The organism is Ruegeria sp. HKCCSA071 (assembly GCF_017872555.1).
Classification (GTDB): domain Bacteria; phylum Pseudomonadota; class Alphaproteobacteria; order Rhodobacterales; family Rhodobacteraceae; genus Ruegeria.
This window is the reverse complement of record NZ_JAEDOX010000008.1, coordinates 1-115343: the sequence shown is the minus strand read 5'-3', so window position 1 is coordinate 115343 and position 115343 is coordinate 1. Positions and strand designations below refer to the sequence as shown.

At 56.4% G+C, this 115343-nt stretch carries 115 protein-coding genes and 1 pseudogene (1 of these 116 running past the window's edge); 43 read left to right on the top strand and 73 right to left on the bottom strand.

Translation table 11 applies throughout. From position 1 onward, the window contains the following. The 19 genes from I9188_RS14920 to I9188_RS14830 all read right to left on the bottom strand — a co-directional run. Positions 1-612, bottom strand: the 5' portion of a protein-coding gene (locus I9188_RS14920; protein WP_152460673.1) for a type IV secretory system conjugative DNA transfer family protein. The gene continues 1281 nt to the left of window position 1, outside the view; the window shows 612 of its 1893 coding nt (coding positions 1-612); the start codon lies at positions 610-612; its stop codon lies off the left edge, out of view. Beyond that, positions 605-763, bottom strand: coding sequence for a DUF4177 domain-containing protein (locus tag I9188_RS14915; RefSeq protein ID WP_152460674.1), 159 nt, complete (start codon positions 761-763; stop codon positions 605-607). Before I9188_RS14915 ends, I9188_RS14920 begins: the two co-directional genes overlap by 8 nt. Before the next feature lie 12 nt (positions 764-775). Further along, positions 776-1789 carry an ATPase, T2SS/T4P/T4SS family gene (locus tag I9188_RS14910; protein ID WP_152460675.1) on the bottom strand — a complete coding sequence of 338 codons (1014 nt, stop codon included), beginning with the start codon at positions 1787-1789 and terminating at the stop codon, positions 776-778. Between the two features lie 205 nt (positions 1790-1994). Continuing rightward, positions 1995-2828, bottom strand: coding sequence for a TrbI/VirB10 family protein (locus I9188_RS14905; RefSeq protein WP_170575215.1), 834 nt, complete (start codon positions 2826-2828; stop codon positions 1995-1997). An 11-nt stretch (positions 2829-2839) separates the two neighbouring features. Continuing rightward, positions 2840-3520, bottom strand: coding sequence for a hypothetical protein (locus I9188_RS14900; RefSeq protein ID WP_152460677.1), 681 nt, complete (start codon positions 3518-3520; stop codon positions 2840-2842). After that, positions 3520-4335 carry a TrbG/VirB9 family P-type conjugative transfer protein gene (locus I9188_RS14895; protein ID WP_152460678.1) on the bottom strand — a complete coding sequence of 272 codons (816 nt, stop codon included), beginning with the start codon at positions 4333-4335 and terminating at the stop codon, positions 3520-3522. Before I9188_RS14895 ends, I9188_RS14900 begins: the two co-directional genes overlap by 1 nt. After that, positions 4335-4979: a type IV secretion system protein gene (locus tag I9188_RS14890; RefSeq protein ID WP_152460679.1), complete on the bottom strand. Its 645-nt coding sequence runs from the start codon at positions 4977-4979 to the stop codon at positions 4335-4337. Before I9188_RS14890 ends, I9188_RS14895 begins: the two co-directional genes overlap by 1 nt. A 17-nt stretch (positions 4980-4996) precedes the next feature. Next, positions 4997-6052: a type IV secretion system protein gene (locus I9188_RS14885; protein ID WP_152460680.1), complete on the bottom strand. Its 1056-nt coding sequence runs from the start codon at positions 6050-6052 to the stop codon at positions 4997-4999. After that, positions 6049-6549, bottom strand: a complete 501-nt coding sequence (locus I9188_RS14880; RefSeq protein ID WP_152460681.1) for a hypothetical protein — start codon at positions 6547-6549, stop codon at positions 6049-6051. The genes I9188_RS14885 and I9188_RS14880 overlap by 4 nt, the downstream gene beginning before the upstream one ends. Then, the gene (locus I9188_RS14875) at positions 6546-7292 is read right to left on the bottom strand and encodes a type IV secretion system protein (protein ID WP_152460682.1); all 747 of its coding nucleotides are present in this window, start codon (positions 7290-7292) and stop codon (positions 6546-6548) included. The genes I9188_RS14880 and I9188_RS14875 overlap by 4 nt, the downstream gene beginning before the upstream one ends. Then, positions 7292-7429, bottom strand: a complete 138-nt coding sequence (locus I9188_RS14870; RefSeq protein ID WP_170425207.1) for a hypothetical protein — start codon at positions 7427-7429, stop codon at positions 7292-7294. Before I9188_RS14870 ends, I9188_RS14875 begins: the two co-directional genes overlap by 1 nt. Next, a complete protein-coding gene (locus tag I9188_RS14865; RefSeq protein ID WP_170797136.1) occupies positions 7426-9792 on the bottom strand; it encodes a hypothetical protein in 2367 nt (788 codons plus the stop codon). Before I9188_RS14865 ends, I9188_RS14870 begins: the two co-directional genes overlap by 4 nt. Further along, positions 9785-10063, bottom strand: a complete 279-nt coding sequence (locus I9188_RS14860; RefSeq protein ID WP_152460684.1) for a VirB3 family type IV secretion system protein — start codon at positions 10061-10063, stop codon at positions 9785-9787. Before I9188_RS14860 ends, I9188_RS14865 begins: the two co-directional genes overlap by 8 nt. A gap of 3 nt (positions 10064-10066) precedes the next feature. Then, positions 10067-10348: a hypothetical protein gene (locus tag I9188_RS14855; RefSeq protein WP_152460685.1), complete on the bottom strand. Its 282-nt coding sequence runs from the start codon at positions 10346-10348 to the stop codon at positions 10067-10069. After that, complete coding sequence (locus I9188_RS14850) at positions 10345-10989, bottom strand: lytic transglycosylase domain-containing protein (protein WP_152460686.1); 645 nt, start codon at positions 10987-10989, stop codon at positions 10345-10347. The genes I9188_RS14855 and I9188_RS14850 overlap by 4 nt, the downstream gene beginning before the upstream one ends. Then, positions 10986-11411 carry a hypothetical protein gene (locus tag I9188_RS14845; RefSeq protein ID WP_152460687.1) on the bottom strand — a complete coding sequence of 142 codons (426 nt, stop codon included), beginning with the start codon at positions 11409-11411 and terminating at the stop codon, positions 10986-10988. The genes I9188_RS14850 and I9188_RS14845 overlap by 4 nt, the downstream gene beginning before the upstream one ends. Continuing rightward, on the bottom strand, positions 11408-12031 hold the full coding sequence (locus I9188_RS14840) for a hypothetical protein (protein WP_152460688.1): 624 nt from the start codon (positions 12029-12031) through the stop codon (positions 11408-11410). The genes I9188_RS14845 and I9188_RS14840 overlap by 4 nt, the downstream gene beginning before the upstream one ends. Positions 12032-12504: 473 nt before the next feature. Next, the gene (locus tag I9188_RS14835) at positions 12505-12918 is read right to left on the bottom strand and encodes a thermonuclease family protein (RefSeq protein ID WP_170417964.1); all 414 of its coding nucleotides are present in this window, start codon (positions 12916-12918) and stop codon (positions 12505-12507) included. A 48-nt stretch (positions 12919-12966) separates the two neighbouring features. After that, the gene (locus I9188_RS14830; protein WP_142638830.1) at positions 12967-13323 is read right to left on the bottom strand and encodes a hypothetical protein; all 357 of its coding nucleotides are present in this window, start codon (positions 13321-13323) and stop codon (positions 12967-12969) included. Positions 13324-13478: 155 nt separating this feature from the next. On the opposite strand from I9188_RS14830, the gene I9188_RS14825 reads away from it, so the two are divergent. The 3 genes from I9188_RS14825 (at position 13479) to I9188_RS14815 (ending at position 16999) form a co-directional block, all read left to right on the top strand. Then, complete coding sequence (locus I9188_RS14825) at positions 13479-14201, top strand: hypothetical protein (protein WP_170602107.1); 723 nt, start codon at positions 13479-13481, stop codon at positions 14199-14201. Positions 14202-14568: 367 nt separating this feature from the next. Continuing rightward, entirely contained in the window at positions 14569-15858 is a 1290-nt protein-coding gene (locus tag I9188_RS14820; RefSeq protein ID WP_170417959.1) for a helix-turn-helix domain-containing protein, read from the top strand. Between the two features lie 187 nt (positions 15859-16045). Beyond that, positions 16046-16999: a LuxR family transcriptional regulator gene (locus I9188_RS14815; RefSeq protein WP_170417956.1), complete on the top strand. Its 954-nt coding sequence runs from the start codon at positions 16046-16048 to the stop codon at positions 16997-16999. A 263-nt stretch (positions 17000-17262) separates the two neighbouring features. Here the strand turns inward: I9188_RS14815 and I9188_RS14810 are convergent, their stop codons facing one another. Then, positions 17263-17682: a MerR family transcriptional regulator gene (locus I9188_RS14810; protein ID WP_170417953.1), complete on the bottom strand. Its 420-nt coding sequence runs from the start codon at positions 17680-17682 to the stop codon at positions 17263-17265. Positions 17683-17827: 145 nt separating this feature from the next. Here I9188_RS14810 and I9188_RS14805 point away from each other — a divergent pair, with 145 nt between their 5' ends. After that, positions 17828-18097: a hypothetical protein gene (locus I9188_RS14805; RefSeq protein ID WP_209599665.1), complete on the top strand. Its 270-nt coding sequence runs from the start codon at positions 17828-17830 to the stop codon at positions 18095-18097. 58 nt (positions 18098-18155) lie between these two features. Next, positions 18156-18374, top strand: a complete 219-nt coding sequence (locus tag I9188_RS20265) for a GDCCVxC domain-containing (seleno)protein (RefSeq protein WP_237215937.1) — start codon at positions 18156-18158, stop codon at positions 18372-18374. Positions 18375-18585: 211 nt separating this feature from the next. On the opposite strand, the gene I9188_RS20455 is transcribed toward I9188_RS20265, so the two are convergent. Next, on the bottom strand, positions 18586-18858 hold the full coding sequence (locus tag I9188_RS20455) for a DUF411 domain-containing protein (RefSeq protein ID WP_348540343.1): 273 nt from the start codon (positions 18856-18858) through the stop codon (positions 18586-18588). 488 nt (positions 18859-19346) lie between these two features. After that, complete coding sequence (locus tag I9188_RS14795) at positions 19347-19760, bottom strand: heavy metal-responsive transcriptional regulator (protein WP_170417943.1); 414 nt, start codon at positions 19758-19760, stop codon at positions 19347-19349. An 89-nt stretch (positions 19761-19849) separates the two neighbouring features. Between I9188_RS14795 and I9188_RS14790 the strand changes: the two genes are divergently transcribed. Beyond that, the gene (locus I9188_RS14790) at positions 19850-20878 is read left to right on the top strand and encodes a lysylphosphatidylglycerol synthase domain-containing protein (RefSeq protein ID WP_170417940.1); all 1029 of its coding nucleotides are present in this window, start codon (positions 19850-19852) and stop codon (positions 20876-20878) included. Next, positions 20865-22115, top strand: a complete 1251-nt coding sequence (locus I9188_RS14785) for an MFS transporter (protein WP_170417937.1) — start codon at positions 20865-20867, stop codon at positions 22113-22115. Before I9188_RS14790 ends, I9188_RS14785 begins: the two co-directional genes overlap by 14 nt. Positions 22116-22407: 292 nt before the next feature. Here the strand turns inward: I9188_RS14785 and petA are convergent, their stop codons facing one another. From petA to I9188_RS20260, 9 genes are all read right to left on the bottom strand, one after another. Then, entirely contained in the window at positions 22408-22956 is a 549-nt protein-coding gene (petA, locus tag I9188_RS14780) for a ubiquinol-cytochrome c reductase iron-sulfur subunit (protein ID WP_050605700.1), read from the bottom strand. Positions 22957-23281: 325 nt separating this feature from the next. Beyond that, complete coding sequence (locus I9188_RS14775; protein WP_170417934.1) at positions 23282-23560, bottom strand: DUF2933 domain-containing protein; 279 nt, start codon at positions 23558-23560, stop codon at positions 23282-23284. Continuing rightward, positions 23557-24891 carry an APC family permease gene (locus I9188_RS14770; RefSeq protein ID WP_255612171.1) on the bottom strand — a complete coding sequence of 445 codons (1335 nt, stop codon included), beginning with the start codon at positions 24889-24891 and terminating at the stop codon, positions 23557-23559. The genes I9188_RS14775 and I9188_RS14770 overlap by 4 nt, the downstream gene beginning before the upstream one ends. After that, positions 24888-27173 (bottom strand): copper-translocating P-type ATPase, encoded by a 2286-nt coding sequence (locus tag I9188_RS14765; RefSeq protein ID WP_170418025.1) that lies wholly within the window; start codon positions 27171-27173, stop codon positions 24888-24890. Before I9188_RS14765 ends, I9188_RS14770 begins: the two co-directional genes overlap by 4 nt. A gap of 132 nt (positions 27174-27305) precedes the next feature. Continuing rightward, complete coding sequence (locus tag I9188_RS14760) at positions 27306-28355, bottom strand: YncE family protein (protein ID WP_170417931.1); 1050 nt, start codon at positions 28353-28355, stop codon at positions 27306-27308. Positions 28356-28487: 132 nt separating this feature from the next. Beyond that, positions 28488-28847 (bottom strand): hypothetical protein, encoded by a 360-nt coding sequence (locus I9188_RS14755; protein WP_152460765.1) that lies wholly within the window; start codon positions 28845-28847, stop codon positions 28488-28490. Positions 28848-28931: 84 nt separating this feature from the next. After that, positions 28932-29300: a hypothetical protein gene (locus I9188_RS14750; RefSeq protein ID WP_157054266.1), complete on the bottom strand. Its 369-nt coding sequence runs from the start codon at positions 29298-29300 to the stop codon at positions 28932-28934. Continuing rightward, positions 29297-30019, bottom strand: coding sequence for a TVP38/TMEM64 family protein (locus tag I9188_RS14745; protein WP_331252139.1), 723 nt, complete (start codon positions 30017-30019; stop codon positions 29297-29299). The genes I9188_RS14750 and I9188_RS14745 overlap by 4 nt, the downstream gene beginning before the upstream one ends. 251 nt (positions 30020-30270) lie before the next feature. Next, entirely contained in the window at positions 30271-30786 is a 516-nt protein-coding gene (locus I9188_RS20260; protein WP_170417928.1) for a calcium-binding protein, read from the bottom strand. Between the two features lie 172 nt (positions 30787-30958). Here I9188_RS20260 and I9188_RS14735 point away from each other — a divergent pair, with 172 nt between their 5' ends. Both I9188_RS14735 and I9188_RS14730 read left to right on the top strand, forming a co-directional pair. Continuing rightward, positions 30959-31684, top strand: coding sequence for a response regulator (locus I9188_RS14735; RefSeq protein WP_170417925.1), 726 nt, complete (start codon positions 30959-30961; stop codon positions 31682-31684). After that, a complete protein-coding gene (locus tag I9188_RS14730) occupies positions 31648-33078 on the top strand; it encodes an ATP-binding protein (protein WP_237217564.1) in 1431 nt (476 codons plus the stop codon). Before I9188_RS14735 ends, I9188_RS14730 begins: the two co-directional genes overlap by 37 nt. Before the next feature lie 73 nt (positions 33079-33151). Here I9188_RS14730 and I9188_RS14725 read toward each other — a convergent pair whose 3' ends face one another. The 4 genes from I9188_RS14725 to I9188_RS14710 form a co-directional block, all read right to left on the bottom strand. Continuing rightward, complete coding sequence (locus I9188_RS14725; RefSeq protein ID WP_170417923.1) at positions 33152-33772, bottom strand: class I SAM-dependent methyltransferase; 621 nt, start codon at positions 33770-33772, stop codon at positions 33152-33154. Positions 33773-34337: 565 nt separating this feature from the next. Next, on the bottom strand, positions 34338-34679 hold the full coding sequence (locus I9188_RS14720) for a copper-binding protein (RefSeq protein WP_170417920.1): 342 nt from the start codon (positions 34677-34679) through the stop codon (positions 34338-34340). 29 nt (positions 34680-34708) lie between these two features. Next, positions 34709-37888, bottom strand: coding sequence for an efflux RND transporter permease subunit (locus I9188_RS14715; protein WP_170417917.1), 3180 nt, complete (start codon positions 37886-37888; stop codon positions 34709-34711). Further along, positions 37885-40080, bottom strand: coding sequence for an efflux RND transporter periplasmic adaptor subunit (locus tag I9188_RS14710; RefSeq protein ID WP_170417912.1), 2196 nt, complete (start codon positions 40078-40080; stop codon positions 37885-37887). The genes I9188_RS14715 and I9188_RS14710 overlap by 4 nt, the downstream gene beginning before the upstream one ends. A 114-nt stretch (positions 40081-40194) precedes the next feature. Between I9188_RS14710 and I9188_RS14705 the strand changes: the two genes are divergently transcribed. Next, positions 40195-40395, top strand: a complete 201-nt coding sequence (locus I9188_RS14705; RefSeq protein WP_209507580.1) for a hypothetical protein — start codon at positions 40195-40197, stop codon at positions 40393-40395. A 302-nt stretch (positions 40396-40697) separates the two neighbouring features. Here I9188_RS14705 and cueR read toward each other — a convergent pair whose 3' ends face one another. Both cueR and I9188_RS14695 read right to left on the bottom strand, forming a co-directional pair. Then, positions 40698-41084: a Cu(I)-responsive transcriptional regulator gene (gene cueR / locus I9188_RS14700; RefSeq protein WP_152460772.1), complete on the bottom strand. Its 387-nt coding sequence runs from the start codon at positions 41082-41084 to the stop codon at positions 40698-40700. 15 nt (positions 41085-41099) lie between these two features. After that, the gene (locus tag I9188_RS14695; protein ID WP_170417908.1) at positions 41100-43610 is read right to left on the bottom strand and encodes a heavy metal translocating P-type ATPase; all 2511 of its coding nucleotides are present in this window, start codon (positions 43608-43610) and stop codon (positions 41100-41102) included. A 173-nt stretch (positions 43611-43783) separates the two neighbouring features. On the opposite strand from I9188_RS14695, the gene I9188_RS14690 reads away from it, so the two are divergent. Then, positions 43784-43981: a heavy-metal-associated domain-containing protein gene (locus I9188_RS14690; protein WP_170417905.1), complete on the top strand. Its 198-nt coding sequence runs from the start codon at positions 43784-43786 to the stop codon at positions 43979-43981. 37 nt (positions 43982-44018) lie between these two features. On the opposite strand, the gene I9188_RS14685 is transcribed toward I9188_RS14690, so the two are convergent. The 8 genes from I9188_RS14685 to I9188_RS14650 form a co-directional block, all read right to left on the bottom strand. Continuing rightward, entirely contained in the window at positions 44019-44711 is a 693-nt protein-coding gene (locus I9188_RS14685; protein WP_170418016.1) for a DsbA family protein, read from the bottom strand. Between the two features lie 37 nt (positions 44712-44748). Beyond that, complete coding sequence (locus I9188_RS14680) at positions 44749-45222, bottom strand: cytochrome c (RefSeq protein WP_171724989.1); 474 nt, start codon at positions 45220-45222, stop codon at positions 44749-44751. Beyond that, positions 45222-46592: a multicopper oxidase family protein gene (locus tag I9188_RS14675; RefSeq protein WP_170417903.1), complete on the bottom strand. Its 1371-nt coding sequence runs from the start codon at positions 46590-46592 to the stop codon at positions 45222-45224. Before I9188_RS14675 ends, I9188_RS14680 begins: the two co-directional genes overlap by 1 nt. Positions 46593-46631: 39 nt before the next feature. Then, a complete protein-coding gene (locus I9188_RS14670) occupies positions 46632-47531 on the bottom strand; it encodes a cytochrome c (protein ID WP_170417899.1) in 900 nt (299 codons plus the stop codon). Positions 47532-47540: 9 nt separating this feature from the next. Then, a complete protein-coding gene (locus I9188_RS14665) occupies positions 47541-48110 on the bottom strand; it encodes a cytochrome c (RefSeq protein WP_170417895.1) in 570 nt (189 codons plus the stop codon). Positions 48111-48506: 396 nt separating this feature from the next. Next, positions 48507-48956: a cytochrome c gene (locus I9188_RS14660; RefSeq protein WP_170417891.1), complete on the bottom strand. Its 450-nt coding sequence runs from the start codon at positions 48954-48956 to the stop codon at positions 48507-48509. A gap of 67 nt (positions 48957-49023) precedes the next feature. Next, positions 49024-49614 carry a L,D-transpeptidase gene (locus I9188_RS14655; protein WP_170417888.1) on the bottom strand — a complete coding sequence of 197 codons (591 nt, stop codon included), beginning with the start codon at positions 49612-49614 and terminating at the stop codon, positions 49024-49026. 634 nt (positions 49615-50248) lie between these two features. Then, complete coding sequence (locus I9188_RS14650) at positions 50249-50902, bottom strand: L,D-transpeptidase (protein WP_050605720.1); 654 nt, start codon at positions 50900-50902, stop codon at positions 50249-50251. A 374-nt stretch (positions 50903-51276) separates the two neighbouring features. Between I9188_RS14650 and I9188_RS14645 the strand changes: the two genes are divergently transcribed. The 3 genes from I9188_RS14645 to I9188_RS14635 all read left to right on the top strand — a co-directional run bounded on the left by I9188_RS14645 (position 51277) and on the right by I9188_RS14635 (position 54015). Beyond that, positions 51277-51588, top strand: a complete 312-nt coding sequence (locus I9188_RS14645; RefSeq protein ID WP_255612174.1) for a DUF2933 domain-containing protein — start codon at positions 51277-51279, stop codon at positions 51586-51588. 39 nt (positions 51589-51627) lie between these two features. Further along, a complete protein-coding gene (locus I9188_RS14640; RefSeq protein WP_170417885.1) occupies positions 51628-51801 on the top strand; it encodes a hypothetical protein in 174 nt (57 codons plus the stop codon). Between the two features lie 123 nt (positions 51802-51924). Further along, a complete protein-coding gene (locus I9188_RS14635; protein ID WP_245223726.1) occupies positions 51925-54015 on the top strand; it encodes a protein-disulfide reductase DsbD domain-containing protein in 2091 nt (696 codons plus the stop codon). Positions 54016-54024: 9 nt separating this feature from the next. Here I9188_RS14635 and I9188_RS14630 read toward each other — a convergent pair whose 3' ends face one another. The 5 genes from I9188_RS14630 to I9188_RS14610 all read right to left on the bottom strand — a co-directional run bounded on the left by I9188_RS14630 (position 54025) and on the right by I9188_RS14610 (position 58796). Continuing rightward, entirely contained in the window at positions 54025-54483 is a 459-nt protein-coding gene (locus tag I9188_RS14630; protein WP_170417881.1) for an ATPase, read from the bottom strand. A 114-nt stretch (positions 54484-54597) separates the two neighbouring features. After that, positions 54598-55746 carry a c-type cytochrome biogenesis protein CcmI gene (gene ccmI / locus I9188_RS14625; RefSeq protein ID WP_170417878.1) on the bottom strand — a complete coding sequence of 383 codons (1149 nt, stop codon included), beginning with the start codon at positions 55744-55746 and terminating at the stop codon, positions 54598-54600. Then, entirely contained in the window at positions 55743-56192 is a 450-nt protein-coding gene (locus I9188_RS14620) for a cytochrome c-type biogenesis protein (RefSeq protein ID WP_237215943.1), read from the bottom strand. The genes ccmI and I9188_RS14620 overlap by 4 nt, the downstream gene beginning before the upstream one ends. A 35-nt stretch (positions 56193-56227) precedes the next feature. Further along, positions 56228-56797, bottom strand: coding sequence for a DsbE family thiol:disulfide interchange protein (locus I9188_RS14615; RefSeq protein WP_170417873.1), 570 nt, complete (start codon positions 56795-56797; stop codon positions 56228-56230). Positions 56798-56801: 4 nt separating this feature from the next. Next, positions 56802-58796 carry a heme lyase CcmF/NrfE family subunit gene (locus I9188_RS14610; RefSeq protein WP_170417870.1) on the bottom strand — a complete coding sequence of 665 codons (1995 nt, stop codon included), beginning with the start codon at positions 58794-58796 and terminating at the stop codon, positions 56802-56804. 236 nt (positions 58797-59032) lie between these two features. Here I9188_RS14610 and I9188_RS14605 point away from each other — a divergent pair, with 236 nt between their 5' ends. Next, the gene (locus tag I9188_RS14605) at positions 59033-60142 is read left to right on the top strand and encodes a transporter (RefSeq protein ID WP_170417865.1); all 1110 of its coding nucleotides are present in this window, start codon (positions 59033-59035) and stop codon (positions 60140-60142) included. 4 nt (positions 60143-60146) lie between these two features. Here I9188_RS14605 and I9188_RS14600 read toward each other — a convergent pair whose 3' ends face one another. The 4 genes from I9188_RS14600 to I9188_RS14585 all read right to left on the bottom strand — a co-directional run bounded on the left by I9188_RS14600 (position 60147) and on the right by I9188_RS14585 (position 64120). Further along, positions 60147-60812, bottom strand: a complete 666-nt coding sequence (locus tag I9188_RS14600) for a hypothetical protein (RefSeq protein WP_050605729.1) — start codon at positions 60810-60812, stop codon at positions 60147-60149. Between the two features lie 246 nt (positions 60813-61058). After that, on the bottom strand, positions 61059-62117 hold the full coding sequence (locus tag I9188_RS14595; protein ID WP_209599664.1) for a TniQ family protein: 1059 nt from the start codon (positions 62115-62117) through the stop codon (positions 61059-61061). Beyond that, positions 62110-62985 carry a TniB family NTP-binding protein gene (locus I9188_RS14590; protein WP_209599663.1) on the bottom strand — a complete coding sequence of 292 codons (876 nt, stop codon included), beginning with the start codon at positions 62983-62985 and terminating at the stop codon, positions 62110-62112. Before I9188_RS14590 ends, I9188_RS14595 begins: the two co-directional genes overlap by 8 nt. 4 nt (positions 62986-62989) lie before the next feature. Next, the gene (locus tag I9188_RS14585) at positions 62990-64120 is read right to left on the bottom strand and encodes a Mu transposase C-terminal domain-containing protein (protein ID WP_209599662.1); all 1131 of its coding nucleotides are present in this window, start codon (positions 64118-64120) and stop codon (positions 62990-62992) included. A 646-nt stretch (positions 64121-64766) separates the two neighbouring features. Here I9188_RS14585 and I9188_RS14580 point away from each other — a divergent pair. Continuing rightward, a complete protein-coding gene (locus I9188_RS14580; protein ID WP_152460796.1) occupies positions 64767-65822 on the top strand; it encodes a tyrosine-type recombinase/integrase in 1056 nt (351 codons plus the stop codon). A gap of 54 nt (positions 65823-65876) precedes the next feature. Here the strand turns inward: I9188_RS14580 and I9188_RS14575 are convergent, their stop codons facing one another. Next, positions 65877-66221: a type II toxin-antitoxin system RelE/ParE family toxin gene (locus tag I9188_RS14575; protein WP_152460797.1), complete on the bottom strand. Its 345-nt coding sequence runs from the start codon at positions 66219-66221 to the stop codon at positions 65877-65879. Continuing rightward, on the bottom strand, positions 66218-66475 hold the full coding sequence (locus I9188_RS14570) for a type II toxin-antitoxin system ParD family antitoxin (protein ID WP_209599673.1): 258 nt from the start codon (positions 66473-66475) through the stop codon (positions 66218-66220). The genes I9188_RS14575 and I9188_RS14570 overlap by 4 nt, the downstream gene beginning before the upstream one ends. A gap of 837 nt (positions 66476-67312) precedes the next feature. Here I9188_RS14570 and repA point away from each other — a divergent pair. The 4 genes from repA to I9188_RS14550 all read left to right on the top strand — a co-directional run bounded on the left by repA (position 67313) and on the right by I9188_RS14550 (position 71963). Next, positions 67313-68497 carry a plasmid partitioning protein RepA gene (repA, locus tag I9188_RS14565; protein WP_152460799.1) on the top strand — a complete coding sequence of 395 codons (1185 nt, stop codon included), beginning with the start codon at positions 67313-67315 and terminating at the stop codon, positions 68495-68497. Next, positions 68497-69465, top strand: coding sequence for a plasmid partitioning protein RepB (gene repB / locus I9188_RS14560; RefSeq protein WP_152460800.1), 969 nt, complete (start codon positions 68497-68499; stop codon positions 69463-69465). The genes repA and repB overlap by 1 nt, the downstream gene beginning before the upstream one ends. A gap of 177 nt (positions 69466-69642) precedes the next feature. Beyond that, a complete protein-coding gene (locus I9188_RS14555) occupies positions 69643-70698 on the top strand; it encodes a helix-turn-helix domain-containing protein (RefSeq protein WP_152460801.1) in 1056 nt (351 codons plus the stop codon). Between the two features lie 152 nt (positions 70699-70850). Then, positions 70851-71963, top strand: a complete 1113-nt coding sequence (locus I9188_RS14550) for a Fic family protein (protein ID WP_152460802.1) — start codon at positions 70851-70853, stop codon at positions 71961-71963. Between the two features lie 82 nt (positions 71964-72045). Here the strand turns inward: I9188_RS14550 and I9188_RS14545 are convergent. The 3 genes and pseudogenes from I9188_RS14545 to I9188_RS14535 all read right to left on the bottom strand — a co-directional run bounded on the left by I9188_RS14545 (position 72046) and on the right by I9188_RS14535 (position 75471). Then, positions 72046-72974 (bottom strand): annotated as a pseudogene (locus I9188_RS14545) (nucleotidyl transferase AbiEii/AbiGii toxin family protein). After that, a complete protein-coding gene (locus tag I9188_RS14540) occupies positions 72964-73785 on the bottom strand; it encodes a type IV toxin-antitoxin system AbiEi family antitoxin domain-containing protein (protein ID WP_152460803.1) in 822 nt (273 codons plus the stop codon). Before I9188_RS14540 ends, I9188_RS14545 begins: the two are co-directional and overlap by 11 nt. A 369-nt stretch (positions 73786-74154) precedes the next feature. Beyond that, a complete protein-coding gene (locus I9188_RS14535) occupies positions 74155-75471 on the bottom strand; it encodes an adenylate cyclase (RefSeq protein WP_245223725.1) in 1317 nt (438 codons plus the stop codon). Positions 75472-75593: 122 nt separating this feature from the next. On the opposite strand from I9188_RS14535, the gene I9188_RS14530 reads away from it, so the two are divergent. The 6 genes from I9188_RS14530 (at position 75594) to mobQ (I9188_RS14505) (ending at position 83237) form a co-directional block, all read left to right on the top strand. Beyond that, on the top strand, positions 75594-75872 hold the full coding sequence (locus I9188_RS14530) for a hypothetical protein (protein WP_209599661.1): 279 nt from the start codon (positions 75594-75596) through the stop codon (positions 75870-75872). A 1-nt stretch (position 75873) separates the two neighbouring features. Next, entirely contained in the window at positions 75874-77511 is a 1638-nt protein-coding gene (locus I9188_RS14525; RefSeq protein ID WP_209599660.1) for a sulfatase-like hydrolase/transferase, read from the top strand. Positions 77512-77612: 101 nt separating this feature from the next. Next, positions 77613-79280 (top strand): sulfatase-like hydrolase/transferase, encoded by a 1668-nt coding sequence (locus I9188_RS14520; protein ID WP_209599659.1) that lies wholly within the window; start codon positions 77613-77615, stop codon positions 79278-79280. A gap of 59 nt (positions 79281-79339) precedes the next feature. Then, on the top strand, positions 79340-80584 hold the full coding sequence (locus I9188_RS14515; RefSeq protein ID WP_209599658.1) for a DUF3179 domain-containing (seleno)protein: 1245 nt from the start codon (positions 79340-79342) through the stop codon (positions 80582-80584). A gap of 70 nt (positions 80585-80654) precedes the next feature. Further along, the gene (locus I9188_RS14510; RefSeq protein ID WP_171724058.1) at positions 80655-81407 is read left to right on the top strand and encodes a porin family protein; all 753 of its coding nucleotides are present in this window, start codon (positions 80655-80657) and stop codon (positions 81405-81407) included. A 633-nt stretch (positions 81408-82040) separates the two neighbouring features. Next, positions 82041-83237, top strand: coding sequence for a MobQ family relaxase (gene mobQ, locus I9188_RS14505; protein ID WP_209599657.1), 1197 nt, complete (start codon positions 82041-82043; stop codon positions 83235-83237). On the opposite strand, the gene I9188_RS14500 is transcribed toward mobQ (I9188_RS14505), so the two are convergent. Continuing rightward, positions 83227-83565, bottom strand: a complete 339-nt coding sequence (locus I9188_RS14500; protein ID WP_209599671.1) for a hypothetical protein — start codon at positions 83563-83565, stop codon at positions 83227-83229. The two genes, mobQ (I9188_RS14505) and I9188_RS14500, sit on opposite strands and share 11 nt — an antisense overlap. A gap of 490 nt (positions 83566-84055) precedes the next feature. Here I9188_RS14500 and I9188_RS14495 point away from each other — a divergent pair, with 490 nt between their 5' ends. Continuing rightward, positions 84056-84940 (top strand): zincin-like metallopeptidase domain-containing protein, encoded by an 885-nt coding sequence (locus I9188_RS14495; RefSeq protein ID WP_209599656.1) that lies wholly within the window; start codon positions 84056-84058, stop codon positions 84938-84940. Positions 84941-85189: 249 nt separating this feature from the next. Here the strand turns inward: I9188_RS14495 and I9188_RS14490 are convergent, their stop codons facing one another. The 3 genes from I9188_RS14490 to I9188_RS14480 are packed head-to-tail and all read right to left on the bottom strand — an operon-like array spanning position 85190 to position 87143. Continuing rightward, positions 85190-85738, bottom strand: coding sequence for a methyltransferase (locus I9188_RS14490; protein WP_170574509.1), 549 nt, complete (start codon positions 85736-85738; stop codon positions 85190-85192). Further along, complete coding sequence (locus I9188_RS14485; protein WP_209599655.1) at positions 85738-86373, bottom strand: cation diffusion facilitator family transporter; 636 nt, start codon at positions 86371-86373, stop codon at positions 85738-85740. Before I9188_RS14485 ends, I9188_RS14490 begins: the two co-directional genes overlap by 1 nt. Beyond that, on the bottom strand, positions 86373-87143 hold the full coding sequence (locus tag I9188_RS14480; RefSeq protein WP_209599654.1) for a transglutaminase family protein: 771 nt from the start codon (positions 87141-87143) through the stop codon (positions 86373-86375). The genes I9188_RS14485 and I9188_RS14480 overlap by 1 nt, the downstream gene beginning before the upstream one ends. A 70-nt stretch (positions 87144-87213) precedes the next feature. Here I9188_RS14480 and I9188_RS14475 point away from each other — a divergent pair, with 70 nt between their 5' ends. Next, positions 87214-87630, top strand: a complete 417-nt coding sequence (locus I9188_RS14475; protein WP_170574518.1) for a helix-turn-helix domain-containing protein — start codon at positions 87214-87216, stop codon at positions 87628-87630. 465 nt (positions 87631-88095) lie between these two features. On the opposite strand, the gene nthB is transcribed toward I9188_RS14475, so the two are convergent. The 5 genes from nthB to I9188_RS14445 form a co-directional block, all read right to left on the bottom strand. Continuing rightward, a complete protein-coding gene (nthB, locus tag I9188_RS14465) occupies positions 88096-88755 on the bottom strand; it encodes a nitrile hydratase subunit beta (protein ID WP_209599652.1) in 660 nt (219 codons plus the stop codon). After that, positions 88755-89396 carry a nitrile hydratase subunit alpha gene (gene nthA / locus I9188_RS14460; protein WP_209599651.1) on the bottom strand — a complete coding sequence of 214 codons (642 nt, stop codon included), beginning with the start codon at positions 89394-89396 and terminating at the stop codon, positions 88755-88757. Before nthA ends, nthB begins: the two co-directional genes overlap by 1 nt. A gap of 520 nt (positions 89397-89916) precedes the next feature. Further along, entirely contained in the window at positions 89917-90561 is a 645-nt protein-coding gene (locus I9188_RS14455) for a LysE family translocator (RefSeq protein ID WP_152460832.1), read from the bottom strand. Continuing rightward, on the bottom strand, positions 90558-91061 hold the full coding sequence (locus tag I9188_RS14450) for an anthrone oxygenase family protein (protein ID WP_152460833.1): 504 nt from the start codon (positions 91059-91061) through the stop codon (positions 90558-90560). The genes I9188_RS14455 and I9188_RS14450 overlap by 4 nt, the downstream gene beginning before the upstream one ends. Further along, positions 91061-91468: a hypothetical protein gene (locus I9188_RS14445; RefSeq protein ID WP_152460834.1), complete on the bottom strand. Its 408-nt coding sequence runs from the start codon at positions 91466-91468 to the stop codon at positions 91061-91063. The genes I9188_RS14450 and I9188_RS14445 overlap by 1 nt, the downstream gene beginning before the upstream one ends. 87 nt (positions 91469-91555) lie before the next feature. Here I9188_RS14445 and I9188_RS14440 point away from each other — a divergent pair, with 87 nt between their 5' ends. From I9188_RS14440 to I9188_RS14410, 7 genes are all read left to right on the top strand, one after another. Then, complete coding sequence (locus I9188_RS14440) at positions 91556-92152, top strand: TetR/AcrR family transcriptional regulator (protein ID WP_152460835.1); 597 nt, start codon at positions 91556-91558, stop codon at positions 92150-92152. A 27-nt stretch (positions 92153-92179) separates the two neighbouring features. Then, positions 92180-92482, top strand: coding sequence for a chorismate mutase (locus I9188_RS14435; RefSeq protein WP_152460836.1), 303 nt, complete (start codon positions 92180-92182; stop codon positions 92480-92482). 37 nt (positions 92483-92519) lie between these two features. Continuing rightward, positions 92520-92948, top strand: a complete 429-nt coding sequence (locus I9188_RS14430) for a hypothetical protein (RefSeq protein WP_152460837.1) — start codon at positions 92520-92522, stop codon at positions 92946-92948. A 268-nt stretch (positions 92949-93216) separates the two neighbouring features. Next, positions 93217-94485, top strand: a complete 1269-nt coding sequence (gene mobQ / locus I9188_RS14425; protein ID WP_152460838.1) for a MobQ family relaxase — start codon at positions 93217-93219, stop codon at positions 94483-94485. 986 nt (positions 94486-95471) lie between these two features. Continuing rightward, positions 95472-96041: a hypothetical protein gene (locus I9188_RS14420; RefSeq protein WP_172978570.1), complete on the top strand. Its 570-nt coding sequence runs from the start codon at positions 95472-95474 to the stop codon at positions 96039-96041. Positions 96042-96260: 219 nt separating this feature from the next. Next, positions 96261-97994 carry a DUF262 domain-containing protein gene (locus I9188_RS14415; RefSeq protein ID WP_209599650.1) on the top strand — a complete coding sequence of 578 codons (1734 nt, stop codon included), beginning with the start codon at positions 96261-96263 and terminating at the stop codon, positions 97992-97994. Positions 97995-98351: 357 nt separating this feature from the next. After that, positions 98352-98585, top strand: a complete 234-nt coding sequence (locus tag I9188_RS14410) for a hypothetical protein (protein WP_209599649.1) — start codon at positions 98352-98354, stop codon at positions 98583-98585. Positions 98586-98620: 35 nt separating this feature from the next. On the opposite strand, the gene I9188_RS14405 is transcribed toward I9188_RS14410, so the two are convergent. The 4 genes from I9188_RS14405 to I9188_RS14390 form a co-directional block, all read right to left on the bottom strand. After that, a complete protein-coding gene (locus I9188_RS14405) occupies positions 98621-99880 on the bottom strand; it encodes a hypothetical protein (protein WP_152460656.1) in 1260 nt (419 codons plus the stop codon). 127 nt (positions 99881-100007) lie between these two features. Next, positions 100008-100625, bottom strand: a complete 618-nt coding sequence (locus tag I9188_RS14400) for a 5-formyltetrahydrofolate cyclo-ligase (protein WP_245223724.1) — start codon at positions 100623-100625, stop codon at positions 100008-100010. A gap of 288 nt (positions 100626-100913) precedes the next feature. Then, entirely contained in the window at positions 100914-102308 is a 1395-nt protein-coding gene (locus tag I9188_RS14395; protein ID WP_152460658.1) for a hypothetical protein, read from the bottom strand. A 266-nt stretch (positions 102309-102574) separates the two neighbouring features. After that, complete coding sequence (locus I9188_RS14390; protein WP_152460066.1) at positions 102575-103105, bottom strand: hypothetical protein; 531 nt, start codon at positions 103103-103105, stop codon at positions 102575-102577. Positions 103106-103226: 121 nt separating this feature from the next. Here I9188_RS14390 and I9188_RS14385 point away from each other — a divergent pair. The 4 genes from I9188_RS14385 (at position 103227) to I9188_RS14370 (ending at position 108328) form a co-directional block, all read left to right on the top strand. After that, positions 103227-104578, top strand: a protein-coding gene (locus tag I9188_RS14385) for an IS3 family transposase (RefSeq protein WP_152460659.1) whose coding sequence is annotated in 2 segments (ribosomal slippage) — positions 103227-103563 and positions 103563-104578 — 1353 coding nt in all. Because the reading frame shifts where the segments join, the coding sequence is not laid out codon by codon here. A 611-nt stretch (positions 104579-105189) separates the two neighbouring features. Then, entirely contained in the window at positions 105190-106161 is a 972-nt protein-coding gene (locus tag I9188_RS14380) for an ABC transporter substrate-binding protein (protein WP_209599648.1), read from the top strand. 67 nt (positions 106162-106228) lie between these two features. Next, a complete protein-coding gene (locus I9188_RS14375; protein ID WP_170367317.1) occupies positions 106229-107257 on the top strand; it encodes an ABC transporter permease subunit in 1029 nt (342 codons plus the stop codon). Between the two features lie 12 nt (positions 107258-107269). After that, positions 107270-108328, top strand: a complete 1059-nt coding sequence (locus tag I9188_RS14370; RefSeq protein ID WP_058274115.1) for a betaine/proline/choline family ABC transporter ATP-binding protein — start codon at positions 107270-107272, stop codon at positions 108326-108328. A 33-nt stretch (positions 108329-108361) separates the two neighbouring features. On the opposite strand, the gene I9188_RS14365 is transcribed toward I9188_RS14370, so the two are convergent. Next, positions 108362-109285: a LysR substrate-binding domain-containing protein gene (locus I9188_RS14365; protein ID WP_170367318.1), complete on the bottom strand. Its 924-nt coding sequence runs from the start codon at positions 109283-109285 to the stop codon at positions 108362-108364. 237 nt (positions 109286-109522) lie between these two features. Here I9188_RS14365 and I9188_RS14360 point away from each other — a divergent pair, with 237 nt between their 5' ends. From I9188_RS14360 to I9188_RS14345, 4 genes are read left to right on the top strand one after another with little or no spacing between them, the layout of a single operon-like run. Next, positions 109523-111127: a fatty acid--CoA ligase gene (locus I9188_RS14360; protein WP_170575283.1), complete on the top strand. Its 1605-nt coding sequence runs from the start codon at positions 109523-109525 to the stop codon at positions 111125-111127. Next, positions 111124-111810 (top strand): dimethylsulfonioproprionate lyase family protein, encoded by a 687-nt coding sequence (locus tag I9188_RS14355; RefSeq protein WP_209599647.1) that lies wholly within the window; start codon positions 111124-111126, stop codon positions 111808-111810. The genes I9188_RS14360 and I9188_RS14355 overlap by 4 nt, the downstream gene beginning before the upstream one ends. Positions 111811-111821: 11 nt before the next feature. Next, the gene (locus I9188_RS14350) at positions 111822-113942 is read left to right on the top strand and encodes a 3-hydroxyacyl-CoA dehydrogenase NAD-binding domain-containing protein (protein ID WP_209599646.1); all 2121 of its coding nucleotides are present in this window, start codon (positions 111822-111824) and stop codon (positions 113940-113942) included. Continuing rightward, positions 113939-115123 carry an acetyl-CoA C-acyltransferase gene (locus tag I9188_RS14345; RefSeq protein ID WP_209599645.1) on the top strand — a complete coding sequence of 395 codons (1185 nt, stop codon included), beginning with the start codon at positions 113939-113941 and terminating at the stop codon, positions 115121-115123. The genes I9188_RS14350 and I9188_RS14345 overlap by 4 nt, the downstream gene beginning before the upstream one ends. Positions 115124-115343: the final 220 nt, after the last annotated feature.

The following is a 115343-nucleotide window of genomic DNA, read 5'->3' as shown; positions in this document are numbered from 1 at the left end:
GAACATAAAAACCTCATCGCCCATTGCTGCCCGACGCGCGCCGGTTGTCTGGAAAATCTCGCCCTTGATGTCCAGGACGACGCAAGACCCATTGAAACGCAGGACATTCGGGATCACAAAGCCGCTGGTTTTGCCCGAACCAGACGGGGCAATGAACATCGCGTGCGGCTTTTGGACACCGGGGCCGGGCTTATAGTAGATCGCGTTTTTGTCCTTTGGCTCACCAAATTTGGCAAACACGATTTCACTATCCAATTTGTCTTTGAGCTTCAGAACCGACGCATAGCCTTCCTGGACGAGCTGAGGGGCCTTTGCAAAGGTCGCATCACCGTATTTCGTTGAGGGACCACGCAGCGCAGCCGCCACAAATGCAAAGGTCAAAACACCCACTGCGACCACCGCCACCAGACCCATGATCTGCTGCGTCTCTGCAGGCTGTGCCATGAACTTCTCTGGGATCGCCCAGATGTCCAGCCCGCGAAAGCCTCTGGTGTTGATGTATTCGAGAGCCAGCCCGACCACCAACACCGCGCAAGCCGAGGTAGCGATAAAGCCCATAGTACCGGCTATCGCGACCTTCTTGCCTTTGGGTAGATCCTGAAACTCAGCCATCGGTCAGCTCGCGTTTGAAGAAGCACACGATGCCAAACTCGGCAGGTACGACGCCGACCATTTCCCAACCGTCTTGCCCGAGCTTCGCAAACTTCTCGCCTGCATTTTCCTCTACCCGCATCAAGACATTACGATACTCAAATTTTTTCATTCTATTTCTCCTTCAGATAAGTTGATCAGCGGTCATCAGGGGTGGGAAGATCACTCCGTTGACCTTCCGTTCGTCACCGATTTTCTTCATGTGAACGATCATGTGAATGGTGGCCCGGATGTCATCGACCACTTCTGACTTTTGAACGGTCGGAGATCCGCGACGCACCATCTTGCTCATACGTCCAATGGCATCTACTGGTGAGTTGGCGTGCATGGTACAAACAGAACCATCGTGGCCGGTGTTCACCAGTTCCAGGAACATATTTGCGTCGTCGCCCCGAATTTCACCGCAGACGAGGCGGTCAGGCCGTAACCTCAGCGCCGATTCCAGCAGCTTTGTTGGTGATCGAGGGCCATCTTCTTCGGAACGGTCAGCAAGTAGATCGACAGAATTGGGTTGCTCGATGTCCAGCTCGGCCACTTCTTCAATCGTCACGATCCGTTCGCCAGGATCGACGCGCTTCAGCATTGCATTGAGAACAGTGGTTTTGCCAGACGAGGTGCCCCCGGCAATGATCACGTTCCATTTGCTTAGCATCGCAAGGTCGGCCAGCTCGTCAAAGTTCATTGTTCCGGCAGCGAGAGCAGCCCGAGCCTTTTCAAGCGCGCTGTGATCATTGTTTTCTGCCAACGCCGCCTCTTTGCTGGCGAAGCTGAACGCGCCCAGATCGACGGTTTTCACGCGGAGCAGGCGGATCGCCACGGACCCCACGCCGGTTGTTGCTGGCGGAATCACAACCTGCACCCGCGCTTTACCCTGCTGTGTCGGCACGTTGGCCGTCGCAATCGGCTTCTTTTCTCCGAATGTCACATCGCTGAATCCGGCCACGCAGCGCCCGATGTTTTCCACATCATCTCTGTTCAGAGTAATGTCTGTCCTGGTCATGTGTGTTGTGCCCATTTCTTCGACCCAGACCGATCCGTCAGGATTCACAGAAATTTCGCTCAGGCTTTCATCGTGCAACAGATGCTCGATCTTGCCTGTATAGTATTCCAGAAGGCTATTGCCGTTCCGCCCGCTCATGTTCTTGTCCTTGGTAGAGCACTTTTTTGAACACTGGAGGTTGCCTTCGCTGCATCTCGGCTTTGCCTCGAACACGAAGGCATCCACATAAGATTCATTGCTTCCAAAAAGTGCTGAATTTGCTTCAAAAAAGGCCGCTACCGCACTCGATCATGCTGGCAGCGGCCGGAAAGACTGCTGAGGCGGTCGGCTCATTGGCTCGCGCTCAGAAGCTATCGAACACAACGTCGCGCTGCAGGATGGCGTTGATGCGACTGCCCTGATCGACAAAGACTGTCGGAGTAATGCGCAGGTATTCATCAAGCGCCGCTGCCGTAGCGTTCTGCAGGTTAGACCCCACTTGCGTTGCCAGATCAGTGCGAACCGAGTTGTTGCTATCGTTGTCAGAGACCAGTGCCACCGGCGCAATGCCGATGATGGACAACAGCGCTGCAGTTCCGAACCGTTTCCCAAAGTGTGTGTTCACCCTGCCGGTCGCACCAGTCCGGCCTTGACCGTCCGTACCAGCCGATCCGACCTGAGTTGACAGGCCGTCAGGCGTGATGACACGGCTCCAAACGATCATGATGCGCGTTTGCGCCAATGTCGTGTCCGCTCGATACTCGCCAAAGAGCTTCGATCCGCGCGGCAGAAGCAAACGCGTGCCGTCCATCGAGTAGACGCCACGTGTAATCGTCGCCACGACACTGCCGGGCAACTCCGAGCTGACCGCGCCACCGAACACAGCCGACAAAACCGTGCCTTGCGTCAGGGTGCGCGACGGATCGTCAATGATCGAGGCCCCGACGATGGGGGGATATTCTTCGACCAGATTGTTTTGCCATGTCGTGTTTTGGTTTTCCTGATAGCCGCGTTGATCTTCAGGCAGGCGGGTGTCGTCTGGCTGGACTTGAACCGGCTGCGGCGCTGCAGGGAAGGGTTGGAAAATGACCGGCTGCGATCCACCATTGATCGGCTGGTAGTTTTGACCGGGTGCGTCCTGTGCCATCGCGCTTGAGGCCAACGTGACCAGGGCGAGGGTGAGTGCTGTTCTGTTCATCGTCAGCTCCATCAGTTTCTGCCGTATGGGTTTTCATCGAACACAATGCCGTCCGACTGGTTCTGCCGCTGGCGCATCTTCTTCAGTTCTTCGAGTCTGCGCCGCTCGTCATCGGTCAGACCTTGCGCCTGAAGGTGGCTTACGCTGGCAAGTGCCCGGGCCTCCGCATCTGCGATGGCCTGGGCAAGTTCCGTCTGGAACTTCTTCTCTCGCTCATCATATCTGACCTGAAGGCGTTCATTGGTCAGGTTCAGCGTTGCGATTTCACCGTCTTTTTCGGACAGCGAAACTTTGGCGTCCGTCAGCTCGTCTTGCAGATCGGAAATCCGACCGTTCTGTTGCTCGATAGTTTTCAAGGCTTGTTTCAGCCCTTCGGAATCGACCTGCGGCACTGTTGCCGGTGTTGCCACCTCAATTTCCTCGGGCAAAGCCTCTGGTTCCGGCTCATCGGCCTCTGGTCCCCGTGCGGTCAAAAGCCCGTATCGCTCGCCACCACCTTGTTGCAAAGCGTCAACGCGGACACCCGTGTTCGTGCTTTTGTTTTCATGGCCCATGACAAACCATACAAAGCCCAGGAACACCGCTCCTGCGATCGCAACGGTTATCAGCTTCTTTGGGTCGAACTTCTTCCGGACACGTTGCGACGGCTGTTCAGCCGCCGCCCGTGCCGCAATTGTCTGATTGCGATCCATTACTTGCTGCCCCCCGGTTTAACTGTCTGTGAAGTAACGGGCCTGCCCGTTGCACTCGCCTGCTGAAACGCGTCGCCATCGTTTCGTACACAGATCGAAGTGTCTTCGATGCGCAGTGTCCAAAGGTCGGAAAGGCCCTGCACCTGGATAATGCCGCGCTCTTTGACTGTGGTGTTCACCATCAGCTCGCGGCCATCAGGCAGGACACGGAAAATCCCCGGCAACTCCGCATCCTGCGGGATTTGCATATAGGTGTGAACGCCATCATCCCACACGGCGGTGGGCGCAAAGTCCGCTTTGCCCGAGCGCGAATAGTTCTGGTTCACAAACCGGCCAGTTGGCTTCGGCTCGCTCCGAGCGACTGTGCCGCGACGCGTTGTGGTCCCGCCGCTGTTGTTTTTGTTGTAGAACGTGACCCGAAATGGAACACGTTTGCGTTCGGCGGCGCTCTCGGCCGGAACCAGATAGAAGTTGTATGTCCCGCGATTGGTCAGGACGGTCAGGTTTGAATCCGAGTTCAGGATTTCTGGCTTGAACGCAATAACGCGACCTTCCTGCAGGCGGGTGATCTGAAAACTCTCAGTGTCGCCCGCGCCAATGCTGCGGACGGTCTCGCCCTGCGGAAAGTGAACATAGGTAATCAGGCGTTCACCTACAGTGATGCGGTACACCTGGTTCTCGACGTAATGGAAATGCGTGATGCGATGATCCGCATTCTTTCCGTCTGGCGTCGGTGTGATTTCAGCGAGCAGAGGCGTAGAGAATGCCAAAACTGCTGCGGCGGTGGCGGTGAGTGTTTTGAAAGAACGCTGCATCAGACCTTCCCTATGGCGTCTACGCGGTAGTTGGTGACGACGAAGCCGAACGGATTTTCCAGAAGCTCATCCATCGACGTCACGATTTTTTCCTCAAACCCGTAGGTCACAGTGACCACGTAGCGGGCTGAGGCCGTTGCTTGGTTTGGCACGATCAGGGACTTGCGGATCTCGACCTGCACCGTCTCATCGTTGACCGGCGAGACGCCCAGAATTTCGGTCTGCACCTTTGTCTTGGGCGTATAGATTTCGTCAGGATGGTTGTCGTTCGAACCGTCCCACAGTTCGCGGTAGGACGTTTCGGCCAGCTCATCAGAACGACGCAGCACCGATTTCAGGCGCTCGTTGTTGTCCTGGACATCATAGGTTTCCCGGTCGCGCACATAATTTGCGACTTCACGGAAGGCCATCGCCTCAGAAGGTTCCAGTTCTTCGACTTTTTCAGTCAGCAGGACCGGCAGTTTCGTGTCCGGATCAATGGAGAATGGCACCGCGCGGATTTCCTTCAGGGGAAGGAGCATCGCCCAGCCAATCATAGAGGCCACGCCCATTGCCATGCCGACCATGCCGAATACCTGCCATTTGAAGGCATCGCGGCGTGCGCCCAGAAAGAGTTCTTTTTCGTGATCTGTCACGTGTGACATTTGCTCTGTACCTCGATTTATGAAGATTTATTGGCGCGAGCTTGTCGAATGCTCTGCCGGTAACGGTCAGCGGCGTAGCTCTGACGAGCTGCCCCATCCTGATTTCGGGCTCTGTGCGCTATGTCCCGACGCGCTTGCATTGCGCGAGACGCGCTGTCACGAACGCCAGTCCCGTCACGTGCTGCGGAAGCCATAGCAGCGGCAGTTTTCCCACCGGCTACTGCACCCCTTGCGCCGTCGCTTGCAGTGCCCAATGCACTTCTTGCGGCTGCTGCAGCACCAGTTGCCACGGCAAGACCCGAGGATGCCGAAACGATTGCACCCGACATCCCGCCCGCGAGCGACGGGATCTGCGTGAGCATCACGATTGAAACAATGCAGATCGCCAAAAACCGGCCACTGGCCTCCATATTGTTCACATCCTCAACAGCGGTCAGTTCGGAGCTGAAAAGGGCCTGAATAAGAGAAACGATGCCTGTCAGAACGACGATGACCATGATCAGGCCAACAGTCGTTTTCGCCCAGGCTGCGAAGATATTGGCTGTTGCCGAGCTGAGCAGCGTTGCGATGAAAACAGGCGCTAGACCCAGCAGGACCGCTAGACCGCCTTTTGCGATCAGCGCCATGCCGGTGCCAAAAGCAACGATGACAGCCCCAACAACCCAGAGAATAGCCCCGGTGATGCTCAGACCCCAGGTTGCGTTTTCAATAGCCTGCTGGCCCATCAAGAAACACTGAAGCGCAATGTCATCGAGTGCTTCCCAGACATTTGTTGTGCCGGTCAGTTCTCCGGCAATCGTGTCTGGGAGGCTCGAAATGCCCTGATAAATGGGTTGAAAGAAGCTCCAGCTAGAAGCCATACCAATGATGATCGTCGCCCGAATGATCCAGCCGACATAGCCACCAAACCCGATTTCTCGGATTTGAAGCACACCGTTGATCAGCATTGCCACGAAGATCAGCGCGGCTATTGCCCAGAGGGCGGATGCTAGATCCGCCGCCAGGCTGTTGTATGCTTGCTGCGAGAAGTTATTTAGCGCAGCCTCAATCGAGCTGACGAAATCTTGGATCACGGCCCACAAGCCTCCTCAATTGCAGGGCGCAGAGCTTCCAGACGGGTCCGTTGCTCTTTTTTCAGCGCGGCAAGATTGTCGGACGGTTGGGTCCAAAACTCGTCTTGGTCAGCTCCGACCTTTTGGGCGGCGTCCTCACGGCTTAAACCGCCCAGCGGACATTCGGTGCTGAAGGTCTCGCCAGATTTGCGCAGAATGCATTGCTCGATGGTGGCCTCGTGCGCAGCGATGACCTGTTCATTCAGGATCACCACCGACCAGTTGGTCACAAGAGGCTGCTTGTCTGCGGATTGGCCCGCTTCGGCCATGCGCGCTTGATCGTTTTTGACGAATTGACGACCGTACTCACGCGCACCCGAGTACCCAAGGCACTTACGATATTCACCGAACGGCATATCGACCTTGGGTGATGGGCGCAGCTTCACCTGTGCCGATGCAGCCCCCGACATAACGGCGGCGGCTGCAATGGTCAGGATGAGAGTTGAGCGGAGTTTCATTGTGAGGTTCCTCGTACATAGTTGCTGAGTGTCGAAAGATCGGCAGCGGTTGCAGCCAGATCCGTGCCCGACGCCAGAGCATTAGCCGAGGTTGCGCGTAAGATTTCAATTTCAACCTGAAGGAGTTTAAGGAGAACCGCCGTGTTGTAGTCGATTGCATCCTTCAGATCTTCTTGCTGACCGATTTCACCGCGCAGCTTTTCTGCATCTTCGGAGAGCTGACCGGCCATGTCATAGCCATTCTCACCCAAGGCCGATGCCATCAAGCCAGCGCCACCTCGCTCCGAGAGAATGCGCCGGGCTGGCACGTCTGACGTACTGAATTCTTTAAGGATTCCATTGTTCAGCCCCAGGCTGATTGATCGGCGTTCCATCGCGAGTCCGGCGACGCCTGGAAGATCGCCAATCGTATCTTCGGTCGCGTTCAAGGCGTATCCAAGCGTGTCAGCTGCCGTTGCCAGTTTCAGAAAGCTGCGGCTGTTGAACTGGTCCAGATCCGTCAGACCACTGATGGTTTTGAGGGAGTTTTCGAGCAGTGCCCTCTGCTGCTCGAGCTTCTCATATTGTTGCATCAGCTGTTCGTATTGGCGGACCATTTCCGCGACTTCGCGGGCCGAATTGGCTGCGTCCTGTGCAATGGCCGTGGCGTCGATGGTCGGAACACCTTGGGCTGCCGTCATAACTGGCAGGGCGGCCAGAACCGAAACAGCAATGGTTGTGCGGAATTTCTTTGAAATATCCATCAGACAAACTCCAAGTTTTCAGGGGAGGTCATGCGCTCAAAGTCACAGGCGCATTTGCTGCGATAGCCCGAATAGGTGCTGGTGCAGGCCGAGACAGCGGCCAGAACTACAAGGGTGATGACAAGGCGGGCTTTCATGTGATTTCCTTCCAGAAGTTGGGGTTTTTTCGCCAGTCAGGATCAGGGAACGATTTTCCGTCTGATCCGCTCAGAACACGAAGAAGCGGGCCGAGCGCGCCGACATCGACATCGAGCCAAACACTCTCATCACCTTTCTTCATGAGCATTACGCGGTCGCCAAAATGCGCCCTCAGCGCGCCCAGCTCTGAATCGTTCAAGCCGATTGCCCGGTAGTCTGCTTCATTGCCGGATCGAGAGGGGAACAAGAGTTGCGTGCTGGTGTTTTCCAGGATCGACTTACTTGCCGCTGACGACAGGAGGTGATCGGGGATCTGCGTCATCATCATCATCATGACGTTCAGCTTCCGATACGTGGTGTAGGCATTTATGAGGATGCCAGCGCCATAAGGGTTGCCAGCAATTACCCATGCTTCATCAATCACAAAGACAGTGGGTATCTTGGTGGCGCAGCGGCGTTCAATCTGGCGCATGACGTAGCTGATCCATGCCAGCCGCACCAATTCGTCATCCAGAACCTCAGAAATATCGAACACAAGATGACGGTCGCCAGCAGCAAACGGATCTGAGCCACCCTCGCCAAACATCCAGGACAAGCGGCCTTCGCCCGCCCATTCACTTGCACGCTTGTACAGGTTCTTGTCATCGTCAAAGGCTCTGAACCGTTCCACCAGTGAATCGAAGTTCTGAAGCGCAGGCGGCAAAGTGGCATTGGCTTGGCAAGCCCTTGTGATTTCATCCTTCTGATCGGTGGTCAGTGGTTCGTCATAGCTCAACAGGGCAATGACCCAATTGGCGAGCCAGCTTTGCCCAGCCTCATCCGTCTCGGTCTGAAAAGGGTTCATGCCGGTTGGCTCACCAACTCGGACGCGGATGTACTGCGCACCGAGCGCCCGCATTGGAGCCTCCATTGCCCGGTCTTTGTCAAAAGCGATGATCCGCGCGCCCTGTGCAACCGCCATTGTTGCCAGCAGCATCGCGATCACAGTTTTACCCGAGCCGTTCGGTCCAAGAACGATCGTATGCCCGGAGGGCAGGTTTTCAGGGTCGTTACTGGTCTTGGGAAGGTGCAGCGAAACATCGTAGCTGTCCCCGTGTGTCGTCGGGAAAGTCGCCAATGGCCCCGGCCAAGGTAGCTTTTCCGCATCCAACCCTTTGGGGCGCATGTGGAACGCAACCATATCCGCAAAGTTCTGGTCCGTGATCAGTTCTTCACGGGCGCGGAACGCGAAATTGCCGGGGTGCTGTGCGAAGTACACGGCACGGGCCGACATCGCTTCGCGCTTCACCGTGCCACCCGAAATCTGGATTTCACCGATGATGTGTTTTTCGGCGGTTTTCAGATCTTCCTCGTTCCCAAACACGCAGATCGACAGGTGGTGCTTGCCGAGTGACATGGTGCCGGAGGCAATGCCGTCCGCCAGAATGGACAAATCCTCTTCAAGCGACTTTGCCTTGTCGCCTGCCGAGCGCATTTGTCCCGACTTGCGGCGTTCCATTTCCTGCGCCTGGGCGCGGCTGATCGGCAGGAAGGATTGCGAAATCACGACATCAACCGGCAGGTCTAGCCCGTCGAAAATGCCGGGGAACGAAGCCATCGGGTAATTCTTCAGGGAATAGACACGGATGGAGCGTTCCTGATCGTCGCCCGTGACCAGTTTGCCGCGCTTGCCCTGAAACAGCACATCCTCTTGCGGCATGTTGAAGGCGATGGGTTCTGCAATGTTCGTGTGAATGATCGGCTGATACCGACCGTTCAACAGCATTCCATAATAGCCGAGCCAACGCCCCTCGCTGAGCTTCAGCCGGCGCATACGGGCCTCGCCCAGCGTGCCCGCCAGTGTTGTGAACACACCGTCGAGCTGTTCCATCATTTCGCGGCGTTCCTCGTCTATCGTTCCAGACGACATGCCGAACATCTGTTTTGCCCGCTCATCCTGCCGCTTTTGCAGAATGGCGCTGATGATGATCTTGCGTTCTTTCAGCTCTGCATCGACGGACGCTGAGCGCATGGCCTGCGCCACTGCACCGGCAAAGCCGGTTGGATCTGTGATGACATGACCAGTCTCAGCTGGGACGGTCAGTCGATGAACATAAAAGGCCACCTCATTGGGTGTCGTGCGCAATACACGCTCAAACCGTTCGGCCAGGAACTCGAACTCGTTTTCGTCCAGCGTGTTTGCGTTGATTCCGGTGATTTCTGCAGCGGCGATGAGGCCACCGTTGCGTGTAGAAATGACCTCATCGTCCACGACATAGCCATACGGCAACATCTGAAAGAGGCTCATTTCATCCTTGCGCCAGCTCGGCTCGATCAACGAGCGGGCAAGGGTCCACAAATCCTGTGCAGCAGGCTTAGGCACTATAGTAATCTCCCCCATGATGCTGGCGGTTTTTGGTGCGCGGAGTTTTGGAAAGGGTTACGGACAGGACGCGGAAGAAAGCCGGTTCCCATTCGTAAAAGAGGCGAAGCCCGGTGTAGAAAACAAAACCCGCAATGATTGCTGGCGCTATCCCGAACATGAAGAACGAAAGCATGGTCATCCCGAGGATCACCAGCAGATAGATCACGGGTAAGCCGCCCCATTCTGCGGGGCGGCTCAGGCCGCGAAAGACCGTATTGCGGCGCGGCATCAATCAGCCTCCGATGAATGTATCAGCGAGGCCGATAACAGCGCCGACGACGATAGCGATTACCGGGCCTTTCAGCGAACCCCAGCCGAACACGTAGGCGAGACAGCCCCAGATGAAGCCGACAGCGGCAAGGCTGACGCCAACGACCTTCGAGTCGGCCAGCGTTTCGTTGATGAAATCGCCAATGGCATCTTGCAGCCAGCCAGCGGAGGCGGGCGCTGCTGTGATGATGAACGCAGTGATCGCGAAAAACGCCATCTGCTGGTAGAAGTGGGTTCTTTTCATGAGGAAGTGCTCACTTTGCTTAGGATGATCCGCACGTAATTGCGGGTTTCGGTGAAGGGGGGGACGCCGCCGTATTCGACGACGCGGTGAGGCCCGGCGTTGTAGGCGGCAAGCGCCAGCTTCCAGGTTCCGAACTCGCGGTACTGCGCCGCCAAATAGCGGGCACCACCGTCGAGATTTTCTGCAGGGTTCTTTGGGTTCACGCCCAGGTCTTTCGCCGTTCCGGGCATGAGCTGTGCGAAGCCATAGGCACCCTTGGGTGACAGAGCGTCAGCCCGATACCGGCTTTCCTGCCAGACCAGCGCCATGAACAACTCGGCCGGAATGTCATGGCGTTCCGCCGCTGCGTGGATTTCTTTGACGATCCGCTCCTGCGACCAGCCGCCCGAGGATCTGCGAGGCCGCGGTGCCTTGCCCGCAATCTCGATCTTTTCCTGTGGCTTGGCCTTCGGCGCTTCCGGTTTTTCGTCAAGCGTGTACTCACGCATCCGGATTGGCCGAACGACGCCATTGACGATTTCTGCCCGCGCACCGTTCAGAAACACGCTGCCATCCGGCTCGTATTCGATGACCTGGGCGCTTGCGCCGGTCGCCACAAATGCCGTGGAGACGAGCAGAAGGGGCCGCATTGCTGCGATCATTCGGATTTCTCCTTTGCTTGAGTTGGCGAGGAATTGGAGGGGTTCTGTTCGTCGCCGGTCGCGGCCACGTACTCATCAGTCCAGGACGGCGGAATGCTGACAGCATCCACCAACCAGCCTGCGAGACTTGCGTATTCTTCGCCACCAAGGGCCGAAGTCTTGCGAGCGATAGAGCGCGACAGAAACGAAGCTGCTACGCCGTGCTGCAGCAACAGCGAAATCAGAACGCACAGATCATGCAGATGGTATTCGAGGTCGCTGCCAGAGCGAAAACCGCCGCTATAGAACACTTCACGGGGTTTGATTGGCGACGCCGGATCATACCCGATGGTGACAAAGGCAGTGTGCCCTTGCGGAGTTTCAACGCGGCGTGTTTCAGCCAGCCGACGATCAGGAAGAACTTTGCGCGCAGGCTTGTTCATGACAAAGCTCCCTGCGCATCAAGTTCCGCTTGTCGGATTTGCATTGCGAAATCCACTTCAAGGCGCAGCTCAACGACCACTTCAAGCGGCATAACGATGTCCAGCCAGACACCCTCACGGATCAGGTGAACGTGATAGGTGGCGTTTGGGTAAACGAACCAAAGGGCTTCATGCCGGTTCAGAACGTCGCGCGCGGTGTCGGCGTCGATTGTGCCTGACAGGTCGCAACCGAATTTCAGGGTTGCGTATGAGTTGGCATAGTTTGCTCGGCTGCTGCTTTGGATGAGCGCAGCGGCCTTTTCCGGTGAAGCAAAGCGGAACAGCTCTTTCGGACCCAACGCCTTGTTAACGTCTGCGTGCAACTTCAAGGCTTTGTAGAGCCGATTTGCACGGACATACTCAAGATCATTGAGGACATGGAACATTTCGAGCGCGATTCCGAAAGCCGTGGCGCGGGCATCGCTTTCCAGCCAGTATTCGCGCATTCCGCGCTTGATGGTTGACCGTTCTCCGGCAAGGTGGCGGATTACGGTGAGAATGTCCTTACGGGCTTGCTCGAAGCTCTGGGCGGCAGGCACCCAGCGCCGATCAATCTTGCTTTCGATAGTGTCGAAGGCCACTGTGATCACCTTTCCGCCTTTCAAAAAATAGGTCAGTAGTTTTTACATAATTACTATTATGGGGTCGACTTCAGGTCATCTGAGCGGTGGGGAATCGGGTGCTGGGACACAGCACTGAACCTTCAGTGGCGCCGCAAAAGACCAATGTCTGGTTCGGATCTCTTAGTCAGATGTTTTGGCTGGAACGTTCGGATGTCCCGCGCGCCTCAATCGTCAGACAGCGCTAAGGGATCGGAGGTGCAGACGCGTTGTCTAGGTTTGCACCCATTGACTCTGTCGCGGTGCTGCCCAATCTAGGACCGGCATCTCGGACTACTGTTTTTACCATAGTACAGTTCTCTCTTGATGTTGGAGGAATGCCCGGATGGATTAAGGGCGTTTCTTGTCCTGTCGATTGTTGGCGCAATCGGCAGGACTGCTTATTGCTTAGTCGTTTCTCTCTGCTGTCATAAATCGTTGTTTTATCCTTTCTTTCAGCCGCACCAGGACTGGCGCTTGCCACCCGAGTACGGGCGCGCCAGACCTTCAGAAATCAGGATGGCCCCGACGTTCTGTCCAGACACGCGCCCAAGCGCCAAGAAGCGATCGTGGACGTCAAAGTGCAGCTCAATCTCAAGTTCAATTACGCCCGCGAAGTTGATGAGCTCCGTCAGCCGGTCCTTGGCTCGTAGACCCAAAGCTCTCTCAGCATCGCACTGAGCCCGGAATGTCTCAGGCGTATCAAACCCAATAAGCCGGTATCGGTCGTCACCATGGTCGATCGTGTCACCGTCAACGGCAATCACCTCGGATGCGCCGAGAGTCTTTGTTTTCCTAGCTGGTTCAATCCAAACTGCAGCAATGAACAAGGACGCGAGTGCAGCGCTGAGAAACAAGAGCCGTTTCATGCGCCCTGCCCCAGCATTTTGATGAGCCGGGTTCTCGAACGTGACCGATCAGGTTTTGGATTTCGCGTCCAGGGCCTGAGCTGCTTCGAGACCCTCTGGGGTAATCGACTCGATCGTATAGTCTGATTTGACGCAGAGAATGCGCCCATCACCAAATTCCTGATGATGCTTGAAGAGGCCCGGCCAAAGATCGAACTCTCTGGGCTCAGCGCCCGCTCGAGAGATCTTCGACTTGCACAAGGCCCCGACATAGTTCGGCGAGCTGTAAATGCAGTGGTACTTAGGTCGTCCAAGGGAAGCGAGTCCGATAAATTCGTAGCGGCATGTAAAGGGAACCTGATCCTCTTTCAGGCCCCGGACCATCTCGATGGTTACCACAGTGTATTGTCTCTTGTTGTCCGCCATGACGACCCCCTATGGGCCGTCTTCTACATCCAAAAGTTGTGGACTAAAACACAATCTACGTCAATATAAGAAAACCCGCCAATATACGATATTGGATTGTCAGAAATATATTGGCCGGATATTGCTTAGGCGATTCGCAAGCAGGAGAGACCATCTTGAAACACTCAAAATCCGGAAATCGAACTCGCGCGAAGGCCCTTGCAGTTGCACTCGCTGCACTGCCAGCCACGCAGGCTCGTGCCTATCCAATTGACTGTGCCATATTCCTTTGCCTCGCCGGGGGTTGGCCAAGTTCGGCTGATTGCGTCGCAGCCAAGGCGGAGTTCATTCGGCGCATCACACCCTACCCGGTCGAACCGCCGCTTCAACTCTGGCGCTGTCCGATGAATACGTCACACAGCCCCTCGGACTTGGGTCCTATGGAACGGTTGGAAGCCATCAAGCGCACCAGTGCTAGCCCAGTTCCAGAGCTTCCATCGGATGACACCGCTAAGCCAATACTGGTAGACGCAGCGATCTCGATAGGAAGGATCGATGCACATCACGGCCAATACGGTGACGGTTTCCAAGCCACCCCGATCAGCGTCGATCTTTCTTCTTCCGATTTCGACGTTGTGAGATCCATCAGGGTTTGGGATGTGCGCCACTACAGCTATCGCCGTCGTTCAAGGGAGGGAGATTGCGAGCGTTCGCTTGATCTTGTGGTTGGCACCTACGACGATAATACGAATTTTCGCTGGTCCGAGCGCGCTCCTGCCCCAATCCCTTACTGGCTGCCACTGGGCAATCGCTGTGAACCTCCCAGCTACTTCCGCGGCGTTGGCGTCGAGTGGACCGACACATTCGGGTTCAGCGACTACGAACTCATCCGATATTGAGGTGCTGACCTGCGGTACAACGCGTTGCTCCTGGCTATGCCACCAAAAATCGCCAGCTGCATTTTTAAACCAGGCCGATTGGCCCGGAGGAAAAACTTAATCCCAGAAACAAAAACCCCCGCAAGGCGGGGCCTCAGCGGGGATCTTCTTAAGTCACGTTTGATCACCTGATTTATAGGAAACTCCAAAATTACTGACAAGGACAAACGCATCTGTGCGAACGGTTTTTCTGTGTCTTTTTGCTGAGGTTCGAGCCGCCTTGCTTCCCCAATGAGAAGCAGACCATGAGACCGTTGAACCATTCCGAACACCCTGCCCCGCGAAGCCGCGATATCAACACTGACCTTTGCCAAATGAGGCCAAATCCATGAGCTTTCGGCAGATCGCATCCGCCCATCACCACGATAATATTCGCTTTCACAACGGCCTTCCTGAGGGCTGGAACCGTGACAGGTTACGTCAGCTCTGCGTGGGATATGCGCAGATCAGAGGCGCATCAGCCCAGTGTATTCGCACCTTAGAGATCATCATCGATATGATTACGCCATGTGCTTTTCGAGACCCGTCTCAGGAACCCTTTTGCTACGCGCGCCAGGAAACCCTCATTGCCGGGCGAGGCGTGACAGATCGGACAATCCACAATCACGAACGTGAGCTGGAAAGGATTGGTCTGATCGAACGCAGGCTTGGCGCAAATGGCGCGCGCTGTAAGCGCAAGAAGCTTGGACTCTTCCTGACCCCTGCCCTGAACCTCATTCCCGAGATGCGCGACGCGGACGTGCGCAGCAAGGCCGAGAAGAAAGAACAGGACGAGCTGCGCGGGGATCGATCACGGCTTTACCGATATGTGAAACATAGTCTGGCCGTGCTTCTCTTACTCCCCTGCCCTCCTGAAAGTCTGGAAGGCATGAAGGAGGAACTTCGATCCTGGCCGCGCGCCGACAAGTTGAAATACATGACGCTGGAGGCGCTCAAGCTACATGTTCAGGCGGCTTACGACCTTTGGAGCCGGATCGAAGAGCATGTCGCAAAACCCGGTGAAATTTCGGGTGAACCCGAAGCTTGTTTCGGGTGCCATATACAAGACCAAATTGAAGAAACAATTCTGTCCTGTAACGCCGATGGCGAGAGTTCAATGTCCTCGGCAAAAGCCTCGGAACCAGATTGTTCCGGCTCCGGGCCTGACGGCCCTCCGCATTGCTTAGAAAGCAATCATCCGACAGATACGGCATCGCGCAAGGCCCAAAAACTACCGCGGGTGAATAACCGCATCCTATATGAACTGGCCTCACCCGAGCTGCGCATGCATATCGATATCGCGGGTGGCGGAGATCAGAATTCCAGCCCGTCGCTCTACGCGATTGAGACCGGCGTTTGGTCGCGATTGTCGGAGATCGGCGCCAATGCCTCGGCTTGGCGTACGGCGATTGACCGATTGACCGTGATGGGTGCAATCCTGGCCGGGTTGATCACAGACGCGAGGCTGAGCGATCCACGGTTGCCGCCAGTGGTTAATCCGGGCGGATATCTGCGCGGTATGGTGCACGCAGATGAGCGCGGTGAACTGAACCTGATTTCCAGTTTCATGGGGCTTTTGGCGCGTAGAGCCCGAGAGGAGGAAGACGGGCTTCCGCAAGATCACTGCAGCGGGTTTTAGCCGTGCCGGGTTATGAGCCGCCAGCTTCTCCAATTCATGTGTCTCATCGGCAGGTTTTCGCTCCGTTTCCGCCTCCAGAACAGAACTGTATTCAAATGCATGATTGGCTACGGGAATTCCCGAGTGGTTTGTTCAGCTTTAGGTTGCTAAGCGGCCTCGACGGCAACGCGGAACAGAAAGACGATCTATGAAAATCGCGGACATTGGCAATTCTGAACTGGATTTCAGGCAGACCGGGGAGGCGCGCCTTCAGGAAATTTGTTCGAGGTTCGGACTGGAGAATGCGTCCTACGCCCATATCGACAAGCATCACAACGTTGTCCACGGCTGCACCACGTTCCCGGCCGAATGGGTCAGGCACTACGTCGACAACGACATGGTCCTGGTCGATCCCCTCATCCGGTTTGGCGCCGCAATGATCGCACCAATTGATTGGGCTGTGTTTGATGATCAGCGTGAACACGCACCGCTATTCGATGCAGCGAGAAAATTTGGTGTGGGTCAGCACGGACTATCCATTCCGGTTATCAATCCGTTTGGGGAGCGTGGTGTCTTTACGGTTACCTCCAACCTGCGCCGATCCGACTGGGACGCCTTGGTCGGGAGTATGCTCCCTGCCCTTCGCCACGAAGCGCAGGTCCTGCATCTACTCGCGCTCGATGTGATTGATACAGTTTTCAACTTTCCTACGGATGCGTTGTCCGATCAGGAGATGGATGTTCTGAAGATGCTCGCATCAGGATTGATCCCATCCGTAGTTGCTGGCCAGACGGGGCTCTCCTCCAGGATGGTGCATGCTTTGACGTCTTCGATCGTCACAAAACTCAAGTGCCGGACAACGGAACAAGCAGTGGCGAGAGCTGTCAGCACAGGTATTCTTAAATGGACCGATTTCTTTGCCGACCCGGTCGCCGAACTTGCGGATGTTGAAGGACAGACCCTTTGCGGCGGGATCGTGCGTTGGTCTGGAAGATCACACGAGTTGATCACCTTTGAAGATGGTCGAACGGTGCGGAACTTGGATAGCTTTCAGGCGGTTCAGGTCCAGGAAATTGCCAAAGACTTCAATCTGGATGCTGAAAGGATCCTCGAAGAACTTGGACCCAACCGGGATCAATGCGTGTGGATCAGGCATCTCTGAGTTCGGCCCACGTGCACCGCTTGATTTGCAAAATTGTGAGCAGGGGCAAGTTTCACATAATTTCACTTATGCTTCCGCAATCTGTAGCCGCAAAGCTCAAATGTCACCCATGAGCAATTCAGGAATGTCACTCTCGCCTGCGATGAGGACAGGCAGAGAGTTCGGGCATGGGGTGGGTAATGATGAGCGAGCCGGATTTGAGCCGCATTGTAGTCTTTCCGCAAACTGAGTTGGCCAGATTCGATCCTTTCCGGGCGTTGCAATTAGGTGTCGTTTATTTTTTCTTTGGCGATAGGCTCGTTGAGCAACGCCGTTAGCAGGGGGCATGAGGCCGTACCCTCGGTGCAGGTCTGCACAAGTTCTGCCAGTGCTTGCTCCAACCGTTGGAGGGCGGCGATTTTTGACCTGACGTTGTCGAGATGTCTTGTTGCGACGTCTTCGACGTCACGACAAGCTTGCTCGGGCGCTTTGGACAATTCGCGAAGTGCGCATGCACCCTGAATGGTAAAGCCAAGATCGCGGCAGCGTTTGATGAATCTGAGCTCGGAGATTTCCCGTTCCGTGTATGCGCGGCGTCCCGAGGCGGTTCGACCGGCTTTCTCGACTATGCCTTCCCGTTCGTAGTAGCGGATCGTCTCGACCGACAGACCGGTCAATCTCGCCGCTTCGCCAATCGCAATCATGTGATGACCTTTCCCTTGAACCTGTAGCTACTACAGGGTGCATGTTGTCGGTCATGATGTCGAATTTCACATACCGCGCGAAGCAAAAATCGAGGAAGTCGAACCGGCTTCCGCTCGAGTTCGTCAAAGCCGGAGAAAGCTGACCATGAGCAAGTTTGTTGGCGCAAGCTTTCTTGGATCGTTTACCGCACTTGGCGTTGCGACCTGCTGCATCTTGCCGATGGCCTTGATTTTGCTTGGCTTGGGAGGGAGCTGGCTGGCCGTATTCGGCAAGATCGCCGCCGCGAGTTATTACGTGCTCGGCGGTTCGACGGCCCTGCTGTTTCTCTCTGGCATCGTCGCGTATCGCCGTGGTTCGCTCGACCGCTTCAAATGGTGGCTGACAGGCAGTTTTGCGTTGACGGCCATCGCTTAGGTTATCGTGCTCAACGAAATCCGAATAAATGATTTCCTGATAACCTTGATGTGACGCCATGAGTGAAAAGCACCCGAACCTTGTCAGCACGATCATCTGCCCGGAATGTGGACATTCAAGGCCTGAAACGATGCCAACAGACGCGTGCCAGTGGTTCTACGAATGCACATCTTGCGGAAAAGTCCTGAAGCCACTTCCCGGCGATTGCTGCGTCTACTGTTCCTACGGATCGGCCCCATGCCCGCCAATTCAGGCGGGCGACAAATGCTGCGGTTGATACGGCGACCGGGATGTCGGTTTTGTCCGCAAAGCCGGTCATCAGGCTTTGCGGACGCAGGTATTTTTTCACCGTAGGCTGGAACTTGCCCGGTAGGACAAGGCAGGCGTGAAGTCACGGATCAACTGGTTTGCCGTGAAGAATGTCACGTAAACCAGGCAGCAGAAGCGAGCGCCGTGTTTGTCAGGATCTTGCCAGCGCCATCGGGAAATTATGCGGCCGGGTAGCTGGCGAACACCTCTGTGGTTCCATCCTTGCGGATCAGAAAGACGTCGAAGGCTTCGCGTTCACTTTCCGGCCCCATGCCCGGTGAGCCGAAAGGCATTCCCGGAACCGACAGTCCGACAGCATTCGGGCGTTCGCCCAGCAGGCGCCGAATGTCAGCGGATGGGACGTGTCCTTCGATCATGTAGCCCTCCACGCGACCCGTGTGGCATGACATCATGCCCTCCGGAATCCCATTGGCGGTTTTGTAAGCGTTCAAGGCCTCCCAAGCACTGTTTTCCACGCCTACTTCAAAACCTTCCGCCCGCATGATTTTGATCCACGATCCGCAGCACCCACAATTCGGATCCTTCAGGACATGGATTGAGGGACCGGTTTTCGCGAAGGCGGGAAGCGCCGCGCTGCACGCAATTGCCGCGGCTCCTTGCATCAAGCGGCGGCGGCTCAGGTTATTCATTGTCATGTTCCCTCTTGGGTAAACTTGTCTTAAACCGATATAAAATCGCACCGGTAGGATAAAAGCTGGACCGCATTTACAGGGCCGACTTGTCCGTCACCCTCCGACACTCATCAGATATGGCTTTCTGGGCGACGCAGGGATTTCTCACAATGATCTGGCGCAAACTCTGCTCGGAAGCGGAACCCTCGCTCTCCTTTTTTCGCTGCACCTGCCGTTCTGGGTCCTGCTTGGCAATAACCCGGTTCGCAAGCAACGCCGCTACCCTCCGTTCAAGGCCGGAATTGCGCCTATTTCTCACTGCTGCGTTCTATGGCGCCCACGATCGAACAGTTCTGAATTCCACCACGCCCCGGACACGCCGCGATCAGCTCGTCCAGATTGTTCCTCAACCGTGCAAGCCCTTCGATCCGTTCCTGAATTTCGTCCCGCTTTTTGCGCGCTCTGGCCTGCATCGCGACGCACTCGGTATTTGGTGCCGTGCGCAACTCCAAAATTTCCGCGATTTCTGCCAGCGAAAATCCGAGCTTCTTAGCGCCGGATATGAATTTCAGCCGCCAAAGCGTGTCACCACCATAGTCCCGCGCGCCGCCGTCAATTGGGCGCGGCGGCTGAGTGACAAGGCCCTTCTTTTCATAAAATCTGATCGTCTCGACGCCTATCCCGGTCTCGCGCGCGGCCTGGCCGATCTTGAGTGGTTGCATCGCGGTCTCCCTCCGTCACCGTCATCTTGACACCGTATCATGATACGGAGGTTAAAACATTGAGGTCTTGGTAGTTGCGAGGATGTCAAATGCGGACCTTCCTGAAACGGTGGCTGCTGCCGATATTCGGCTCCGCCCTGGCGCTCTATCTGGTGTTTGCGCTCTACGGCAGCCTCGATTTTGCGCTGTTTCTGCAGGGCCTGCGCGGAGCCAACATGTTCTGGATCGCGATTCTTGCCGCCACCATCCTGCTGGAGCAGCTGATGAGCGGCTGGAAGTGGCGGCAGATCCTGTTCGACGTGAAACCCGTCGGCACCCTGCGGCTGACGGGGGCGCTACTGGCAGGTTATGGCGCAAATGTCCTTGTCCCGCTCGGCATCAGCCCGCTGGTCCGGGCCTGGCTGGTTGCCCGGCTCGACCGCTTGAAGATGGCGACCGTGCTTGCAACCGCGATCATCGCCCGGTTCCTCGACGGCGTCGTTTTCGCCCTTTTTGCCGGAGCGGTGGCCGCCGCCGGCCAGATTCCACAGATCGAGGGTGACCTGCGGCTGGGATTGAGCGTTGCGGGCCTGTTGAACCTGATGCTTTTCGGCAGCCTGCTTTGGGTTCTGTTCCGGTTCCGCGCGTCACTTCTGAGCGAGGACCCTCTGGTCTGCCGACTCTTCGACTGGGCTGCCGCCCGCATCGGGGCCGATGGCGCGTATCTGCGCACCGCGCTCGGTGAAGGGATCGTCTGGCCACAGGCACGGGCCCGCCGCGTCGCCGCCATTGCCGCAGCCATTGCGGGTAAGCTGGTGGCGACAACCCATTTCCTGTGGGCCGGGCTGGCGGTTGGCGTGGTGCTGAGCGCGTGGGATTACCTGTTCCTGATGGTGTTTGCCGGGTTCGCCATGGTTCTGGGTCGTTTCGTGCGCATCCCGGCGAGCTTTGTCTTTGGGGCGGGGTTCGCGCTCAAGGTGCTTGGCGTTCCGGACGAAACCGCCCTTCTGATGATCCTGTTCAACTATGTGCTGACGATCCTTCTGGTGGTCGGGATCGGCCTGACGGTGTTGTGGCAGAGCGGCATCGACATCCGCCGCGCCCGGGCGGAGGCAGAGGCGGCGAATGGCAAGGCGTAATCCCGAAGACACGAGATTTTGGCGCATCGCCGGTGCTGGTGCGGTGTTTCAGGGCGGGTCGGCGGCGGTGGACAGCGCGACGGTGGTGGCCAGTCTGGTGCATATGCTGACCGGTAGCGCGCTGGCCGTGGGCTATGCCAGCACGGTCCTGCGTCTTGGCTGGCTGCTGCCCCAGTTCGCGGTGGGCTACCTCGCCGAGCGCACCGATCGGCGGATGCCGTTCTACGCCCTTGGTGCCTATGGGCGGGCGATCACGGTCGCGATGATCGGTATTCTTCTGTGGTGGGGGGCCGACTGGCCTCAGGTCGATTGGCCTCCGGTTCCGCTGGCGCTCGGGATGCTGGGATTGTGGACGGTCTATGCCTTTGTCAGCGGCGTGGTCGCGGTGCCCTACAACGACATCGTCGGCCGGGCGATCCCGTCCGAGCGCCGCAGCCGGATGTTGGCCTGGCGCTTTTTCGGCGGCGGTGTTCTGGCGGTTCTGGTGGCGGGCTTTCTGCGACACGCGCTCGACGTGATGCCGCCGCTCAGGGCCTATGCGCTGATCTTCTGGCTCGGCGCGGTGCTGATGATCGTCTCTGCGACGCTTTTTGTCTCCGCGGGTGAGCCCGCTACCGCTGCAAGGGCGCCACGGGACCGTCCTGCCAATCTGTCTGGATTTCTGCGCGAAGGTTTCTCGACGCTGCGGCAGGACCACCGGTTCCGGCTGTTCCTGATCTTCCAATGGCTTGGTGCAGCGACGCTGATGGCGTTGCCGTTCTATGTCGTTGCCGCCAGCCGCAGCGGCCTCGGGGCGGCGGATGTCGGAACGCTGTTGGCGGCGCAGACTGTCGGCGCGCTGGCCTCGAATCCGCTCTGGGGCCACATCGGAGACCAGGCGGGCAAATTGCGCCTGCTGGGGATAGTGGCACTGGTGCGTCTCGGACCTCCGGTGCTGGTTTTGCTGCTTGTGGTCACGGGTTCGGGGCTGACCGGTTTCGCGGTGCTGTTCTTCCTGATCGGCGCGATGATGAACGGGGTGACCATCGGCTATCTCGGCTATTTGCTGGAGATCTCGCCCGACGACCGCCGCCCGGCCTATTCCGCGTGGTTCAACAGCTTTGCGGCCCCGGCGGCGCTGGCGCCGCTTGTGGGCGGTGTGGTGGTCAGCATGATCGCCATCGAAGCCGTGTTCATCGCTGCGATCCTGGCCGCGCTGGGACAGGTCGCGATCGCCGCGCGGCTGACACGGGGTTGAAATAGCACCTTGTTCAGGACCAAAGCGTTTCCTCTCAACCCGCAATTCAGATGCGATCCTGTCAAAAGGCAAGATGGCATGTCTAAACATGGGCGAAGCAGAAAACGTTGAGCGCAGCGATTAGAATTGTTCCGTTCAGAACATGACGGCGAGGTCTCTTCTCGAAAACTCCAGAAAGCGGGGTACATGTCGAATTCCGCCACATAGCATCGCGGCGCTGATCGAGGGATATTCGAGGACTGACAAACGAACTTGGTGAGGCACGCGCCTCTGAACAAAGTTCACCGCGCCGTCACCCAATTTTGACCCGTGTGTCGGTGACGAACTCGTAAGGGGGCAGATCGAGGTTGCGGGGCGCGGGGCCTTTCCGAATTCTGCCAGACGTGTCGTAATGTGAACCGTGACACGGACAGAACCAACCGTCCCAGTCTCCGGTGGGTTCGCTGCCGCCCTGCCCGAGTGGTATGCATCCCAGATGGGTGCAAACGCCAATAACTACCAGCCATTCCGGTCGCTGTACGCGCTCGGCGTCAGGTTGCGGGTCGATCATTGGTGCATCGTCTTCTGCTATCGCCAGCGCGATCCGCTCTTTAGTCCGGTGGTCGATAAAGATCGGCTTGCCTTTCCATTTAACAGTGATCCTCGTTCCTGGTCCGACACCTTCAAGATCTATGTCGACAACGGCTTGGGCGGAGATGTCTGCACTGGGGTTCATGCTGTTAACAAGTGGCCAGACCGCCGCGCCCGTGGCCACGATGGCGGCACCGCCGGTGACGAAGTATAAGAAATCGCGCCGAGTTTCAGGCTCTGAAGGTGCCTGTCTTTCAGAAAATTCAGACATATTGTTCCTCCTGTGCGTCAGGACGGGTTCATCGAATGATAGGACTCGGACGAGGTGGATCAGTCGCCTTGGTCCTCTTCTTCACCGCGATGCCCCATTCCCTATTCATCAGAGTGATCTTCGTCGGTGTCACCGTGCAATGCCTTTACAGTTAGTGCACCGGCCGTCAGGTGCAGTTCAGTTGCTGCTCTCCGAATTGGATTTGCTAACATGGCAATTTCCCTTCCTTATTGGGTTACAAATTTGTTCTGATCAGTTGGCCGTTGCTGCTCCTTGTTGCGCAGTGTTCTTGCCGCAAAGCCGCCAGCCATACAGGGCGCCGTTCTCAGTGTTTGCCGTGGCCGCGATGCATTAAGAAATGCATGCCCACGCAGACCAGCAAGAACAGCAACGGAGAACTGAGCAAAGGATAGAGTGTCTCGCGGTATTCCCAGCCCAGAACAGCGGCGCCCAACGCGATCGCAATGACAACCGGGAGCCAATTACGCTTGGCACCGTTGGCCGTCTGATCTTCGGTTTTGGGCGCTTCGGCCGTTACGTCAGAGCTGACCCTTTCGGTCGTCTCCTGTGTGGCGCGGGTTTCGTCGAAATTTGATTGGGTCATAGCTGATTTGTCTCCTTTTCGATGATCCATTGTTTGAGAAAGATGCGCTCATAGACGAAGACCAAGCCGATGCCAGCAACGGCATATACTACGATCATCGGGTCGGAGCGCAGCTTGAGTATTGTGAACGCGGTCAGGACTACGCAGTCCAGCGCCAGGGCGGTCAGCAAGACCCATCCACGGGCTTTGATCTGACCGCGCAAGCGTCGCCAGACACCCCAATGCACCGCCATGTCCATCACCAGGTAAAAGAACGCCCCCAACGAGGCGATGCGAGACAGGTCGAACAACACCGCAAGCAGGCCCGCAATCACGACCGTGTAGATCAGCGTGTGAGACTGGATGCTGCCCGTCATGCCGAAATGGCTGTGCGGGATCATCTTCATGTCGGTCAGCATCGCCAGCATCCGGGACACAGCGAAAACGCTGGCGATCAGCCCCGAGGCCGTCGCCACCATCGCCAGCGCCACGGTCAGGTAGAACCCGCCCTGCCCCAGCACCGGCCTGGCAGCCTCGGCCAGGGCATAGTCCTGCGCCGCGCGGATTTGCTCGGGCGGCAGGCTGACACCGACGGCAAGGGCGACCAGCAGGTAGACCACCGCGCAGATCGCGATCGAGATCATGATGGTGCGCCCGACATTGCGGTGCGGGTCGACGATCTCGGCCCCGCTGTTGGTGATGGTGGTAAAGCCCTTGAAGGCGAGGATCGACAGGGCTACCGAGGCGACGAACCCCAGCGGCGCGGCCGGTTCCGAGCCCTGAACCTGCCAGGTTCCGCCCGCAGCCCAAAGTGCGGCGATGCCGAATATTGCGATCCCGCCTATCTTGAGCGCCGACATGATGATCGACCACAACCCCACCGACCGGTTGCCCGACCGGTTCACCGCATAGGCAAAGACGATCAGCGCAACAGCGACCAAAGACACCAGCGGTCCGCTCTCGATGTTGAACGGGCGGAGCGCATAGGTCGCGAAAGTACGCGCGACGAGGCTTTCGTTGATCACCATCGACAGTGCCATCAGCAGCGAGGCCGCCGCCGCAACCGCCCCGGGCCCATATGCCTTGGTCAGGATCATGGCGATGCCGCCTGATGAGGGCCAGGCGTTGGACATGGCGATATAGGTATAGGCGCTGAAAACCGTCACCACGGCCCCGACCACGAAGGACAGCGGAAACCATGGCCCCGCCAGCCCGGCGATCTGTCCGGTAAGTGCAAAGATCCCAGCGCCAATCATCACGCCGGTCCCCATGGCGACGGCTCCGGTCAGCGAGATTGATCCGGGCTTCAGCGCGCCACTGGCGCCGTGGGTACTATGCTCGTGCGTGCTCAAATCTTCGCCCCCCGCAATCGCAGCGCATTCAACACCACTGAAATCGATGAAGCACTCATAGCGAAGGCCGCAAACATCGGGCTGATCAGGATGCCGAAAAGCGGGAACAGAAGACCCGCCGCCACCGGAACGCCCGAGGCGTTGTAGATCAGGGCAAAGAATAGGTTTTGCCGGATATTGCGCATGGTAGCGCGGGCCAGCCTACGGGCGCGCACGATGCCATCAAGGCTTCCGTTGACCAGCGTGAAGCCTGCACTTTCGATCGCCACGTCGGCACCGGTCCCCATGGCGATGCCCACATCGGACTGCGCTAACGCGGGTGCGTCGTTCACTCCGTCACCCGCCATGGCGACCTTTGCGCCTTTCTCCTGCAGTTCGCGAATTATGCGGGCCTTGTCCTCGGGCAGTACGTCGGCTCGAATCTCATCGATACCCAGACGTTCGGCCACCGCCTTTGCAGTGCGTTCGTTGTCGCCAGTCGCCATGATGATCCGGAAACCCAGTTCGTGCAGCGCCTTGAGTGCGGCTGGTGTTGTTTCCTTGACCGGGTCGGCGACGCAGACCAACCCCGCCACTGAACCATCAAGCATCACGAACATCACCGTTTCGCCGTCATCCCGACGCGCATTGGCCTTGGCCGTCAGTTCGGCCGCCTCGAGTCCGAGATCGGTGACCAGTTTCAGATTGCCGAGCGCGACGGGGCGGCCATCCACCGTGCCTTTCACGCCTTTACCAGTCACCGCCTCGAAGTCACTGGCGTCGGACAGGGCTACGCCACGTTCCTCGGCTCCTGTGACGATTGCCTCAGCTAACGGGTGCTCCGAGCCCTTCTCCAGCGTTGCGGCCAGCCGCAGCACCTCGACCTCGTCATGGCCAGGTTCGGGTAATACAGCCACAAGCTTTGGCTTGCCCATGGTCAGCGTGCCAGTTTTGTCGACGATCAAAGTATCGATCTTCTCGAACCGCTCCAGCGCTTCGGCATTTTTGATCAGCACTCCGGCCTGCGCCCCGCGCCCCGTGGCCGTCATGATCGACATCGGAGTGGCCAGGCCAAGCGCGCACGGGCAAGCTATGATCAGTACCGACACCGCTGCGATCAAGGCGTAGGAGAGCGCCGGAGCCGGTCCCCAAATTGCCCATGCAATAAAGGCCAGCGCAGCTATACTTATGACCGCCGGTACAAACCAGCCCGCCACTTTGTCAGCGTATTTCTGAATTGGTGCGCGCGAGCGTTGCGCGTTGGCCACCATTTCGACAATCTGGGACAGCATTGTGTCAGAGCCCACTCGGGTTGCTTCGATCACAAGGCTACCGGTGCCGTTGATTGTGGCCCCTGTGACCGGCTCGCCTTGTACCTTTTCGACCGGAACCGGTTCGCCAGAGATCATGCTTTCGTCAACAGATGAGCGCCCTTCGAGTACAATGCCGTCTACTGGCACCTTGTCGCCGGGGCGTACGCGAAGGCGGTCACCTACCTGTACTTCTTCAAGCGGAATTTCCTCTTCACTGCTGTCAGGGCGGATAATGCGGGCGGTCTTTGCGGCCATGTCCAGCAAAGCGCGGATTGCCTTTCCTGTGCCTTCGCGTGCCCGCAGTTCCATCACCTGCCCGAGCAGAACAAGTGTAACGATAACTGCGGCCGCTTCGAAATAGACCCCAACATGGCCTTCTGAATCTCGAAAACCGTCCGGAAATATGTGGGGCATCAATACGGCGACAACGCTGAACAGCCACGCGGCCGAAACCCCCATGGCAATCAACGAGAACATGTTCAGGTTCATGGTGCGAAACGAATTCCACCCTCGTTCCAGAAATGGCCAACCGCACCAAAGAACAACCGGAGTGCCAAGTATCAGTTCAATCCATAGGGTTGTTCGCTCACCAAAAATCTCTCGCACACCAGACAGCCCAACGTAGGGGCCCATCGTGAAAACCAAAAGTGGAAGCGTCAGAATCGCACCTACCCATAGGCGCCGGGTGAAATCCACCAGTTCCGGGTTCGGCCCCTCGTCCACCATCGCCGCGCTTTCCAGCTCCAACCCCATGCCGCAGAGTGGACAGGACCCGGGATGGGTTTGCCGCACCTGCGGATGCATCGGGCAGGTATATACGGGTCCGTCATAGCCTGTCGGAACGATGTCATATTCACCGTTCTCGTCCGTCGCGCCATGATGCGCGGAATGGTGGTGATGCGCATGCGCATCCACCTCGCCCTCGGGCACAAGGTGCATCCCGCATTTGGGACAGTCGCCGGGCCCAGATTGACGCACGTCAGAATGCATGGGGCAGACGTAAGCGACCTCGGTCGGGCCGTTCGCGTGGATTCTGATGTCGTGGTCTTCTGTCATGTTCTGCTCCCTGGTTTAAGCTTTGGTCGTAGAGCCGTTTAATTACGCAATGCCGGGCACAGTCCTTCAGGGCAGAACAACCATCTGGTGGCCCTCACCCAGTATCGGCATTTCGGTAATAGCCGTCAGGCTGACTTGATCGACGATCCAGACCTTCGGTTCGGTTCGGCTTGATACCATCACTTTGCCTGAGTTCGGTATGGTCGTCAGGTGATAAGGTGCCGGTGACAGGTTGGTCGAGCGCTGTTTGCCCGTAGCAAGATCAATCGACAACAACCGGTCGGTGCCTTTGGCGGCCACGAACAGTACGCCCTCGCGGTCGGACAGGCCGATCCCGTGCAACTCGCCTCCAATGTCATAGGTTTCGGTGACAGAACCGCTGGCAAGATCTACGCGGAAGGCCTTGCCACCATCACTGTCGGCTACGAAGGCGGCGCTGCCGGTGGCGTTAAGTACAAGATGCTCAGGGCCTTCGCCGACGGGCATGTTGCGTACGACGAAGCCTTTGACGACATCCACTTCGCTAAGTGTACCATTGCCGGTATTGGTGACATAGACCCTGTCGCCGTCAGGCGCGAATACCGCATAGTTGGGCATTGGCCCGGTTGCTACGAAACCAAGGAAGCTGAGCTTATCGAGATCGACGATCGAAATACCGTCACCGCCCGGATGGGTCGCCACCGCGAACCGCCCGTCGGGCGACACCGCAGTGTGATGCACCGCACCTGGAACCTCGATCTGGCGGACGACCTCGCGTGTTTCCGCATCAAGGATCGTCAGCAGGCTCCGCCCCTTGTCTTTGGGCAACGCAGTGACATCGCGCTTGGCGTGGTGCGCAGCGTGTTCATCCTTGGACATACCTTCGGGTTTTGGTGGCGTTGTGGCCTCGGTTTCTGCGTAGCTGCCCGCGACCAGGTACTTAAAGCCGGGCGCGCCGGCCAGCCCATGGACCGCCACGAGCCTCGGCAGCCGCTCGACGGTCTTGCCGGTTTCGGAGTCGATCACCAGAACCGAGTCCGCGCTGCCTTCGGGAATGAACACGGTTGCCGCCAGCGTGAGCGAAGGCGCAGTCAAAGCTGCGACGGACAGGCCTGCGGCCAGATTGAACAGGGTCATTTAGGTTTCCTTTCGTCAACTGAAACGCGCGCATTGGCGGGCACGTGCAGAAAAATCCGGTAGATGACGGCCATCAGGAAGGGCGTCAAAAGCAGGGTCAGAGCGATGGCCTTCATGGCTTTGTCCTTTCAATCAGTTGAGTTTTGTGCGAGCCGCAAAGACATTGAACAGTCCGCCGAACAGCAACGCGGCGTACCAGCCGTAGAGAAACGCCCATAACAGTCCCAACAGGAATGAGGGCAGGCTGAGCCAAGTCATTCCGGGCATCAGGCCGATCCAAGCCCGGTACATGGCAAAACTTGGAAAGATCAGGTCAAAGGCCACGCACAGCAGGTAGGTTGCGGCCAGAAACAGGCTGAGCGCCCAGCCAAGGGTTGTCACCGGAACACCGGGATGATGTTCTTGTGTCCCCATCACACAGGGGCCACAGGTCAGGCGCAACAGTGCGAATAGCACCACGCCCGTGACGAAAAAGTACAGAATGGTAAGCATGGTAAGTGTCCTGAACTGAGTTGGGCCGCAATCAACGGCTTGGGCAAGACCCCGGAGCGATTCCGGAGCCATTGCCGGTCACGTTCAGGACAGGTTTGGCGGATGTGGTAGTGGTGCGACCGGCAGGCTTGCGCGTGGCCGGAACCGTTCTGGCGCCACGGGCGTAGCAATACGCATCGAGAGCAATTCAGGTGCCGCCATAACTGCCATCGCATAGCAGCCCGGGTGCACTGAGCAGTCTAATTCTTCTGATGGATGAGACGCGGGATACCCACCGCTGTCATCGATCACAAGCTCGGCCTGGGTGGCGGCCTTCGCGATGTCATGCCCGGCATGGGACGGCACAACAGAGATCAGCATCGAAACCACCAACGCACAGATCAACAGGACCTGCAGCCGGCCCATGGCTCGGGCCGTCCGTGTCGCAGTTGATATCCATTGTGCGCGGATCACTTAGGGTTTCCTCCATTCTCCAACAGTTTAGGGCCGCTTGGACCGGTCGCATTGATCTGGCTCAATTCGTGGTCTGAAGAGCCAACAGGCATCTTGCGTTTCCAAGCCAACCAGATAAGTGGCGCCCCCGTCAACAGCCCAAGCCCGATAACCGCAAGGCTGGTGCCGCCTGTCGCGGTTTCGGTAATCTGGCTGCCCAGATGGGCCAGAACGAAACTGGCCGGCAGGAGTCCAGCCAAGGTGGCCAGTGCGAACCGCCAAAATTGAAGTCGGGTCAGACCGGCGGCATAGCTGACCATGTCGAAAGAAACGAAAGGCATCAGGCGGCTGGTGAACACGGTCAACATCAGGGCATTCTGCGATCCAAGCAACCCCAAGTCCAGCTTGTCGCCGAACCACTGGCGCAGCGCGTCGCGCCCCAACCAACGGGCTATCAGGAACGCCAGCAGCGCCCCCAACTCCGCTCCGATAGCAACCAATGCGGTTCCCAGCCCATGCCCATATGCCACCCCGGCAGCGACAGCGATCGGAGCGCTGGGGATTGGGCTGGCAACCACTGCGGCTGTCATGAAGCCGATGATGACAACGGGTCCGAACGGGCCGGCCCAATCCACCCACGCAGTAATGACTTCGCGCGATAGTCCTGCGTCCAACGCGCCAGACAGCCACAACCAGATGGTGGCGATCAGCAACGCGATCAAAACCGCGATGAAAACCAAACGGCTATTGCTGTGCAGGCCCTCCAGCTTTCGTTCCTCCTATGACATAGCCCTCCACCCCTAAACGGGAGTGACGGATTCCGAGGTCACTTAGCGATGTATTTGATCAGCGCTACGATCGCCAGAACGATCAACACTGCGATCAGCAACATCCAGATCATTCCAAACCCCATTCCAGCGCCATAGCCCATCATCGCTTTGTTCCTCAGTGGTTTGTGCCGAGTGCGATGACCCGGCTACACGGTTGCGTTTCAGTTGTTGGTTTCAGAAGCCTTTGTCACAGGTTTCGAGGCCTTCATGCCGTGTTTCGGCGACATCGTCTTTGCGCCTTTCTCGATTTCCCCTGTGGTCACAACGCCATCGCCATTGGCATCAAGATGCTGAAATCGGTCCACCATGGTTTCGCGGATCATCCCGGAATGCAGCGCTTCGAACTCATCAATCGACAGGTTGCCATCTCCATTGACGTCATGCGCCTGCATCCGGGCCTTCAGACCTTCGGCGATCTCAGATTCGCTCGGGCGACCGTCCTCGTCCATGTCCAGAACCGCCAGCCAGTTGCCGCCCATCATCTGGCCATGCATTTTCACCATCATTTGCATCATGCCTGCGTGATCGCCCATCATGCCGCCGGGCGCACCCTGCATCATGCCGCCCTCATGGCCCTGCATCTGCGCGCTGCTGCCATGCTGACCGGCGGCAAGCGCGGGCAGCGCCATCAAAGTCGCGGCAATGGCTCCAGCGGCCAGCGTGAAGGTACGTTTCATGACTTTCACCTCTCGGGTTTTTGTTTCTACACAAAGCATATGGCCGCCCTCGGTCGCGCCACCACCCCCCTGCTCAACCCGGTTTGTATCGTTGTGTCGCAGCCCGCCCAACTGATACAAAGGGATACAAAAAAGCCGGGATTTGTACCGCGCCGGGGCTTATGATTGCGCCATGACTGAAGCACCACATATCTTGATTGTCGACGACCACCGCGAAATCCGTGATGCTGTCAGCCGCTATCTGGAAAAGAATGGGTTGCGCGCCAGTACCGCGCGCGACGCAACCGAGATGGACGCACGACTGGCGGCCGGTCGGATTGATCTTATCGTACTCGACATCATGATGCCGGGCGAAAACGGATTGTCGGTCTGTCGCCGCCTGTCCGCGGCCGGTGGCCCGCCGATCCTGATGCTGACAGCCCTCAGCGATGACACCGACCGTATCGTGGGTTTAGAGATCGGCGCCGATGACTACCTGCCCAAACCATTCAACCCACGTGAATTGCTGGCCCGGATCAAGGCGATCCTGCGGCGTTCCGAAACCACCGTCCCCCCGGCTGGCGATCTGAGCGGCAAACGGATCGCCTTTGGAAGCTGGGTTCTGGATGCCGACAGTCGCACCTTGATATCCGCCGAAGGGGCCGAAGAAAGTCTGACCACCGCCGATGTCCGGCTGCTGGCCGTATTCCTGCAGCGGCCCCGCAAACTCCTGTCGCGAGACGAACTGCTGGATTTGACCGCCGGCCGCAGCCCGCACTTGTTCGACCGTACGATCGACAACCAGGTCAGCCGCTTGCGTCGCAAGATCGAAGCTGACCCAACGCGGCCGAAGCTCATCACCACGATAAGAGGTGGCGGTTATTGCCTGTCGACCGACGTGAGCGAGCTTACGGGATGAAAGCCTTTGCCCAAAGTCTGCGCGGTCAGCTTATCCTTTTGATCATCGCCGCGCTGGCTGCCGCGCAACTGGTCAGCCTGTGGCTGTTCGTCGACGAACGCTCAATGGCAGTGCACATGGCCCTTGGCCTGGAAACCGCCGGACGCGCCGCAAACATCGCGCGGCTGATTGAAGAAGCTCCACCCGAGATGCACGACGCGATCCTGCGGGCGGCAAGTTCTCCACTGGTGCGTTTCAGCCTTACAGATACGCCCGCAGTCGATCACACCGGACATAGCGCTGGTGGGACGGTCGAAAACACAATCCGCAGAATTCTGCCAGGCTATGAAAACCGTCCCATCCGGGTAGAGTTGCATGAGTTCTCTCCCGATATGCTGCCGGTTGAAGGTGTTCCGTCTACAATGGCTGAAATGCACATGGCAATGATGCGTGATCACGTTTCCGCAATTGAAATGCAGCTGTCGATCGCTCTGACGACCGATCAATGGCTCAACGTGGATACCCGGTTCCATAACCCTCCTCTGCAATGGCCTTTGCAGTCCTTCGTCAGCTTCGGTTTCACTGCAACTTTAATTCTTGGAGCAGCCATTTGGTTTCTACTGACACGGCTGACCGGCCCGTTGCGCCGCCTGTCACTGGCTGCAGACCAGTTTGGTCGCGGTGAAGACGTCCAGGAACTGACGGTTTCTGGTCCGACCGAGGTGCGAGATTTGACGCAGGCGTTCAACCATATGCGTGATAGGCTGACTCGCTATGTTGCCGATCGGACCAGACTATTGGGGGCGCTGGGTCACGATTTGCGGTCGCCACTGACGGGATTGCGGGTTCGCGCCGAACTGGTGGAGGAAGAGGAGACCCGTGACCATCTGATCGAGACCATCGAGGAAATGCAGGAGATGGTGGACTCCACCCTGTCATTTGCCAAGGGCGTGGCCACGCGCGAACCTTCCAGTACCGTCCCAATTGGTGAATTCGTAACCAAAACGACCGAAGACATTGTGCAAGCCGGTGACACGGTTGAAGTATCGGTCGCAGACAATCCGGCCGTCACGCTTCGGCCGATGCTGATGAAGCGAGCTCTGCGCAATATCATTGAAAACGCCTGCCGGTATGGTGCCCGGGCCAACGTCTCAGTCATGCAAGAGGGGAATGAGGCAAAAATATTGATCCAGGATCAGGGGCCCGGCATCCCCGAGCATATGCTCGATGCGGTATTCGACCCATTCGTGCGGCTTGAAACATCCCGCTCGCGAGAGACTGGCGGAACCGGCTTGGGGCTGTCGATCGCACGTACGATCATCCAGTCGCACGGTGGCACGATAGAATTGCTAAACGGGGAAACTGGCGGCTTGTGCGCTAAGGTGGTTCTGCCAGTTTTTGAGGGCCAAACGTAACTTGTGAACACAATCGGCATGCCCCGAAAGCTTATTGGAAGCGTACCGCTTTGGGCCAGTTTCAGGTGTGGGCTCAAACGCAGCGGCGGAGAACACTGAACTGGAAAGACTGACTTTCCCCCCAAGAGGTTTGGTGCAGGTGATGGCGATGCGCGACGAGTTCAAAGTGTTCCTCAAAAAGCACGGCGATATCGCTCGGACTATAGCGGGCGACAGGGAGACCACTGCAAGTCTCCGGCCCATCAAGTGCAAACGTAGCAATGATCACATGGCCGCCAATTTTTACCCCTTTCTTCACGCTTTCCAGATAGGCCGCGCGTTGCGATGTATCCACGAGAAAGTGAAAAACCGCCCTATCATGCCAGACGTCATATCTGCGATCGGGGACCCAAGAAGTTATATCTGCAGAAATCCAAGTGACTGTTTCAGCGGCGCGCCCCAACCTTTCCCGGGCCGTGTCCAACGCGACCTGCGATAGATCGAGAACTGTCACGTCATGGAGCCCCTTCGCAAGCAACGCTCCAGCAAGACGAGATGTACCTCCACCAATGTCGATGACGGATGAAGGCTTAGACACTCTGATCAACTCGATGAGTTCAAGCGATATCTCTGGATCATCCTCGTGCCAACTCAATTGGGTGTCAAACTTCTCGCCATAGACATCGTCCCAGTGCTCTCTTGTGTTAGCTGTCATGTCGTATCGTTTTCCCAAGTCGTCGCCCTGGAGATATCCTCATTTTGACCGCTCCGCGCTGCGTTTTCGACTGAAGCAAAAACCAACAAGGCAACGCCCCAGACAATTCGACGCTGGTCCGTTGAATGGCCGCGTGAAGTCATCTCGGCGACAATGTAGTACACACATTCCAATTGTGAAATGTTTTAGGTGGGATTTGCTTGTCGGTCAGATTTCCACTGGGCTGCGCAAGTAGCTCCAGAATTTTGCGCAGTTTAACTGCAGTGGCGCGGGCCGGAGATACCGAAGCGTTGGCAGTTTGTGTACTGCTTGCCTGGATTGCTCTGTTCAATCAGTATAGCCGGAAGATTTTCTGAGCTTTGGAGCTTCAATCAGTCAACGAATTGCTTAAAGCGCCTTTAACCGACAATGGACTGATAACTTATGAGCAGAGCCACAGATCGTTGAAATACGATTTGGTTCTTGAGTGGCTCCTACTCCATTTCTCTTAGTTCATAGAATTTCCTACAGTCGTTGAAACGGCGAACAATCACATCATTGGTGAATAGCTGCCGCATCAACAGACTCAGTTTTTCATGATCGCGCCGATCGCATACATACCATCATCGCTTTTGACCAACATCAGTGTGACTTCGTCACCTGCGCTGATCTCACCCATCATCTGGGCATTCTCAAGAAGCTGCAAATCCATCGTCATCGCGGGCCACCCGATCTCGGGGATCGGATCATGGCTGACGTTAGCGGTTTCGTCGCCAATTGAGTTCACCAAAGCCTTTGCGTGGACCGCACCTTCCATCTGTTCGGAAGACATGGGCATGTTGGAATGGTCCATGCCGTGGTTCGTTTGCGCGATGCCGGATGTTGTAGACACGGCCAATAGGGCCAAAATTGCAGTCAAAGTTTTCATCAGATGCTCCTGTTTCAAGGTTGTGGGTATTATTCTGCCGGAAGCGCAGGGGGCACTTCCTGGATCGTGTGGGAGATCTCTCGGTTCACGCGATTGAGCGCGAGCCGTTTCCAAATCACGAATATTGCGGGAATGACAAAAAGCGTAAGAAGGGTCGCTGTCACCATGCCCCCAATCATCGGCGCAGCGATCCGCTGCATGATTTCAGAGCCTGTACCGGTGCCGTACATGATGGGTATCAGTGCTGCAAAGATCGTGGCTACAGTCATTACCTTCGGCCGAACCCGAAGAACGGCTCCTTCGAACACCGCGTCTTCGATATCGTCACGTGTCAGCTTTCGCTGTTCCGATTGCGCCAGCCCTCGACGTTTCTCCCAAGCAAGATTGAGGTACAACAACATGACAATCGCTGTTTCCACGGCAACTCCCGCCAGCGCGATGAAGCCCACGAGCACAGCAATTGAGATATCGAAGTTAAGATACCATAAGAACCAAACCCCACCTGCCAATGCGACCGGGAGCGCCGCAAGAATTATCCCGACCTCAATCACCCGATTGAACGCCAAGAAAAGCATGAGCGTGATAATTAGCAGGGTTGCAGGAGCAACGATCGTCAACCTGTCCTGCATTCTCTCTATGTACTCATACTGCCCTGACCAAGTCAGCGAGTAACCTGGAGGCAGGTCGACCTTTTCTGTAACCACCTCTTGTGCTTCGGCCACATAGCCGCCCAGGTCGCGCCCCGCGATGTCGATGAACACGAACCCAGTTCGTCGAGCGTTCTCTGATCGTATCATTCCCGGCCCGTCAACTATTCGAATATCGGCGAGAGCGGACAGTGGCACATGAGCACCCGACGGCGTGACGACAGGAAGATTTTCGAGCCGTTCCGGGCTGTCTCGCCATGCCTGAGGGTACCGAAGGTTTATAGGAAACCTCTCCAGCCCCTCCACAGATTCCGACACTTGCATACCGCCAATTGCGGTCTGCACTACGTCCTGAACTTCTCGAACACTCATCATGTATCGGGAGGCGGCATCTCGTTTGACGTCGATTTCGATGAAACGCCCGCCAACAGGTCGCTCTGCGTAGGCGGAAGCCGTTCCATCAATATCAGCGACCGCACGCTCTACTTCGATCCCTATATCTGTAATGACCTCCAAGTCGGTGCCGGATATTTTGACACCGACAGGAGTACGGATACCTGTCGCAAGCATATCGATGCGGTTCTTGATAGGTTGGATCCAAACATTTGTAACGCCCGGAACCTGAACGATACGATCGAGCTCATTCCGGATTTTCTCCATTGTCATGCCGGGGCGCCATTCTTCTTCCGGCTTGAGTTGGATTGTGGTCTCCACCATCGTTAGAGGTGCTGGATCGGTTGCAGTCTCCGCACGCCCAACTTTACCGTGAACAGTTTCGACTTCAGGCACGGTCGCGATCAGGCGGTTGGTCTGCTGCAGTACCTCACGGGCTTTTCCCGTCGAGATCCCGGGGTAGAAGCTCGGCATGTAGAGAAAATCACCTTCGTTCAACTCGGGCATGAATTCAGAGCCAATTCTCTGGTACGGGTACCACATGGACGTCACCAGAACGCCGGCCAACAGTGTTGTTGCCCATGGCCAGGCAATTGCCGCGTCCAGAAATGGGCGGTACACGAACACAACCAAGCGATTTAGCGGATTTTTTCGCTCCGGTAGAATACGCCCCCTTACAAAGTAACCCATCAAGACCGGAACCAGCGTTATCGAAAGGATGGCGGCTGCAGCCATGGCGTAGGTTTTGGTATAAGCGAGTGGCGAGAAGAGCCTACCTTCCTGATTTTCCAGAACGAAAACAGGCAAAAAACTAACCGTGATAATCGCCAGAGAATAAAAAAGGGCTGGTCCCACCTCAGAAGCGCACTCTTGCACAATCCGCCATCGGTTCTCTGCTGTGAGCTTTTCTTTTTCCAACCGCCTGTGCATCGCCTCGATCATCACAATCGATGCGTCGACCATCGCACCAATAGCGATGGCTATGCCGCCGAGCGACATGATGTTTGCGTTTACTCCTTGCGCCTTCATCAGAATAAATGCGGCAAAGATTCCCAGAGGGAGCGACAGAAGAATTACGAGGGATGACCGCAGATGAAGTAGAAAAGCCGCGCACACAAGAACAACGACAATGAATTCCTGCGTCAGTTTCTTCTGGAGGTTATCGATAGCACGCTCGATCACACCAGATCGGTCGTAGGTCGTTATGATTTCGACCCCCTCCGGCAGGTTTGAGCGCAACTCTTCGATGCGCGCCTCCACCGCTTTGATCGTTGCCAACGCATTCCCACCCCATCGCAGAATGACTACTCCACCAACCGCGTCTCCTTGCCCGTCGAGTTCTCCGACACCGCGCCGCATTTCCGGCCCCAGACGGATTTCAGCGACGTCTCCAAGCGTCAGAGCGGCGCCACGGTCGTTGACCATCAACGGCGCGCTTGCAAGGTCTGACAATTCGTCAATGTAGCCCGAGGACCTGACCATGAATTCGGCTTCCCCCATCTCAATGACGCTGCCGCCCGTCTCGCGGTTGGCCGCCTGAATAGCCGTCCTCAATTGTGCAAGTGTTATGTCATAGGCACGTAGTTTGTTTGGGTCGACGACGACCTGGTACTGTTTGACCATTCCGCCGATGGTGGCGACTTCTGAGACGCCTTCCACGGCTTGTAATTCGTATTTCAGAAACCAATCCTGCAGAGTCCTGAGCTGAGCCAGATCATGATTTCCGGTTCTGTCAACCAGCGCATACTGATAAATCCACCCGACCCCAGTCGCATCAGGGCCAAGTTGTGGTGACACGCCCTCAGGTAAGCTGCCGGTAATCTGGCCCAAGTATTCGAGCACACGCGACCGAGCCCAGTAGAGGTCCGTCCCGTCCTCAAAGACAACATATACAAAGCTGTCTCCAAAGAACGAGAACCCGCGAACGTCTTTTGCACCGGGTACGGCCAATAGGGCTGTCGCAAGTGGATATGTGATTTGGTTTTCGACAACTTGAGGCGCTTGCCCGGGATATGGCGTGCGAACAATTACCTGGACATCCGACAGATCCGGGATTGCATCAACCGGCGTCTCACGAATGGCCCAAATACCCGCAACTCCTATCATGAATGCGAGGGCCAAGATGACGAACCTGTTGGCGAGCGAAGAACGAATGATGGCCGTGATCACTGCGTAACACTCCCATCAAGCGCGACCTCTAACAGCGTCATCGAAAAGTCGGGATTGCGGCGAAGGATCAAAGAAACATCAATCCCTACAGGCAAGTTAGAAACCTCAATCCCCTCCGCAACCGGGAAATCCATGGTCATGCCCGGCATGCCGATCTCAGTCATCGGACCGTGTGTTACGTTCGCGGTACGCGCGTTCGGGTCGATACTGTTAATCCGGCCAGAAACCTGAAGTGGCGGTGCAATAGGCGTTGCCGCAGCCAACACCATTGTCATGCCATCTGCACGCGCGAAAGTCAGAGTCATTTCAGAACCGACTTCGAGCATGCTTGTGTCCAATGTAGGTTCTAATGGGAAATCCATGGTCATTCCGGGCATGCCAATCTCAGTCATCGGCCCGTGAGTGATGGTTGCCGTTCCCGCCTCAGCATTAACGAGGTTGATCGTGCCGGTGACTACAATCGGTGGAGCAGAAGGCGTGTCGGTTTCTTCGGGTTCAACGGAATCCGTCGGCGGCGAGCCCTCTTCGCGAATTGCCACAATCGAGAACATCCCCCCTTCTCCCTCAGCCAGATCAAACTCAATTGGCATGTCGATTGGCACGGTAGTGAGATCTACTCCTACAACAGGCAAATCCATTGTCATGGCGGCCCAACCGAGCTCGGGGATCGGTCCGTGCTCAAGCGTCAATTTGCCGTCTGAAGTGACGGCGCGCGCGATTCCGGCACCAGTTCCGGCAATACCATCGTCTGGTGCAAGCTCCATCAGGCTCAGAAGCCCATCCGCACCCCGTGCGATCACGAAAGCGACTGCGTCGCCTGCACTCAAGCTGTCGAGCGAAACACCAGACCTCACCGGAAACTGCGAAGTCATTGCGGGCCAATCGAGGCTTTCGAGAACATCGTGACGAACAGTTGCCATACGATTTTGGGCATCGAGTGAAACCAGGGTGCCTGCCCCGCGTGCTGGTTCGGTATCCGTTGGTGCCATTCGGGTGAAACCGGCGCTCAAAGCACTTTCACTGTCGATTAGAAACTGTGCGGATGCGACAACTTCCTCACCAGGTTCAAGCCCTTGCAGAACTTCTGTTCGACCCCCCTCGCCGAAACTGTCTCGAAGACCTGTAGTCACCAGTCTCGGGCGAAAAGTACCATCGCCTGTTTTTAAGATGACGCGTTCCGCCGAACCGGTACGAATTAACGCCTCTGATGGAACAGTGAGAACATTTCGGCTTTCATCCGGTATAAGGCTAACACTGCCAAACATGCCCGGCCGCAGCACGCCGTCGGTGTTATCGAAACTAAGCCTTACGGGAAGAGTTCGGGTTTGCGGATCAAGCTCAGGGTAAACATAGTCGATGTCGCCTTCGAAGGTGCGACCGGGTAGGTGCTCGAACCTTGCTATCGCGCGCATATCTTCCGACAAACGTGCAATATCTCGTTCAAATACATCAACGATCAGCCATACTTCAGAAAGATCGGTTACCGAAAAAGCAAGCGTGCCTGGCTGCAGGTACATGCCATCGGCGGCATTCAGAGCTATGACGACACCGTTTTGAGGTGCCTCAATTTCCACATTTCGAACCAACTCACCGCCCGCCTCAATCTCAGCAACCTGACGAGCGGACATACCGTGGCTGATCAACTTATTGCGCGCCGCGTCCAAAATCCGCGGGTCACCAGCTTCGACTGCGCGTACAAGATCGCCGGTCGCAGCTGCGATCAGTGGTGAAAAGAGTTCAAATAAAACTTGCCCCTTCTCAACGCGATCACCGACCGCTCGAACTTTCAGTTGCTCAATCCAACCTTCAACACGCGTATGAACGTGATTGGTCAGGTGTTCGTCAAAGCCGACGAAACCCACCGTTTCGATGCGAGGTTCGATATCAGTCATGCGTGCAACCGCAGTTCGCACACCAATTGCGTTGATTTCCGCAGCGCTCAGGGTGACTTCTTCAGGGTCGCCGGTAGGTTCCTGCCCAGAATAAACCGGGATCAAGTCCATACCCATCGGCGATTTTCCAGGTCCAGGCTGCCGAAAATTCGGATCCATCGGTGCTACCCAATAAAGGACCTCTGGTTCGTTCGACTGGCCCTGATCAATTGGATTCAGGTACAGTCTTTCAAGAAAGACACCTCCACCCAGGCCAATCGCCAAGGCAAGTACTGATAGTGCCGCATATCTTCCACGCATAATAATCTCCTGACGGTCGCAGTGCATGCTCGAACCGAAACAACATGAAAACCCGCGCTGACGGGCCTGTGGATGTTAGGAGATTTGTGGAGGACGATCGGGCGTCAGAGGCGCTTGAGAGTTGTGGATGTCGGAATCCATGTTACGGTTTTTCTGGCCAAAAGCTTCAGCCAAAACCGCAAGTCCTACGTGGGTCGGATATTCGCCAACACAACAGATACCGGAATGACATTCTCCGCTGTGATTTACGTGGCTATCCGTGTGGATTTGGCCAGTCGTCGGATGCAAACCGCTATGGTCGTGTTTGAAGTCTGATGACTTTGCAGCCATTGAAACGCCGTGAGGCTCAGAGGTGCTACTGTTTTTGACGTCACTGCTCGCGACCACAACAGTGCCGACGAAGGTCATCGCCAAGCAGACGCATGTCAGAAACGTCATTCGCAACACTGAGAAAAACTTCCACTTCATCCCGTGCAGTTAGGACGAACGTAACGAGTGTTCAAGCCAGTCGGAGGAAAAAACAGGTGAGTTGGTGCGCTGTATCGAAATGAAGCGGATTCCCGCGAATACACGTAACAAACTGCCAAAATAGGAGGCAGTTCATACGATGAGCGCATCTAAGTTTGGCCGAGGTTCTTCAGGATCGGGCAGTCGGGACGGTGGTCTCCGGCACATTCATCGATTAAATGAGACAGTGTAGCATGCATGGCCTTCAGGTCCGCGATCTTGGCATCTATTTCTTTTAGGTTCTGTTTGGCGATATCCTTCACGTCCGCGCTTGCGCGTTCTTTGTCCTCGTACAACGCCAGTAGTGAACGGCAATCCTCAATGGTAAAGCCCAATGAGCGGGCCCGCCCGATGAAGGCCAGTTTGTGCAGTTCCTTTTCGTCGAAATGTCGATACCCGTTCAGACTGCGCCTGGGTTTGATGAATCCGATATCCTCGTAATAACGGATGGTTTTGGCAGGCAGACCCGAACGTTCTGCTACATCTCCGATATTCACAGCGGTTCTCCTATTCTATTCAGCAGGCGCTGATCGCAGCGCCTGCTCTTCATTCTGCGAGATCTGTTCTCGCCCAACTTTGATCGGCTTAACCCAGCGCAACCGCAGCGCGTTGGTCAGGACAAATACACTGGACAGCGCCATGGCACCTGCAGCCAAAACCGGCGACAGCAACGGGCCGCCAAACGGATAGAGCACCCCCGCTGCAACCGGTATGAGCAGCGTGTTGTAGCTGAAAGCCCAGAACAGGTTTTGGCGGATGTTACGCATGGTGCGCTGACTAATATCGAAGGCGTTGACCACGCCTGTCAGGTCGCCTGACATCAGAACGACGTCAGCCGCCTCGATGGCGATGTCAGTGCCTGTCCCGATCGCAATTCCTACGTCAGCCGCCGCCAGAGCGGGGGCATCATTGATGCCATCACCCACAAAGGCCAGTTTTCCGCCATTTGAGCGCAGATCTTGCAACGCGGATACTTTACCCTCTGGCAGAACCTCGGCCACGACATGATCGATGCCAAGCTGCGCCGCGATGGATTTGGCTGTAGCGGTATTGTCGCCGGTAATCATCGCTACTTTCAGCCCCAGTCCGTGCAAAGCTTCAATTGCGTCTGGCGTGGTGGTCTTGATTGGGTCCGCCACGGCGATGACGGCTGCGATAACTCCGTCTACGGAGGCATAAAGTGGAGTCTTTCCGTTGATTGCGAGTTCAGCGCCCCGATCAGACAACGCGCCCATTTCAACCCCTTCGCGACTCATCAGGCGGTCGGCCCCGATCAGGATTGTATGGCCTTCGACTGAGGCGCTTACCCCGTAACCGGTGATCGACGTGAAGTCTTCTGGCTTCGAAAGCTCCAGACCACGGGTTTCAGCCGCGCGCACGATGGCCGTGGCGATCGGATGTTCGGATGTGACCTCAACGGCAGCAACAAGGCGCAGAACCTCATCCTCGGCCAATCCTTCGGCCACAATCAGGTCGGTCAGCTCCGGACGCCCTTCGGTCAAGGTCCCCGTCTTGTCCACCGCAACAACGGTGGTTTCCTGCAGCATTTGCAAGGCGTCGCCCTTTCGAAACAGGACACCCATCTCGGCCGCGCGGCCGGTGCCGACCATGATTGAGGTGGGTGTGGCCAACCCCATGGCGCAGGGGCAAGCAATGATCAGTACCGCAACCCCGGCTACCAACGCCAAGCTGAGCGCAGGATCGGGTCCGAACAACATCCAAACCAGCACAGTCATTACGGCCACAGCGATCACTACCGGCACGAACCACAGCGTGATGCGGTCAACCAAGCCTTGAATCGGAAGCTTGGCACCCTGTGCTTGTTCGACCATTTGAATGATCTGGGCCAACATAGTGTCTGCGCCGATCTTTTCAGCCCGGTACGTCAATGCGCCCGCGCCATTAACTGTTCCGCCGACCACAGTTGCGCCCTCGGTCTTTTCGGCAGGAACCGGCTCGCCGGTGATCATGCTTTCATCGACATATGACGCGCCGGTCACTACGGCACCATCCACCGCGATTTTTTCGCCCGGTCGAACGTGCACAATATCCCCTACAACGATCTGCTCGATCGGTAGCTCGACAACCGATCCGTCGCGCTCAACGCGCGCTGTTTTTGCCTGCAGACCGACCAGTTTTCGGATCGCTTCACCAGTTCGCCCCTTGGCGCGCGCCTCGAGGAACCTCCCCAGCAATATGAGAACCACGATCACCGCTGCGGCCTCGTAGTAGACGTTTGCGGTTCCGGCGGGAAGAACACCCGGCGCAAAGGTGGAAACAAGCGAGAACCCATAAGCCGCCGAAGTGCCCAGAGCCACCAGAGAATTCATGTCCGGCGCGCCTTTGAACAAGGAAGGGAATCCCTTAGTATAGAACTGCAAACCTGGCCCAAAAAGAACGATCGTGGTTAGAAGGAATTGCAGGTAATAGCTGTTCTGGATGCCGATCGTGCTCGCTATCAGGTGGTGCATGCCCGGAATAACATGCGAGCCCATTTCAAGGATAAAGACCGGCAAAGCGAGCAAGGCGGCAAAGCTTGTTCGCCGGGCCAATTGGCGAATCTCTTTGGCTTTGCGGTCTTGTGGTTCGGTCTGCGTCGCGGATCGCAGGCTCGCCGGATAGCCAGCAGATGCCGCAAGCGCCGCGATGGCTTCGGGTGTTGTGACTCCCTCAGCATAACGTACAGTTGCACTTTCGGTGGCCAGATTGACCGACGCGGACAAGACGCCATCATCTGCTTGCAATGCCCGTTCAACGCGCCCCACGCACGATGCGCAGGACATGTTCTGAATATCCAGCGTTACCTCTTCCGTCCGTGCCAGATATCCGGCGCTGTTTAACGCATCAGCAATGGCCGCTTTATCGGCTGGATCGCGGAAATCGACCTGAACGCTTTCGCTGGCGAGATTAACCGAAGCGGCATCTACCCCTGGCACATCTTTCAACGCGCGCTCAACCCGCCCTACGCAGGACGCACAGCTCATACCCTGAACTTGAAACCTTGCATGTGAAATTTCAGTCATATTGTCACCACCAATGTTCTGCTGACGGGAAACATAAGGGTTCCAGCAAGTGGAAGGTCAAGGGATGGGGCTGACTTTCTTTGCCACTAATTTTGACGATCCAATAATCACGACTTGACCTTCCTGTGCTGGAATACTTTAGCCGGGACGACGGAACACAGGAGCAAACATCCATGACGACCCTAAATATCCCGGATATGAGCTGCGGGCACTGCAAGTCAGCTATCGAAAAAGCCGTTGCCACGGTGGATTCCTCCGCACAGTTGGACTTTGACATGGAAAACCGCAGGGTACGTGTCTTAAGCACCAATTCACTTGATCATATCCTTGCAGCGCTGAAGTCCGAGGGATACGAAGCCACGATCGCATGATAAACTTAGGAGCGCACATGCTGTCGCCCCCTTGGTTCTATCTTGCGTCTCTGACTGCCACGATTAACCGGGTCATTTCATCTTCGGTGATCAGACCCGGGGCAAGCGCATCTCCAATCACAAACGAAGGAGTGCCACTGAAGCCAAGCTGTCGGGCCAATTCCATGGAAATCTGAATATGCGCGTCGACTTCCGGCGCTTCCATATCTGCGCGCAATTGATCCTCGTCCAGGCCAAGTTCCCGAACAACTTTCAGTACACTGGCCTCAGTGGCACGACCGTTCAGAGCCATAAGCGCCCAATGAAATTCTTCGTATTTTCCCTGGTTTCGTGAGGCCAGCGCAGCGCGTGCCGCGAAGTCGGAACCTTCTCCAAGTATGGGCCATTCTCGATAAACAATTCGCACATCGGAATCGCCCGCGATTACGTTCTTCACGACCGGGGCAGCGCGTTTGCAATATGGGCAGTTATAGTCGAAAAACTCGACCACGGTTACATCGCCTTCCGGGTTTCCGATTACAGGCGCATTCGGATCCTGTTCCAGCAATTCACGCTGATTTTCCAAGACGCTTCCAATTGCTTCGGCTTTTGCCTGATCCTCGCGCTGTTGAAGCAATTGAATCGCCTGCATGATGATCTCAGGGTTTTCCAAAATGGCTTCGAGAGCCAGCCGTTTTACATCGGAGTCAGACAGCTCGTCGGCGCGTGCCATAGGAATGCCAATCGACATGGCGATAGCGACTAAGCCTGCAAGTATTCGTTTCACATCAGTTTCCTTCCGTTTGTTCTGCTTCGGTGCGTTGCTCTTGCAGCTTGCGTTCCCGATCCGGCCAACTCTCCTGGATGAAGGCGAGGATGTCCCAGATATCCTGATCCGACAGAGTGTCCCCGAAGCCTGGCATGCCGCTTTTGACGTCAGCGACACCCATCTGTTTCAAAGTTTGGTCCCCGCCAAACTTTGTATAGTCGAACAACAGCTTGTCGCCGTGATGCCAGGTATGCCCGGTTCGGTCATGCGGGGGCGCCCGCAAGACGCCATCCGGATCAGGTGTTTGCCAATCCTGCTGACCCTCCAAATTTGCCCCGTGGCATGACGCGCAGTTTTCGGCGTACAAAACTGCACCACGTGCCGAATCCGCTGATGCACTGTTCTGCGCACGCCCACTCAGGCCCCAGCCAGCGACCGCGACAATGATCACTACAGCAGCCAGTGACACCCATTTCGCCGAACTCTTGTTCATCATGCCACGCTCAGCCAGGTCTTCATACCAGCGGCCTGATGCGACAGCATATGGCAATGAAACAGCCAATCCCCCGGGTTATCCGCAACGAACGCAATCTCCCGCTTTTCTATCCGGTCAACCAGGATTGTGTCCCGCAGCGGCCCTAGGTTGCCGTTTGGCAGAACTTCCTGAAAGTGCGTCCCGTGCAAGTGCATAGCGTGCGGAAAGACGGTGTCGTTCTGCATCTGAATCCGGACTATGTCGCCACGCGAAACGGCAGCAAGGGGGTTTTCAGGTAACCCGGCGACACCGTTGAATGTCCAGATCTGCCCTTCCTGAACCAATTCATTGGTGCTCATGACCTGGCCGTTAAAAGTGCCTTGACGCAGTCCGCCCATCGCCCCGCCTTCCATCACTAATGGGATTGTCAAAGCGTCAGAAACATCTTCGAGAAAGGAAACAGGGTTGGGTGGCAGGGCTTCTATTGCACCGCGGTTTGCGGATGCACCGCTTCCCGAAACCGGGATTTCAGCAATGACAAACGATTCATCGCGTTCGTGAAGAGTTATTTGAACGGCTTCGTTCGATTCCGCTGTGACATCAACAATTAAGTCTGCTCGCTGTGCAGGCCCAAAAACAAGGGTTTCAAAATCCTCTGGCTGCCTTACAGGCATGCCATCATAAGCGACCAGTTTCCCGTTTGCGCCACCTACTGAGACATACATGATCCGATCAGTTGCCACGTTGACCATTCGAAGTCGCAAACGCTGGTTTGTCAGAACTTCTGTCATGGGCGATATGTGTGCGTGAACGTAGTTTCCCATTCGGCCTGCATGCGTCCAGTCATGCATCGCGCCGAAATCATCGACGATTTGGGCGTCCTGACCCAACCTCCAGTCATCCAGCAGGATCGTAATGTCATGATCCGTGTCCGGCGGGTCCATTTCGTCGACGATGAACGCGCCGTAAAGGCCCCTGGCCACTTGTTCCGTTGACTGGTTATGAGAGTGGTACCAGAAGGTTCCTGCATCCTTCAGAGGCAAGTCATACTGAAACTCGCCGCTTGTTGGTACAGCCTCCTGTGTAAGACCCGGCACCCCATCCATGTTGTTTGGTACCCGCAGTCCATGCCAATGGATTGCCGTAGGCTGAGGCAGTGAGTTCAGGAGTGTCCGGCGAACCGTTTCGCCCTGCCGGGCACGAATTTCGGGGCCCGGAACACCGCCATCATATCCCCATATCTCGGTTTCAGGATAGCTGTCGGGGGCAACACGTGCCAATCCTGAACGCGCCTCGATTATTCGGGGGGCGGTAGCCGCCCTCCCGATAGTCGGCACTGCGATTAGTGCCGACGTGCCTGCAACGAATTGCCTGCGATTGAGCTTCATGAGGACTTCCCTCCAAAGAAAATTTGATCTCTCACTCGATTACCCCCCGTCGTGCACATCCAGCAGATAGGTCGCCATTGCCTTCCGGTCTTCGTCTGTCAGAAAGCTGGTGCCATAGTTTACGACCTCTCCCATGGCGCCGCCGAAGACATCGCCATCAGGCATGACGCCGGTGCGCAACGCGTAGGCCAAATCATCTACCGTCCAACCACGCTTTTGCAGGGTCTCAAAGTCGATGGCCGGTGCCTTGTCACCGCCCGGCAGAGAGTCACTTCCCTTGAAGTGTTCCGTGTCCGAATTTCTTGCGCCAGCCAGGTTCCTCCCGGTGTGGCAGGCCGCACAATGTGTGGCACCTTCGACCAGTAGCCGGCCCCGGTTCCACACTTCGTCATTGCCCGGCACGGGATCAGTGCGGGGTGGTTCCAGAAAAGCCGCGCGCCACAGCTTCAGGCCCCATCTCTGATTGAAGGGGAACGCCATTTCCTGTTCTTTTGACGGTTCCGCTACCGGTGGAACTGTTTGCCATGCGGCCCAGAGATCGGCGATGTCCTGATCCGTGAAATTGGCATAGAATGGATAAGGAAAGGCCGGGTAATAGGGTTGTCCGCCGGGTGATACGCCTTGACGCACCGCGCGGGCGAACTCCTCGATTGTCCAATCACCGATCCCGTGATCGGGATCTGTGGTCAGGTTCGGCGAAAAGAGCGTGCCGAACGGGGTATCCAACTCCACCCCACCGGCCAAGGCCGCGCCCCCTTTGGCAAAATCTGTGTGGCAAGCGATACAACCACTTGCCCTTGCCAGATACGCCCCGCGGTTAACGTCACCCTGAATGTCGAGAGCTTGTAAGGGCTGGCCAATCGGCCAAGCCATCACAGCAACAAGTCCCGCTGACGCCGCTACGGCGGCAGCAAGGCCCAATCGGAATATCGGTCTCATGACGCATTCCTATTCCGACCGAAATTGCGTGTGACACGCCGAGCATGTCTGGCTCAGCATCATGAACACACCATCTGCCGGCATTTCAGAAAGTTGTGCCTGGTTTGGACTGCCGCCCATCATTCCGGCACCCATCATAGAACCGCCACCCATCATGGATGCGCCGCCCATCATGCCCGAACCATGGCCCGACCCGGACATCATCAACCCGTTGTCCGCCGCAAGCACAAGGCCTTCAGAGTAGGATTCCAACTGCCTGGCTAACTCTGCAAATGAACCCCAATCCTGCCAGATCTCCGATTTGGCCTCCGAGGGTTTGCCATCAGATCCCTCTGGAAACAGCTTTGTCATGCTCTCGCCAGCGTGACGCCCGATTTTCTTGGCCTCGCTTCGTACCGTTTGCGCATTGTAGGGCGTTTTCCCCTGCATCATCGGCGTAAGGATCTTCATGCTGTCCTTCATCGCGGACATACCATCCATGCGTTCTTTGACGATGCCGGTTGCGCCACCATGCGCCAGGGCGGCGGCTGCAAACAGAGAAACCAGGGCAACGCCTGTGGTCATTTTCAGAATGTTCATTGTTTTGTCCTTGTCGTCTGCTTCGACGCGCCCAGGTTGAGCGCAATTCGACTGGTCAGATCAGGACACGCGGCGGTGGTGGGTCAAACGCCGCGATACCGAGAACCCGGTATTGGGCTCGAGGGATCGAGTATCTTTGTTCAGTATCTTGGGGGCCAGGCGGTGGTGGACCCATCGAAAATAGACCAACAGCGTTGCAAATCGTTCCGCCATGACAATGTCCGGGATGACCCTGCTTGACATGCTCAACGTCCGCGGAGTCCGTTTGGTCAATCACGTGCTGAGAACCACTGCCATGTGCATGAGCAGAATCGGCCGTCACAAGCAGCCCGCCAATGGTCAGCACCATTGACAGTATGATGTAACGAATTGCACTGCCCATTCGGCTCGTCACCTTCAGAAAATCCCGTTTTCCTGCTGCAGCTCTCTGATATACGCCACGATGCCCTTCACATCCGCACGGGTCAAGCCATCGACCGGCGGCATATTGCCGAACTTCCAATGGTGTGCCCGAACTCCATTCTGGACTGCCACATAAAATGACTCGTCCGAATGGTGGCTTGGTTCATAGATTTTATGCACCAAAGGTGGTGCAAGGCCTTCCAGACCTGTTGCATTCGCGCCATGGCACGCCGAGCATTTGGCGTCGAATGCCACTTTGCCGACGGCCGCAAATTCGCTTAGCTGGTCCGGCAGAGTGACGTTTTCGATTGGGTCTCCTTGCTCCAGTGCTGACGTATCGGGCGGCGTCATCGAGTGACCTGTTGGTTGCTGATTTAAGTTGTAGACGAACGCGGCGGCGCCTGCGATCACTACTCCGCCGATCAAGAGTGTAAGTTTATCCATCTCTGTTCTTCACATGATTGTCAGTTCTTAGGTTCAACGCGCGCAAAAAAAATCGGCCTGACCAAGGTCAGATCAGTTTTACCTGAGTGCCCACAGTGGCCAGTTCGAACAATTCCGCAATCTGCTCGTTGTACAAGCCAATGCAGCCGTTGGAGGATCTTCTCCCGATCTTGCGCGTGTCGTTGGTGCCGTGGATCCGGTAGTATTGCCAGCTCAAATAAAGTGCATGTGTCCCCAGAGGATTCTCCGGACCCGGGCCCACATAATCGGGCCAAGCGGGGTTGCGCTTTTTCATTGCTGGTGTCGGTCGCCAAGACGGCCCTTCGACCTTGCGAGTAACTGTGGTGTAGCCCAGCCTTGTAAGGTCTTCCGTCAGCGGTACGCTGGTTGGATACATTCGGTAGACGCTTTCGTCTTCCGACCAATATTGCAGGACCTTGGACTGTGTATCGGACAGGATCACACCATTCTTAAGCGTATCAAAGTGGTCCTGCCATTTAGCAACGCGGAATGAGGAAACATTGCGGCGCGTCCCCTCAGTTGCCGTTGATTGGGCCCAAACGGCCGGTGCTGGAAAAAGCGTCGTCGCAGCAAACGCGGCAATCACTCCACGTCGCGTAACAACCTTTCCTTCTTTGCTCCGTTTCATGCCTGCCATCCCAAAGTTTATTCTTTTTTTCCGACTCAAATAACTCGTATGCCCGGTTCCTGCGCTGGAAGGTCAACACGCAAATGACATTTCATATGGGATGTCTCGTCTGAATTGTCGTTGCCGTTGGCGCAGGGATATTTCCTTAGAAGGCGGACCCAAATCATCAAGTCATTGTGGAAAAGCATTTTTTCTTGGACGTAACTCCAGGCTGCTTTAAGCAAAACCTGACTTTCTTGAATCAACCGAACACAAAAAAGCAACGCTAACAATTGCTTAGTTCTTGGTGAATTGATGTGATCACCCGTCGATGCGAGGGTAGCAGGCACTACAAATGACAATCACAGTGGACTAAACACCATGTCCTTCAGGAAAGCTTTCCAAGCACTGGCCGCACTTTTGTTCATCGGCGCTTGTACCGAAACAACGTCAATATCTGCAGATAGCGAGCCCGGAACGCTTTCCCAAGTTCCTGACGCCGTAGCCCAGATTGCTGCTCCGGGCCAGGACCTGAACGCAGTGAAAATCATGCCTGAGGACGGTTGCTATTGGTATCGCTATGTTGGGCCAGTTGAAACAACCTACCTACCACTTAGGACTATTGAAGGGCGCCCAATCTGTACGCGCGCCTGACAAGCGCCTGTCAGCTGGTCGCGGTCAGAAGCCGCTCGGGAGGGTAGAGATGAGCCGTGGACCCTGGCCTGACACGATCATAAAGCCCGATGATATGTGGCATCGCCATCCTTACGCAGCCAGAACTTGCGCGACCTCCGATAGATCTTGGATAAGGCGTTCCGTGAATTCGCAGGTATGTGTCGCGACCACCTTCGAACAGATAAAACGCCCTTGATCCCAATGGGTTTGTCGGCCCACCGGGCACACCATCTGCGAATTGCGCATATTCATCAGGGTCGCGCTCAATCATTTCGGCTGTAGGAGTCCAACGCGGCCATTTGGCCTTTCGCTTGATCGTGTAGACTCCGGGCTCGTAAAGATTGCCTCGGGCAATGGCTACGCCGTAACGCATTGCTGTGCCACCGTCTTCGATGAAATACAGATATCGTGCCACCGCGTCGACATGAATGTCACCCGGAGTAAGTGGTCGATTGGTTTGCACACGCTGAGGCAGGAAACGTGGGTGTAAACCCCAGGGATTGGATGTTGCGGGATCAAAATTGGCTGGAGTTACTTGCGCATCCCACTCCGACCATTGCGAGGCCGCCGCCGACGTCACTCCAAAAACCGGCTGAGAGAAAATGGCGAGCGAGGCTGCAACAAAATGTCGTCTGGTCAGCATTGATAGCGCTCCTATTGGCTGGTTGGTGTCTGGAGTTAGTACCCAGGGGATTAGACAATCCGCGACGGGGGAAGATTTGTCCATTCAATTATTCGTTCGATATCGCTTCGACCCACCCGCGAGTTTTCAAGGCTTAAAGTGACCTAGGCAGCTTCGTGTTTAACCTGAAACTTCACCAGGCGTCGGGACGACAATGCCTGCTGTTCATACCCCTAAAAACTTCCCTGTTCCGGCCGTGTCTATGCACCAAGTAAGGCCCAAGCAAATGCTGGACTGGTTTGACAGCGTCAAATTCGCTTCGCGCCAAAACAGCTTGACCTTCCATCGTGGGAAGGCGTTAGCAGAGGTCTCCAATCCAAATTTTGGAGTTGAATGTGAAAGAAAAACAGACTGCAAACGCGCCGCAGGCGTCAGTACCGGTTAGCGGCGGCAAGATAATGAAATGGGGCATGATGGTATGTTGCATTGCCATGATAACGCCGATCGCTCTCTACTTGATCGCCGGCGGGACGGTTGGTGGGCTTTCTGACTCCTTGGGTCTTTTCGCACCGTTGATCCTGTGCCTCGGAGCCCATTTCTTTATGCACAAGGCGATGGAAAAATCCTGTCATTCGAACAAATCTGAATCGGAAAGACCAAAGGCAACAGACGCCGCGGTCGGACCGAACCCAGTACACCGGCAATAATCTTCAATCATGAAGCTTTGGTGCTCAAGGTTGGCCGCCATGTCGCTGGCCGCTCTTTCGCTGGCGGCTTGCGCACCACGCCCTAAACTATGCCCGCTGCAACCGCCGCAGCCTGAATACGCCCTGCCCCAAGGTTGCCGGGTTCAATGGGAGGGCGCGGATGGCGGGGCCTATTTCATCTGCGAAGACGGGCGCGAAGGTTTCGTGAGCTGATCGTGGGGATGTGACATTCCGGCTCGTTGACCCTCCAGCGCTGGAATCTGGCAGAGACGGGTGCAAAACAACCGATGGCAACGCGCAATGGCAAGAACACTCCTAAATTTATGTATTATGATCTTGGGGTTAATCTTTGGCCAGACTTCCGCCGGGACAAGCCTTGCAGCTACATCCCAAGCGTATGAATCAGAGCCCCTGGTCGCACACATAATTACCGCGCAGGACGGGATCGCGCCTGACGTCAAGACGATCACTGCAGGACTGCATCTGAAACTGGGCGAAGATTGGAAAACCTACTGGAAGTCGCCTGGTGAGGTGGGAATTCCGCCCAAGATCACTTGGAACGGCTCGCAAAACGTCAGCGACGTACAGTTTCACTGGCCCGCGCCGATCCGTTTTCGCGCCTTCGGGATCGAGAATTTCGGGTACAAGGACGAAGTGGTCTTTCCGCTGACCGTCACACTCGAGAACCCCGGAGCGCCAGTTGACTTGAAGGCCGCTGTGACAACGCTGATCTGTTCCGATATCTGTGTGCCGGTCGAGTTTTCGCTGGACTTGTCGCTGACTCAGGGAACGGGTCGGGATCAGGACTCGGCCCGGCTTATAAATGCCTTTCTGTCGCGGGTGCCAACCACGGGAAACACAAGCGGAATGAAGTCCGACGCCGCGACCCTGGATACCGAGTCCGAGATGCTGACGCTGAATTTCACCAGCGACCTGCCCTTTGATGCGCCTGATGTCTTTCCCGACATGGGACGTGACACCGCGTTTGGTGCACCCGACATCCGGCTCGCTGGCGACAGGCGTCAGCTATGGGTGCAGTTCCCGGTCCTCGCTCTGGCACAGGACCCCCCCGCCTTGTCCGTCACGGTTACCGACACCAACCGCGTGGCCGAGTTTTCGCCCCGTACCGACGCTCCCCCTACCCCGCCACCATATGAGATCGCGGCCGCCGAAACTTCAGCCAGCGCGCTGGTCTGGATCATTTTGCTGGCGGTGGGCGGCGGGTTGATTCTGAATGTCATGCCCTGCGTACTGCCAGTGCTTTCGATCAAGCTTTCCTCGGCGGTAAAGGCTCGCGACCGCTCTGCGGCTCAGATTCGCGCCGGGTTCCTGGCTTCGGCAGCCGGAATCCTGACATTCATGTGGCTGTTGGCGGCTATCACCATTGCGGCGCGGTCGCTGGGCTATTCCGTCGGCTGGGGCATCCAGTTCCAGAATCCGCTTTTCCTTGCGGTGATGATCGTGGTGCTGGCGGTTTTTGCAACCAGCCTCGCGGGCTTGTTCGAGATCACGCTGCCGCAGTCGCTGAACACCCGGCTTGCCCATGTCGAAAAGGGCCGCGTGTCGCTGGTCGGGGATTTCCTGACCGGAGCCTTCTCAGCAGTTCTGGCGACGCCCTGCTCGGCCCCCTTCCTCGGCACGGCGGTGGCCTTTGCCCTGACCGGCCGACCGGTGGATATCGTGGCGATCTTCACCGCAATGGGGGTCGGGCTGGCCATTCCTTACCTGCTGGTTGCAGTGCACCCGAAACTTACCGCCGCTCTGCCTAAACCGGGGCGTTGGATGGTGGGATTAAAATGGGCCCTGTCGGCGGCACTGCTGACCACGATCGGCTGGTTGGTCTGGGTGATGGTCGGGGTGGCCGGAGACACTGCTGCAACTGCTACCGTGCTGGCTGCAACTGTTCTGGTCCTGTTGATCTGGAAAAGTACGATGATGCCACCCGTTTTGCGCTGGACAGCCCTGTTGCTGACGCTGACCGCAGCGTTTGCCGCACCGGTTGCGATTGCCGGCAAAGACCGGTCCAGGCTGCTTGAACCAGCCGGAGAGATCCCTTGGATTACCTTCAGCCGCCCCGAAATCGCCCGCCTTGTGTCGCGCGGCGAGGTGGTTTTCGTCGATGTCACAGCCGACTGGTGTCTGACCTGCAAGGCCAACAAAGCGCTGGTGCTGGAACGCGGCGAGGTTCTGGCAACACTGCAATCGGACAAAGCAATTCCGATGCAGGCCGACTGGACCCGCCCCGACGATGTGATCGCCCGTTTCCTTGAGGACAATGGACGGTTCGGGATCCCCTTCAACATCGTCTACGGCCCGTCGGCCCCCGAAGGCATCGCCCTGCCAGAGATCTTGACCACGAACGCCATTCTCGACGCGATGGAACAGGCCGCGCCGATTGCGGGCGGAGCCGTGGAAAGCGGATCCTGACCCCGGAGTTCACATATCCCGGACGCGGTTGCTCTGCTGCGCTAAACGCATGGTCTCGTGCTCTTCCATATCCAGTATCGCCTGAAAGAGTTCGCGTGCCTCGGGTATCTCGGCACGCCCGTGCAAATACCGATATAAGTCGATCACCTGATTGTGAAGATCGAAGACCGCTTCGCAGATCTCATCGACGCTCATCTGTGCGAACGGCCTGTCGCAGGCGCGATGTGGGTCGATCGGCTCATTGCCCAAATAGTCATATACCCAGGTGTTGAGCGCTTTGGGATCGGCTCGTTTCACGAAACCATCGACGATTTTCTCCAGAGCAGCCTCATGATCGGCGAGGTAGGTAAGCAACATCCTGGCCAGCTCCTGCTCTGACTGTGTCGAACAGTGGGCCAAACATTCGGCGAGCCAATGATGCATTTCCCGCGTCCAGACAATTAGATCAGAAAACGTTTCAACTTTCATGGTCTCAACCTCCTAAAGATCGGCATGCGATAGCCTAAACCGGAATTTTCCAGATGGCTCACTGGGCATCAGCGCGAAGTCGGCGCCGGCCCGATCCACGCCGGGCTGCGGGAATCAACCCCCCAGTTCCAGCAATGCCCGGTCGATTGCCACCTTGCGCGGATCCCCCTGCGGCAGGTCATCCGCCAGATCCCTTGCCCTGCCATAGGCGTTCCGGGCGCCGTCGGTCTCGCCCAGCACCGAATAGGCGTTGCCCAGCCGCATCCAGCCGTCCAGATCGCCTGGGTTTTCCTGCATCCGGCTCGCAAGCCGTTCGACCATCGAGCGGATGAAGGCCTGCCGGTCTTCGTCTGACATCTCCTCGGCCGCCGCCACCTGATCGGCAGTTGGGCCGGGCATGGAAGGGGCAAAAGCCGCCAGATTCACCGGAGCCCGTCCGATCGACGGGGCGATGCGGTTAAGCTGGGCCACAAAACTCTCCATCCATGGCCGGAACTCCTCTTCGGCGTCCATCCGCGTCTTCAGTAGGTCATAGGCCTTATCAGGCGATCCAGCCTGCTCCAGACCAATGGCTTTGTAGAATGTCGCTGCTGGGTTCGATGGGTCCAGTTCCAAGGCTCGTTCAAACGCCCGATCGGCCTTGGGCGTAACGACACCGTCATCGGCATAGACCAACGCCTCGCCATATTGCGACACCAGCGCTGAATTCGCATTGGGTCGGTCCAGCAACCCCTCGAACGCGTCTGCGGCATCTCCAAAGCGTCCCATACGCATATAGGTCTGAGCCAACAACACCCATCCCTCGGTTGGCCCGCCGGTTTCATCCGCCTCAAGCCGCGACTTCAGGCGCACGGCAAGGTCGGCGATTTCACGGGCTTCGGCCTGCTCCCCCTCGCGTTGGGCAAATGGCTGGCTGGGGATGTAGGGACTACCCAGTTGCCAATAAAGACCGGCTCCGAGCGCTGGAACTACCAGCGCGGCAAGTAAAATCAGCGCACGCCCGGAATGGCCCATTATCGCTTTGTCGTCCGATTGCCGGTCAATCGCCTTCAGGCGACGTTCTATCTCGGCTCTGGCGGCCTTGGCCTCTTCGGCTGAGATAATTCCTCGTTCCAGGTCCTTCTCCACTTCGCCGATCTGGTCGGAAAAGATGGCAGAGGCGCTTTCGCGTCTCGACAAGTCCGAGGTCTTGCGCCCCAGGCCGGAGAGGGCGAGCGTCAGAAACACCGCCACGGCCATGAATGAAAAGATAATCCAGATCATGCGTGCGGCTCCGTGAGTGAATGGTTTTCGGGATTCCGTTCTTCGCTCGCGCCGCGTTCCGTCTCTTGTTTTCGCGACTTCCGATATCGGCGCGCATTTTGGGTCAATACCGCTGCAGTCGCGATACCACCCAGCCCCAGGATGACGATAGGCGCAACCCACAGAATGTAAGTTGATGGCTTCCATGGCGGGTTGAACAGAACATAGTCGCCATAACGCGCAACCAGAAAGTCCATAACCTGCTGGTCCGTGTCGCCTGCCACCAGCCGTTCGCGCACAAGCAGACGAAGGTCGCGCGCCACGCCAGCGTTAGAACTGTCGATGTCTTGGTTCTGGCACACCACGCATCGCACCTGTTTCGAAATCGCCCGGGCCCGCTCTTCCAATACCGGATCTGCAAGTATCTCGTCGGGCTCAACCGCGAATGCCGGCTGCGACACCAGCATCGCCAGAGTGACCGCGGTAATTACAATGCGACGTATCATGACGCCTCTCCTCCGGCCGCCCGCGCCTGATCCAGCGCGGTGCGCATCTTTGAAATTGCCTCGTCGCCCAGCACCGGGCCGACAAAACGGAATACGACCTTGCCCGCGCCATCAATCACAAAGGTCTCCGGCACGCCGGAAATCCCCCATTCGATCCCGGCTCGGCCGTCCAGGTCGGAACCGATGCGCTCATAAGGGTTGCCCAGATCGTCGAGCCATTTCCGCGCGTCCTGCGGCTTGTCTTTGTAGTTAATGCCCATCAGGCGAATGCCCTCATCGCGTACCATACGCGTCAGCACCGCATGTTCGGCCCGGCAGGGCACGCACCAGGACGCAAACACGTTGACCACGATCGGAGCTGACCCGTCATTTTCCACCAGATCGGTACTGGACAGCCCGTGGGTATCCAGCCCTTCGACCGGCGGCAAGTCGAACTCAGGCACCGGCTGCGAGATCAAAACAGACGGGATTTCGTTTGGATCGCGATCGGGATTCAGTCCCCATAGCAGGAAGGCACCCAGGATGCCGGCAATCGTAATTGGGAACAGTGCAAATAGACGTTTCATTGCCCTACTCCGCCGCCACCGCAACGGAGCTCTGCCCAGTCCGTTTTCGTGGTGCACCGACGCGTAGACGCCGATCGGAGAGTGACAAGACACCACCAAATGCTAACAATCCTGAACCTATCCAGATCCAGACCACCAATGGCTCATACAAGATACGCAGGGTCCATTTGCTCTGTTCTGATTCCGCCGCCGGTTCCGATATTGAGGCGTAAAGGTCCCCTGCCAACGTCGTTCGAATTGCTGACTCGGTCGTACTGGTACCCGCCACGAGATAGGCCCTGCGCTCGGGTTGAAGCGTGGTGACATAAGCGCCATCGCGAAATACCGTCAGTGTGGCCGCGCGAGACAGATAGTTCGGACCGCGAAGCTGTTCCACACCGTCAAAACGCACGTCGAACCCTGCTATCTCAATCTGTGTTCCGGGCTCGGCAAAAGTCACGACCTCGGATTTCCAAGCGCTGGACCCGATAAAGCCGATCATACAGACAGCCAACCCCGCATGGGCCACGACCATGCCGTAATGAGAACGCGGTAGGCTGCGGGCCCGACGCAGGGACTCGGCCAACGGTGCCTCACCCAGCTTAATTCGGCTGGCCCACTCTGTCAGCACAGCGCCCAGCAACCAAACCGCAAGGCCGATCGACACTACCGCCAAGGCTGGGCCGCCGGTATCCAGATACCACACAAGCAACGCTACGAGCAGGCTAACCCCGGCCACCCATTTGAGCCGGGACAGAACACCGCGCAAATCCGCCCGCTTCCATGACAACAGCGGCCCAATCCCCATTACAACGACTAGAACCAGCATGATCGGCACGAAACTGGCGTTGTAATAAGGTGGTCCAACCGAAATCTTTTCACCTGTCACAGCCTCAAGCAAAAGCGGATAAAGCGTACCGAATAGAACCGTCGCCGTTGCGGTGGCCAGCAGCAGGTTGTTAATAAGCAAACCGGCCTCGCGGCTGATCGGGGCAAAAAGACCGCCGCCCTCCATCTCCGGTGCGCGTATGGCAAACAGCGTCAATGAACCACCGATCGCGACAGCCAACAGCGCCAAGATGTAAATGCCGCGTTCGGGATCGACCGAAAACGCATGGACCGATGTAAGCAAGCCTGAGCGGACAATGAATGTCCCCAACAAGGACAACGAGAAGGTCAAAACGGCCAGTAGGATCGTCCAACTTTTGAAGCTGCCGCGCTTTTCGGTCACAATGGCCGAATGGAACAGCGCTGTGCCAGCAAGCCAGGGCATAAACGAGACATTCTCGACCGGATCCCAGAACCACCAGCCGCCCCAACCCAGTTCGTAATAGGCCCACCAGCTGCCCAGAACGATACCAAGTGTCAGAAACACCCAGGCCGCCAATGTCCAGGGTCGGACCCACCGCGCCCATGCCGGATCGACCCGCCCCTCAATCAGGGCAGCCACGGCGAAAGAAAATACGATAGAGAAGCCGACGTAACCCAGGTATAGGAACGGCGGGTGCATAGCCAGGCCGACATCCTGCAACAGCGGATTTAAATCCTGACCATCCAGCGGTGCCGGAAACACCCGGTCAAACGGGTTCGAGGTGAACAGCATGAATGACAGGAACCCCGCGCTGATCCAGGCCTGCACTGCCAGAGTGCGCGCCTTGAGTTTCAGTGGGATGTTCCGAGCCAACAGAGACACACCCAGCCCGAAAATCACCAATATCAGAATCCACAACAGCAGCGACCCTTCGTGGCTACCCCAGGTCGCAGCCACCTTGAAAAGCATCGGTTTCAGCGAATGAGAATTGCTGGCCACATTTAGCACAGTGAAATCGCTGACCACGAAGGACCACATCAGAGCGGCGAAGGCGATAGCAACCAGCGCTGTCAGTAGGACCGAGGTCGCAGATGCCGATCGCATCCACATGACATTGTTCCGTGCTGCTCCAATCAAGGGAAATACGCTTTGCACCAAGGACACGGCCAGGGCAAGCGCCAGGGCGAACTGCCCGATTTCCGGTATCATTCCAATCCCTCCGGATTTCCGGTTTTGCGGCCTTGTCCGACAATCCAGCGCTGGAGGGTCAAGCGCATTATTGCCGCACCCCCTTCGGCTGATGCATGCTTGACGAGCGCAAATCTGGCCGGCGGCCTTGACCTTCCAGCGCTGGAGACCCCCACCATTTCGACTTCACCGATGGACGTACCGAACACTTTGTTTTCAGGGCAGGGACTCAGGAAACAAACGAACACGAGGGCATCATGACACGGAGCAACAGCAAGATTACGTGCGTCTGGCAACGCCTCCAGGCTGTAATACTGGCTGGGGGGCTGAGCCTTGGGTCAACTGCCATGGCCCAACCGGAAACCCGTCCGGCTGACAACGTGGCGATGAACCCGCAAGCCTCCAGCAACATGTCAGGTATGGGAAGCATGTCCAGGATGATGCGCCCCGACGCGGTGCCGCCAACGGGTGTCGTTGGCGGTATGCATCCACCCGAGGGTGTTTTGATGCCTGTGTTCTCTTACATGAACATGGAGATGGACGGAAATCGTACCGGAACGCAGTCGCTGTCTACCTCGAACGTTCTGTCGCAGTATCCGATCGCGCCGCTCAGCATGAGCATGAACATGGCGATGGTCGGCCTGATGTACGGTGTGACCGACGAGATCTCGGTGATGGCGATGCTGCCCTATACCCGCAAGACGATGAAGCACCAGACCCGCATGGGCCAGACCTTTAAGACCAGGGCACAGGGGTTTGGCGATCTGAAGATCATCGGCGGATATGATATCTACAAATCCGACGGGCAGGTGCTGGAACTATCTCTTGGCCTCAGTCTGCCGACTGGCTCGATAGACGAGACCGACACCACGCCAGCTGGGCCGGACCAGCTGCTGCCCTACCCCATGCAACTGGGTTCAGGCACCTACGACCTGCTGCCGGGCGTCACCTATACGGGCCAGAACGCGGATTGGTCTTGGGGCGCCCAGCTGGCCGCCGTGATCCGGATGGGTGAGAATGATGCCGGTTACACCTTGGGTGACGTCTATTCAGCAACAGTTTGGGGTGCACGGCGCTGGAATGACCAGTTCAGCTCCTCGTTGCGGGTGGTCGGCGACATCGTGGAAAACATTGACGGGTCGGATGCGCGCCTGAACCCAGGCATGGTGCCCACCGCTGATCCGACCCTGCGCGGCGGCCAGTTTCTGAGTATCGGAATCGGAGTGAATTACCTTGTGCCGGGGTCGGGCGTTTTGGCGGGCACGCGCCTGGGTATCGAGGGCGTGATCCCTGTGTATCAAGATCTGGATGGGCCCCAGCTTGAACGCGATTACGCAGTCTCCTTCGCGATACGCAGGGCGTTCTGACCCTTCAGCCCCAAACCGACTGTAAACGGACAATCAGCGCCGCCGCGGTGGTCAGAACGACCACTGACACCGCCATCAGTAGCAGGGCCAATGTCACAGGTCCGCCGCGCCCAGGTACGCGACGTGCCAGTTGGGCTGCAAATCCAGTACCGTGGGCGATCTGGCTCTGAACGACGGATAGGTATAGCGGCAGCGCTCCGACCAGCGTGGCGTACAGGTAAACGCCTGAGATGTTCTCGAAGTAGGCGGAGCGTACCAGCGTCGGACCGACTACCCGCAACGCCACTACGGGATCACCGCCGAAAGACCCGAACCAGTCTGCCGAAAGCGCGTAGATCAGCGCGTGCAGCGCGATGAACAGGACGGCCCGTAGCAGCAGGTCAATTAGCAGATACCGGGCCGGGATGGCCCCCCTGCCCCGCGCCCTTACCCCAACGGCGAAAAGAAAAAAGCTGAGATAATTTAAAAGGAAAACGACCGGCAACCCATTCGTCACCACCTGACGCAAAAACCGAACAAACGCGGGACCACTGTTCAGGAGGTGCGTCGCAAAGCCCGGCGTGCGCAAAACGAAGATGGCCAACAGCGGAAACAACGCAAGGCAACTGACGATCAGCGTGTTTCTGGCAAACTTCCAGAAAGGCAATTCAGTGGCAAAATATCTGTTCATTTCATTTAGTTTGCCAACGGTTCCAGCGCAATGTCGATGCCAATTGGTTTACAGACCTGCGACAGAACCTCCGATTTTATTATTCCGCAAGCCCTCTACCTACTTTACGCGCAAAATCTGTTACTTTTGCTCGTTACTTTTGTTGCGCTATCAGTTTCAAGTTACACTCGATAAGTATCCCTTATCATGACTGATTGATTTCGCCGGAAAATGCGCGCAGAATGTGCCTCATGATGTCGCTTTTCCTTAACCACTGGACTCGTGACGGAATTGTTCCGTAACCCGTAGACCCCTGCCCTGCCCGACACCCTGTTTCCGAAGAATCTGATCTGCCCGCCGCCGCAGCGCTTTTGCAGTGACCGGTTGGCCTTGAGCCAACAAATCTGTGCGGGCTTGCGCAAGTGCCTCCGCCACGCGCTCTTTCAGCCCGTCGACGACAGAGACCCCGCGCGGCAACTTTGGAAGCACCATGGCCCTGTTTGCCGGTGCGACAGGGGCCCTGCCCTGGGTCGGAACCGCCTCGCGTACCGCCAAGACCGGCATATCGGCCAGCATGACGTTTTGTTCCGAGGCCGCGATTGCACAGGTTTCCAGGGCCGCCCGCCAGTCTCGAATAGATGTGCCTGCCGCGAGGTGATGTCCGTATTGTCCGGCCAACTGTCCCAGCGCGGCCCAATCCAAGGCCCCGGTCATCGCCCGGACCCGTGTCCGGTCGGGGTCCGACACGATCTTCACGATACGCCGATGGATCGAGGCCAGGCACGTCATTGCCCTGGGATCAACCGGATCAACCGGGGTGGCGCGATAGGGCGTGGCGCAGCAGGCACAACCGGTTGGCGGCAGGCCGGTCACAGGCAGGGGCTCCTGACATAGGCTGCACCCCCGCTCAAGCCACACGTGATGCGTCAGGCATACTGGACCGCCCATGCGCCAATGCAGCGGCCATAGCGGCGTGGTCGTGGCCAGGCACAGGGGGCAAAAGCGCCGGGTGCCATCAAACAGCCGGAACGGCCCGATCCTCCATGGAGCAGCTGTGACTTGAAGCCGATCCGCAAGCCTGGGCGCCGCCTCGACCCACGGCAACACCATCGCAGATAACCGCGCAACATCGATGCCAGTGCACCGAGCCAGCGCCTCCAGATGGGCGTGATCGGGACGATCACTATCCGTGGGGCCGTTTTGCAGCCCCATCCCCCGCCACATCCGCCGTTCCGTCCCAAAATAGAGCATCACCAGTTGACCCAGCCAGCCCGACAGGCTTTCTTCGGCCCGAGGTGTAGGAACAAATGGCAATCTGTCAGGCAAGGGCCTGCCATTCCCCCGCAGCAGCGGCTTCGAGGCCCTGTAACGTGATACGCTCTTCGCCCCCGACGGCTGTTGCCGCAGCCGTCGTCAGCAGATGAAACACATCCCCCGTGATACCCCCCGACAGGGCCACAAGCGCCCGCATCACAGCCCTGTCCTGCACCGGGCTTGGGGCGCGCAACGGCATTGCAGCCACGATGCTGCACACCAGATCCGCAAATGCCTCATTATCTCGCCAGACCCGCAGGCCATGCTTGTCAAACCGGCTGTCGACTTGAGTATCCAGCTTCAGAACATGCAGGGAGGCATCGGTGCCGAAGGCGATCACGGGCATTTCAAGCTCGTTGGCCAGAAACTTGATCAGGTTCAGCAGCGCCTGAACATCCCGAACCCCTGATGCCCCCACATGCTGGAACTCATCCAGCAGAAGCGCCGCCAGCTGCAGATGCCGCAACAGCCGAATGGCGGCAATCTCGATCTGGTCCAGCGTGTCCCGCGGGCGCGCAGGGGCGCCCAGCCGGTCCAGAAGATGTGCGTAAAACCGCCGCTCATCGGGTCGAGCCGGCAGTTGCATCGACACCAACGGACGCGGCCTGTCGCTTCCCGGCACCGTGAATCCATCCGCATGATCCCGTTCCAGTTTGCGCCGGATCAGGGTTTTGCCCATGCCGGACGGGCCATGGATCAACAGCGAGCGCATTCGTGACACCCTGGGCCGCTGCAGCAACTCCTCGACCCGCCGCACCGTCTGCATTGCCAGCGGGTAGCTCACCCAACGATCAGACCGGATAATCCGCCTGCGCTCCGCGTCGCCCAGAGCCGCCAGCGGGCGTATTGCGGGCGGTAAATGCGTGAAAGATGCTTTCATGTCCTCACCAGAGTTCGGAATCGTAGATTGTTGGTACATAATCCGGGTCTGGCACCTCAGCTTCAGCACCGGTTTCTGGTGCGTTCAGTCCCTCATGCGCATCGGCTCGGCGTTGCTCAGCCCGCCGCGCCGCCCGGCTCTTCCCGGCGGCAGCCGCCACCAGATGGCGGCCCGCTTCAATGGCGTCGAACACAGCGGCCTCATTTGCCGTCCCCTGCCCCGCCTCGCGCAACGCAGCAAGGGCCGCCCGGTGCTCCCAAAAGGTGATTGGTGGGCGATCCGCATGTTTGGTGGTTAACCGCTCCAACCGCCCTTCCGGCGTCTCAAGCCAGACACAGGACAAATCCCGGGGATCATAGCGCACCGGCAGTTTGCCGGGCTTTGACGCCGCCCAGACCGCCATTTCCGGATGCCAATAGGCGATATTGAACAGCTGCAGGCCGTCGCGGCGTGGTGTGCGGTATGCGAAGGGCAGGAAATCGAGCAACAACCGGTCCGGATCTTTTGGAGTTCTGGGCACCCACCCTGTAGCCTCGGCCGCTCTCCAGGCACTCAACGGCGTGCGTCCAAGCGCCGTATGTACCCGGTTGTGGTAGACACCGGTGATCCGGCCGGCGAGCCAGGTTTCCAGCTCAGCGCGCGTCATGACGGCCCGGGCTTCGCTGTCATACCCCCCCTTTTCGACCGGGTTGGAGAACGTCGTGCCCGGCAACAGATGGCATTCGGTCATCAATGTGCCCATCAAACGCTCGATATGGCCACCCCACCAGGGCGCACCCGGCGGGCGGAAATCCAGCGCCATACCGTATTGTTCACACCCCCGTTTCAGTGCAACAGCCCGAAACTCTGCCGCATTGTCGAGCTTGATCGTGTCAAAAAGCCCTGTACAGGGCCAAATATGTGCGAGATTGCGATCCGCCAGCCACTCCGCCTTGTCCCCGACGGCCTGTGCAATGGCCAGGGCGACCGACAGGCGGGACGGTGCGTCCAGGGAGACGACAAACCCCAATACCATGCGGGTGGCGACATCCAGTACCAGCGTCAGCCAGGGCCGGCCGATCGGTTTGCGCCGAACGTCATCGACCAGTTGGACATCAACAAGCGTATGATCAATCTGCACGACACTGAGGGGCATAGTGGCTTGGAGAGACCCCTTGGACGGTCCGACCTTTGACTGAGCAGCCCTATACCCCTCCCGTGCCCGCGTCAGTTTGACCTGATTCAGGCGTAAAGCACGGGATCTGACCGCCTTTAAACTCGGTGGCTTCAAACCCTGCGCTTTGCAAAGCCTCGAAATCTCTCGGTGTACGGCTGACAGGATCGGCTTTTGTCGCGACGCATAAAACCTTTCCAGCTGATCGGAGATGATGACCTCAACCGCATCTGAGAGCAAACGATGTCCCTTTGGGCGACCCCCTTTTGCGGGGACCAGCGACACCGTCCGAGGATCTTCGCAATACCTGTTGAGCAACCGGTACACCCAGGCCACGGAAAGGTTCAGACGCCGGGCCGCCCGTGCAACCTCGGCCCGGTTGCCCCGTCGCTGACTCAGGGGGCGTATTTCCCGCTCACGCCGCACGGCCTCCGCCCAACGGGCTTCGTCAATCGCCTCAACACCACCCATTTGTCTCCGCCGCGCTGAAATCTTCCATTTTGTAAACAAGTATTGGCACAAATCCAGTGTGAGTCTACACTTAAAGGACCAGCACAGCACAAGGCCAACCATGAAAAATGGTCAAAACAAGCAAGAGCAGTCTACAGGTTTGGGAAAATCGACAGCCATGAAGCCCCCTGCCCCATACCTCCCAGCCACCGCCCCTGCCCTGTCGCAGGCAGATCAGGAGGCGCTGACCGACCTTTATGTGCGCGGCACCCCCGCCAACACGCTGCGGGCTTATGAGCGCGACCTGCTCTATGTCACGGCATGGAAATCTGCCCGGTTCAGCGCCGCGCTGGACTGGCCCGAAAGTGAGGCCACGGCGCTGGCCTTCATCCTCGATCATGCGCGCGATCTGGGTGATGCGCCCGATAAGGATATTGCGCGTCAAACCGCGGAGGTGCTGATTGCGCAGGGGCTACGCAAATCGCTGGCCTGCCCGGCCCCGTCGACCCTGGACCGGCGCATTGCGTCCTGGCTGGCCTTCCACCGGATGAAGAACCTCGCCAGCCCCTTTGTTGCGCCGCAGGTGAAACAGGCCCGCGCCAAGGCAAGACGTGCTGCCGCACGGCCCCCGGCCCCGAAATCCGCCCATCCCATCACCCGCGATGTGCTGGAGCAGCTGCTGGCCACCTGCCGGGGCTCGCGCCGGGATTGCCGCGACCGGGCGATCCTGATGCTGGGCTGGGCCAGCGGCGGGCGCCGCCGGTCCGAGATCACCGGGTTGATGCGCGAAGACGTGTCGCTGAAGGAGTTCGACACATCCGGCGTCGCCTGGCTGTCGCTGCTGGAAACCAAGACCACGGCCAAGGGAGAGACGCCGCGCCTGATCCTGAAAGGCCGCGCCGCGCAGGCGCTGATGCATTGGATCGAGGGTGGCGGGATCGAGGGTGGCCCATTGTTCCGCCCCATCTCCAAGGCTGACCGGGTGTTGAACCGCCGCCTGACCCCGGATGCGATCTATCAGATTGTCAAACATCGTCTCAGGCTGGCCGGATTGCCCGAGGATTTCGCCTCGCCGCATGGATTGCGCTCGGGCTTTCTGACGCAAGCCGCGCTGGACGGTGCGCCGATCCAGGCCGCCATGCGCCTATCCTTGCATCGCTCCATGGCGCAGGCGCAGAAATATTACGACGATGTGGACATCGCGGATAACCCGGCGACTGATCTACTGGGGTGAGTACTTACTGACTATTTAAAAATCCCCGCTTGAGGGAAACTCCGGCTGCTGTGCCTATGTCTTGTTTCCTGTAGCATCTGTTAACGTGGCCAGCGTGGAAACATGTCGCGGCAGATCACAACGGGAATGCAGGATATCAACAATGATCACCGCGTCCGGCTGATCCAGATAAACCAGGAAATGCTCTCCTGCGCGCACATATCTGAGATCCGCCGCCTCTTCGACCAATATAGAACAACTGCGGCTGGCCACCCTGCCCTCTGTGATGGCCTGACAGCGCGCTATTAGTTCTTGTTCATAAAGATCGGCTTGATGCGATCCAAACTTGTCGATGGTCCATCGGGCAATTTCCACCAGGCTGGATTCAGCACGGCGTGTCAGTCGAAAGGGTCTGGTCACGCCTTGGATCGTTCCCTTGCAAAGGCACGACGGATCGCATCCGAACCGCTGCCTTCTGCCAAATCTCCGGCCTGAGCCTGCGCTACACCCTCCTGCAAGCCTTGTTTGAGAGACTCCAGCCCCGCTTCTTCCCGCTCCAAAAGCCGAAGGCCGGCGCGCAACGCTTCACTGGCGTTCTGATATCGACCGGACGCAACCAGATTCTGCACCAGTTGATCCTGCGATTCTGTAAGTACAACATTGCGGGTTACCATGGCGTAAGCCTCCATTTTGGCAATATATGCCAACGAGACCGTCGGTTCAACGATTGAGGAGCCCAAAATCACTAATTCGAGCAAGCTGGTTTTATAGACGCTAATGGGACGTGAACACACGGATCATGTCTGTGATCCCATATGAATCCAATGACGGTAGAGACTTGCGCCAAAAGCCGCGCCGCGCAAGCACAGCTGCACTGGATCGAGTACAGTTCCCTGTTCCGTCGCAACTTATAGGCGCACAATTCCCGAAACCCCGCCCTCACGGTATGCCATTTCTTGGGCAATTGGCGAGCGGCTGACTCTAGCCGGAATGTTCGCGTGTTTTGCCTCTGCGCACGGGCTGAGCTCGGTGTATCTGACCCAGATCGCCATGCCATTCTCACCGCATCGTACTCCCGTACTGGCGCAGAAGTATTGTTACGAAGTTGGTATCGCAGAAAACTTGATAACGAAATTGTTGGCGAGAGAATTTGACCAATCAGCTCAACTAGCTCCCTGCCCTTCCCAATTGCGCGATTTGCGCCAAAAGCCGTTCGGCCTTCACTCCAACTCCATGCTAGAGGCGTTCTACTCAAAGCGGAGCATAGGGAGGAGTTTTACAGGAATGCCTTCGCACGCCTACGTTAGAACTTCATCGACTGAAAGAATCCATGATCCCGCTCAACCGAGTTTACAACTGTAAACCACCCTGCTCTGATGCAAAGCGTATGTAGTCCTCCGCGTTGGAAAACCTACAATATAGGCGAAAATCCTTGACTTAGTGCAATGAATCACGGCTGTTTATCTCAAGTGGCGCAAAAATGACCACATTCTTTAATTTGAGGCAACTACATGATTCCCGTGACACCACTTGCGGCAGAAAGACCATCGGCACTCGCCACGGAAATATCTGAGAGATTAAACTCGGCTATCCGGGAACATCTACTTGCTGCATTTGCCCCCGACAACACCAAATCACTGCGAAATTTTGCAGCGCCAGAAGCTGCTGAACTCTTAGGAGTCTCAGGTCAATTCATGCGCAAAGTCCATGCAGAGGGAACGATTCCTGAACCGAATGACGTACGCAGCGGTAGGCGTTACTATACTGCCCAAGAACTTTGGGAGGCTCGCGAAACGCTTGAGAAAACCTCACGCAAAAAAGGGCGCTATGTCCCTCGCCGGACTGAAGGAGAAAAGCTCCAAGTCTGGCAGTTGATGAACTTCAAAGGCGGCAGCAGTAAGAGCACCACAACAATTCACTTGGCTCACTATTTTGCGCTTCGCGGTTACCGTGTACTGTCTGTTGATCTGGATCCTCAAGGCTCTCTTACATCCATGTGCGGCATAAGCCCGGAAATAGAGTTTGACGGGCTGACGATTTACGACGCTATTCGATATGAAGATCCGGTAGATATGGCGGACGTCGTGCTTCCGACATACTTCCCCGGTCTCTCTGTGGCTCCGTCACGGCTTGTTCTTTCCGAATTTGAGACAGAATCTGCCGTTCACTCCAATCCAGACCATCCGTTCTTTACAAGAATACGGAATGCCCTGGCCCAGGTGGAAGGCGATTTTGACCTTGTTCTGATTGATAGCCCACCTCAACTAGGATTCTTGACAATTGCTGGGATGGCGGCCGCCAGTTCATTGCTTGTGCCACTTACACCTTCGATGCTGGACGTGTCTTCGACGGCTCAATTTCTCGAACTCGCTGGTGCTTACATGGCAGTCATTGAAGATGCCGGCGCTACGCTCGAATACGACAACTTCAAATTCCTGATAACGCGTGACGAGCCAACAGACGTACCGTCCCAACAACTGGCTTCGTTCATGCGGGCACTGTTTCAGGATCGCGTTATGTCAGCTACAGCCCTCAAAAGCACCGCGGTCAGTGACGCCACAATGCTCAAACAATCAATTTACGAAGTCGTGCGGTCAGAAATGACACGCGCAACTTATGATCGGGCAAAGAACTCAATGGATGCGATCGGCTCTGAGGTAGAGCAAATGATCCATCAAGCATGGGGACGCAGCTAATGGCTAGAAAGTCGCTTCAGGAGATGTCGGGGATCGCAAACACCATCGCGCGCTCGAGCCCCAAGGCCATCGATAAAACTCCAAAACCCAATGCCCCTGCTCTTGGTGCGCTTCAGGGCTCTCTTGCCGCAATCAGGGAAATTGACCCTGCTTTGATCGACGATTGGGGCCCAGCCGATAGGCTTGGTGAGTTTACAGCTGTAAACACCGACGAAGATGACGATAGTTTTGAAAGCTTGATGTCGAGCATCCAAGACGGTGGCCAACAAGTTCCCATTCTTGTTAGAAAATCGAAATCCGACGGTCGATACGAGGCAATTTATGGGAGGAGGAGGCTCAAAGCCTGCCGTGAACTCGGTATTAAAGTTCGCGCCAATGTTCAGGATATCGACGATGCTTCAGCGCTTCTCGCCAAGGGGCTTGAGAATGCTGCGAGGCGCAATCTTTCCTTCTACGAGAAAGCACGTTTTGCCGAGGCGATCCTGACTTCCGGGCATGACACTGCAACGGTGCGGCAAGTATTGAACGTTTCGAAATCAGGGCTGTCTCACCTGACAAAAGTTACGCAACATGTTCCTGCAAAGATTGGTGACATGATCGGCGCAGCCCCAAAATCTGGCCGCCCAAAATGGACCGGGCTTGCAGAACACTTCGTTGCAGGCAAGCTGACGGAAGATGAAGCGGCCAATTTGCTTGCAACCATTGAGCCATCGATGTCGTCAGATGATCGGCTGGAAATGCTCCTTAAGGCAGCAGTCAAACGTGGTGCACGACAAAGAGAAGGTGCAGCCGAAGTAAGCCCAATTGAAGGCGTTACAATCAAATCCACCAACGGATCACTAACTGTTTCGGTCAAAAGAACCGGAGCTAACGCTGGCTTTGCTAGCTGGTTGGACAAAAACATGGCTGAAATCATCAAGCGCTCACACGCTGAGTTTACAGCTGTAAACACCGAGGAAAAGAACTGAGGACGAGCAGAAAGGAGGAAGGCAAACAAACAAAACCCCCGAAACCGGAGCTTCGAGGGCTGCTGCGCAAAGCGCAATTCTTAGATTAGACACCTAGAATCTAGCAGCACCCGAATCGCCACACAAGAAAAAACGCTCTTGAGCGAACGGGTAATTTTTGTCTGCCGATAGATAATCATGAAAACACTAACAGCATTGGCTCCAAATGGAGCAACCTTGTCGGTAACGACAGGGCAGGGGAGTAGTACGCCCAAAAAATGGATACTTCTTCGCGCCGTTGAAGAGGCCAGAGAACCTCTTGGGTTAAAATCCACAACTCTCAATGTCCTGAGAACGATGATTTCCTTTGTGGGCGGTGATCAGATTGCTCCGGACCAAGATGATCATCACATCTGCTTCGCTTCCAACGCGGCGATCGCCAAGCGAACTCATGTCAGCGTGCAGACAGTTGAGCGTCATATCTCAACGCTGGTTGAGCTTGGACTTATCCGCCGCGTAATGAGCGCAAACGGCAAGCGATGGGCGCGCCGGGATCGACAGGGCAGGGTGGTCACCGCAACTGGGCTCTCCTTGATGCCTTTGTCTGAACGGCACGCTGAGTTCATCCAGGAAGCCCAGAGGCATGCTGATCGAGTTCTGGAGTTCACTGTACTCCGCGACAAGGTTTCCGCCGCTCTGGCGCGCCTTAGGGACCTCGTAGCAAATGACACCGCGATCTCTGATTTGATGACCACCGTACGCAATGCTCTGCGTCGCAAACCAGATGCAAATATACTCAGCGAGCTGCTGGCAGAAATCTCTGTGGAAATCTCCGAGATAACACAGACTGATACAGAAAATTTGAGGGCCAGTGACAGTGAAATTGAGGGGCACAAAGAGGACTCTTTGAATCCCGAAGTTAAGAAAGAAAAACTTTCTCAGATTCAGGTTTCTCCAGACCAAATGGAGCGCAGTTTTCCACGGCTATGCGCAGAACTACGCTTTGCGAAAGATCAGCACCACTGTGATCGGCTTATGGATGATATCGCCGAGTATCTACGACTCGGCAAAACCTGGTATGCAATGAAATTAACGTTTGGCCCCGCTATTCGCTTTATCGTTCTCGGATACATCTTCCAACGTACTGAGAACATACAGTCTCCAGGGGCTTACCTGATTTCATTACTGGCCAAGATTGAAAAGGGAGAGCTATCTCCAAGCGCAATGCTGACGCGGACCTCCAATGCGTCGTAGGTTTTATGAAACAGGAAGAGATTTTCTGTCGTCAGCTTATCTTTCAAATCAATGTTTAGATTGAACGGTTCGGAAAGAGGTGAGCTATAGGATTGACCCCTATGGGTCAAAAAGTAATAAATAATGAGTTATAGACTGGAATCTTATACCTCATGATATGGAACTGGCAGAACCCTGATTGGCCGACTTTTCGTTACGATGCCTCGAGCCTCGAACCATACGAGCAACAGTTCCTGTTGTCCTCAGGGGAAGTTCTTGGAGCGGTTCATCATGTGAACACATCGGATCGAGATCAATTGCGTATCGACCTGCTAAGCGAAGAGGCAATGAAGACCAGTGCGATCGAAGGTGAGATGCTAGATCGGCTCAGCGTGCAATCTTCCTTGCGTCGCCATCTTGGACTGGCTCCCGACAGCTATCCATCCAAACCGCGCGAGCAAGGCGTTTCAGAAATGATGGTGGACGTTTATTCCAACTATTCGGTGCCACTGTCACATGACACCCTGTTTCGGTGGCATGACATGCTTCTGTCCCATGACAGGCATCTGGAAACGATTGGATCATACCGGAGCCATGAGGATGCAATGCAAATCGTCTCAGGCAGGCTCGACCGCCCAACGGTGCATTTCGAAGCGCCACCTTCTCATCAGATTCCAGCTGAAATGGACCAGTTCGTAACCTGGTTCAACCGCACCGCACCAGATGGTCCAGAACCTTTGCGCGCACTGATCCGGGCCGGTTTGAGCCATCTGTATTTCGAGAGCATTCACCCCTTTGAGGACGGCAATGGCCGGTTGGGTAGGGCGCTGGCTGAAAAGTCCCTGGCACAAAACATTGGTCAGCCAAGTCTGATTGCACTTGCTTTCACGATCGAGCGAGAGCGGAAGGCATACTACGACCAACTCGAACGTCATCAAAAGACGCTAGACGTTACACCTTGGCTTATCTGGTTTGCCGAGACCGTTCTTACAGCGCAGCGGGTGACTCTTGATCGGGTTGGTTTCTTCATTGCTAAGACGCATTTCTATGACCGGTATCGTGATCAGTTCAACGCCCGGCAAAGCAAAGTAATCGCACGTTTGTTCAAAGCTGGACCGGAAGGGTTCAAAGGCGGATTAAGTGCTGAGAACTATATCTCGATCACGGGAACATCGCGCGCCACGGCGACGCGGGATCTGCAGGACCTGGTCGAGAAGGGCGCTCTGACCCGAACAGGTGAACTCCGGTACACTCGCTATTGGTTAAAGCTAGATCGGGACGGGTAGGGGGCTGAAATACGGCACGAAGGGCGGGTGAGCGGCGCGGAAATGTGCCCGCGCTTTCAATTGGTCGGACTCTGAATTTCAATCAGTCGAAGAGGCGAACTAGGAGTTTCTCGAGTTCTTCCCTTTGCTCGACGTGCTTTTTTGGGTTGTCCCGGATCAGGCGCTCCAGATTGAGAAGCTTCCAACGCACGGCGGGAAGATTGGCGGCCTGCGGTCGATCTATTGCGGCGAAATCCGGCGCGCCATCCTGCAGGCTGAGCAAAAATTGTCTGGTGGGTTTGTCGAAGCGAGACTGGATATCCGCAATCAGTTGGTTGCGCGTCGCCAGCAGGTCATCCAGGCCGACGGGCGACTTGGTCATGCCCTCGAACTCACGCACATAAGGTTGATCAAGGGCAATCAGGTTGGGATTCAGCAATTCGTGTGCCGGACGTGCCGAACAGGCAATGTAGATCAGGAAAGTCCGGAACAGATCATCCGTCAGTCCTTCATGTTCGTAGAGAAGTTTTACGTCATGAAGATCGCGTGGATGCTGGCGATCCACGGCTGCGTGAAGCTTACCGCCGAACAAATCTTCGAATGAGACGATCTGCATTTCTGCATAGCCAAACGCGTCTGCTACGGCGTCGGAGACCGCCCGGGTTTCGGGATCGTGAACAACGCCGCGCGTGACTGGGGAGGTCTCGATTTTGACTTCTGCACCTTCCAGACGCGCAAGCACGCGGGTGGCGCCGCCTCCACCTCCTTTTATTCTCTGAGCCTTGGCCCGTTGATGCCCTTTTCGATCGACTTAGCGATACGATCCATGGCTTCGTTGATCTCGGCGAGGCTCTGTTCACGCTCTTTGATCGGCAGATATGTCAGGTCGATATCAACCGAGAGTCGCGGTAGATCGCGATAGAATAGGTTGATTGCTGTCCCGCCCTTGAGCGCGAATATCTCTTCCTGCGCGACGTAAGGCAATACACGCACGAGAAAGGCGACCTGGGATTCATAATTCCTACGCGCCATTTTCTGCCCCTGTCGTGACGAACTCTTCGGGTACCATGATGCGATATCGCGGATGTATCCGGCCACCTTTGACCAATGCTCGATCCCCTGTCCCGAGGTTGAAGGCGTCAGCATCAAGTCGTTTGCGCCAGGGGTGATTGTGACGATCCGCAAAAACGAAGAAGAGGCGCCTGACCTTTATTTTCTTGCAGCTCAGCAAAAGTGCCGAGAGCAACTTAGGTCGTAGCGTCGTCAAGCCCTCGAACACCATGTCGAGGTTGTGAAAACTCTCATGGTCTGGCAATTCATCCATCGCTTCCATGACCGCCCGTTCGGGGACCGACATGCGCAGTTGCCAATCCCACGGGAGGGAGTTTTCCGATTTTGTATCGTCATTTGTAAGGCCAAGTGCCTGGTCAGCGAACAGCGATGTGTTTCGCGTTTCGATACGTGCGTTGAGTGGCAGCTTAATGAGCCAGTTGGGTATTTTGTAGCCATAGATCCAGACGGGGGCGTTGTTGCCCAAACGCAGGTAGTGGTCATAACCCTGTTGTGAGAGAGCGGTTTTGCCGCCGACATGAACGTCATAGCCCATGATGTGTTGCATCGAGATCAGGCAGGCCTTCCAGTCAACGGTGTTTGATGCGTGCGGATTGGGAACAGGTCGGCGGAAAACGCCGCGGTGAACGCGTTCGAGCCAGCCCCGTTTTACATAGTCGCGAAAGGTTTCGTAGGCTATGCCATGGGCGGTGAGCCAGTTGGCATCGACGAGATATCCCGCGGGCACCGAGTCGAGAACTTTCTTCAGATTTTGCGATCTTCCAGCGTTCATGACGCCCTAAATCATATAATTTCAAAGAGAAGGCAAGAGGATTTCTTTGAGAAGTACATTTTTAAAGCGTCTATAGCGCTGAAAATAACACATTATTAAAACCACAGCGCCACGCGGAAACCCATCGGAATACCCGGGATAAATGGAAGATTCCGGCGCCAAGGGCGGGAAGCAGAAGTTCGCTGCGAGTGCAAAGATTATCTCATCGGGAGCCAAGAGCAGACCTTTGTCTGTCCATCACACACCCATTCGGTATCGATGAACTTTGTTTTGATCTCGTCTGGAGGTTCGTCCACTTCACAACCAACGCACCTCCTCCTTGGAAGCGCATGCCTCTAAACGAATTATTACAAACCCTATAGAAAATCGTCAGGGCTTGGCGGGTCCTGACCAACCTGCAGCTATCATTGCACTGATCAGCTCTTGAACTGGCTGTGGATCTACAAATACCCGAGCCTTTAGTGTCTCGAGGGGGAAACTTGGCCAAGTGTCCGAATATACTTTGGCAAGCTGCTGTGCCTCAGCTTGTTCTCCGTTCCTCCAGTGGGCTGCCATAAGATAAGCTGCGGAAATTGGTCCGAACGGCCCACCGCGAGATATTGTTTCATCAAACGTTCGGATTGCGGCGGCATAATCTCCTGTGTGGAACTGAGCCGCACCCAATGCATTGTCAAAAACAAGCCCCCCGCCGTTTTGGGCAAGAGTTTTATATCTCACTGATTGCGACAGAACCCGATCAAAATCGGATGTATAAAGGGAAATCAGGGCGTCGAATTCAGCAATATGTAAATCATCTGGCGCCAAGTCTACAGCCTTTTGGGATAATCCAACCGCGCTGTCATAGTTGCCCACCCCAAATTCAAACCAGGCACGCGCCGAAAGTGGCCATGCTGCATCCGGAGCCATTTCCAAAGCATAAGCACTATTCTTGTCGGCCGCGTGTAAAAACTCATCTGCACTGGAATCGCCAGATTTCATGATGGCGAACATGGTTTCGACCTGAGAAGCGCCAGCATACCCCCCGTAGTAAAACGGGTCTCGTTCAATTGCTGTTTGGAATATCAACAACGCAGGTTGAAGGCGTGCCAAATCTGTTACCGGGAAAATCAAATCCCGGCCTGCGTTGCTTAGGTTCATTGCTTCGACGCGGGCTGGCGACACGTCGTAGATCGCAGTTTTGCCAGTTTTTGGAGCAACAGATTGCGAACTGCGGCCGATCAGAACACCGGCTAGAATACCGGCTATTAGAATTGAAAGCGAGATAACGACGACGGTAGCCCGTCGCCTTGCGCGTAAGCTTGGTCTGCTTCGATCGGAGCCCGACAAAAATTGGGGTGCGTAACTTCCGACAGGCAATGAGATTACCAGTTCGTCAGCGGCCCCATTACTTTCATAATAAGCCTGGAGCTTTCGCCTAACACGTCCGGCATCCACACGTACGACACCTTCGCGTTTCAATAGCTCATCCGCCTCGTAGCCATAAATATCCATTGCAATGGTCTTGGCGCGTATCTCGTCGGAACGACCCTCCAGTGTTTCTGTCACAACGTAAGATAGGAATGATCGCATACGGGCGGATCCTCTGAATTCATCCGACCCCAGAACCTTATTCAACGCAACACGCACCTGCTCGCTCGAGAAGTGTTGAGTACCAGTCTGATCCTGATTTCCCACGCTGACGTTCAAAAACTATCCTTTCACAATAAGGGTTTGACGTCATGTTGTTACCGTAGCATGCGGCTTGAAACGTGCAATACATATTCTGTTGGATGCATGCTTAAAGAATGAATGCCTAGTGGGCACTGCCAATGACGGATGATGAATTCTTTGAATCCCAATTTCCCGAAGCGGGTCGTCTGCTACAGGACCTACGAGAAAAAGACCAAGAGTTCGATCTGATGTGTTGCGACTACAAAGAGGTCTTCGCGGAACTGGCGATGCCGCCAAAGTCTGAGTCAGTTCTGCAGATGCGATACCTTGCCGATCTGGCAGAAAGTCTTTCGGATCTGCGCCGCAGTATAGACGAACGGCTACAGGCCCAAGGCGCGGGTGCGGAAACGGTGCGGGATAAAGATTTGGAGGTTTGACATGAGACTTAGATACATCTTGCCAGCGTTGTTGATTGGCGCCGGCTCTGTGTTTGCACAGGAAACCCCCATTGTTCATGACGGCGAGTTTGAATTCCTCCGCGCGCAGTTTGGTGAGGCATGGGAGGCGCAAGACGTTGAAATCAACGCCAAGCTGGCCGAAATTCGCGCGACCAATGGCGGCAAGCCTCCGAATTTTCTCTACATCCTAATCGACGATGTCAGCTTCGGTCAGATGGGCGACCGCAAGATGAACTACGTCATGGGGATTGAGACACCCAGCATCAATCATTTGGCCACCGAAGGCATGTCGCTGATGCGCATGTATACCGAACCCTCCTGCACTCCGACCCGCACCGCGATGTTGACAGGGCGCCACCCAATTCGCGCAGGTGTGGAAGAGGTCAAGGTGGCTTTGGTCGGCGAGGGCCTTCCGGCCAGTGAAGTGACATTGCCCGAGATTCTGAAGCAGGTCGGCTATAATACGGCACATGTCGGCAAATGGCACCAAGGCGACATCGAACAATCGTACCCCCACAATCAGGGGTTTGATTGGGCCGCATTTCCACTCCACCAGCAAGTACAGCTGAGCCTCATGACCCCCGAGGCAATGCGGTCCAACACCATGCTCGGCTATGTGCCCGAGGGGCAGAACAATCAGTTCCTGCTGGATGAACGGTTCAAGCCATACGGCCTTGTCACCGGTGTCGAGGCCGAAGCCGGTGGACCCGCCCAGGAAGTAGAAATGTCAGCCGGTGAGGTGTGGACGCAGGCCAAATATGAAGAGATGAACGAGCGATATCAGCGGCAGGCGCTGGAGCAACTTGAACGCGTCGCTTCCGAGGATGCGCCATTCTTCTTACAATACTGGCCGCTTTACCCGTTGAACTTCGTCTACCCGGATCAGGCAATTTCACGAAATGGCGGGTTTCATGCCGACAAGCTTCAACTGCTTGATGGTTGGATCGGAGATCTTTTGGCCAAGCTTGAAGAAACCGGCAAAGCGACCAACACAATTGTTGTTCTGATGGCGGATAATGGCCTGATGTATCACTACGAAGGCTCATCCGGTCTGAACCAGCTGATCTATCGCGGTGGCAAAACCCAGCATCTTGAAGGCGGCGTAAGAACCGATGCATTCATTCGCTGGCCCGGTGTGATCGAAGCCAACAGCGCAGCCGGTGACATCTTTCACGTCTCAGATATCTTCACCACGATGGCGCGAATTGCCGGAGCCACAGACTTTATCCCAAGGGACCGCGTAATAGACGGCATCGACCAGACGGCCTTGCTGTTGAACGGCGAGGGAAATGGGCGGCGCGACTATGTCTATATCTACGAAGGACCTGTCTTGCGCTCGGTCGTCAAGCAGGAGTTCAAGATGCATCTTCCTGCCCCCGGTCAACCCGGCGCGGCTGCTCCGACTTATAATATTTATAGGGACCCCCGAGAGGAACACCCTTTGGTGGGCTACTCGCTTTGGGCCGGGGCATCTTTTCAAGATATGATCAAGCGTCACCAGAAGATGATCGCCAAGTATCCGCATTCAGAGATTGGCAAAGGTACACCTTATGAAGGCATTGAAAACCTGCGCCCGGAATCCGAACTGACCCGCGACGTATTCACGAGTTGGCAGTGAGATCACAAATTTAGTAATTATTCGAATATATCGATGTTACTGATGGTAATCACATCGAAGTCAAAAACCGAAGCTCGGCTTCGAACCCTGGGGGAGATGGAATGAAACTACAATGGCTTATGGTTTTGTGTGCAGGCATTGCCGCCCCACCTTTGCAGGCTCAGGTCGACCCTATTCAACACGATGCTGAGTTTTATATTCTGCAAGCCCAACGCGCGGAACAATGGGTGCAGGATGACGCTGCCGTTGATCAGGCTTTGGCCGCTTTTCGTGACGGCAACAATGGGCAACCCCCAAATATCGTCAGCGTTCTGATTGACGATATGGGCTTTGGCGATATGGGTATACCCGAGCTCAACGCTGTCCGTGGGTACGACACTCCGAACATCAACGACTTTTCGGACGAAGCGTTGCGTATGGTTCGGATGTATACTGAACCGTCCTGCACCCCGACTCGCGTGGCACAAATGACCGGCCGCTTGCCCGTGCGTATGGGAATGGGTGATACGACCGTCGATATCGCTGGCTTTGGATTGCCCGATAATGAAGTGACGCTGGCCGAAGTCTTGAAACAGGCAGGATATGCAACCAGCCACGTCGGCAAGTGGCATATGGGCGATATTGCCGAAAGCTGGGCAATGAATCAGGGTTTTGACTATGCCCAGCACGCCATCCACCAGCAGGGCCAGCTGACAATCTTTAATGATGATGCGATCAAAGAACAGGTCTCGGTCGCGATCCGGGACTATGAGGATAAATACACACTGGACGGCTGGTTCCGACCGGATGCCTCGGCGATGATGACCGTCATCGAGGGCGAGACCGGCGGCGCCATTCGCGAAATCCGCATGGAAGCCGGAGAACGCTGGAACGCCGAAAAATACGACGAAATGAACCAGGCGTTTCAGGATAAAACACTTCAGGAACTGGAACGCCTTGCAACTGGGGACGCGCCCTTCTTCCTGCAATATTGGCCGATGATCCCGCTGGACAATACCCGCGCCGGCCGTGACGGGCCGGAAAGCGCGAATGGCGGCTTGTATGTCGACAAGATGCAGCTACTGGATCAGTGGCTGGGTGATCTGTTCGCGCGCATGGATGATCTAGGGCTCAGCGAAAACACCATCGTTGTGGTTATGGGCGACAATGGGCATTTTACCAAATACGCGCCGCAATCCGGGTTTACCCCACTGATTTACGCGGGCGGTAAAGGCGACACGACTGAAGGTGGCGTGCGCGTGGACGCCTTCATCCGCTGGCCGGGCATGATTGAAGCTGACGGGTTGTTAAACAGCATCATTCATGTTTCGGACCTGTATACCACGATCTCGCGCTTTGCCGGGGCGGATGGATTCATCCCAAGGGATCGTCTGGTCGATGGTGTCGATCAGTCGGCGGCGCTACTGTTCGCGGATGAATCGAAAGCGCGACGCGATCACGTGATCATCTATTCGGTCGCGAAACCCGAGGCGATCGTTAAGGATCAGCTTAAGCTCAAACTGCCGGGACCCGGCGAGAGCGCAATTTTAGCAAAATTCTTCGATCTTTACCGCGACACCCGCGAAGAATACTCGGTCTCAACCGAAGTCGGGTCTTGGGGTGGGCAGGAATTCGTACGTATACTGGGCCGCCACAAGGCGCGGAAAGAGAAATACCCCGATACTCCGCCCGCCTACGGCATGCCTTATGAGGGGATTGAGAACATTCGTCCCGAGACACAGCAAGCCGTTGAAGCTTTCATGATCAAGCGCGCGTCGCCCCAGAAGTAGGCCTGTTCTTTCGTAATGAACCGCGAAGGACTGTAATCACCAAAATCGAGGATCTCAGCATGGTTGGTAGCATAATTTTCGCACTGGGATTGATCGTGTCACTCGGAATCGGGTTTGTCTATTTCCGCGACCTTGGCGATGTCTCGCAAATGCTGCTGAAAGTAAAGCGCGAGAATATGGTGCGCTTTATCCGGCATGAATACCGCCTGATTGGCATTGGCCTGGGCGGATTTGTAGTGGCAACCCTTGCACATTTCCTTTTGGGGGGCGGCCCTTTCTGGCTTTGGCTTGTAACGGCTGCGCTGACCTTGCTTCTTTATGGGTTTCCCTATGTGTGGGTGCATTTGGGCCTGAGAAACCAACTCAACGACGCCCAGTATTTTTCTATCGAGGAAGCGCGAAAATATGTCGGTCCAACAGCGCCAGTCATCGTCATCGAACACAATGGTCACGCGCGCGCGCACCCGGATGCGCAGATCATGCGCCCTCATTTGGCGGGCGATGTAGATGGGCTGGGGGGCGAGGATGTGGTCATGACTTACTGCGCGATGGCCAATCTGGGTCAGGGGTACACACCGCGAATAGAAGGACGGCGCCTGAACCTTGAGGTTCTGGCCCAGCATGGCAACAACTTGATACTGCGTGACAACGACACGGGCGATCCGATCCAGCATATCTACGGTTTTCGCGAGGTGGATCGCGACCCCAACTCCGAGGGTCCTGCTTGCCCTCTCCGGCCCGAAGCGCAAATGAGGCCTTGGCCCACCTTTCGAATGACATTCCGCGGGTTTCAGAAAGCCTATCCAGAAGGTGAGGTGTTTCTGAACAAACCATCCACGAACCCTTTGCTGCGTCTGCTGGACATGATGACCGAGATCACCTTTGGCTGGGGCATCGGACGCCAACATCAGGAAGACGCTCCTGTGATGGACAACATGGATCGTTCAGACCACCGGTTGCCGAACAAAACCTACGTCTGGGGAATTACGATTGGTCAAGATGTCGCTTGCTGGACCGACGATTTCATCATCGAGAACAACTGGATCGTGACCGCCAAAGTCGGAGGACGGGATGTCGTGGTCAGCCTGGATCCGAAATATGAAAGCCTGGGCGTTTGGTATAACGACTCGGGTCAACCGGTGGCCAAATGCGATTTCTGGGGTCACTCGGATCAGGGTCAGCTAAAACGTGTAGAAACCCTGCGCGCAGGCGTATTCTGGCACGTTTGGTCCGAGTTTTTCCCGAACACAGATATCAATCGCGTCGGCAACAGTTCGATGGCGACGGAAGAAGCTGCGGAATGAAAATCAGGACCACACAATTTCAAACCAACGACAATTTATTGAAACTTGTATGTTTGTCGGGAGGAACAGAATGTTTTCGTCACTATGGGTGAAAAGTTGCTTATGCGCGGCAACGCTATCGGCATCGGCAGCCACAACGGCTGCGGCACAACAATCCGATTGGTCCTACGAGGCCACGATTTATCTGTTCATGCCGGAAACAGAAACATCCTTAAGCACCCCCATGGGGACACTGGACGGTACACTCAGTTTTTCTGATGCATTGGAAAACCTAGATTTCGCCTTTATGGGAGCGTTCTCGGCCACCGACGGACGATGGCTTATACTTGCAGATTACAACTACACAGATTTGTCGTTCAGCAACAGCACTCCCGGCCCCGCCAGTTCGGGCCTCGAGACATCATTTACCACGCAATACCTAAGCGGTTATGTCGGCTACCGAGTGTATGAAGCACCAACTATCTCGGTGGATGTCGCCGGAGGGTTCCGGTGGTTCAGCACTGATACAGAGTTCACCCTTCTCCCTGGCGCGGCACCGGGGAGGACAACAACCGCCGACGACAGCTGGACCGACCCTGTCATCGCCGCCAGAGCACGCGTCCGGTTCTCGGACAAATGGTCCGGCACCGGTTTCGTCGACTACGGAGGTTTCCGCAGCGGCAGTGAAACATGGCAGGTTCTGTTGACCGCCGAATATGCCATCAACAACAGATGGCTGATCCGCGGCGGCTATCGCTATATCTCGTTTGACCATGAGATCGACGGTAGCGATTTTACATTTGATCAGTCAGGGCCAGTGTTAGGCGCGACTTATCGTTTCTAGAATTCTTTATTGGTGAACTCGAGACTGGGTTGTGATGTTACGAACATCGTTTGATTGGCGCGAGTAGACTGCAGAAAGTTCTAGAGAATCATATTCGCTGTGTCCTCAGATTTGTCTTCGTGTCTGGCACCAGTTCTTGAACCCCAGCATCGATAGCTGGATGGAATTTGTTCTCACTCTAGAAATCAAGCGATGAATGAAGCAAGTCTAAGTCGCGATGCCACTTTCAACCGCAGAGTGAGAATTCACCTCGGCTGGCTTTCGCAACTACAGCGAATGGCTGCAAAGCGGGCTGCGACCGCAGCATTGAAACATGTAGGCCAACGGCAGCTCAGGGCCGTCCATTCGATCGCCGGCTGAGAGTTCAAGTGGGTAAAGACTTTGGAAGCGCAGCAAATTCAGTTTCAACGGGCCGCTCCGCGGCATCGCCGGCGGCTGTTGGGTGACTCCTGTGGGTCGGTGGGGTGCGGCGGGGTCATAGACTAGTGTTATTGGCACCCAGCAGTCCGTTCTGATCCTCTCAGATGCCATCCAGCGGCATTCTGGTGCGAAAAATCGCTGAGAGCGCACTTATGCAAACCCTTCACCTGCGGCTCAGAAATTTGCAGCAACCTCAACACGGCGAGGTTTTGCATGCTTACCAGCTACCACCTCTCCGTGAAGACGATCAAACGCAGCGCCAGGCGCACTGCCACGGCGGCGGCGGCCTACCGCGTCGGCGAGCGCATCGAGTGCCAGCGCGAAGGTCGCGTCCACGATTACACCCGCAAGCAGGGCATCGAGGAGACCTTCATCCTGGCCCCGAAAGACGCGCCGGACTGGGCCACGGATCGCTCCCGCCTCTGGAACGAGGTCGAGGCCAGCGAGACCCGCCGCAACTCCGTCACCGCCCGCGAATGGGAGTTAGCCTTGCCGTCCGAGATCAGCGCAGAGGACCGGTCACAGATCACCCGCGACTTCGCCCAGGAGCTGGTCAGCCGCTACGGTGTAGCTGTCGATGTCGCGATCCACGCGCCGCACCGTGAGGGCGATCAGCGCAACCATCACGCCCACGTTCTGACCTCCACCCGCAAGCTGGAAGCGGATGGCTTCACGGACAAGACCCGCGTGCTCGATTCCGCGAAAACTGGTGGCGTCGAGATCGAGCAGATGCGAGGCCTCTGGGCCGAGTTGCAGAACCGCGCTCTGGAGCGGGCAGGGGAGGTGGAACGCGTCGATCACCGATCGCTTGAGGCGCAGCGCGAGGCGGCGCTGGAACGAGGTGACGAGCTGACGGCGGAGGAGCTGGACCGCGACCCCGAGCTGAAGCTGGGGCCAGCCGCCAATTCCATGGAACGCCGGGCCAAGGCGATGGCCGAGCGCCAGGGACGGGAATACAAACCCGTCACCGAGCGCGAGGCCGGGCAGGGCCGCGTCTCTGCCGGTCTGGCAGCACTCAGGGCTGCGACCGCGAAAGATCGCGACCGCGACCGAAACCCGGATGACTTCCGGGAGCGTCTGGCGCGTGTCGTGGACAGGTCACGAGACCAGGACGACACGCCAAAGCCAGCAGGTCGCAATTATGCGCGGGAGCGGCTGAAAGAAATCATGGAGAAAGACGCCGGGCGCGACGGCCAGGCAGCGGTTCACAAGCTGGATGGTCACAGCGAGTATGACATGGGCGAGGGCACAAGGCGCGATAGACGCAAGCCGTCAGTCAACGAACGGCTGAAGGATGTTCTGAACAAGCCGCGCGAGAAGCTGGAGATCAAGAACGAGCGTGACCAGGAGAAGGAGCAGGAGGTCGAGAAGGATCGGGACATCGACCGCGATCCGGGCCTCAGTCACTGACGAGGCGGTGAGAGGTCGTTTCCCCATTCTTCATGGGAATACTCGCCTGAGAGAACCCGACGCCAACAAGGAATGAAATCACGCCGGTGGCCGTCTTGAATTCGCGCACCTTGATTGCATTCTGCGTCACGCGCGTCCTGGCTGTGACAAGGATTTTTTCCTGCCTGTCTTTTCCGATAGTCCGCATGATCCATAGACCGTACCAGCTTGGACCCTTACGTTCAGGATCGGCTTTGCACAGCACTTCGACCGTGTGGCCCTCCTCGGCAAGCGCCCGAAGGCCTTGTTCGGTGGTCACGTTTAGTTCGATTTCAGCCGTCTGGTTCATCGTGCACATCAACAGAAACAATGGTGGTTGTCTTGTGCCTGAAACCATCCAAATCCGCAATCGTATATTATTGTAGTGGATATGGTTCGATGGAGTTGAGTGATCCCGGCAAGGTGCCGGTCTCGCTTTGAGCGATAGACAGGGCAGGGGATCGACGGGCTGACGCCCGCTTACCCCAACCCTGACAGTTTCCCAAACTTGTCGATCCGCCTGCCATCCCGGCGGGGCCGTGACAACCGGCAAGCGCCGCCGATGGCGTCGGTTCCGGTCGAGAATTCCGGTTCCTCCCACGCGCAAGGCGCGCGGTTCCCTCCCAAATTCACGCCCTCCACCCGGTTGTCACGGCCCCGCCAGGCCGCAGGACGGGCTTTGCCCTTACCTGCTCTGCCGTCCGGAATGCATGGGCATTCCAGACAACAGAGAAGGAAGGCCCGCCCATCGGCGGAAAGGGGAAGAGACCCGGCCCGCGTCACTCGAAGGAGGGTCACAAATGACCGCAGAGAAGTTTGACGTTTATTCCCATGTCACCAATCAGATCATCGCGCAAATCGAGGCGGGGACGCCGCCCTGGCGCAAGCCGTGGACCGGTGGCGGAGCCGGGGTTAGCCTGCCGGAACGGTTCAACGGAGAGGCATATCGGGGCATCAACATCCTGATGCTTTGGGCGACAGCGATAGCCAAGGATTACAGCTCAGCCCGCTGGATGACGTTCAATCAGGCCAAGCAGCTTGGAGGCCATGTTCGCAAAGGCGAGAAATCCGCCACGGTCGTGAAATACGGCACCGTCGAGCGCGAGGACGAGAACGGCGAGGAACGCCAGATCCCCTATGCCAAGGCCTACCGCGTGTTTAATGGCGACCAGATCGAGGGCTTGCCCCCTGAATTCTACATTCTGCCCGATCCACCGCGCGATCTTGGCACCGAGGCCGACCCCGAGCTGGAGGCGTTCTTTGCCGCGACCGGCGCGCAGATCGACGTGACCGAAGAGCCGCGCGCCTATTACAACATCAAGACTGACCGGATTCACATGCCGCCGATTGGCACGTTCTATCGGGCGGCTGGGTATTTTGGCACCTTGGCCCATGAGACAATCCACTGGACTGGCGCGACAAAGCGGCTGGACCGCTTGGGCCGGTTCAACGACCGCAAGGCTTATGCCTTCGAGGAGCTTGTCGCCGAGATTGGCAATTGCATGTTGTGTGCGCAGATCGGGGTGGAGCCTGAATTCGATCAGAGCGCGGCCTATGTCGAAGGATGGCTTGAAGCGATGAAAGAAGACAGCCGTGCGATTTTCCGTGCAGCGTCCGAGGCGCAGAAGGCCGTGGATTACATTATGGAGCGCACCGCGCAGGTCGACCGGATGGCCGCCGAGTAGCAGCCCGCAACGTCGAAATGATCGAGGCCTCCGTCAGCAGGCGGGGGCCTTTTGCGTTCTGGTATGATCTTGGCCGAGGGTGGTTTCAGGGTGACCTGTCGGTGGGCAACCTGAAGGCCACCCGCCGCCAGGCCCGGCGCTTCGCGCAGACGGGCATTGAATGCCTTGAAACTGTGTATCCTGCGGTGCGGAGAAGGTCCGGAGAGAGCCCATACCTCCCAAGTTTCTGCGTTGTGGCGAATGACCGCTTCAGAGAAAACGCCGAACGCGGGAGGCGTATTCCTCGAAGTCCGCGCCGTAGCGCGCGCGCAGCCATGGCTCTTCCGCGAATGGTGCAGCCAACAGCACGAGGACCGCGGCACTTCCGACCGGAAAGACCAGCGGTGCCGCCGTCAGCAGCATCCATCCGATGACCATGAAGATATCTGCGACATACTGGGGATTGCGGGAGTAGCGATAAAGACCGTCGGTTCGCAGATGCCCAACGGCACCGCCGGTTTGGGCGATGCCAAAGCGTACAACTTCAAACCAGACGGCTGCGTTTCCGGTGAGGATTAAAGGCACCCCGATCCAGAACCGCATCCAGTCTGGAAATGGCAGGGTCGCCCATCCAAGAATGCCAAGCAGAACAAGCACGCCGAACAAAGTGAATGTTGGAACCCAGACAAGGAAAGGCGTTCTGATCGTGTATTCTTCCGGGGGCCAGAGCCGCCGCGATGGACGCGCAAACGACCAAACGAGCGCGGCCAAGGTTCCTGCGGCAATCCCCAAGCCAAGAAGAGCAAGAAAGGCCTCCATCAGACTTCGGCATGATTGTGTGAATTGAACTCACGGCGTTCAGCGAGCGCCTGGCGCACGATCTGGAACGCTGAGGACAGAAACAAGCTGGCCATGATCGCAGCGACGATCAGGTCGGGCCAGCCGGTGGCCGTGCCCCATACGCCCAAAGCTGCTAACATCACGGCGACGTTGCCGATGGCGTCGTTTCGCGAGCAGAGCCAGACAGAGCGCACATTGGCATCCCCGTCCTTGTAGCTGACCAGCAGCAGGACGCTTGCAAGGTTTGTCGCCAGAGCCAGAGCGCCGACAACGCCCATGATTTCCGCTTCCGGTACGCCGACATAGAAAACCCGGTAGACTGTCGAGCCGAAGACCCACAGGCCCATCAGAAGAAGACTGATGCCCTTGGCGAGCGCTGCATTCGTCCGCGCGCGGATCGAAGCACCGATGACAGCAAGTGAGATGCCATAGGTCAGAGCATCGCCCAAGAAGTCGAGGGCGTCAGCCTTCAGAGCTTGCGACTGTGCGACCTGGCCTGCTGTCATCTCGACGGCAAACATCGTCGCGTTCAGCGCGATGACGATCCACAGCCGCCGTTTGTAGTCGTCCGATACGCCATCGAACTTAGCGTCATGTCCACAACACCCTGACATCACACGGCCTCCTTTAGAATGATTGGTGCCTGTTTAGGAAGAAGGTTCTCTGCGCCGCCGGGGATGATTGGCACATAGCCTTGCCTGATCCGCGCCACGCGCCGGTTCATCCAGTGCCGTATGACAAGACGATAGAGCAACCCGCGAAAACCGGACAGCTGGTGGTGGTCCTTGTAGAAATCATCCGGACTGTCAAAGACATCGAAGTCGTGGTTGATCCCGGTCTTCTGGATGTATGTGCTTTGGCCAGACCACTCGACGGGCGGGGCCTGAAGGCAATCTGTCCCCGCGCCATAGGCACAGAGCGACGTGCGATCCGGAAAGGTCTCCTGAAGCGCTCCCAGAACGCCTTGATCGAGGATAAACCCTTCGAGATTGATCCACTTGCCGTCGATCAGAACTTCCACCCAGGAATGGATGATGCTTCGGGGGGCCAGCGGGAAAACCAACTCTGGCACAACGCCACGCTGCAAGCCCTTGTCGATGGTGAAACCATGAAACCGGCAAGGGATATTCAACGCCCTGAGCAGTGCCATCAGAAGCGTGCCCTTGGTGTTGCACTGCCCATAGCCGTCCGCCAGCACTCGGGAGGCAGGCAGCGCATCGTCGCTGTTGTATCCGAACAGGATTTCGTTCCGCACGAAATCATAGGCCGTGCCGATGCGTGCGGTGGGGTCAAGAGAAGACCACCCGCGCTCGGCGATCAATGCCTGGATCGCATCGGATCGAAAATCGAGTATGGGGGTTTCGGCGAGGTATTTCTGGGACATGGTTCACTCTGGTTTCAGCGTCCCAACTGATATACGATCTCTAGTGACTAGAGGTTCAAGAGGTATTTTCATGTTTTCCATTGGCGAGCTATCGCGGCGCACGAACGTCAAGGTTCCAACAATCCGCTACTACGAAGAGTCTGGGCTTCTCGACGCACCGGAACGGACTGAAGGCAATCAGCGTCGGTATGATGCGGCGGGGCTGGAGCGCCTGAGCTTCATCAAGCACGCCCGCGACCTCGGCTTCTCGATTGAAGCTATTGCTGCCTTGATCGAGCTACAGGGCCACCCGGACCGGTCGTGTGCAGAGGCCAATGATATTGCGACGGCTCAGCTCTCGGACGTGCGCGCAAAGATCAAACGCCTCCGCGCGCTTGAGAAAGAACTGGTGCGGATTTCCAACGGCTGCGATGGCGGCGGAGTGACCGAAGACTGCTATGTCCTGGCTTCTTTGTCGGATCATGGCCTTTGCGAGCGCGATCACTGAAAAGGTAAAGCAGACTATCACATCGTATAGCCAAACGTCGGCAAAGTCCCGCTGAGCGGGCCTAGCTGGACCGGCGAATGCGGTGGTTTGTGATCGATAATTTGAGATCAACTTTGGCGCGAGCAAGCAGTGAGTCCCTGCACCTTCACAGTCTAGAGCACAACCGGTTTCCCGTGAGGGGTCCGAAAGTATGCGGCTTCCCAATCGGTGCGCCGCTGCACGCGGGTCTCCTCGGAAATACCGGCGCTCTCGGTGAGCGTTTCAAGTGCACTGAGGACTGCTGCGTAATATGTGTCAAGATCATCTGGAGCCCCTTCGCTCTCGGCACTCCTCAATTCTTGGCCGAGCGCTTCGGCCCAAGCCGTCGCGGTAAAATGACCGGCTTGGACCAAATTGTCTGCTAGGGCGAGCGCCTGCGCCTGCCAAGGCTCATCAAAGACCGGCTGGGGTGGGGCAAGTGGATCGTCAGGCTGGAACAAGGTAGCTTTCCCACAAATCGAGTGTGACATCGTCGCGCGGATCGGAATCCTCGCCCCATAATGTAACGGCGCGGAATCCAACCGTATAAAGATGTTCCGGCACCTCGACCCCTTCGGCATTGCGGTCTGGCAGTACATGCGCGCCATGATGGGCAAGAACCACACCCTCTAGACCGCGCACGTACCGCGGAAGGCGGGTATGATTTGCATTGATATGACGCCGGGCTTGGACCGTGTCTCCGACGGAAAAAGCGGGCCGTTGCAACGTGTCTCTCTCAAAACTGAAAGCCGACGCGGCCACATCCGCTACTGCATCCTGAACGGTCATGGCAGGAGGAGGCGCAATGGGGTTTTCGACGTGACCGCGTTTGACGTCTTCAAGTGTTATCGTGCCGTTATCGAGCATCCTTATCAGATCGTTGGTGCACCACTTTTGGAAGTATGAAAAGGCAAGGTAGTCAGCAGGCACCATGCGTTCGAGCCCGTGGCGAAACCAGTCTATGGTGCTTCCGGGCGCAATAGGCGACCAGTTCAACGCAAAGGCGCGTTTTTCCCAATCTTCCAAGTCGCGAAAATCCTTGTCGCCGCTCTTTACAGGCACCGGGCCAAAACCCTCAACGCCACCGAGATCGTGAATGCCGTCCATCAGCCCGCCTCCGCCTTCAAATCTCGCTCTGTCCCGATCATGGAGTTGCGGGTGACAAGGGCTGCCAGGCGTTCCTCGCTCCACCCATCGGTTCCCGAGGGCCGTTGCGGAACAACGAGATAGCGAAGCTCGGCCGTGCTGTCCCAGACGCGGACGCTCACATCTTCAGGGAGAGCAACGCCAAACTCTGTAAGCACTTTGCGAGGCTCTCGAACGGCGCGGGCGCGATATTCGGTCGATTTGTACCACGCCGGTGACATCCCAAGGATTGAAAAGGGATAGCAAGAGCATAGCGTGCACACGACCATGTTGTGCTGCGTATCGGTGTTCTCGACCGCCTTCAGGTGAGCACTCGCGTCCCCCTGATAGTCAAACTCCTTGATGGCTTCTGCCGCGTCATCCAACAGGCGTGTCCGAAACCCCGGATCAAGCCATGACCGCGCCACTACATGCGCCCCGCGTTTCGGTCCGATATGCTCGGAATAGGCTTCAATCCAAGCGTCGAGGCTTTCAGGCGCGACCAGACCACGTTCAACTGCAAGACTTTCCAATGTCTTAACCCTGAGCACAGGGTCTGACGGCAAGTGTGTATGCAACTCGCGGTGCAGCTTTGCAGCGTTTTCACTGTCAAATGTAGGCATTCGCGTTCTCCCCAACACGACACTAGCACCGCCCGCTAAGTGATGCGACGTATTTTGGTCTTGCCTGTCAGGACGGTTTGAGAACCTGACTTCCATACAAAGCACAGCATCCGGAAAATGGGTTCGCAGATGTCGATGAAGTTCCAATCCGATAGCAACCCCTGCGTGTGAACCGCTGCGGTTATAGCGCCAAAAACGGTCGTTTTTGGCCGAGTGCCACGTCTTACCCAAGAGCAACCTCTTAGCTGGGACAAAAACCCTCGGCAGAACTTTTGCGGTTTTGGCAGTTTTTTGTCTCGGTTGAGGAGGGGCGTCCGCATCCATCTGTCAATGTCTGCTTCCGGGAAGCTGCAATGCAGCATTGAACCGCACACTCAGCGTCCGGTATGGGCCGTCCCTGTCAAGTGGTAGCGTTCGGTTCCTCGAACATGCTGCATACAATCTAACGTTAGCAACAAGCCCAAAAAATTGGATGCTGTACATTGCCCGAATGTCAGCAAAGCGTGGATCGAATAGCGAATTACACATCACTGCGTCGGAGAAATGCCAGGGCGCAGCCAAGGGTAATGAGCAGCCCGCCGCAGGTCCGGTCGATCCTCAGCGCACCCCTGTCGCTCAACAACTGCATCGCCTTTGCACCAAGTCCAGCATAGGCTGCCATCACGGCTACGTCGACGCCGATGAAGACAACAGCGAGCATGGCGTATTGCGCCAGAAGCGGTTCGTATGGTTTAAGGAAATGCGGCAGGAACGCAGTGAAGAACAAGTAGCCCTTAGGGTTTGTGACGGCGATCAGGAAGCTTTTGCGAAACAAGTTCAACCGGTGCCGCGCCTCGCCTGAGTTTTGTCCATTTGGTCGCGATGGAACAGATCTCAACTCCCCCGAGGACTGAAGCATCTGAACACCAAGCCACATCAGATAGGCGACACCGACCCACTTCACGACGTTGAACAGAACCGCGGATGTAGCAAGAATTGCTCCAAGCCCCAGACCGGCAGCCGCGATCAGAACGCCGTCAGAAAATGCCGCGCCTGCGATTCCATAGCCTGCTGCTCCAAAACCAAACCGCGATCCGTTGGACAAGGCCAGAAGAACCGTCGGTCCGGGTGTCATCACGACCACCAGGGCCAACAGAGCGAAGGTTAGAAGTGAAATTTCCATCATGTCGTCTCCGGTTTCAGTGAATAAATGCCGAGACCCGTCAGGAGCAGGGCAAGACCGCTGGCGAATGTTCTGATCGTGTTCCAGAACTGCCACCGCGCCGAATAGTCCTGCCACAGGTCGGCTGCCGCATCGCGGTCCGCTGGCACGGTCACTTGCGCAAGGACTTCATTCATCGGCACGTTCACCAAGGCCGTAACCAGGAATGCCCCCGTGACATAGAATACAACACTTGCTGCGAAGAGGACGGCTGACCTTGTTCTGTCTTGGCCGACCGCGACAAACGCGGTCAGGGTTAGAAATACCGGCGTCAGAAAGAACGCCGGAAAGAAAACCGGGTTTCGGACCGAAGCGTTCATCGCCTGCATTGCATTGATCGCCACACGAGGGTCGGTTGCGTCCAGGCCCCACATGGTCGAGCAGACCCAAGCATAGAAGAACCCGAAAATGGCGCCGGTGCACAGGAGCGAGAGCATCGACATCGGCATGATAAGACGGGCCATCAGGCTTGTCCTACAGACGCGGCTGCGTGTTGGGCTGTCTCTTCCCTTTGGCGGGACGCACTCAATACGCGGGTAAAGATCACCAGCGCTGCGATTTGGCCAAGGATCACAGCCGGCCAGATCAGGGCGAACTGCGCGTCGAAGTATTTCTGGGGCCCGAATGACACCAGCGCCATCAACGCCGCCATCACGCTCAGGCTGCGCCCGATGGCGTTTGTGAGCGGCTGTACGATTATTGCCGACAGCGCGACAGAGGCTGAGGCGCCAAGAAATGGGGCGATACCAAAGAGCGGGGTTGCAATCGGCGGATGCGGCCGGATGCCGACATAGAGCGCCGAAAGCATGATGAGTTGCAGCAGTATCAGTGTAGCCAGGGCTGCATGGGCCTGACGGTCATAATGAGTCATTGTCTCTCTCCAAAAGCGTATTTGTAGTTACGGTTGCGCATATCCGTAATTTGAGATACGGTTTCTGTCAACACGCTGGAGACAGAAATGCGCGAAGAAAAGAGATCGCTGCGACAACAGCAGATCGAAGCGGCGGCCTACGAGGTGTTGGAGGCCAAGGGCTATGGCGGCACCTCGATGCTTGGCATCGCGAAACAGGCGCGGGCCTCGAATGAGACGCTCTACAACTGGTACGGCGACAAGCAGGGCCTGTTTCAGGCTCTTGTCACGCGTAATGCAGAAGTGGTGAAAGAGCACCTGGAATCAGAACTGGAGACCGATCACCAAGCGATTTCCATTCTCGGCACACTAGGACCCAAATTGCTGAACCTGCTCACCGGCGACAGAGCCGTTGCGCTGAATCGTGCAGCGGCGGCGGATAGTAGTGGAGAACTCGGCGCGACCCTCTCAAAGGCCGGGCGAGAGGCAGTGTTCCCACTGCTTGAAAGGGTGCTGCTGCGCGCCCGGGACGAGGGCGTGCTGAACTTCGAAGATACCGGAGAGGCCGTGGCGCTTTATCTCGACCTGCTAATCGGAGATCAGCAGATCAGGCGCGTTATTGGCCGTCTTCCGCAGCCATCGGAAACCTTTTGTCGAGAGCGGTCCGAGCGTGCTGTCAGGCTCCTACGCCAAATTCTACGCTAAACTCAAAAAACAAAAGGAATTCAAAACATGACGACCCTACTCGCGCCCAATGCCTGCCAGACCATGGTTGATCTCCGCGCGCAGATCGACGCGATCGATGTCGACCTGATCGATCTGCTGGTCACCAGGAGCCGCTATATCGACCGGGCCGTGGACCTCAAGAGAATCGAAGGCCTGCCGGCGCGCACGACGGACCGGGTGGCCGAGGTGCTGGACAAGGTCAGTTCAACCGCGTCCGAACAGGGCCTGGATCCGAACCTCGCACGTAAGCTTTGGGCCGAGTTGATCGAATGGTCTATTCAGCGGGAAGTCAGGGAGCTTGGGGAATAGTGCGATTCCGAAAGGGCGAAGTTGGTGGGGCTGACCTATGAAATTCATCCGCGATATCAGGGCTGCTGGGATTTTTCACAAGGCGGTGAAGTTCATGCAGGCAGGAGATTACTCGGCCGTTCTTGACCGGCTGGACGGGTTCCAAGCGCAACCATATTTCTTGGCCAAGGCGGAACTTTTTCGTGCAATGGCGCGGCATCGGCAGGGAAGATTTTCGGAGGCGGTTCATCACTATGACAACTTCCTGACAAACCATCTCGCGGACATGCCGCCAAAGGACCGTGTCTATGTGGAAGAGTACGCGAAATTCTTCAGAAGCCGCGCCCAAGCGAGACTTGATCCGTCAACGCCGTTGTATTCATCGCTTGCGGAATTGAGAAAACTTGCAGCCGTAGCGCCGTTCCTCACCAGGGCCGAGTTTACTTTTGACGACTCGGCAGAAGCTGACCTGACTGGAAAGACCTGACCTTCTACTTCTTCGTAAAATGGCGTCTCGGTCCTGCACAGTACAAGTTCGGCCATCGCCGAATTTTGCAGGCGCGGCGAATGACAGGAAAGCGGGCTGCGACCGTAGAATCTCGAAGGCGCGGTGAAAGGTCGGTATGGGCCGTGGCGGGGGGTCAAGGACTGTCAGCAGTGCCACCCAGAAGTCCGTTGTGAGCCTCTCAGATACCATTCAATGGAAATGCGGTGCAAAAAATCGCTGAGAGCGCACTTATGCAAACTCTCCGCCTGTGGCTCCAAGATTTGCGTGCGATCTCTCTGGGGCAAAGACGATCAAACGCAGTGCCGGGCGGTCCTCAACCGCGGCGGCGGCGTACCGTGCGGGCGAGCGCATCGAGTGCCAGCGCGAGGGGCGGCTGCATGACTACACCGCCAAGCGGGGCATCGAGGAGACCTTCATTCTGACACCCGAGAATGCGCCGTCCTGGGCGCAGGATCGGGCGGCGCTCTGGAACGCCGCCGAGGAGAGCGAGACCCGACGCAACTCCGTCACTGCCCGCGAGTGGGAGCTGGCACTGCCGTCCGAGATCAGCGCCGAGGATCGGTCTCAGATCACCCGGCAGTTTGCTGAAGAGTTGGTCAGCCGCTACGGCGTGGCTGTGGATGTGGCGATCCACGCGCCGCATCGTGAAGGCGATCAGCGCAACCATCATGCTCATGTTCTGACCACCACCCGGAAGTTGGAGCCGGAGGGGTTCACTACCAAGACGCGCGTACTTGACTCCGCAAAGACCGGAGGTGTCGAGATCGAACAGATGCGCGGGGTCTGGGCCGAATTGCAAAACCTGGCACTGGAGCGGGTGGGGGAGGTGGAGCGCGTCGATCACCGGTCTCTGGAAGCTCAGCGCGAGGAGGCTCTGAGTCAGGGCGACACCATGAAAGCCGAGGAACTGGATCGTGATCCGGAGGTCAAGCTGGGGCCTGCGGCCAATGCGATGGAACGCCGCGAGATGCGCGCGGCCGAGCGCGAAGGTCGGGACTATGAACCTGTCACCGAGCGGGGCAGGGCGGTGCATGCTACTCGCCAGGCGCGGGCGCTCTTTGCGGAGATGCGAGAACGCCTGGAGCTGGCGCGGGACACCTATGGGGCCGAGCGCGAGGCCGGGCAGGGGCGTGTGTCAGCCGGTCTGGCGGCACTGAGGGCAGCGGCCAGCAAGGATCGGGGTGCAGATCGTGGCGGCGGTGATATTCGAGACCGGTTGGCGCGTATCGTCGGGAGGGAAGAACCGGAGGTCGGTGGGCAGAGTGTCGAAGAACCCTCGGACCTGCGGCACGTCAATGAGCGGCTGCGTGAAACCCTGGGCCGGTCAGAAGAGGTTGGACTGGATGAGGGCGATGATGGCGCGGACAAGTCGTCAATCCGGGATCGGCTGGAAGGTGTGTTGAACAAGCCGCGTGAGACATTGGAGAGTGATGTCGAGCGGAATCGCGACGATGAACAGGAGCACGAGCGTGAAACCGACAGAGAGGTAGATCGTGGAGAAGGGCACAGCCTGTAGCTTCGGCCGGTTAGGTTATGAGTAAGATTCGAAATGGAGAATACATATGGGAAAGAATGACAGTTTTGTGGGAGAAACCCTGCTACTGACCTGCTACTGAATGGAGATCCGTTGCCGATGGTGACACGCGAAGGCGTCGAAATCTGGGTCAGGGACGATATCAGTTTCAACTGTCGATATGATCAGGTCAGCGATCCGGTTGACGGGGCGCTGAAATATCGGTGCCTCTACGAAACAGAAGGGTCTGCCGCGCCCTTTGTTCTCGTTGCTCTTGCCGAAGATTCAGACGGCATAAAAGTGGTTCTCTTTGACAGTAAACCGAGCTGACACGAGGTGCAGTAAGCCGCGAACGGGTATTGCACACGTGCCGCAAAGATGAAGGCTTGGAAGCTGGGAAATCTCGAATTTATGACATTCGATGGTATCAAAACAAAAAAATGAAAGAGCGAATGGAGTTAGCTCTATTGACTGAAGAACGACCGTATCCAGGAACCCACGCTGACGTCTTTCAGATAATGGATCTGGCTATTTCCTATAGAGATGCTGCAGAAGTACTTTTTGATCGCGCGAAGAAAGGGCAACCTTTGAGTTATGCCCCTGCAAGACTGTGCTCAATCCATGCCATCGAACTGTTCTTGAACGCGTTCCTACGGCATACGGGTACAGAGGCCAGTCAAATTCGCGCTCGGGTGCATAATTTGGCTGACGATGCATTTGTTACGACGCTCAGACTTAGAAAAAAACCGCCAGCCACCTTGTGGCGATGACGGAGAAAAGAGAATACCTGATTGCGAGATATGCTCCTGAACAGATTGCCCAACACTCCGAACTCAACCGATTGAAGGCGACACTCGCCGAAATCAGGAAGAAAACATCTGAACATGTGGTATTTCCGAACAGTTGATTGCCTGGTTTCTCGATGTGCGTATTGATTGTCACGCAGCGGGCAAATGACAACTTAGCATGGTGAAGTTCATTATCTGAAGGTGGCTCAGTTGACTTTGAACAAAAAGCAAATCGATAGACAGGTTAAGACAGCCAAGGAACGCATCAGGTCCCTAACTGATGCGAAGGCTCTGGTTCGATTTCATGAGAATGTCGAGCGTTTCAAAGGCATTGATGAAGTTCAGCGTGAAGACCTCATAGAAACAATTGAAGAACGGCTTCGAAGTATCTCGCCTGGTGTAGCCACAAAGGTGTTTGGGCCTAAGGATTCTGCGGCCCGAGAATGCCTCGAACAGATATTTCTTAGAACCGCTTCAGAGTTCGACCTATCCGGCAATGAAGTTAAAAACGGTGTAAAGACCGGAGGGGACATGATCGCAGGTCGCAAGCACGTCGACGTCTACATTTCATATAAGAATAATGAGAAGTGGCGAGCTGCTTTGGCTTGGTTGCAAGATTCCCCAGGTGATCAGGCATATCTTCGGGTAGAAAAGATCCTAGTCGGAACGCAAAACAAAAACGATGGTGAGGACGCGTTATTCTCCGTGCAGCAGGTCGATTTGGCCGAAGAAAAATATCGACAGATTCTTAGCGAGTTAGTTGGCAAATAGCGGCAGACTAAATTCACACAAGACACAATATTTAGCGCATTCAAATCTACTGCCTTTGGTAAACGAATCCAAAACTCACCGAAAGGTTACGGTACTGACCTAGGTGAACTTGACCTTCACTGATGTCGCGTGGCCTCTTGAGACGAAATTGATCGACAGGTGTTGTCTTCTCTGTCTCTTGCACTTCGGAAGGATCTTGCAGCCGTGCCCTTTAATGAAATGACGATTGCCCAGGCTCTCAAGCAAATCAATGCGAACAAGTTCGTCTTGCCGGCAATCCAACGTGAATTTGTATGGGGGCCGGAGCGAATTTGTAAGCTCTTCGACAGCCTGATGCAGGGCTTTCCGGTGGGATCGCTGCTTTTTTGGAACGTCGAAGCCGAGTACAGCGGCACGCTGCGGTTCTACGGTTTCATGCGGGACTACCACGAAAGGGACAACCGGACCTGCCCCGAGTTGCCTGTCATCCACGACCAGGATGTCACGGCGATCCTTGACGGACAGCAGCGTTTGACCGCACTAAACATCGGTCTGCAGGGTTCAATGTCCATGAAAAAGCCGCGGATGCGATGGACCAGCGACAACGCGTTTCCGGCCACGACGTTGTATTTCAATCTCACTGATGCGCCAGAAGACGACGAAGAAGGCGAGACATTTCATTTCAGGTTTCATGAACGGCCGCCAGAGGGAGACGACATCTGGTTTCCGGTGCCAAAGTTGCTCAGCCTGACAAAAGGCGTTCCCATGCTGTCGTGGTTGCAGTCGCAGGGGCTGGGTGGCGAGGACCTAAACCGGGCCTTCTCCCGCCTCGATTGCCTCTACGATGTCATCAACACAGAGAAACACATTGCCTACTTCGTCGAGGAACGGCAAGATATCGACCGGGTCCTCCAGATCTTCATCCGGATGAACTCGGGCGGAATTGTCCTGTCCTATTCCGACCTGCTCCTGAGCATTGCCACGGCGCAATGGACGAATAGAGACGCGCGGAAGGAAGTCCAGTCCCTCGTCGACGACATGAACAATGTCGGCAACGGCTTTCGATTCGACAAAGATCTGGTCCTCAAGGCCGGGCTAATGCTGCTTGACGTGCAAAGCGTTGGGTTCAAAGTCGAGAACTTCAACCGCAGCAACATGGAACTGCTGGAAGCAAACTGGGATGGCGTGCGCGAAGCCCTGGTCCGTTCCGTGCAACTCGTCTCCGATTTTGGATTCGACGACACGAACCTGCGAGCAGACAGCGCTCTCCTCCCCATCGCCTACTACATACATCGCCGGGGCCTGCGGCAAACCTATCTCTACGCGCAGGCTGAACATGAAGACCGAGAGCACATCCGGCGCTGGCTAATGCGATCGTTTCTCAAGCCGTCCGGGATCTGGGGGAGCGGGCTCGACACGCTCTTGACGGCGCTGCGAACCATTGTCCGTGAGTCGGCAGCGGACGGTTTCCCTGTTGCAGCTATTGAGGCCGAGATGGCCCGGCGCGGGAAAGGACTCGCCTTCTCAGACGAGGAAGTCGAAGAGCTGTGTGCCATGCGCTACGGCGATCGCCGGCTCTTCTGCCTTCTCACCTTGCTTTACGATTTCGTCGATACCCGCAACAACTTCCACATCGATCACTTCTACCCGCGAAGCCGCTTCACAGTTGCCAGGCTGAAGGCGGAGGGTGTCCCAGATGGGGATCTCGAACGACTACGTAGCCAAGTTGATGAGGTCGCCAATCTCCAACTGCTTGAAGGCGGACCGAATATCGAAAAGGCAGCCAAGTGGCCTCATGACTGGCTGGAAACCCGGTTTGGCAGTAGTGACGAACCGGGAAATTCGAAAACGCGAAGTGCCTATCTTGACCGTCATGACCTTGTCGACGTAGCGCCCGGAATTCAGGATTTTGACAGGTTGTATGAGGTGCGTCGCGCCGCAATCCAAAAGAAGCTGGTCGCAATTCTTGCTTGAGACCGCCCTATTCTGCACTCAGCCTGAATCGACCCCAAATAGTAAATGCACTCCATGAACGATAATTCAACACAAGCCGCCAAGCTCGAAGTGTCACGCGATGATCTATACGATCAGGTCTGGTCAAAGCCGATGACACATTGGGCCTTTTGGTCACTCTGGGCGGTGCGGTCGAATAACTGTTGTCTTGTTAGTCTTCGTGGGGAATCTAATCCCAGCCGGTCAGATAACGCGCTGTGGGATCAAGCGGACATGGGCCGATACCAGCGCCTTCATTTTGTCCCACGGTACGACAGAGTTTTTTGGTGGGATTGTGGGAGAAAACTGGTGTTCTAACACTCAATAATGGAGCAAATCATGAACGCCAAAACGAAAAACCTCGCTGGTCTGCCCTCGAAGAAACATGGCATGAAGTCCGGAAAGAACCGCGACAACAAATCTCCCAAGTCCGGGAAAGCCCCGCGGGTGCCGATGACAACGGAAGCTGTCCGGCGCATCGAACAGAGCAAGACGTCCGACAGTGGATTTGTAGACCGCGCCCGAAAAACGGTTGCCCACGGCCGCCCGAAGCAACCGGCACGTCAGCCCTGATGCTATGACTTGAGCACAGCCTTGCTGAATTGGGATCAGAGGCCAAATTCGGCAAGGCGCTTCCTATGGTTGTCCAATGCGCTATCGTAGATCAGCGGCCAATCCTGCCAAACATCGTGCAAGTCTTGAAGCATTGTCAGATTGTTGAGCTTGCAACTTGCGTATTCCCACACACGCTCAATGTAACTCATGAACCCAGCGATGTGTCCGTAGATTCGCAGCCGAAGAAGCTCATTTTCCCACGGCACATCCTCATCGTCTGACAATGCACTCTGCAATGTCCCATCTGGTCGTGAATCCTTCGCGACTTCGATCGTTCGGCAAATGTCTTCAACTGCTTTGAATGTAAGCGGCTTCTGGCCCGACAGAATCCCGTTCAACTTTCGAACATCATATTCGCTTCCATTGGCGCGGTCCGGGTGTTTTGCCAAAAGGTTGTGGATCTGGCGGGCAACGCTGGTCGGGCCTCGACTGCCCGTTCGCGGAGCACCATGGTGAACTCGCTCAAATTCAGCGACGGCGGCGATCCAGGCGGGCCCACTCGACCATCTCTGCCCGCCATTTTCAGTCGGCTGAGGTGTCGGGTTCAGAATTGGGTTGTCCTCCTCGCCAGGCGCGGCCGCTGCCGCCGAAACGAGTGCCAGTTGCCACATCATACCGGTCTGAAACGCCAATCGCCCCAATCGTTCCGCATCGAGGCTTGTTTCGCGTTCCACATACCTTTGCAGAGCTGTTCCTTCGGGCAATCCTTTCAGGCAAGTCTTTATCAGATCCTTTTCGGGGATCTTGCCTTGTTCCAAAGCGATGCCGTTCCGCTCCGGCTCAGAAAAAGCTTCGATGAACGAGGCAAATAAAGCTCGCGACGTGTTCGAGCCTGGAGCCGATGTACCAGAACGGCTGACTTCCATACCCAAAAGAAGTGAAGTTGGTCCGCCGCACCATTTTGCGAACTCGTCGAAGGACAAAGCGTACTTCTCTTGGAAGGTATTGAGAGAGGCATCAAGGTCGGCGAGGTTGAATCTTTTTGCTTCTTTTCGGTCGGCCCGATCGGCCCAATGATCCAGGAGCTGTGTAAAGAAAGCCCGCATCTTCTTACTACCAAGGGAGACTGCCTCGGTATCGGGAATACGATCTTTCATTTTGCGGAGTCGGTCGGCTTCGCGAGCTTGCGTTTCTGTAAGGCTGCTGTTGCGAGCAAGAAAAGGAACATGCTTCGGTTGAATGTTGGGCCGCGCTGCGCCGAGGTCCGCGCAGTACGCATTCATCAGGGGGCCTTTGAAAGGATAGCTGATCATCGCAGTAGTCAGTTTTTTTGGGGTCTTGTGTTGATTGGAGCTGATTGGAGGGAAGTGCTATCGAATTGTTGCAGCTACAGAGGGATCCCCTGTTAAATGCTCTTGCCAGAAGGTTTTTCGAGTGGCTTCAGAGCCGATGTTGAACCGATCCATCAGTGAGGATGACGTCCTCCATGGGGATATCCCAAGGCATCGGGAATATTGTCGGAATGCGACAGTCGGCAAACCCGACCCCTACCACTCGTGGTAAGAGATCAAACTGAGCTAGTGTACGGTCATAGTAACCACCGCCGTTGCCAAGGCGAAAGCAGGCATCGTCAACCCCCAGCAATGGCGTGACTACAACGTCCGGGATCAAATCTGGTCCGTTCGTAGGAACCGGAATATTCCATATGCCACGAACCATCTTACATCCCGGAAACCAAGGTCGGAAAACCAGCGGTGCGTTTTTTTCTAGGACCACTGGCAATAGAACAGTTGCGCCTGCGGCCTGGACGCGGGCCATCCAGTCACGTAAATCCGGTTCGCCGCGAATTGGCCAGTATACGGCAATCTTCATGCCTTTCTGTGGTGCGATAAGTGTATCAAGCGCCCTAGAAAGCGTTTGCGTCATGACGGCCCGTTCCGATGTGGATACATGCCGCCGCGCATCCAGCAATCGAACACGTTCGCCTCTCCGGAATCGAGCGACATCTCGCAGGGTATCGGGGTCAACCAGTTGCCCGTTCACCAACATGTGAGCCATGCAAGGACTTGAACCACCTCTGTCGTCTTGCGCCATGCTTCTTTCTTTGCGGGTGAAAAACCGGTGCGTGATGGATTACACAAAATCAGCAAGATGGGAATCCCTGCGATTCAGGTTTTCGGCGGAACGCTTTAAAGGTAGACAGCCGCGCGATCCTCCGCGCCGCGTCCGAGGCGCAGAAGGCCGTGGATTACATCATGGCTGGCGCCGCGCGGGCCGACCGGGTGGGAACTGAATGAAGGCAAAACATAGACCTCGAATCAGGTGAGGCGTGATGCGGCGCGGGTGCTAGGGGCTCGGCGGCAAGCCATTCGGCCCGAGCGACGTGGTCTTTTCCAGAAAGACGAAGCCGAATCTCAGAAACCCCAACGCGTATTCGTCGGCATACTGGAACGACACCTGCAACGCACGGCTCCGGTCGACGCCCTTGCCCCAGGATTGCCAATGCTTCGCCGAGGGCGTGTCGCCGGTCCGGTCGTGCTCAATCCCCTTGGCCGTGACCGTGGTCAGGCCGGACCCGTAGCCGGCGGCGAACTCAGCGAGGTTCCAAGCATTGCCAATCTCGACGAAGGGTTTCTGACCCGGAACCGCAAGACGCGCGCGGTGGTCGGAGAGGCACTTGGTCACATCGCGTCCGAAATCGACCATCAGCCGCTCGATCTCAGCTTCGCTTGTGTTGACCATCGGAACGGCGACATGGCACCCCAGTGTAACGCGCGAGAGGTCCGCGGAATGCTCGGACCAGCTGGTCTTGCAGCTGGCGTCAGAGATCGGCGGGTTTGGGATCTTTTCGGCACCGTAGCCGTCCCGCCCGCGTTCGGCCGAACCGATCCCGCCGTAGCGCGCGCCACTCTCACTCAGCCAGTAGTGACGGGTCAGGAAGGTAACGCTGCTCAGAAGCTCGCCGAACCGGCGGCATTGCAGCTTGACGGTGCGGGACGGGATGTATTCGTCGACGAACCTGTCGCGCTGTCTGGTCGTGTCGCATTCTTTCCGGATCGAACCCATGTAGGACATCTCGTCGATCTCGCGGTCGAAATATTCCGGCGTGAAGCGCCGCAGCGCGAAGTCGTAGGCCGCGACCCGCTTGGCGAGCTCGTCCGGCAGGTATCCGTCGACGGGCTCGGCAGCGCGGAACAAGGCTTTGAACCGGTCGTAGGCGGTAATCAACTTTTTGTCGTCATTGTTCTCCGTCGCGATGATCCCAGTCAGAAGCGTGCCGTAGGTCAGTTCGCAGACGGCAGCGACCTTCTCGACCACCTCGGGGCTCATGTTCTTACGAAATTGGATCAGGGTTTCTCTCGAGTTTCGGGTCAGCGCGTCTCGTAGCACCGCGTGGTCAACGAACGCGGCCGGAGCGTAGCCGTAGAAGAAGTTGTCCAGAATCTGGAGCGTGGCGAAGAGGTTGAGTCGGTCGCTTTCCCGAAAGACATACTTGAGAAGCTCCGCGCTCCGGGCATCGGCGCGCGCGCCGGCGAGCGTGTCGAGGTCATGGCAGACGCGAGCCGTCAGCATCAGCGTGGCCAGCTCGGAGTCCCCGTCCAGAAGCCCGGCAACCGTGTCGAAGGGCGCCTGCGAGTCCGCCGCTTCGAGCGCGGTGCAAAAGGCGCGTTGCTGCTGCGCCGCCGCCCCCGTCGGAAGCGCCACCAAGGCCAGCGTGATGAGGGCGTGTTTCAGAACCATAACACATCTCTAACCAGACACGGTCCGAGTGTCACGCTGATCGCCCCGCCACGCAAGCCGAGACGGTCCCGGTCCGGTGAGTCAACACGACCGCCATCGGTTGAGCGATGGGTTCTGGCACAGGGAAGGGCGGTGAACTTGTCTGGATATTTATTCGAGTGCGCTCCTCCGACCTCCCAGTCCAAGGCCTCACACACCTAAAGCGTCAAAACGGTCGTTTTTGCCCGTGACAGAAACGTATGGGTTTTGGCCGGTGCCTGGGATGCCTAGTATATTTTGTCTTCGCCCATTTCCCTTAGAACGTTTGCGAGCTCGCGAGCAAGATTATCGAACATTTCTGGTATTTGTCGGAACACAGGGGCGTGGCGGAGGTACACTTCGCGCTGATTAGGGGCATCCTTTAGAAGTTTATAGGCGGCTTCAGCTTCTTGAGCGAGGTTTGCGATCTGGGTACCAAGCTTAGGGGCAACGCTCAGTATTTTTTCAGACCGTGCTGTGCTTTGCACGATGGACAGCGTCTCGATTGTGTCTTCAAGTAAGCGACCACACAAGGACGCTGCAAAATCAACATCTCGCCTCTGGTCTTCTTCTTGAAGCAATCTATCAAGATTATAGCTGAGGTCTCCCCTCATACCAGAGGTATAGTTTACCTTTCGAAGCAAGGATTGGACTTCACGATAGTGTGCCCGATGGTCTTGTTTATCGCGGAATTCCTGAAGCTCAGATATTGAGTCAAGAGCAGCGCCGAAGATGGAAAAAATTTGCTTTCCTATGAGCAGAAATGGGTTGTCTCCCACAAAAAAACCTCCTTCGCAAAGAACATCAAAAAAACTTGTCTGACGTCAGCGCCAATGGGACAGTTTAGGTCGATTTGATAAGAGAGGGTTTCTGGCTCATCGTAACCGCCAAGGAGTGGAGATGAGAAAGAAACCCGGAACCAAGCAGAGCCACGGTGAGAAGGTCGTAAAAGACATTCGCCGTGCGACCCGCAAACAGTACTCCGCAGAAGAGAAGATCAGGATCGTGCTGGACGGCCTAAAAGGTGAGGACCGCATTGCAGAGCTGTGCCGTCGTGAGGGCATCGCGCAGAGCCTTTATTACAGCTGGTCCAAGGAATTCCTGGAAGCCGGCAAGAAACGTCTGGCAGGCGACACGGCCCGCGCGGCAACTTCCACCGAAGTGAAGGATCTGAGACGGGAAGCCCGTGATCTGAAGGAGGTGGTTGCCGAACAGGCCCTGGAATTGCGCCTGCTCAAAAAAAGCATGATTGCGGATGGGGACGACGGCGAATGAGATACCCTGCATCTGAAAAGCTGGAGATCATCCGTCTGGTCGAAGGCTCGCATCTGCCGACCAAGCGCACTTTGGAAAAGCTGGGCATCCCGAAGACCACCTTCTATCGCTGGTATGGCCTGTATCTGTCGGGTGGTCCTGAGGCGCTTGAGGATCGCAGTCCCAAGCCCTCACGGGTCTGGAACCGCATTCCGCAGCCGATGCGTGAGAAGATCAAGGACCTGGCTTTGAAGGAAAGCGATCTGTCGCCGCGTGAGTTGGCCGTGCAGTTCACCGACACAGAAAAGTACTTTGTCTCAGAGGCTTCGGTCTATCGCATCCTCAAATCCTACGACCTGATCACCAGCCCGGCCTATGTGGTTCTATCGGCGGCCGACGAGTTCCACGACAAAACCACTCGGCCAAACCAGCTTTGGCAGACCGACTTTACCTATCTGAAGGTGATCGGCTGGGGCTGGTTCTATCTCAGCACGATCCTGGACGACTACAGCCGATACATCATCGCCTGGAAACTTTGTACGACGATGAAGGCCGAGGATGTGACCGACACACTGGACCTCGCCTTGCACGCCTCAGGCTGTGATCAGGCAACGGTGCTGCACAAACCACGCCTGCTCAGCGACAACGGGTCCAGCTACATCTCTGGTGAGCTTGCCGAATGGCTGGAAGATCAGAAAATGGATCATGTTCGCGGGGCGCCATACCATCCGCAAACTCAGGGAAAGATCGAGCGCTGGCACCAGACTCTCAAGAACCACATCTTATTGGAAAACTACTATCTGCCCGGTGACCTTCAGCAGCAGATCAATGCTTTCGTCGATCACTACAATCACCGGCGCTACCACGAAAGCTTACAGAACCTCACGCCCGCTGATGTCTACTTCGGACGCGGGCAGACCATTCTAAAACAACGAGAAAGGATCAAACAAAAGACAATCGAAACCAGGCGCTTGCTTCACCGCAAATCCGCCGCATAATCAATCCAACCAGATGCGCCAGATCCTCTCTAAGCTCAGGTCGCCATCTGTCCCAAAATCCCTGACGACGGACACTGCCTTAATCTGGCCTGAGTAGTTTACTACATCTGCCGAGAGTACTGCGGAAAGTCTGCGGTCTCCATTCATGTCTATTGGTAACGCAAATTACGCTGCTTGGAAAAGGCAACATGATTTCCTGAACGTCGCGCATGTCCTAGTGAACGGTTTGGTGCAAAACTGAAAAGCTTGACTGTGAATGCCTGCTTCGGGCTGGACCTGCCAAACATGCAAGCTGCGGAGAATGGCCGCTTCGAGCCCAGAACGGACGTCCCCGGGTTTGATCACTCCTCCTGCCGACTCCTGAGAAGAGGCAATAATACACACGCATAAGCCACCTATGGATTTACATCTAAGAAGCTTTCGTTGGAACGGAGGTCACTAAATTCAAGCCTGGCTTCAACTCTCCACCTGTAAACAATTGTACATGATCCAAAATTCTTTTCAGTTTTTTGCTATTAGGCCTGTCGGTACAAATCATCACTACAAACAAGGCGAATTTTGGCTTGGATCGTTACTCTGCCCCTGTTTCGCCGATGACAAGGAGGAAAGAAATGTTCAAGATTTCAGCGGGTCTCGGGTGCGTATTTGCTGCGGCAATCACCGCTTCGGCGGCCCAGGCAAACGAATGCGGTGAAGTATCACTGATGCAGGCCGATTGGGGGTCAGCGCAAATTGTGACCGCGGTCTCGAAGTTTCTGATGGAGCAAGGCTATGGTTGCGAAGTGACCACGGTTCCGCTCTCGAGCAACCCTGCGCTGGCATCCGTATCCGAGACCGGAGAGCCCGATATTCTGACTGAAATCTGGACAAACGGCGCGCCGGCTTACCAAGGGCTGGTTGATTCAGGTGCGATCATTCCTGTGACCGAAGTTTTGTCAGATGGCGGTGTCGAAGGGTTCTTTGTTCCGAACTACCTTGTGGAAGAGCATCCGGAACTGGCAACAATTGAAGGCATCGCAGCCAACCCCGAACTCGTCGGAAATCGCTTTCACAACTGCCCCGAGGGATGGACCTGTCTAAATGTCAGCACCAACCTGATGAAGGCAGGCGGGCTGATTGATGCAGGCATTGAAAACTTCGTGCATGGATCAGGCGAAACCCTTGCGGCTTCGATCGCTGCCGCCTACGAAAACAAAGAGCCATGGTTCGGCTTTTATTGGGCACCAACATCGGTACTGGGCAAATACCCAATGACTCTGGTCGATATGGGCCCCCATGACCCTGAAAAGCACGCCTGCAACATCACAGCGGAATGCGCGACGCCAGAAATGAGCGCCTTCCCCCGCAGTGAAGTCGTTACAGTTCTGTCGAAAGAATTCATGGCCGAAAACGCAGCAGTGTCTGACCTGATGACAAATCTGTCCTTCACCAACGCACAGATGGGCGAAACGCTGGCATGGGTTGAAGACAACAATGCCTCCTACGATGAAGGCGCGGCGCATTTCCTAACAACCTACAAGGATGTCTGGGGGGCGTGGCTTAACGATGCTGCGCGCGAAAAACTTTCCGCCTTGCTGCAGTAAACTGCATGGACAGGGGCATCCTCAGCGATGCCCCTAACGCACTGAAGTAGATCGGAAAGTGGGATAAATGGCCTTCTATGACAAGTTATTCAGCGCATTGGGTTTGAGCGAATGGTGTGGCACGTCCGATGACAAAGCGCCTCTTTCGCTGGCGGATCTTGCGGCGCAAGCAGTAGGAGAAGAGGCCTCTGAGCCGCTCATTCCAATTCCCTCGTTTGATAATCTGCACGAAAGCTGCAACCGCATATGGCAGTCGCGCGATGTAACCAACGGGATCGAAGAAGGGTTTCTGGCAGCCAAACCGGTCCTGAAAACCGTTCTGGACCCGATCACGCAGCCATTGAGCTGGATATTGGATGGCGCACTTTGGCTGTTTGAAGCGACGCCATGGTTCATCATGGTACCGCTTCTGGTGGCGATTTCCTGGTACGCGTCACGTTCGCGACCTGTGACGATCTTCGTGGCCGCCTCGATTATGATGCTGGCCCTCGTAGACCACTACGATGTGGCGATGCAAACCCTGTCGATCGTCTTTGTGTGTACGACGATTTCGGTGCTGTTCGGTGTGCCCATTGGAATTGCCATGTCGAAATCCGACCGATTGCAAAAAGGCGTCGTTCCGTTGCTCGACCTGCTGCAGACCCTGCCGACCTTCGTGTACCTGATCCCTCTGATTTTCTTGTTCTCGGTCACGGAATCCAAACTGTACGGGATTGCGATCATCCTTTACGCGATTGTGCCGGTGATCCGTTTGACCGACCTTGGCATCCGGCTTGTCGACAGGGATGTGATCGAGGCGGCCAATGCCTTTGGCATGAAGGACCGCCAGAAACTGATGCGGGTGCAACTCCCTTTAGCGCTGCCCAATATCATGGCCGGAATCAACCAGACCATCATGATGAGCCTTGCCATGGTCGTGATCGCCTCTCTTGTTTCGGCCCCTGGCCTTGGCGTGAACGTGTTGCGCGGTATCCGAAACCTTGAACTGGGTGTGGGCATCGTCGCGGGCATCGGCATTGTTCTGCTGGCCGTGATCCTTGACCGCGTGTCCAAGGCAGCTCTCACACGGGTCGATAAGACCCAAGTCAAACATTAAGGAGCCGGTTCAATGACACAACCAATGGTCCGCCTGTCCGGGCTCTATAAAATCTTTGGCGCCCGCGACAAGGACGTGTTGCAGCATGCCAAAGGAGGCATGGGCAAGGAAGAATTGCTGGCGCAGCACGGGCACGTGTTGGGGCTCAACAACATCAACGTCGATATGCAGGCGGGGGAAATCACAGTGGTCATGGGCCTGTCCGGCTCTGGGAAATCTACTCTGATCCGCCACCTGAACCGGTTGATCGAACCCACTGCGGGCGAGATCATCGTGCAGGGTGAGGACGTGATGCAATTGTCCGAGGACGGGTTGCGCCATGCTCGACAGGAAAAGATGTCGATGGTGTTCCAGAAGTTCGCGCTTTTGCCGCACAAAACCGTGCTGAAGAACGCAGGCATGCCGCTCTCGGTGCGCGGCGAGGACGAGGCGACTTGCGACCGTGAAGCCGCCAAGTGGCTGGATCGCGTGGGTCTGAGCGGGTTCGAGAACCATTATCCAGCGCAATTGTCCGGTGGGATGCAACAGCGTGTGGGCATTGCCCGGGCGCTGACCGCGAACACACCGATCATGCTGATGGACGAGGCTTTCTCGGCTCTTGACCCACTGATCCGAACCGACATGCAGGACCTGCTGCTCGAGCTGCAAAAAGAGCTGCACAAGACCATCATCTTCATCACTCACGATCTAGATGAGGCGTTGAAGCTGGCCGATCACCTTGTGATCCTTAAAGACGGCTTTGTCGTGCAGCAGGGCGAGCCGCAGCATATTCTGTTGAACCCCAACGATCCTTACATCGAAGACTTCGTGAGCGACATCAACCGAGCACGGGTTCTGCGGGTCCGCTCGATCATGACCCCGCTGGACGGTGGCCAAGTGCCAGAAGATGCCCATGGCGAAGTGGACGTGAATGACACGCTCGAAAGCATGATCGCGCGGTCCGGCGGGGATACGTCACACGCCTATGTTGTCAAGGATGGGGAGAAGACAGTCGGCTCACTGGATATGACTGAACTGGTTCGCGCACTCGTCCCTCGCGTCGCATCCGAAGCAGGCGCACGTCAGTCCTGACGCGCGCTGACGGCAGAGCTGGAATTCATCAGATCAGGCCCGAAATAGCCGCATGGTTGGGTCGGCTTCGATCTGTTCGAACAGCCAGTCAACAAACGTATCGAGCTTTGGGTTGGGTGCACGTTCTTTTTGCGTCGCCAGATACCAGCTGCCTGGCTCGGGCACTGAAATGTCAAACGGTTTGACCAGACGCCCCCTTTCAAGGTCACGCGTGCAAAACGGTGCTCTTGCGACGCTGATACCGTGATTTTTTAGAACAGCTTCACGGACCAGCGGGTAATTGTCGAAAACAGAGCCAAATTTCATCGTTTCGCGATCTAAGCCCGCCGCATCCAACCAGCAGTCCCAGTCATCCGGCTCATTCCATGTGTTTGGGACACTTAGCAACAGGAAATTTCTTAGCTCTTCCAGCGGCATTCCACCGCTTGCGGTTTTCAAGGCCTCCGGAGCACATACCGGGTAGATATCCGTTTCGAACAAGGGGCTATAGTCAAACCGTTTGTCAAATGGTGGCGCGTTGAACACGCCCACATCGAACCGGTGCATGTCATAATCACCGTCTTCAAAGGTAGAGACGATGCGCACGCGTGTGTCCGGATTATCCTGAAGAAAGTCTGCCAATCTGGGCTGTAACCACATTGTATTGAAACTTGCGTAGGACTGAACGAGCAACACGTCCGGTTCCTCAGGTGTCTGGATGCGCCGAGTGGCTTTGATGATTCCCTGAATGTGTTCGCGTATTGGCGGGTAATATTGCTCGCCAGCCGGTGTTAGCTCGACCGAACGGCTTGTGCGTTCCAGTAGTTTAACGCCGATTGTTGTTTCTAATGCTTTGACCTGGTGGCTGACTGCCGCATGCGTCACACAAATCTCGTCAGCGGCCTTTCGGAAACTCTTGTGACGCGCCACCGCCTCAAACGCGCGCAGTGAAACCAGCGTGGGCATGTGAGTGGTCATTGCTGCATCTCCTCGATGAAATCAATTCTGCTTACCCTCAAGCAGAGTTATCCGACGACGGGCGCGAATAAAGCAGGGTATTGATACTCTTTTTCTTAACCTGTCAGGGGGTAGCACGCAATTCGCGGTGCGATGTGATCGGTTAGAATTTCTTGATGAAAGGAAATTTCTTTCAATTCTTCAACTGGGTGAGAAATGCCAGATTAGCAGATAGAGAATTTATGGGATTCCACCTTCATGCCACCACTTTCACCTTCGCCAAATGCATATGGCTATCCGTTGCTGATTAAACACTTGCTGGCCGGATCCCAGCTCGCGTCAGCCAGCCAAGAGATCGTCAGCGGCACCGAAATGCGACTGAGCTACGCGGACTTGGGCAAACGCGTGCGCCAACTTGCCAATTCTCTAAAGGCGAGCGAGATACATGAGGGTATGCGCGTCGGTGTCATGGATTGGGATACCCACCGCTATCTTGAGTGTTTTTTCGCGATCCCGATGATGGGTGCATCCCTTTTCACGATCAACGTGCGACTATCTCCTGCTCAGGTTCTTTACACGATCAACCATGGGCAACCGGATCTGATCATCGTGCACCGCGATTTCATGCCGCTCATTGAGGGTATCAAATCGGGCTTTGATCGGGACATCACCATCGTGCCGATTGGAGACGGAGAAGGATATGAAGAGTGGATAGGCAAAGCCCCAGGCAGCTTTGACTTCCCGGACTTCGATGAAAACCAAACGGCAACCTTGTTTTATACAACCGGGACCACCGGCAATCCCAAAGGGGTGAGCTATTCACATCGGCAGTTGGTCCTTCACACATTGGGCTTGATCGCAGGTTTCGGCGCATGGCCCGGGAATGCCGGATTTCATCGCGGCGACGTCTACATGCCGCTGACGCCCTTGTTTCACGTCCACGGCTGGGGATTTCCATATGCCGCAACGATGCTGGGGCTGCGTCAGGTCTATCCCGGTCGATATGACCCTGACACAATCTTGCGATTGATTGCAGACGAAAACGTCACCTTTTCACACTGCGTGCCCACGGTTCTGTCAATGGTGCTCGACCATCCGGGCTGCCCACAAATTGACCTGGACAGATGGAAAGTGATCATTGGCGGGGCCGCTTTGCCGCGAGGCCTGCAGGACCGCGCCGCGGCGGCAGGCATATCCTTGCATGCGGCCTATGGGATGTCCGAAACCTGTCCGTTTCTGACGGTGGCCGATTTGTCCAGCAATGACCCCGAGATGCAGGCGCAAACCGGCTTTCCCGGCCCTCTTGTCGACCTTCGTGTTGTGACACCGGATATGCAGGACGTCCCACATGACGGCGAAACAACCGGCGAAGTGGTTGCTCGGGCTCCCTGGTTGACACAAAGCTATCTGGATAATGCGCATGCCTCGGATGAGCTTTGGGACGGTGGGTATCTGCATACCGGGGATGTTGGGTATATCCGCGAGAATGGATCGTTGCAGATTACTGACCGCCTCAAGGATGTGATTAAGACCGGCGGCGAATGGATATCCTCACTGGCACTGGAAAACATAGCATCGTCTTGCAGCGGCATTGAGGACGTCGCAGCAATCGGGCTACCGCACGCGAAATGGGGCGAAAGGCCAGTGTTGGTTGCTCAAGCCGCAAAGGATGCCGACCCGGATCTTGTGCGCTTGAGAGTCATGGAAGAAATCCAGTCGCGGGTTGACGCAGGCGAGATCTCAAAATGGGCAGTTCCAGACGAATTAATCTTTGTCGACCGCCTACCTAAAACCAGCGTCGGCAAACTCGACAAGAAACTCGTGCGGCAAGATATTTCAACGCGCTCGGACTTAAAATCATGACAGACAAACAACGCCGTATTCAGGCGCTTATTCAATCCATTGTCACCTATCTGCAGGCTCACAGAGCTGCCACGCGCGGCGTTGATCTGACGTTGGACAAGCTGGCAGCCATGGACCTGTCCGATGAGAAGCTCATTGACTTACCTCCCCAAGGAACCCGGCATGATGAGGTTCTGAAGAACGCTGTCGCCGGGATTGCAGCCCCGGAATTGCAGGAAATCGCAGGCTGTCTGAAAGCGGCCAAGGATGATCTGATCTGGCGCGAAGACAACGCCCAATTCTATCCCCCCGGTGCCGATTTGGGAGAGGGATACACAAGGTGCAACCTGCATACTCTGCTGATCGGGCCGGATGCATGTGGATATCACCATCTCGATTTCAACCTTGGCATTTTCATGCTGGGACCAAGGACGCTGTATCGCGACCACAACCACGACGCGCCAGAACTGTACCTGAACCTGTCCGAGAAATCTGGTTGGCGGTTTGGCAGCCGTGACTGGCAGGATTATCCGGCTGGATCACTCATCTGGAACGCGGCGGGCGATCCCCACGCCACCCGGGTCTATGACCAGCCATTCATCTCCGTCTTTGTCTGGCTCGAGAACGTGAATTCACCCTGCAATGTAATCCACTTCGACGATTGGGCAGAGATCGAACAAGATCTTGCCAAACAGTCCAATTGAGGTTTCCAAACATGATTTCCATTAAACACGCCGAGGGTGTCGCTTTCATTGAGCTGAATGCCCCGCCAGTGAACGCTCTTGGCCTGAAGATGCGGCAGGCGCTTTCTTCGGCCATCCACGAGTTGGACGCCGATGAACAGGTCAAAGCTATCGTTCTATGCTCGGCTCTGCCGCTCTTTTGCGGCGGCGCTGACATCGCTGAGTTTCGTACAGGGGCAGTCTGGGACAAGCCGGACCTGCCAGACCTGTGTGTAACGATTGAAACCAGCAAGAAACCTATTATCGCCGCGATAGCAGGTCCCGCTATGGGTGGCGCTCTGGAGATTGCGCTTGCCTGTGATTACCGTGTCGCCACGCCGGATGCGGTGATGGGCCTACCTGAGATCAAACTGGGGCTGCTGCCTGGTGCCGGCGGCACCCAGCGACTACCCCGGATTGCCGGGCTGGAAGCGGCAACGCAAATGATCCTCTCGGGTGATCCCGTGAAAGGCGAATATGCCCTGTCTTGCGGGCTGGTCGACGCACTGTTTGAGAACAACCAGGATTTTCGCGCGCATGTTTTGGGTTTTGCCACCCGTGTCAGCCATGAGGGCGATCCGAAACGCAGTTGCGCGGATATGACCGTCACACACCCTGATCCGAAGGGATATCTGACGGGTTTCCGAGACCAGATAGCGCACACGTCCAAAAACCTTGTCGCCCCTGAACGATGTTTGGTGTCCATCGAGACCGCGTGCGAAATGCCGCTGGCCGAGGGGTTGGCACAAGAGAAGGCGGGTTTCGCTGAACTGCTCGACACACCTCAATCGCGCGCGGGGCGGCATCTGTTCTTTGCAGAGCGTGAATGCACCAAGGTTCCGGGCGTTACCCGTGCTGACCAACCACGTGACATTTCATCAGTCGCAGTGATCGGTGCCGGAACAATGGGGCGCGGCATTGCCATCGCCTTTCTTCAGGCGGGGTATCGGGTCACGTTTCTGGAAACCACGCAAAGTGCGCTTGAACAGGGGCTGGAAAAGGTCCGGGAGCATTTCCAGCGTGCGGCCCAAAAAGGGCGGCTCAGTGCCGATCGGGCAGAGGCCTTCGCATCCAACGCCACCGGGACGCTCAGCTACGGCGACCTCGCAGAGGCCGACCTAATCATTGAAGCGGCGTTTGAAAGCATGAATGTCAAACGCCAGATTTTCGAAGCGTTGGGCCAGCACGCCAAACCCGGCGCGATACTGGCCTCAAACACATCGACGTTGGATCTTGATGAAATCGCCGCGGTCACATCCCGCCCGGAGGATGTGATTGGTCTCCATTTCTTCAGCCCGGCCAATATCATGCGCTTGCTGGAGGTGGTGCGCGGCGCCAAGACCGCTCCGGATGTCATTGCAACAGCAATCACAGTCGCAAAGAAGATCCGAAAGCTCCCTGTCACGGTTGGCGTGTGCTACGGCTTTGTTGGAAACCGGATGCTCGAGCCATACTTCCGCGAAGGTTCTCGTCTGCTTCTTGAGGGGGCGACGCCGAAACAGGTGGATGACGTCCTTGAGAACTTCGGCATGGCCATGGGCATTCACGCGATGGCAGATCTGGCCGGGGTCGATGTGGGCGCACGCGTACGCCAGGAACGGCGAAGTGAAATCGCACATGACCCTACTTACCAGGCTGTGCAGGACAAACTGTTTGAGTTGGGCCGACTGGGTCAGAAAACCGGGCGAGGAAGCTATGTCTACGACGGCCGGACACGAGTTGAAGATCCCGAGGTTGTTCAAATCAGCGCCGAGTTAGCAGACTTACATGGAGTGACGCCCCGGGACATCGACGATCAGGAAATCCTTGAGCGATCCCTCTATCCCTTAATCAACGAGGGCTTTCTCATCCTTGAAGAGGGCATTGCAACGCGCCCGGGTGATTGCGACCTGATCTGGGTCAATGGTTATGGCTTTCCAAACTGGCGCGGCGGCCCGATGCACTACGCCGACGAGATTGGATTGAGCCAGATTCTGGAACGCATGAACCACTATCGGCAGTCGCTTGGCGCCTATGGCGAGATGTGGTTCACGCCTGCGCCTTTGTTGGAAGAACTCGCAACTTCGGGCGCGACACTTGCCGCGCATTTTGATGTCAAAAAGGAAAAATCATGAGAGAAGCCGTTATCGTCTCAACCGCGCGAACCCCGATCGGGGTTGCCTTCAAAGGTGCGCTGAACAACATCAAATCCCCTACCATGATGGGGCACGCCATTCAGCACGCGGTTGAACGTGCAGGCGTGGACCCCGGTACGATCGAAGATGTCGTCATCGGATCGGTCCTTACGGCGGGGACAGCAGGCATGAATGTCGCCCGTTTGTCGGCGCTGGCGGCGGGCCTTCCCAATACGGTGGCAGGACAGACGATCGACAGGCAATGTTCCTCCGGGTTGATGGCCATTGCGACGGCTGCAAAGCAGGTCATTGTGGATGGTCAGAACGTTGCCGTGGCGGGCGGGCAGGAAAATATTTCCGCCCTGCAGAATGCCTATCTGAAATGGGCGGGCGATGAGAAAGATCCAAACGTTATCGCCCAATCTGAACATGCCTATATGCCGATGCTGATGACGGCGGAAAATGTGGCGCAGGCATATGGGATCAGTCGTGACGCCCAGGATGAATATGCTGCACTTTCCCAAGGTCGGACGGCCCGGGCTCAGGCTGCTGGCGCCTTTGATGACGAGATTGTCCCGATCACTGCGATAAAGCGGGTCAAGAATCGCGAAACCGGAGAGGAAACCCTGGAAGAAGTGACCTTGTCAAAAGACGAAGGCAACAGGCCGGGTACGACGGCCGAAACACTTGGCCAGCTGAACCCGGTTGTCGAAGGAGGCGTGATCACTGCCGGAAACGCAAGCCAGCTTTCTGACGGTGCCTCGGCTTGTGTGCTCATGGAAGGCAAAATGGCTGAGCAGCGGGGCCTCACACCGCTAGGTATCTATCGCGGCATGGCTGTTGCAGGAAACGCACCGGAAGAGATGGGGGTCGGCCCAATCTATGCCATTCCAAAGCTGCTTAAGAATGCAGGTCTTCGCATCGAAGACATCGGCCTTTGGGAGCTTAACGAAGCCTTTGCCTGCCAGGTTCTCTATTGCCGCGACCACCTTGGGATCGATCCCGAAATCTACAACGCGAACGGCGGTGCGATATCGATTGGCCATCCCTACGGCATGACAGGTGCGAGACAAGTCGGGCACGCTCTGCTTGAGGGGAGGCGTCGTGGCGTAAAATACGTGGTGACCTCCATGTGTGTTGGCGGAGGCATGGGGGCCACAGCGTTGTTCGAAGTCGCCTGACCCCACTGAAATGAGTTCAAGCAGAGCGTTATCTGGTTGAGACATTGACATTCTGTCATCTGCGAAGGCCGCCATCTGCAAGCCTGCGTTTCATATCGACCGGAATTGGTGATACCTCCTGAGGCGTTATGACCAATGTCACGCCAACGATCCTTTCCACGGTTTCCAGCCAGTTTGTCGATGATTGGCTGGCGGCGCTGCGTGTCCTTTGCCCAGAGGC

Bases quoted from the DNA above. Each gene is read 5' to 3' on its own strand.
- I9188_RS14915 (WP_152460674.1), bottom strand. From the start codon at position 763: ATGAAAAAATTTGAGTATCGTAATGTCTTGATGCGGGTAGAGGAAAAT.
- I9188_RS14910 (WP_152460675.1), bottom strand. From the start codon at position 1,789: ATGAGCGGGCGGAACGGCAATAGCCTTCTGGAATACTATACAGGCAAG.
- I9188_RS14905 (WP_170575215.1), bottom strand. From the start codon at position 2,828: ATGAACAGAACAGCACTCACCCTCGCCCTGGTCACGTTGGCCTCAAGC.
- I9188_RS14900 (WP_152460677.1), bottom strand. From the start codon at position 3,520: ATGGATCGCAATCAGACAATTGCGGCACGGGCGGCGGCTGAACAGCCG.
- I9188_RS14895 (WP_152460678.1), bottom strand. From the start codon at position 4,335: ATGCAGCGTTCTTTCAAAACACTCACCGCCACCGCCGCAGCAGTTTTG.
- I9188_RS14890 (WP_152460679.1), bottom strand. From the start codon at position 4,979: ATGTCACACGTGACAGATCACGAAAAAGAACTCTTTCTGGGCGCACGC.
- I9188_RS14880 (WP_152460681.1), bottom strand. From the start codon at position 6,549: ATGAAACTCCGCTCAACTCTCATCCTGACCATTGCAGCCGCCGCCGTT.
- I9188_RS14875 (WP_152460682.1), bottom strand. From the start codon at position 7,292: ATGGATATTTCAAAGAAATTCCGCACAACCATTGCTGTTTCGGTTCTG.
- I9188_RS14870 (WP_170425207.1), bottom strand. From the start codon at position 7,429: ATGAAAGCCCGCCTTGTCATCACCCTTGTAGTTCTGGCCGCTGTCTCG.
- I9188_RS14860 (WP_152460684.1), bottom strand. From the start codon at position 10,063: ATGCCGCGCCGCAATACGGTCTTTCGCGGCCTGAGCCGCCCCGCAGAA.
- I9188_RS14855 (WP_152460685.1), bottom strand. From the start codon at position 10,348: ATGAAAAGAACCCACTTCTACCAGCAGATGGCGTTTTTCGCGATCACT.
- I9188_RS14850 (WP_152460686.1), bottom strand. From the start codon at position 10,989: ATGATCGCAGCAATGCGGCCCCTTCTGCTCGTCTCCACGGCATTTGTG.
- I9188_RS14845 (WP_152460687.1), bottom strand. From the start codon at position 11,411: ATGAACAAGCCTGCGCGCAAAGTTCTTCCTGATCGTCGGCTGGCTGAA.
- I9188_RS14835 (WP_170417964.1), bottom strand. From the start codon at position 12,918: ATGAAACGGCTCTTGTTTCTCAGCGCTGCACTCGCGTCCTTGTTCATT.
- I9188_RS14830 (WP_142638830.1), bottom strand. From the start codon at position 13,323: ATGGCGGACAACAAGAGACAATACACTGTGGTAACCATCGAGATGGTC.
- I9188_RS14820 (WP_170417959.1), top strand. From the start codon at position 14,569: ATGAGCTTTCGGCAGATCGCATCCGCCCATCACCACGATAATATTCGC.
- I9188_RS14815 (WP_170417956.1), top strand. From the start codon at position 16,046: ATGAAAATCGCGGACATTGGCAATTCTGAACTGGATTTCAGGCAGACC.
- I9188_RS14810 (WP_170417953.1), bottom strand. From the start codon at position 17,682: ATGATTGCGATTGGCGAAGCGGCGAGATTGACCGGTCTGTCGGTCGAG.
- I9188_RS14805 (WP_209599665.1), top strand. From the start codon at position 17,828: ATGAGCAAGTTTGTTGGCGCAAGCTTTCTTGGATCGTTTACCGCACTT.
- I9188_RS20265 (WP_237215937.1), top strand. From the start codon at position 18,156: ATGAGTGAAAAGCACCCGAACCTTGTCAGCACGATCATCTGCCCGGAA.
- I9188_RS14795 (WP_170417943.1), bottom strand. From the start codon at position 19,760: ATGCAACCACTCAAGATCGGCCAGGCCGCGCGCGAGACCGGGATAGGC.
- I9188_RS14790 (WP_170417940.1), top strand. From the start codon at position 19,850: ATGCGGACCTTCCTGAAACGGTGGCTGCTGCCGATATTCGGCTCCGCC.
- I9188_RS14785 (WP_170417937.1), top strand. From the start codon at position 20,865: ATGGCAAGGCGTAATCCCGAAGACACGAGATTTTGGCGCATCGCCGGT.
- petA (WP_050605700.1), bottom strand. From the start codon at position 22,956: ATGTCTGAATTTTCTGAAAGACAGGCACCTTCAGAGCCTGAAACTCGG.
- I9188_RS14775 (WP_170417934.1), bottom strand. From the start codon at position 23,560: ATGACCCAATCAAATTTCGACGAAACCCGCGCCACACAGGAGACGACC.
- I9188_RS14765 (WP_170418025.1), bottom strand. From the start codon at position 27,173: ATGCATTCTGACGTGCGTCAATCTGGGCCCGGCGACTGTCCCAAATGC.
- I9188_RS14760 (WP_170417931.1), bottom strand. From the start codon at position 28,355: ATGACCCTGTTCAATCTGGCCGCAGGCCTGTCCGTCGCAGCTTTGACT.
- I9188_RS14755 (WP_152460765.1), bottom strand. From the start codon at position 28,847: ATGCTTACCATTCTGTACTTTTTCGTCACGGGCGTGGTGCTATTCGCA.
- I9188_RS20260 (WP_170417928.1), bottom strand. From the start codon at position 30,786: ATGAAACGTACCTTCACGCTGGCCGCTGGAGCCATTGCCGCGACTTTG.
- I9188_RS14735 (WP_170417925.1), top strand. From the start codon at position 30,959: ATGACTGAAGCACCACATATCTTGATTGTCGACGACCACCGCGAAATC.
- I9188_RS14725 (WP_170417923.1), bottom strand. From the start codon at position 33,772: ATGACAGCTAACACAAGAGAGCACTGGGACGATGTCTATGGCGAGAAG.
- I9188_RS14720 (WP_170417920.1), bottom strand. From the start codon at position 34,679: ATGAAAACTTTGACTGCAATTTTGGCCCTATTGGCCGTGTCTACAACA.
- I9188_RS14710 (WP_170417912.1), bottom strand. From the start codon at position 40,080: ATGCGTGGAAGATATGCGGCACTATCAGTACTTGCCTTGGCGATTGGC.
- I9188_RS14695 (WP_170417908.1), bottom strand. From the start codon at position 43,610: ATGACTGAAATTTCACATGCAAGGTTTCAAGTTCAGGGTATGAGCTGT.
- I9188_RS14690 (WP_170417905.1), top strand. From the start codon at position 43,784: ATGACGACCCTAAATATCCCGGATATGAGCTGCGGGCACTGCAAGTCA.
- I9188_RS14685 (WP_170418016.1), bottom strand. From the start codon at position 44,711: ATGTCGATTGGCATTCCTATGGCACGCGCCGACGAGCTGTCTGACTCC.
- I9188_RS14680 (WP_171724989.1), bottom strand. From the start codon at position 45,222: ATGAACAAGAGTTCGGCGAAATGGGTGTCACTGGCTGCTGTAGTGATC.
- I9188_RS14675 (WP_170417903.1), bottom strand. From the start codon at position 46,592: ATGAAGCTCAATCGCAGGCAATTCGTTGCAGGCACGTCGGCACTAATC.
- I9188_RS14670 (WP_170417899.1), bottom strand. From the start codon at position 47,531: ATGAGACCGATATTCCGATTGGGCCTTGCTGCCGCCGTAGCGGCGTCA.
- I9188_RS14665 (WP_170417895.1), bottom strand. From the start codon at position 48,110: ATGAACATTCTGAAAATGACCACAGGCGTTGCCCTGGTTTCTCTGTTT.
- I9188_RS14660 (WP_170417891.1), bottom strand. From the start codon at position 48,956: ATGGATAAACTTACACTCTTGATCGGCGGAGTAGTGATCGCAGGCGCC.
- I9188_RS14655 (WP_170417888.1), bottom strand. From the start codon at position 49,614: ATGGCAGGCATGAAACGGAGCAAAGAAGGAAAGGTTGTTACGCGACGT.
- I9188_RS14650 (WP_050605720.1), bottom strand. From the start codon at position 50,902: ATGCTGACCAGACGACATTTTGTTGCAGCCTCGCTCGCCATTTTCTCT.
- I9188_RS14640 (WP_170417885.1), top strand. From the start codon at position 51,628: ATGTCGCTGGCCGCTCTTTCGCTGGCGGCTTGCGCACCACGCCCTAAA.
- I9188_RS14630 (WP_170417881.1), bottom strand. From the start codon at position 54,483: ATGAAAGTTGAAACGTTTTCTGATCTAATTGTCTGGACGCGGGAAATG.
- ccmI (WP_170417878.1), bottom strand. From the start codon at position 55,746: ATGATCTGGATTATCTTTTCATTCATGGCCGTGGCGGTGTTTCTGACG.
- I9188_RS14620 (WP_237215943.1), bottom strand. From the start codon at position 56,192: ATGCTGGTGTCGCAGCCGGCATTCGCGGTTGAGCCCGACGAGATACTT.
- I9188_RS14615 (WP_170417873.1), bottom strand. From the start codon at position 56,797: ATGAAACGTCTATTTGCACTGTTCCCAATTACGATTGCCGGCATCCTG.
- I9188_RS14610 (WP_170417870.1), bottom strand. From the start codon at position 58,796: ATGATACCGGAAATCGGGCAGTTCGCCCTGGCGCTTGCCCTGGCCGTG.
- I9188_RS14605 (WP_170417865.1), top strand. From the start codon at position 59,033: ATGACACGGAGCAACAGCAAGATTACGTGCGTCTGGCAACGCCTCCAG.
- I9188_RS14600 (WP_050605729.1), bottom strand. From the start codon at position 60,812: ATGAACAGATATTTTGCCACTGAATTGCCTTTCTGGAAGTTTGCCAGA.
- I9188_RS14590 (WP_209599663.1), bottom strand. From the start codon at position 62,985: ATGAAAGCATCTTTCACGCATTTACCGCCCGCAATACGCCCGCTGGCG.
- I9188_RS14585 (WP_209599662.1), bottom strand. From the start codon at position 64,120: ATGCCCCTCAGTGTCGTGCAGATTGATCATACGCTTGTTGATGTCCAA.
- I9188_RS14580 (WP_152460796.1), top strand. From the start codon at position 64,767: ATGAAGCCCCCTGCCCCATACCTCCCAGCCACCGCCCCTGCCCTGTCG.
- I9188_RS14570 (WP_209599673.1), bottom strand. From the start codon at position 66,475: ATGGTAACCCGCAATGTTGTACTTACAGAATCGCAGGATCAACTGGTG.
- repA (WP_152460799.1), top strand. From the start codon at position 67,313: ATGATTCCCGTGACACCACTTGCGGCAGAAAGACCATCGGCACTCGCC.
- repB (WP_152460800.1), top strand. From the start codon at position 68,497: ATGGCTAGAAAGTCGCTTCAGGAGATGTCGGGGATCGCAAACACCATC.
- I9188_RS14555 (WP_152460801.1), top strand. From the start codon at position 69,643: ATGAAAACACTAACAGCATTGGCTCCAAATGGAGCAACCTTGTCGGTA.
- I9188_RS14550 (WP_152460802.1), top strand. From the start codon at position 70,851: ATGATATGGAACTGGCAGAACCCTGATTGGCCGACTTTTCGTTACGAT.
- I9188_RS14540 (WP_152460803.1), bottom strand. From the start codon at position 73,785: ATGAACGCTGGAAGATCGCAAAATCTGAAGAAAGTTCTCGACTCGGTG.
- I9188_RS14530 (WP_209599661.1), top strand. From the start codon at position 75,594: ATGACGGATGATGAATTCTTTGAATCCCAATTTCCCGAAGCGGGTCGT.
- I9188_RS14525 (WP_209599660.1), top strand. From the start codon at position 75,874: ATGAGACTTAGATACATCTTGCCAGCGTTGTTGATTGGCGCCGGCTCT.
- I9188_RS14520 (WP_209599659.1), top strand. From the start codon at position 77,613: ATGAAACTACAATGGCTTATGGTTTTGTGTGCAGGCATTGCCGCCCCA.
- I9188_RS14515 (WP_209599658.1), top strand. From the start codon at position 79,340: ATGGTTGGTAGCATAATTTTCGCACTGGGATTGATCGTGTCACTCGGA.
- I9188_RS14510 (WP_171724058.1), top strand. From the start codon at position 80,655: ATGTTTTCGTCACTATGGGTGAAAAGTTGCTTATGCGCGGCAACGCTA.
- mobQ (WP_209599657.1), top strand. From the start codon at position 82,041: ATGCTTACCAGCTACCACCTCTCCGTGAAGACGATCAAACGCAGCGCC.
- I9188_RS14500 (WP_209599671.1), bottom strand. From the start codon at position 83,565: ATGAACCAGACGGCTGAAATCGAACTAAACGTGACCACCGAACAAGGC.
- I9188_RS14495 (WP_209599656.1), top strand. From the start codon at position 84,056: ATGACCGCAGAGAAGTTTGACGTTTATTCCCATGTCACCAATCAGATC.
- I9188_RS14490 (WP_170574509.1), bottom strand. From the start codon at position 85,738: ATGGAGGCCTTTCTTGCTCTTCTTGGCTTGGGGATTGCCGCAGGAACC.
- I9188_RS14485 (WP_209599655.1), bottom strand. From the start codon at position 86,373: ATGTCAGGGTGTTGTGGACATGACGCTAAGTTCGATGGCGTATCGGAC.
- I9188_RS14480 (WP_209599654.1), bottom strand. From the start codon at position 87,143: ATGTCCCAGAAATACCTCGCCGAAACCCCCATACTCGATTTTCGATCC.
- I9188_RS14475 (WP_170574518.1), top strand. From the start codon at position 87,214: ATGTTTTCCATTGGCGAGCTATCGCGGCGCACGAACGTCAAGGTTCCA.
- nthB (WP_209599652.1), bottom strand. From the start codon at position 88,755: ATGGACGGCATTCACGATCTCGGTGGCGTTGAGGGTTTTGGCCCGGTG.
- nthA (WP_209599651.1), bottom strand. From the start codon at position 89,396: ATGCCTACATTTGACAGTGAAAACGCTGCAAAGCTGCACCGCGAGTTG.
- I9188_RS14455 (WP_152460832.1), bottom strand. From the start codon at position 90,561: ATGATGGAAATTTCACTTCTAACCTTCGCTCTGTTGGCCCTGGTGGTC.
- I9188_RS14450 (WP_152460833.1), bottom strand. From the start codon at position 91,061: ATGGCCCGTCTTATCATGCCGATGTCGATGCTCTCGCTCCTGTGCACC.
- I9188_RS14445 (WP_152460834.1), bottom strand. From the start codon at position 91,468: ATGACTCATTATGACCGTCAGGCCCATGCAGCCCTGGCTACACTGATA.
- I9188_RS14440 (WP_152460835.1), top strand. From the start codon at position 91,556: ATGCGCGAAGAAAAGAGATCGCTGCGACAACAGCAGATCGAAGCGGCG.
- I9188_RS14435 (WP_152460836.1), top strand. From the start codon at position 92,180: ATGACGACCCTACTCGCGCCCAATGCCTGCCAGACCATGGTTGATCTC.
- I9188_RS14430 (WP_152460837.1), top strand. From the start codon at position 92,520: ATGAAATTCATCCGCGATATCAGGGCTGCTGGGATTTTTCACAAGGCG.
- I9188_RS14415 (WP_209599650.1), top strand. From the start codon at position 96,261: ATGACGATTGCCCAGGCTCTCAAGCAAATCAATGCGAACAAGTTCGTC.
- I9188_RS14410 (WP_209599649.1), top strand. From the start codon at position 98,352: ATGAACGCCAAAACGAAAAACCTCGCTGGTCTGCCCTCGAAGAAACAT.
- I9188_RS14405 (WP_152460656.1), bottom strand. From the start codon at position 99,880: ATGATCAGCTATCCTTTCAAAGGCCCCCTGATGAATGCGTACTGCGCG.
- I9188_RS14400 (WP_245223724.1), bottom strand. From the start codon at position 100,625: ATGGCTCACATGTTGGTGAACGGGCAACTGGTTGACCCCGATACCCTG.
- I9188_RS14395 (WP_152460658.1), bottom strand. From the start codon at position 102,308: ATGGTTCTGAAACACGCCCTCATCACGCTGGCCTTGGTGGCGCTTCCG.
- I9188_RS14380 (WP_209599648.1), top strand. From the start codon at position 105,190: ATGTTCAAGATTTCAGCGGGTCTCGGGTGCGTATTTGCTGCGGCAATC.
- I9188_RS14375 (WP_170367317.1), top strand. From the start codon at position 106,229: ATGGCCTTCTATGACAAGTTATTCAGCGCATTGGGTTTGAGCGAATGG.
- I9188_RS14370 (WP_058274115.1), top strand. From the start codon at position 107,270: ATGACACAACCAATGGTCCGCCTGTCCGGGCTCTATAAAATCTTTGGC.
- I9188_RS14365 (WP_170367318.1), bottom strand. From the start codon at position 109,285: ATGACCACTCACATGCCCACGCTGGTTTCACTGCGCGCGTTTGAGGCG.
- I9188_RS14360 (WP_170575283.1), top strand. From the start codon at position 109,523: ATGCCACCACTTTCACCTTCGCCAAATGCATATGGCTATCCGTTGCTG.
- I9188_RS14355 (WP_209599647.1), top strand. From the start codon at position 111,124: ATGACAGACAAACAACGCCGTATTCAGGCGCTTATTCAATCCATTGTC.
- I9188_RS14350 (WP_209599646.1), top strand. From the start codon at position 111,822: ATGATTTCCATTAAACACGCCGAGGGTGTCGCTTTCATTGAGCTGAAT.
- I9188_RS14345 (WP_209599645.1), top strand. From the start codon at position 113,939: ATGAGAGAAGCCGTTATCGTCTCAACCGCGCGAACCCCGATCGGGGTT.